Origin of the sequence: Pseudomonas sp. MSSRFD41, assembly GCF_014230245.1 — a bacterium.
GTDB classification, from domain to species: Bacteria; Pseudomonadota; Gammaproteobacteria; order Pseudomonadales; family Pseudomonadaceae; genus Aquipseudomonas; species Aquipseudomonas piscis.
This window is the reverse complement of sequence record NZ_JACKZK010000005.1, coordinates 225,552-311,832: the sequence shown is the minus strand read 5'-3', so window position 1 is coordinate 311,832 and position 86,281 is coordinate 225,552. Positions and strand designations below refer to the sequence as shown.

The 86,281-nt window shown below is 62.6% G+C and carries 90 protein-coding genes and 1 tRNA gene (1 of these 91 running past the window's edge); 59 read left to right on the top strand and 32 right to left on the bottom strand.

What is annotated here, in order from left to right:
* The coding region (locus tag H7A76_RS11815) for a methyl-accepting chemotaxis protein (RefSeq protein WP_260497948.1) at window positions 1-517 on the top strand (517 nt) is incomplete at its 5' end.
* 28 nt (window positions 518-545) lie between these two features.
* Here the strand turns inward: H7A76_RS11815 and H7A76_RS11810 are convergent.
* From H7A76_RS11810 to norR, 4 genes are all read right to left on the bottom strand, one after another.
* The gene (locus tag H7A76_RS11810; RefSeq protein WP_185698633.1) at window positions 546-1,295 is read right to left on the bottom strand and encodes a YkgJ family cysteine cluster protein; all 750 of its coding nucleotides are present in this window, start codon (window positions 1,293-1,295) and stop codon (window positions 546-548) included.
* A 374-nt stretch (window positions 1,296-1,669) separates the two neighbouring features.
* The gene (locus H7A76_RS11805; protein WP_185698632.1) at window positions 1,670-2,149 is read right to left on the bottom strand and encodes a GNAT family N-acetyltransferase; all 480 of its coding nucleotides are present in this window, start codon (window positions 2,147-2,149) and stop codon (window positions 1,670-1,672) included.
* A gap of 3 nt (window positions 2,150-2,152) precedes the next feature.
* Entirely contained in the window at window positions 2,153-3,055 is a 903-nt protein-coding gene (locus H7A76_RS11800) for a chemotaxis protein CheV (RefSeq protein WP_185698631.1), read from the bottom strand.
* 136 nt (window positions 3,056-3,191) lie between these two features.
* Complete coding sequence (gene norR / locus H7A76_RS11795) at window positions 3,192-4,745, bottom strand: nitric oxide reductase transcriptional regulator NorR (protein ID WP_185698630.1); 1,554 nt, start codon at window positions 4,743-4,745, stop codon at window positions 3,192-3,194.
* A 154-nt stretch (window positions 4,746-4,899) separates the two neighbouring features.
* Between norR and hmpA the strand changes: the two genes are divergently transcribed.
* From hmpA to queC, 9 genes are all read left to right on the top strand, one after another.
* A complete protein-coding gene (gene hmpA / locus H7A76_RS11790) occupies window positions 4,900-6,081 on the top strand; it encodes an NO-inducible flavohemoprotein (RefSeq protein ID WP_185698629.1) in 1,182 nt (393 codons plus the stop codon).
* A 384-nt stretch (window positions 6,082-6,465) separates the two neighbouring features.
* On the top strand, window positions 6,466-6,975 hold the full coding sequence (locus H7A76_RS11785) for a disulfide bond formation protein B (protein WP_185698628.1): 510 nt from the start codon (window positions 6,466-6,468) through the stop codon (window positions 6,973-6,975).
* Between the two features lie 795 nt (window positions 6,976-7,770).
* Window positions 7,771-8,715: a ubiquinol oxidase subunit II gene (gene cyoA / locus H7A76_RS11780; RefSeq protein WP_185698644.1), complete on the top strand. Its 945-nt coding sequence runs from the start codon at window positions 7,771-7,773 to the stop codon at window positions 8,713-8,715.
* Between the two features lie 3 nt (window positions 8,716-8,718).
* A complete protein-coding gene (gene cyoB, locus H7A76_RS11775; protein ID WP_185698627.1) occupies window positions 8,719-10,737 on the top strand; it encodes a cytochrome o ubiquinol oxidase subunit I in 2,019 nt (672 codons plus the stop codon).
* 3 nt (window positions 10,738-10,740) lie between these two features.
* Entirely contained in the window at window positions 10,741-11,367 is a 627-nt protein-coding gene (locus H7A76_RS11770) for a cytochrome o ubiquinol oxidase subunit III (protein WP_185698626.1), read from the top strand.
* Entirely contained in the window at window positions 11,368-11,709 is a 342-nt protein-coding gene (gene cyoD / locus H7A76_RS11765) for a cytochrome o ubiquinol oxidase subunit IV (RefSeq protein ID WP_185698625.1), read from the top strand.
* A 10-nt stretch (window positions 11,710-11,719) separates the two neighbouring features.
* Window positions 11,720-12,607 carry a heme o synthase gene (cyoE, locus tag H7A76_RS11760; RefSeq protein ID WP_185698624.1) on the top strand — a complete coding sequence of 296 codons (888 nt, stop codon included), beginning with the start codon at window positions 11,720-11,722 and terminating at the stop codon, window positions 12,605-12,607.
* Window positions 12,608-12,751: 144 nt separating this feature from the next.
* Window positions 12,752-13,306 carry a cytochrome b gene (locus H7A76_RS11755; protein ID WP_185698623.1) on the top strand — a complete coding sequence of 185 codons (555 nt, stop codon included), beginning with the start codon at window positions 12,752-12,754 and terminating at the stop codon, window positions 13,304-13,306.
* A 118-nt stretch (window positions 13,307-13,424) separates the two neighbouring features.
* Complete coding sequence (queC, locus tag H7A76_RS11750; RefSeq protein WP_185698643.1) at window positions 13,425-14,123, top strand: 7-cyano-7-deazaguanine synthase QueC; 699 nt, start codon at window positions 13,425-13,427, stop codon at window positions 14,121-14,123.
* Between the two features lie 84 nt (window positions 14,124-14,207).
* Here the strand turns inward: queC and H7A76_RS11745 are convergent, their stop codons facing one another.
* Together H7A76_RS11745 and H7A76_RS11740 are read right to left on the bottom strand one after the other, a co-directional pair.
* Window positions 14,208-15,089, bottom strand: coding sequence for a queuosine precursor transporter (locus H7A76_RS11745; RefSeq protein WP_185698622.1), 882 nt, complete (start codon window positions 15,087-15,089; stop codon window positions 14,208-14,210).
* The gene (locus H7A76_RS11740; RefSeq protein WP_185698621.1) at window positions 15,076-15,678 is read right to left on the bottom strand and encodes a helix-turn-helix transcriptional regulator; all 603 of its coding nucleotides are present in this window, start codon (window positions 15,676-15,678) and stop codon (window positions 15,076-15,078) included. The genes H7A76_RS11745 and H7A76_RS11740 overlap by 14 nt, the downstream gene beginning before the upstream one ends.
* Before the next feature lie 523 nt (window positions 15,679-16,201).
* On the opposite strand from H7A76_RS11740, the gene glyA reads away from it, so the two are divergent.
* On the top strand, window positions 16,202-17,557 hold the full coding sequence (gene glyA, locus H7A76_RS11735) for a serine hydroxymethyltransferase (RefSeq protein WP_185698620.1): 1,356 nt from the start codon (window positions 16,202-16,204) through the stop codon (window positions 17,555-17,557).
* A gap of 66 nt (window positions 17,558-17,623) precedes the next feature.
* Here the strand turns inward: glyA and H7A76_RS11730 are convergent, their stop codons facing one another.
* The 8 genes from H7A76_RS11730 to H7A76_RS11695 all read right to left on the bottom strand — a co-directional run bounded on the left by H7A76_RS11730 (window position 17,624) and on the right by H7A76_RS11695 (window position 25,707).
* The gene (locus tag H7A76_RS11730) at window positions 17,624-18,322 is read right to left on the bottom strand and encodes a hypothetical protein (protein WP_185698619.1); all 699 of its coding nucleotides are present in this window, start codon (window positions 18,320-18,322) and stop codon (window positions 17,624-17,626) included.
* A 263-nt stretch (window positions 18,323-18,585) separates the two neighbouring features.
* Complete coding sequence (locus tag H7A76_RS11725; protein ID WP_185698618.1) at window positions 18,586-19,512, bottom strand: CobW family GTP-binding protein; 927 nt, start codon at window positions 19,510-19,512, stop codon at window positions 18,586-18,588.
* A complete protein-coding gene (locus H7A76_RS11720; protein WP_185698617.1) occupies window positions 19,509-21,257 on the bottom strand; it encodes an amidohydrolase in 1,749 nt (582 codons plus the stop codon). Before H7A76_RS11720 ends, H7A76_RS11725 begins: the two co-directional genes overlap by 4 nt.
* Window positions 21,258-21,387: 130 nt before the next feature.
* On the bottom strand, window positions 21,388-22,569 hold the full coding sequence (locus H7A76_RS11715) for a pyridoxal phosphate-dependent aminotransferase (protein WP_185698616.1): 1,182 nt from the start codon (window positions 22,567-22,569) through the stop codon (window positions 21,388-21,390).
* A gap of 42 nt (window positions 22,570-22,611) precedes the next feature.
* Window positions 22,612-23,316: an ABC transporter permease gene (locus H7A76_RS11710; RefSeq protein WP_185698615.1), complete on the bottom strand. Its 705-nt coding sequence runs from the start codon at window positions 23,314-23,316 to the stop codon at window positions 22,612-22,614.
* 9 nt (window positions 23,317-23,325) lie between these two features.
* Entirely contained in the window at window positions 23,326-24,039 is a 714-nt protein-coding gene (locus H7A76_RS11705; RefSeq protein WP_022640758.1) for an ABC transporter permease, read from the bottom strand.
* A 50-nt stretch (window positions 24,040-24,089) separates the two neighbouring features.
* Window positions 24,090-24,863, bottom strand: a complete 774-nt coding sequence (locus H7A76_RS11700) for a transporter substrate-binding domain-containing protein (protein ID WP_185698614.1) — start codon at window positions 24,861-24,863, stop codon at window positions 24,090-24,092.
* A 49-nt stretch (window positions 24,864-24,912) separates the two neighbouring features.
* Window positions 24,913-25,707 carry an ABC transporter ATP-binding protein gene (locus H7A76_RS11695; RefSeq protein WP_185698613.1) on the bottom strand — a complete coding sequence of 265 codons (795 nt, stop codon included), beginning with the start codon at window positions 25,705-25,707 and terminating at the stop codon, window positions 24,913-24,915.
* 226 nt (window positions 25,708-25,933) lie between these two features.
* Between H7A76_RS11695 and H7A76_RS11690 the strand changes: the two genes are divergently transcribed.
* The 4 genes from H7A76_RS11690 (at window position 25,934) to H7A76_RS11675 (ending at window position 29,968) form a co-directional block, all read left to right on the top strand.
* The gene (locus H7A76_RS11690) at window positions 25,934-26,854 is read left to right on the top strand and encodes a LysR substrate-binding domain-containing protein (RefSeq protein WP_185698612.1); all 921 of its coding nucleotides are present in this window, start codon (window positions 25,934-25,936) and stop codon (window positions 26,852-26,854) included.
* Window positions 26,855-26,975: 121 nt separating this feature from the next.
* Entirely contained in the window at window positions 26,976-28,583 is a 1,608-nt protein-coding gene (locus H7A76_RS11685) for a 5-guanidino-2-oxopentanoate decarboxylase (protein ID WP_185698611.1), read from the top strand.
* Between the two features lie 106 nt (window positions 28,584-28,689).
* Window positions 28,690-29,169 (top strand): HIT family protein, encoded by a 480-nt coding sequence (locus H7A76_RS11680; protein ID WP_185698610.1) that lies wholly within the window; start codon window positions 28,690-28,692, stop codon window positions 29,167-29,169.
* Between the two features lies 1 nt (window position 29,170).
* A complete protein-coding gene (locus H7A76_RS11675) occupies window positions 29,171-29,968 on the top strand; it encodes a GNAT family N-acetyltransferase (protein WP_185698609.1) in 798 nt (265 codons plus the stop codon).
* Here the strand turns inward: H7A76_RS11675 and H7A76_RS11670 are convergent.
* Window positions 29,965-30,189: a DUF4087 domain-containing protein gene (locus H7A76_RS11670; protein ID WP_260497947.1), complete on the bottom strand. Its 225-nt coding sequence runs from the start codon at window positions 30,187-30,189 to the stop codon at window positions 29,965-29,967. The two genes, H7A76_RS11675 and H7A76_RS11670, sit on opposite strands and share 4 nt — an antisense overlap.
* A gap of 236 nt (window positions 30,190-30,425) precedes the next feature.
* On the opposite strand from H7A76_RS11670, the gene H7A76_RS11665 reads away from it, so the two are divergent.
* The gene (locus tag H7A76_RS11665) at window positions 30,426-31,130 is read left to right on the top strand and encodes a hypothetical protein (protein WP_185698608.1); all 705 of its coding nucleotides are present in this window, start codon (window positions 30,426-30,428) and stop codon (window positions 31,128-31,130) included.
* 10 nt (window positions 31,131-31,140) lie between these two features.
* Here H7A76_RS11665 and H7A76_RS11660 read toward each other — a convergent pair whose 3' ends face one another.
* Entirely contained in the window at window positions 31,141-31,794 is a 654-nt protein-coding gene (locus tag H7A76_RS11660) for an SMI1/KNR4 family protein (RefSeq protein ID WP_312026250.1), read from the bottom strand.
* A 152-nt stretch (window positions 31,795-31,946) separates the two neighbouring features.
* On the opposite strand from H7A76_RS11660, the gene H7A76_RS11655 reads away from it, so the two are divergent.
* The 3 genes from H7A76_RS11655 to H7A76_RS11645 all read left to right on the top strand — a co-directional run bounded on the left by H7A76_RS11655 (window position 31,947) and on the right by H7A76_RS11645 (window position 33,956).
* Window positions 31,947-32,777, top strand: coding sequence for an amidohydrolase family protein (locus H7A76_RS11655; RefSeq protein ID WP_185698606.1), 831 nt, complete (start codon window positions 31,947-31,949; stop codon window positions 32,775-32,777).
* A gap of 146 nt (window positions 32,778-32,923) precedes the next feature.
* Complete coding sequence (locus H7A76_RS11650; protein WP_185698605.1) at window positions 32,924-33,367, top strand: DUF3592 domain-containing protein; 444 nt, start codon at window positions 32,924-32,926, stop codon at window positions 33,365-33,367.
* A gap of 4 nt (window positions 33,368-33,371) precedes the next feature.
* Entirely contained in the window at window positions 33,372-33,956 is a 585-nt protein-coding gene (locus tag H7A76_RS11645) for a hypothetical protein (RefSeq protein ID WP_185698604.1), read from the top strand.
* A gap of 25 nt (window positions 33,957-33,981) precedes the next feature.
* On the opposite strand, the gene H7A76_RS11640 is transcribed toward H7A76_RS11645, so the two are convergent.
* The 4 genes from H7A76_RS11640 to H7A76_RS11625 all read right to left on the bottom strand — a co-directional run bounded on the left by H7A76_RS11640 (window position 33,982) and on the right by H7A76_RS11625 (window position 37,140).
* On the bottom strand, window positions 33,982-35,229 hold the full coding sequence (locus H7A76_RS11640; protein ID WP_185698603.1) for an aspartate aminotransferase family protein: 1,248 nt from the start codon (window positions 35,227-35,229) through the stop codon (window positions 33,982-33,984).
* Window positions 35,230-35,349: 120 nt separating this feature from the next.
* Complete coding sequence (locus H7A76_RS11635) at window positions 35,350-35,931, bottom strand: DedA family protein (RefSeq protein WP_185698642.1); 582 nt, start codon at window positions 35,929-35,931, stop codon at window positions 35,350-35,352.
* A gap of 139 nt (window positions 35,932-36,070) precedes the next feature.
* Window positions 36,071-36,589 carry a hypothetical protein gene (locus H7A76_RS11630; protein ID WP_185698602.1) on the bottom strand — a complete coding sequence of 173 codons (519 nt, stop codon included), beginning with the start codon at window positions 36,587-36,589 and terminating at the stop codon, window positions 36,071-36,073.
* A 41-nt stretch (window positions 36,590-36,630) separates the two neighbouring features.
* A complete protein-coding gene (locus H7A76_RS11625) occupies window positions 36,631-37,140 on the bottom strand; it encodes a DUF2938 domain-containing protein (RefSeq protein ID WP_185698601.1) in 510 nt (169 codons plus the stop codon).
* A gap of 109 nt (window positions 37,141-37,249) precedes the next feature.
* On the opposite strand from H7A76_RS11625, the gene H7A76_RS11620 reads away from it, so the two are divergent.
* The 3 genes from H7A76_RS11620 to H7A76_RS11610 all read left to right on the top strand — a co-directional run bounded on the left by H7A76_RS11620 (window position 37,250) and on the right by H7A76_RS11610 (window position 40,941).
* A complete protein-coding gene (locus tag H7A76_RS11620; RefSeq protein ID WP_185698600.1) occupies window positions 37,250-37,939 on the top strand; it encodes an ArsR/SmtB family transcription factor in 690 nt (229 codons plus the stop codon).
* Between the two features lie 190 nt (window positions 37,940-38,129).
* Window positions 38,130-40,175: a c-type cytochrome gene (locus H7A76_RS11615; RefSeq protein ID WP_185698599.1), complete on the top strand. Its 2,046-nt coding sequence runs from the start codon at window positions 38,130-38,132 to the stop codon at window positions 40,173-40,175.
* A gap of 196 nt (window positions 40,176-40,371) precedes the next feature.
* Window positions 40,372-40,941: a hypothetical protein gene (locus tag H7A76_RS11610; RefSeq protein WP_185698598.1), complete on the top strand. Its 570-nt coding sequence runs from the start codon at window positions 40,372-40,374 to the stop codon at window positions 40,939-40,941.
* A 9-nt stretch (window positions 40,942-40,950) separates the two neighbouring features.
* Here the strand turns inward: H7A76_RS11610 and H7A76_RS11605 are convergent, their stop codons facing one another.
* The 4 genes from H7A76_RS11605 to gcvA form a co-directional block, all read right to left on the bottom strand.
* Complete coding sequence (locus H7A76_RS11605; RefSeq protein WP_185698597.1) at window positions 40,951-41,316, bottom strand: hypothetical protein; 366 nt, start codon at window positions 41,314-41,316, stop codon at window positions 40,951-40,953.
* Window positions 41,317-41,368: 52 nt separating this feature from the next.
* Window positions 41,369-43,297 carry an alkaline phosphatase D family protein gene (locus tag H7A76_RS11600; protein ID WP_185698596.1) on the bottom strand — a complete coding sequence of 643 codons (1,929 nt, stop codon included), beginning with the start codon at window positions 43,295-43,297 and terminating at the stop codon, window positions 41,369-41,371.
* A gap of 100 nt (window positions 43,298-43,397) precedes the next feature.
* Entirely contained in the window at window positions 43,398-44,006 is a 609-nt protein-coding gene (locus H7A76_RS11595) for a LysE family translocator (protein WP_185698595.1), read from the bottom strand.
* A gap of 150 nt (window positions 44,007-44,156) precedes the next feature.
* On the bottom strand, window positions 44,157-45,086 hold the full coding sequence (gcvA, locus tag H7A76_RS11590) for a transcriptional regulator GcvA (RefSeq protein ID WP_185698594.1): 930 nt from the start codon (window positions 45,084-45,086) through the stop codon (window positions 44,157-44,159).
* A 101-nt stretch (window positions 45,087-45,187) separates the two neighbouring features.
* Here gcvA and H7A76_RS11585 point away from each other — a divergent pair, with 101 nt between their 5' ends.
* The gene (locus H7A76_RS11585; protein ID WP_185698593.1) at window positions 45,188-46,321 is read left to right on the top strand and encodes an MFS transporter; all 1,134 of its coding nucleotides are present in this window, start codon (window positions 45,188-45,190) and stop codon (window positions 46,319-46,321) included.
* Window positions 46,322-46,384: 63 nt separating this feature from the next.
* Here the strand turns inward: H7A76_RS11585 and H7A76_RS11580 are convergent, their stop codons facing one another.
* Entirely contained in the window at window positions 46,385-46,708 is a 324-nt protein-coding gene (locus tag H7A76_RS11580; protein WP_185698592.1) for a hypothetical protein, read from the bottom strand.
* A gap of 167 nt (window positions 46,709-46,875) precedes the next feature.
* Between H7A76_RS11580 and H7A76_RS11575 the strand changes: the two genes are divergently transcribed.
* Both H7A76_RS11575 and H7A76_RS11570 read left to right on the top strand, forming a co-directional pair.
* Window positions 46,876-47,586, top strand: coding sequence for a response regulator (locus H7A76_RS11575; protein WP_185698591.1), 711 nt, complete (start codon window positions 46,876-46,878; stop codon window positions 47,584-47,586).
* On the top strand, window positions 47,583-48,917 hold the full coding sequence (locus tag H7A76_RS11570; RefSeq protein ID WP_312026249.1) for an ATP-binding protein: 1,335 nt from the start codon (window positions 47,583-47,585) through the stop codon (window positions 48,915-48,917). Before H7A76_RS11575 ends, H7A76_RS11570 begins: the two co-directional genes overlap by 4 nt.
* A 133-nt stretch (window positions 48,918-49,050) precedes the next feature.
* Here the strand turns inward: H7A76_RS11570 and H7A76_RS11565 are convergent, their stop codons facing one another.
* Entirely contained in the window at window positions 49,051-49,788 is a 738-nt protein-coding gene (locus H7A76_RS11565; RefSeq protein ID WP_185698590.1) for a hypothetical protein, read from the bottom strand.
* 370 nt (window positions 49,789-50,158) lie between these two features.
* Entirely contained in the window at window positions 50,159-51,052 is an 894-nt protein-coding gene (ppk2, locus tag H7A76_RS11560) for a polyphosphate kinase 2 (protein ID WP_185698640.1), read from the bottom strand.
* Window positions 51,053-51,448: 396 nt separating this feature from the next.
* Here ppk2 and H7A76_RS11555 point away from each other — a divergent pair, with 396 nt between their 5' ends.
* A complete protein-coding gene (locus H7A76_RS11555) occupies window positions 51,449-52,114 on the top strand; it encodes a M35 family metallo-endopeptidase (protein ID WP_185698589.1) in 666 nt (221 codons plus the stop codon).
* Window positions 52,115-52,226: 112 nt separating this feature from the next.
* Here the strand turns inward: H7A76_RS11555 and aceE are convergent, their stop codons facing one another.
* On the bottom strand, window positions 52,227-54,896 hold the full coding sequence (aceE, locus tag H7A76_RS11550; RefSeq protein WP_185698588.1) for a pyruvate dehydrogenase (acetyl-transferring), homodimeric type: 2,670 nt from the start codon (window positions 54,894-54,896) through the stop codon (window positions 52,227-52,229).
* A 178-nt stretch (window positions 54,897-55,074) separates the two neighbouring features.
* Between aceE and H7A76_RS11545 the strand changes: the two genes are divergently transcribed.
* Complete coding sequence (locus H7A76_RS11545) at window positions 55,075-55,527, top strand: MarR family winged helix-turn-helix transcriptional regulator (protein ID WP_152898433.1); 453 nt, start codon at window positions 55,075-55,077, stop codon at window positions 55,525-55,527.
* 4 nt (window positions 55,528-55,531) lie between these two features.
* Here the strand turns inward: H7A76_RS11545 and H7A76_RS11540 are convergent, their stop codons facing one another.
* Window positions 55,532-56,650: a transketolase-like TK C-terminal-containing protein gene (locus H7A76_RS11540; protein WP_185698587.1), complete on the bottom strand. Its 1,119-nt coding sequence runs from the start codon at window positions 56,648-56,650 to the stop codon at window positions 55,532-55,534.
* A gap of 117 nt (window positions 56,651-56,767) precedes the next feature.
* Here H7A76_RS11540 and H7A76_RS11535 point away from each other — a divergent pair, with 117 nt between their 5' ends.
* A complete protein-coding gene (locus tag H7A76_RS11535) occupies window positions 56,768-57,397 on the top strand; it encodes a glutathione S-transferase family protein (RefSeq protein ID WP_185698586.1) in 630 nt (209 codons plus the stop codon).
* A gap of 287 nt (window positions 57,398-57,684) precedes the next feature.
* Window positions 57,685-58,413 carry a helix-turn-helix transcriptional regulator gene (locus H7A76_RS11530; RefSeq protein ID WP_185698585.1) on the top strand — a complete coding sequence of 243 codons (729 nt, stop codon included), beginning with the start codon at window positions 57,685-57,687 and terminating at the stop codon, window positions 58,411-58,413.
* Here H7A76_RS11530 and H7A76_RS11525 read toward each other — a convergent pair.
* Complete coding sequence (locus tag H7A76_RS11525; protein ID WP_185698584.1) at window positions 58,383-59,072, bottom strand: acyl-homoserine-lactone synthase; 690 nt, start codon at window positions 59,070-59,072, stop codon at window positions 58,383-58,385. The two genes, H7A76_RS11530 and H7A76_RS11525, sit on opposite strands and share 31 nt — an antisense overlap.
* Before the next feature lie 275 nt (window positions 59,073-59,347).
* On the opposite strand from H7A76_RS11525, the gene H7A76_RS11520 reads away from it, so the two are divergent.
* From H7A76_RS11520 to H7A76_RS11500, 5 genes are read left to right on the top strand one after another with little or no spacing between them, the layout of a single operon-like run.
* Window positions 59,348-60,526, top strand: a complete 1,179-nt coding sequence (locus H7A76_RS11520; protein WP_185698583.1) for a pyridoxal phosphate-dependent aminotransferase — start codon at window positions 59,348-59,350, stop codon at window positions 60,524-60,526.
* Window positions 60,519-61,037 carry a DUF6190 family protein gene (locus tag H7A76_RS11515; protein WP_185698582.1) on the top strand — a complete coding sequence of 173 codons (519 nt, stop codon included), beginning with the start codon at window positions 60,519-60,521 and terminating at the stop codon, window positions 61,035-61,037. The genes H7A76_RS11520 and H7A76_RS11515 overlap by 8 nt, the downstream gene beginning before the upstream one ends.
* Window positions 61,027-61,827, top strand: a complete 801-nt coding sequence (locus tag H7A76_RS11510; RefSeq protein ID WP_185698639.1) for a dihydrodipicolinate synthase family protein — start codon at window positions 61,027-61,029, stop codon at window positions 61,825-61,827. The genes H7A76_RS11515 and H7A76_RS11510 overlap by 11 nt, the downstream gene beginning before the upstream one ends.
* Window positions 61,827-62,684, top strand: a complete 858-nt coding sequence (locus H7A76_RS11505) for an iron-containing redox enzyme family protein (protein ID WP_185698581.1) — start codon at window positions 61,827-61,829, stop codon at window positions 62,682-62,684. Before H7A76_RS11510 ends, H7A76_RS11505 begins: the two co-directional genes overlap by 1 nt.
* Window positions 62,668-62,907 (top strand): Rieske (2Fe-2S) protein, encoded by a 240-nt coding sequence (locus H7A76_RS11500; RefSeq protein ID WP_185698580.1) that lies wholly within the window; start codon window positions 62,668-62,670, stop codon window positions 62,905-62,907. Before H7A76_RS11505 ends, H7A76_RS11500 begins: the two co-directional genes overlap by 17 nt.
* Before the next feature lie 139 nt (window positions 62,908-63,046).
* Here H7A76_RS11500 and H7A76_RS11495 read toward each other — a convergent pair.
* Window positions 63,047-63,131, bottom strand: a tRNA-Leu gene (locus H7A76_RS11495).
* 108 nt (window positions 63,132-63,239) lie between these two features.
* Between H7A76_RS11495 and queA the strand changes: the two genes are divergently transcribed.
* The 6 genes from queA to H7A76_RS11465 all read left to right on the top strand — a co-directional run bounded on the left by queA (window position 63,240) and on the right by H7A76_RS11465 (window position 69,343).
* A complete protein-coding gene (queA, locus tag H7A76_RS11490; protein ID WP_185698579.1) occupies window positions 63,240-64,304 on the top strand; it encodes a tRNA preQ1(34) S-adenosylmethionine ribosyltransferase-isomerase QueA in 1,065 nt (354 codons plus the stop codon).
* A gap of 14 nt (window positions 64,305-64,318) precedes the next feature.
* Window positions 64,319-65,434: a tRNA guanosine(34) transglycosylase Tgt gene (gene tgt / locus H7A76_RS11485; protein WP_022640715.1), complete on the top strand. Its 1,116-nt coding sequence runs from the start codon at window positions 64,319-64,321 to the stop codon at window positions 65,432-65,434.
* Window positions 65,435-65,480: 46 nt separating this feature from the next.
* The gene (yajC, locus tag H7A76_RS11480) at window positions 65,481-65,819 is read left to right on the top strand and encodes a preprotein translocase subunit YajC (RefSeq protein ID WP_102880809.1); all 339 of its coding nucleotides are present in this window, start codon (window positions 65,481-65,483) and stop codon (window positions 65,817-65,819) included.
* Between the two features lie 61 nt (window positions 65,820-65,880).
* A complete protein-coding gene (gene secD / locus H7A76_RS11475) occupies window positions 65,881-67,749 on the top strand; it encodes a protein translocase subunit SecD (RefSeq protein WP_185698578.1) in 1,869 nt (622 codons plus the stop codon).
* A gap of 9 nt (window positions 67,750-67,758) precedes the next feature.
* Window positions 67,759-68,673: a protein translocase subunit SecF gene (gene secF, locus H7A76_RS11470; RefSeq protein ID WP_185698577.1), complete on the top strand. Its 915-nt coding sequence runs from the start codon at window positions 67,759-67,761 to the stop codon at window positions 68,671-68,673.
* A gap of 121 nt (window positions 68,674-68,794) precedes the next feature.
* Window positions 68,795-69,343 carry a glycine zipper 2TM domain-containing protein gene (locus H7A76_RS11465; RefSeq protein ID WP_185698576.1) on the top strand — a complete coding sequence of 183 codons (549 nt, stop codon included), beginning with the start codon at window positions 68,795-68,797 and terminating at the stop codon, window positions 69,341-69,343.
* 89 nt (window positions 69,344-69,432) lie between these two features.
* Here H7A76_RS11465 and suhB read toward each other — a convergent pair whose 3' ends face one another.
* Window positions 69,433-70,251, bottom strand: coding sequence for an inositol-phosphate phosphatase (gene suhB / locus H7A76_RS11460; protein WP_031320442.1), 819 nt, complete (start codon window positions 70,249-70,251; stop codon window positions 69,433-69,435).
* Window positions 70,252-70,477: 226 nt separating this feature from the next.
* On the opposite strand from suhB, the gene trmJ reads away from it, so the two are divergent.
* From trmJ to der, 19 genes are all read left to right on the top strand, one after another.
* Window positions 70,478-71,248 carry a tRNA (cytosine(32)/uridine(32)-2'-O)-methyltransferase TrmJ gene (gene trmJ, locus H7A76_RS11455; protein ID WP_185698575.1) on the top strand — a complete coding sequence of 257 codons (771 nt, stop codon included), beginning with the start codon at window positions 70,478-70,480 and terminating at the stop codon, window positions 71,246-71,248.
* Complete coding sequence (gene cysE / locus H7A76_RS11450) at window positions 71,248-72,024, top strand: serine O-acetyltransferase (RefSeq protein ID WP_185698574.1); 777 nt, start codon at window positions 71,248-71,250, stop codon at window positions 72,022-72,024. Before trmJ ends, cysE begins: the two co-directional genes overlap by 1 nt.
* Window positions 72,025-72,264: 240 nt before the next feature.
* Window positions 72,265-72,756: a Fe-S cluster assembly transcriptional regulator IscR gene (gene iscR / locus H7A76_RS11445; protein ID WP_011063217.1), complete on the top strand. Its 492-nt coding sequence runs from the start codon at window positions 72,265-72,267 to the stop codon at window positions 72,754-72,756.
* 50 nt (window positions 72,757-72,806) lie between these two features.
* Window positions 72,807-74,021, top strand: coding sequence for an IscS subfamily cysteine desulfurase (locus H7A76_RS11440; protein ID WP_022640706.1), 1,215 nt, complete (start codon window positions 72,807-72,809; stop codon window positions 74,019-74,021).
* Between the two features lie 93 nt (window positions 74,022-74,114).
* On the top strand, window positions 74,115-74,501 hold the full coding sequence (gene iscU / locus H7A76_RS11435) for a Fe-S cluster assembly scaffold IscU (RefSeq protein ID WP_007929523.1): 387 nt from the start codon (window positions 74,115-74,117) through the stop codon (window positions 74,499-74,501).
* A 42-nt stretch (window positions 74,502-74,543) separates the two neighbouring features.
* Window positions 74,544-74,867 carry an iron-sulfur cluster assembly protein IscA gene (gene iscA, locus H7A76_RS11430; protein WP_053131791.1) on the top strand — a complete coding sequence of 108 codons (324 nt, stop codon included), beginning with the start codon at window positions 74,544-74,546 and terminating at the stop codon, window positions 74,865-74,867.
* A gap of 8 nt (window positions 74,868-74,875) precedes the next feature.
* Window positions 74,876-75,397, top strand: coding sequence for a co-chaperone HscB (hscB, locus tag H7A76_RS11425; protein WP_185698573.1), 522 nt, complete (start codon window positions 74,876-74,878; stop codon window positions 75,395-75,397).
* 51 nt (window positions 75,398-75,448) lie between these two features.
* Window positions 75,449-77,311, top strand: a complete 1,863-nt coding sequence (hscA, locus tag H7A76_RS11420) for a Fe-S protein assembly chaperone HscA (RefSeq protein WP_185698572.1) — start codon at window positions 75,449-75,451, stop codon at window positions 77,309-77,311.
* Window positions 77,312-77,314: 3 nt separating this feature from the next.
* Window positions 77,315-77,656, top strand: a complete 342-nt coding sequence (gene fdx, locus H7A76_RS11415) for an ISC system 2Fe-2S type ferredoxin (RefSeq protein WP_022640702.1) — start codon at window positions 77,315-77,317, stop codon at window positions 77,654-77,656.
* 14 nt (window positions 77,657-77,670) lie between these two features.
* Window positions 77,671-77,871 carry a Fe-S cluster assembly protein IscX gene (gene iscX / locus H7A76_RS11410; protein WP_022640701.1) on the top strand — a complete coding sequence of 67 codons (201 nt, stop codon included), beginning with the start codon at window positions 77,671-77,673 and terminating at the stop codon, window positions 77,869-77,871.
* Between the two features lie 94 nt (window positions 77,872-77,965).
* Window positions 77,966-78,391 (top strand): nucleoside-diphosphate kinase, encoded by a 426-nt coding sequence (gene ndk / locus H7A76_RS11405; protein WP_022640700.1) that lies wholly within the window; start codon window positions 77,966-77,968, stop codon window positions 78,389-78,391.
* Window positions 78,392-78,422: 31 nt separating this feature from the next.
* Complete coding sequence (rlmN, locus tag H7A76_RS11400) at window positions 78,423-79,571, top strand: 23S rRNA (adenine(2503)-C(2))-methyltransferase RlmN (protein WP_185698571.1); 1,149 nt, start codon at window positions 78,423-78,425, stop codon at window positions 79,569-79,571.
* 12 nt (window positions 79,572-79,583) lie between these two features.
* Window positions 79,584-80,342 (top strand): type IV pilus biogenesis/stability protein PilW, encoded by a 759-nt coding sequence (pilW, locus tag H7A76_RS11395; RefSeq protein WP_185698570.1) that lies wholly within the window; start codon window positions 79,584-79,586, stop codon window positions 80,340-80,342.
* Window positions 80,342-81,358 (top strand): RodZ family helix-turn-helix domain-containing protein, encoded by a 1,017-nt coding sequence (locus tag H7A76_RS11390; protein ID WP_185698569.1) that lies wholly within the window; start codon window positions 80,342-80,344, stop codon window positions 81,356-81,358. Before pilW ends, H7A76_RS11390 begins: the two co-directional genes overlap by 1 nt.
* Window positions 81,359-81,361: 3 nt before the next feature.
* Window positions 81,362-82,471: a flavodoxin-dependent (E)-4-hydroxy-3-methylbut-2-enyl-diphosphate synthase gene (gene ispG / locus H7A76_RS11385; protein WP_185698568.1), complete on the top strand. Its 1,110-nt coding sequence runs from the start codon at window positions 81,362-81,364 to the stop codon at window positions 82,469-82,471.
* 22 nt (window positions 82,472-82,493) lie between these two features.
* Entirely contained in the window at window positions 82,494-83,783 is a 1,290-nt protein-coding gene (gene hisS / locus H7A76_RS11380) for a histidine--tRNA ligase (protein WP_185698567.1), read from the top strand.
* 40 nt (window positions 83,784-83,823) lie between these two features.
* Complete coding sequence (locus H7A76_RS11375; protein WP_185698566.1) at window positions 83,824-84,465, top strand: tetratricopeptide repeat protein; 642 nt, start codon at window positions 83,824-83,826, stop codon at window positions 84,463-84,465.
* Window positions 84,458-85,609: an outer membrane protein assembly factor BamB gene (gene bamB, locus H7A76_RS11370; RefSeq protein ID WP_022640693.1), complete on the top strand. Its 1,152-nt coding sequence runs from the start codon at window positions 84,458-84,460 to the stop codon at window positions 85,607-85,609. The genes H7A76_RS11375 and bamB overlap by 8 nt, the downstream gene beginning before the upstream one ends.
* A gap of 141 nt (window positions 85,610-85,750) precedes the next feature.
* Window positions 85,751-86,281, top strand: partial view of a ribosome biogenesis GTPase Der gene (gene der / locus H7A76_RS11365; protein WP_185698565.1) — the start only. The gene runs 942 nt beyond the window's last position; the window shows 531 of its 1,473 coding nt (coding positions 1-531); its start codon is at window positions 85,751-85,753; its stop codon lies off the right edge, out of view.

The window sequence follows — 86,281 nt, the reverse complement described above, 5'->3', positions numbered from 1 at the left end:
GGTGCTGGAGGTGATCCGCAGCATCGCCGAGCAGACCAACCTGCTGGCCCTGAATGCGGCGATCGAGGCCGCGCGGGCCGGGGAACAGGGCCGTGGTTTTGCCGTGGTGGCCGACGAGGTGCGCGGGTTGGCCCAGCGGACCCAGGATTCCACCAACGAGATCCAGCGCATGATCAGCACTTTGCAAAATGGCGCGCGCAACGCCGTCGAGGCCATGCAGCACAGCAGCCAGCATGTGGAAAGCAGCGTCGAGCAGGCCCAGCGTGCGGCGCTGGCCCTGGACGGCATCAGCCAGCGGGTCAACCAGATTACCGAGATGAGCTTGCAGATCGCCGCGGCCGTGGAAGAGCAGAGCGCGGTGAGCGAAGACATCAACCGCAACATCATCGGGATTCGCAATGCCTGCGAGGCGACCGTCCATGCCGGCCAGCTCAGCCATGTGAACTCCGGCGACGTGGCCGGCCTGGCAGGGGACCTGCGCCAACTGGCCCTGGAGTTCTGGCACAAGCGCGGCTGAGCCGCGCCTTGCTGCCCAGGCGCCGGGCTCAGGCGGCCCGCAGCGGGATGAAGGCGTAGTCCAGGGGCGTATCGCTGACCACCTGGGCGCCGCTGGCGGCGACCTCGGCGGCGACTTGCTCGCTGGACAGGTGGAAGCGCCAGGCTTGTTCCGGTGCCACGAGCGGGCTGGCCTGGAGCTGGTCGATGGCCTGGGCCAGGGCGTCCATGTCCGGCAGGTAGGCGGTGAAGCCGTCACCCTTGAGCGCCGTGGTGCGGATGCCCAGCCGGGCGCAGATGGCTTGCTTGGCCTGGATGTCATCCCGGTCGGCCTGGCGCGAGCGCTGGATCAGTTCGGCCAGTTGCTCATCCACCAATTGCCCGCCGAGGATCAATTGCGGGCCCTGTTCCCAGGATTCCGGCGGGCACTCCTTGGCCGTGGGAACCAGAGGAATGTGTGGATTGATCTCCATGGGGTAGATACGGCACACCAATGGCCGGCGCTCATAGATGCGGCACAGCTGGTCTTCGTCAAGATTCCGGCAGGGGCCGACGTTATAGGCGGCGAAGGTGATCGCCACATAGGCATCGGCACTGCCACTGGGCACCCGGCAGGAACGGCGCTGGGCATGTTCGCGTTGCTGTGCCGGCAAACCCAGGCCATTGCCGAGGAAGGCCTCCACCAGCACGATCACCTGGCCGCCATCGGCCGCCCAGGCCCGGGCTTCGGCGAGTGTCAGGGGAACATGGTGGTCGTGGCAGCACTTGCCGCAGCCTACGCAGGAAAACCGAGTGTTCATGGCATGAGCAACCCAAGCGGATCGAAAGGGGGCGTCGTCTTTCTGTTGTTCGACGCTGCGAATGCCCTGGCGAAGCAAGTTATGCGCCAGTCAACGGCTCTTGAGCGCTGGGCGAGTGCTGTTCCACTCGCTGACCAGCGCCTTGCGGCTGGACCGCTGGTACAGGCACCGCTCGATGCCGCTGCGGCCCTGCATGGGCTTTTGCGGGTACTGGCCCTAGAGCAAGGGTGCGCTATAGCCGACCCGGTCGTCGAACGGGGTGCCGGGGCGGCGGTCGGCGGGTGGAGGAGGAGAGCGCGAAGACCCTGCGGGCCTTGTCGCAGCTTCGCAGGCTCAGTAGCGGCTACAGGCCGTGCGTGTCGGCGTAAGTGTGCCTATGGCACCCGTTCGCGGCGGACCACTTGCATGCCCGCGCTGTCGTACAGGCGGCGGGCGCGCAGGTTGTCTTCCAGCACCTTGAGGTCGAGCCGCTCTTCCCGGCGTTCGGCGAACATCACGAACACCTGTTGCAGCAGGGCCCGGCCCAGGTCCCGGCCGCGGGCGTCGGCATGCACCACCAGGTCCTTGAGGTAGGCGCTGGTCCAGCACTGGGCCACGCCTATGACCTGGCCGGCCTCCAGGAGCACCAGGCAGAGTTCAGGATCGTATTCGGCATCGGTCTCGAAGGCCTTGCGCCAGGTATCGAGGTCCGGGACGCGGCCGCCGCCGTCCAGGTAACCCAATTGCATCAAGTGATGCACCTCTGGCGCGAGATCCGGGCTGTAGTGGCGCAGGCTGACCCCGACCGGCCATCGGGGGGCGAGCTGTGGTCCGGTCAGGTCGCGGCGCATCAACAGGCAATAGCGTTCTTCCACGGTTCAGGCTCCGTGGGCAGCGATGGCCTTGGCCGCATCGATCAGGCAACGGGTCAGCTCCGGCGAGGAGAACTTGGTCAGCACCGCATTGGCCCCGGCCTGGCGCGCCTTCTCGCTGTTCATCGCGCTGTCCAGGGAGGTGTGCAGCAGCACATACAAGTGGGCGAAGTCCGGGGTCTCGCGCAGGGTCCGGGTCAGGGCATAGCCGTCCATCTCGGACATTTCGATGTCCGAGACGATCAGGTTGATTTCGTTGGCCGTGCCTTGCAGTTCCAGCAGGCAGTCGATGGCTTCCTTGGCGCTGCGGGCGGTGTGGCATTGCAGGCCGAGGTTGCGCAGGGTGTGCACCGATTGCTGCAGCGCCACCTGGCTGTCGTCCACCACCAGGATGCGCGCGTTGCCCAGGGCATCGGCGTCTTCCATGCTCAATTCGGTGGGGGCCATCTCGATCTGGGCCGGGGCGATGCCATGGATCACTTTTTCGATGTCCAGCACCTGCACCAGGGTCCCGTCCACCTGGGTCACGCCGGTGATGTAGGACCTGACGCCGCCCGAGCCGTAGGGTGGTGGGCGGATATCGGTACTCAGGCAATGCACGATCTTGCTCACGGCCTGCACGTGCAGGCCCTGCTTGGAGCGGCTGACGTCGGTGACGATCAGGCAACCGGCGTCCGGATCGGCCAGGGGGCGCTCGCCGATGGCCCGGCTGAGATCGATCACCGACAGTGAGTTGCCGCGCAAGGTGGCGATGCCTTTCACATGGGGATGGGATTCAGGCAGCTTGGTCAGGGGCGGGCAGGGAATGATTTCGCTGACCTTGAGCAGGTTGATAGCCATCAGCTTGCCGCTGCGCAAGGTAAACAGCAGAAGCGAAAGCGAATCTGCGCGGGCTTTGTTGGAGGACATAAAAACCTTCTTCTTGAAGAATTGGCGCGTGGATCGAACCACGGACAACCATGGATAACGGGTTATCGACGTTTTCAGGACGGGCTTTAGCCGGATTGGCCGATCCGGCTCGTCGCAGGCACCGCCCCGCGGGGGCTCATTTGAGCCCCAGGCGCTTGGCCAGGCGACTCAGGTTGGCCCTGTCCAAGCCTAGCTCACGGGCGGCGGCGGCCCAGTTGTGCTGGTGCCGTTGCAGGCAAGCGTCGATCAACTGGCGCTGGTAGTGCTCGGTAGCCTGGCGCAGGTCCCCGGGCACCGCCAGTGGCATGGCCGGTGTTGTCGTTTCGGCAGCCACGCCGGGTTTCTCGCCAGCGTGGGGCAGGTCCAGGTCCGCGGCGTCGAGGCTAAGGATCTTCGGTCGTTGCCGGTGGTTGCCCAGGGCCTTGAGGGCGCTGCGGCCGACCAGGTGCTCCAGTTCGCGAACGTTGCCCGGCCAGTGATAGGCCAGCAACGCGGCCTGGGCATCGGCGCTCAGGCGCAGGCTGCCCAGGCCCATGCGCGAACGGTTCTGCTCCAGGAAGTAGCCGCTGAGCAGCAGCACGTCGCGGCCACGGTCGCGCAACGCCGGGACGCGCAGTGGATAAACGCTCAGGCGATGGTAGAAGTCGGCACGATAGCGGCCGTTGCGCACCTCTTGGGCCAGGTCGCGATTGGTCGCGGCGATCAGGCGCACATCCACCCGATGCTCCTGGTCCGAGCCCAGGCGCTGCAACTGTCCGCTTTGTAGCACGCGCAACAGCTTGGCCTGGACGAGCAACGGCAATTCGCCCACTTCATCGAGGAACAGGGTGCCGCCGTTGGCCAGCTCGAACTTGCCCTGGCGGTCCTGGGTGGCGCCGGTGAAGGCGCCCCGGACATGGCCGAACAGTTCGCTTTCCACCAGCGTATCCGGCAGGGCCGCACAGTTGAGGCTGACCAGCGGCTGGTCGGCGCGTAGCGAGGCGGCGTGGATGGCCTGGGCCACCAGTTCCTTGCCGACCCCGGTTTCACCGGTGATCAGGACCGTCAGGTCGCTGCTGCCCACCAGGGCGATTTCTTCCATCAGGTGCTTGTGGGCCTTGCTCTGGCCGATCATTTCCCGATGCTGGCCGCTGGCCTGGCGATACACCTCGGCGCGCTGGTGCTCGTTCTCCGCACGCTGGGCCAGGCGTTCGATGCGTTCGGCGGCGCTGACGGTGGCCGCGGCCAGGCTGGCGAAGGCCTGCAGGGCATCCAGCTCGATGGGCTCGAAGCGTTGCGGATCCAGCGCGTCGAGGGTCAGCAGGCCCCAGGGGCGTTCGTCGACAAATAGTGGGCAGCCCATGCAATCGTGGATTTCCAGGTGCTCGTCGAGCCCCTCCACCAAGCCGTCGTAGGGGTCGGGTAGCTGGCTGTCGCTGGCGAAGCGGGTTGGTCCCGGGCTAGCCAGCAGCGCGGCGAAACGCGGGTGTTCGCTGACCTTGAAGCGCCGGCCCAGGGTGTCGGTACTCAGGCCGTCGACGGCTAGCGGCACCAGCCACTCGCCATCCAGGCGCAGCAGCGCGGCGGCGTCGCAAGGCAACAGCACGCGCAGCGCCTCCAGCAGGCGTCGATAGCGTTCGCCTTCCGGCAATTCCCGGGACAGGTCGGTGACCAGGGGCAGCAGGGTGGTGAGCAGGGCCTTTGCAGTCATAAAGACTCCTTGTAGTCGATTTGACTATAAATTCATTGAAGTCTTTATGACTACTATTATTTTAAGTTATTGAATTTAAATGATTTTAATCTTGGCACGAATACTGATTGGACAAGGGAAACCTGCAAGCAGTCATAAGTCCAGGAGTTGTCCCATGCTAAGCGTCCAAGATCGCGCCATCATCAAGTCCACCGTGCCCCTGCTGGAAAGCGGGGGTGAGGCCCTGATCACCTACTTCTACCGAATGATGCTCTCGGAGTATCCAGCAGTCCGCCCACTGTTCAACCAGGCCCACCAGGCCAGCGGCGACCAGCCCCGGGCCCTGGCCAATGGCGTGCTGATGTACGCCCGGCATATCGACCAGCTCGACCAGCTGGGAGACCTGGTCGCCAAGATCATCAACAAGCACGTCGCCCTGCAGATCCTGCCGGAGCACTACCCCATCGTCGGCAGTTGCCTGTTGCGGGCCATCGCGGAAGTGTTGGGCAGCGAGATCGCCACCCAGGAGGTCATCGATGCCTGGGGCGCGGCCTACAACCAGCTGGCGAACATCCTGATCGGCGCCGAGGCGGCCATCTACGACGAGAAGGCCCAGGCCCCGGGCGGCTGGCGTGGTGCCCGGGAATTCAAGCTGGTGCGCAAGGTGCGGGAAAGTGCGGAAATCACCTCCTTGTATTTCGAGCCGGCCGACCAGGGGGCGATCCTCGCCGCCGAGCCGGGCCAGTACATCGGCCTGCAGCTGTTCATCGATGGCCAGGAAATTCGCCGCAATTACTCGCTGTCGGCCTTGTCCGACCAGGGCCAGTACCGCATCAGTGTCAAGCGCGAGGCCGGTGGCGTGGCTTCCAACTACCTGCATGACCAATGCCCGGTGGGCAGTAGCATCATGCTGTTCCCGCCTGCCGGGGAGTTCACCCTCCAGGCCAGCGACAAGCCGTTGGTGCTGATCAGTGGCGGCGTCGGCATCACCCCGACCCTGCCGATGCTGGAGGCAGCCCTGGCCACCGAGCGCCCGGTGCACTTTATCCACTGCGCACGCAATGGCCAGGTGCATGCCTTCCGCCAGTGGGTCGATGCCCTGGCTGAACGTTATCCACAGCTCAAGCGTTTCTACTGCTATGCCGAGGATGATGGCGTCAGCCCGGCGGCCGACAGCCTGGGCGTGTTGACCCAGGATCAGCTGGCGCAGTGGCTGCCCGAGCAACGCGACCTGGATGCCTACTTCCTCGGACCCAAGGGCTTCATGGCGGCGATCAAGCGCCACCTCAAGGCCTTGGGCATTCCTGAGCAGCAGAGCCGCTACGAGTTCTTCGGCCCGGCCGCGGCCCTGGAATAACCCTCCCGCCTGCCGGCTCCTGTCCTCCAGGGGCCGCTTGTCGGCGCCCGCCAGGTGCATTCCAGCCACCGTTGGGGCGCCGGCAATCTCCAGACCTATTGGCCAACTTTGGAAGAGCGGCTGCCGGGTTAATCCCGACTTAACCTGCCTGTCGTTAATTGCCGGCGATATCGTCCGGGGCGCGACTGCCTGGGCGAGCCGTTCGATTCCATCGCTCGCCCGGCAGGCCTTGGCTTGCAGCCTGCAAGCCGTGCATTCAAAGGTCATGTTCAGCGTGTAGACTTCCGGGCACTGCGACGGCGAACCGGCCATTTGGCAATTCCACAGCGCGACGCCGCGATAGAAGCGGGCGGACCGCTGCAACACACAGAAAAAGGAAAAGGGATGAGTGACGACAGACTGCGTTTGGGGCGTGAACGACGCTTCCTGGTACTGCTGGGGGTGATCTGCCTGGCACTGATCGGTGGTGCCTTGTACATGCAGGTGGTGCTGGGCGAGGCGCCTTGTCCGCTGTGCATCCTGCAACGCTACGCCTTGTTGCTGATCGCGATCTTCGCCTTCATCGGCGCGGCCCTGGGTTCGCGGCGCGGCGTCACCCTCATGGAGACCCTGGTGGTCATCTGCGCCCTCGCCGGCGCCGGGGTGGCCGGGCACCATGTGTACACCCAGTTCTATCCGGCGGTGAGCTGCGGCATCGATGTGCTGCAGCCGATCGTCGACAGCCTGCCGCTGGCGAGTATCTTTCCCCTGGGTTTCCAGGTCGATGGTTTCTGCTCCACGCCGTACCCGCCGATCCTTGGCCTGTCCCTGGCCCAGTGGGCGTTGCTGGCGTTCGTGCTGACGGTGATCCTGGTGCCGCTGGGCGTGGTGCGCAATCGCAAGAAAACCTATTGATCGTCTCGCAAAAGCCCCGGTTCCTGTAAAGGAGCCGGGGCTTTTTCATGCCGCGCATGAGGTGCCTGAAAAGTCCGTGATTTGCGGCAAGCCAGGGGGCAACAAAAGTGCGACATGTTGTCACACTGTCGCGGCCGCAGAGAGGTGGGGGAATGGTTTCAAGAGACTGCAAATTACCTGACTGGTTCAATCGATGTCTGTCAGTTTGTGCATGTCGATAAGACCGCGAAAAACCATAGCCTGCTATCTATACAATTCTTCACAGACCCCGTTTTACAAGGGCTGAGCCATACGGATGGCGGCTTTCAGCGGCTTTTTCAGGTGCCTGCCAGCACCGGCATGAGGGACTTTTCTGGGGTTTTTGTTGCGAATGAAAATCGATATGATTTTGCGCCTTCGTAACAATCGTGTGGGATTGTTGCGGTCAGCGATAAAAATTATTTCGGGATAAGACATGGTTTATAAAACGCGACATATCTACAATCGCCCGCACTGAATTTCCGACGCTGCTCCCCCCTGAGCACACGAGGATGGTCGAGGAGTGGATTGAGCGCTCCATGCGACTGCAGGTGTCGGCGCCTTCCTAACTTCCGCACCAAATGGAATTGGTCTGTAACAGGGCCTTTGACCACGAGATCGAATAAGAACCACTGCTAGCCCGGGATGTGTCGTTGAGCGTTTCACCGCAACGGGCAGGCCCTTATTCAATTAAAGAAAAATGCCAACCCTTGGCAGGGTGAAGTGTTGGCGATCAAAACCCAACTGCATTGCGCAAGCTGCTTTAGAGGTCGTGAGATGAGTAAAAACAGGTACCCCAGATTACTAGGCTTATTGCCGCTGCTCAGCATGTTGATGCTGGGAGGCTGCAAATGGACCTTGCTTGATCCCAAGGGTCAGGTCGGTCTGGACGAACGAAACCTGATCATCACTGCAACCATCCTCATGCTGCTGGTGGTGGTGCCGGTCATTCTCATGACCTTCGCTTTCGCCTGGAAGTATCGCGCTTCCAACCAGAACGCGACCTACGCGCCGAAGTGGTCCCACTCCACCAAGATCGAAGTGGCCGTATGGGCCGTGCCGATCATGATCATCCTGGCCCTGGGCTATGTGACCTACAAGTCGACCCACGCCCTGGACCCTTATCGTCCGCTGGAGTCCGACGTCAAGCCGGTGACCATCGAAGTGGTCGCGATGGACTGGAAATGGCTGTTCATCTATCCGGAGCAGGGCATCGCCACGGTCAACAAGATCGTCTTCCCGGCGCATACCCCGATCAACTTCCGCGTGACCTCCGACACCGTGATGAACTCGTTCTTCATCCCGGGCCTGGGTGGCCAGATCTATGCGATGGCGGGCATGACCACCAAGCTGCACCTGATCGCCAACCAGAACACCGAGCTTGACGGTATCTCCGCCAACTACAGCGGCGCGGGCTTCACCGGCATGAAATTCAAGGCGACCGCTACCAGTCAGGAAGAGTTCGACGCCTGGGTAAACGAAGTCAAGAAGGCACCTAAACAGCTGGACACAGCTGAATACGCGGCCCTTTCCAAGCCAAGCCAGAACAACCCTGTGGAGCTCTACTCCTCGTACGCGCCAAACCTGTTCCAGACCATCATCGACAAGTATGAGGGTATGACTCCAGGCAAGCCGCTCAAGCACGAGAAGAAAGAGAAAGAAGTGGCCACTTCGCAGGGAATGGACATGAGCTCGCATTCAGCTGCCGGGGCAGAGGAGTAAACGATGTTTGGTAAATTAAGTCTGGACGCGATACCGTTCCACGAGCCGATTGTCATGGTGACCCTTGCCATGATCGCGCTCGGTGGTCTGGCGGTCGTCGCGGGTATCACCTACTTCAAGAAATGGACCTACCTGTGGTCCGAGTGGCTGACTTCGGTCGACCACAAGAAAATCGGCGTGATGTACATCATCGTGGCCATGATCATGCTGCTGCGTGGTTTCGCCGACGCCATCATGATGCGTTCCCAGCTGGCCCTGGCCACCGAGGGCTCGCCTGGCTACCTGCCACCTGAGCACTATGACCAGATCTTCACCGCCCACGGTGTGATCATGATCATCTTCATGGCGATGCCATTCTTCACCGGCCTGATGAACCTCGTCGTGCCGCTGCAGATCGGTGCCCGTGACGTGGCCTACCCATTTCTCAACTCCCTGAGCTTCTGGCTGCTGGTTTCCGGCGTCGTGCTGGTGAACGTGTCCCTGGGTGTCGGCGAATTCGCCCGTACCGGCTGGGTCGCCTATCCGCCGCTGTCCGAACTGGGCTATAGCCCGGGCGTGGGTGTGGACTACTACATCTGGGCGCTACAGCTATCGGGCCTGGGGACGACACTGACGGGGGTCAACTTCCTGGCGACCGTCCTGAAGATGCGCGCGCCTGGCATGAAGGCCATGGACATGCCGATCTTCACCTGGACCTGCACCTGGGCCAACGTGCTGATCGTGGCTTCGTTCCCGATCCTCACCGCTACCCTGGCGCTGCTGACTCTCGACCGCTACATGGATTTCCACATTTTCACCAATGAACTTGGTGGCAATCCAATGATGTACGTGAACCTGTTCTGGGCTTGGGGTCACCCCGAGGTATACATCCTGATCCTGCCGGCCTTCGGCGTGTTCTCGGAAGTGATCTCGACCTTCACCGGCAAGCGCCTGTTCGGTCACCACTCGATGATCTACGCTTCGGGCGCGATCTCGATCCTGGGCTTCATGGTTTGGCTGCACCACTTCTTCACCATGGGTTCGGGCGCCAGCGTCAACGCCTTCTTCGGCCTGGCGACCATGCTGATCTCCATCCCGACCGGGGTGAAGTTGTTCAACTGGCTGTTCACCATCTACCACGGCCGCCTGCGCTTCACCAGCCAAGTGCTGTGGACCCTGGGCTTCATGGTGACCTTCGCCATCGGCGGCATGACCGGCGTACTGCTGGCCGTACCGGGTGCGGACTTCGTACTGCACAACAGCCTGTTCGTGATCGCGCACTTCCACAACGTGATCATCGGCGGCGCCGTATTCGGCTACATCGCTGGCTTCAGCTTCTACTTCCCGAAAGCCTTCGGCTTCAAGCTGCATGAAGGTTGGGGCAAGGCTGCATTCTGGTTCTGGATCTCGGGCTTCTTCGTCGCATTCATGCCGCTCTACGCGCTGGGCTTCATGGGCATGACCCGTCGCCTGAACGCCACCACCAACCCTGAGTGGGTGCCTTACCTGCACGTGGCCATGGCCGGTGCGGTGCTGATCGCCGTAGGTATCGCCTGCCAGCTGATCCAGTTGTATGTCAGCGTGCGTGATCGCAAGCAGAACATGTGCGAAGCGGGCGACCCGTGGAATGGCCATACCCTGGAATGGTCGACTTCGTCGCCACCGCCTTTCTACAACTTCGCTGTACTGCCGAAGGCCGATGGCATCGACGCATTCACCGAAGCCAAGGAAGCCGGTACCGCTTACCAGAAGCCAAGCCGCTACGAACCGATCCACATGCCGAACAACACCGCGACCGGCCTGGTCATGGGTGCTCTGCTGACCGTATTCGGTTTCGCGATGATCTGGCACATCTGGTGGATGGCCATCTTCGGCCTGGCCGGCACCGTGATCTATTTCATCATCCATGCCGCTCGTGACGACCAGGGCTACATGGTTCCGGTCGAGGTGATCGAACGCATTGAAGCCGAGCAGCACAAGCGTCTGGTATCGGAGAAAGTGATCCCGGCTACCCGTGTTGAAACCTCGTTGGAACAGGCTTAAACCATGTCGAACTTAGTGATGAATGCTGGACACGCCCATGGTCATGACCATGGACACGATGACCACCACCACGACTCGGGCGAGATGACCGTATTCGGTTTCTGGCTCTACCTGATGACCGACTGCATCCTGTTTGCGTCGATCTTCGCGGTATACGCGGTGCTGGTGAACAACGTTGCCGGTGGCCCGTCGGGCCACGACATCTTCGAACTGCCCTACGTGCTGGGTGAAACCGCGCTGCTGCTGTTCAGTTCGATCACCTACGGCTTCGCCATGCTGGCGCTGTACAAGGGCAAGAAAACCCAGGTACTGGGTTGGCTGGCCATGACCTTCCTGTTCGGCCTGGGCTTCATCGTGATGGAGGTCAACGAGTTCCACCTGTTGATCTCCGAGGGCTACGGCCCTAACCGCAGCGGTTTCCTGTCCGGGTTCTTCACCCTGGTCGGTACCCACGGTCTGCACGTGACCAGCGGCCTGATCTGGATGGCGGTGATGATGTACCAGGTCTGGAAAAAGGGCCTGACTTCCACCAACAAGACCCGTCTGAGCTGCCTGAGCCTGTTCTGGCACTTCCTGGACGTTGTGTGGATCTGCGTATTCACCGTTGTTTACCTGATGGGGACTATGTAAATGGCTAACGCATCACATTCCCACAATGGCCACGACGACGCCGGCCACGGCAGCGTCAAGTCCTACGCCATCGGCTTCATCCTGTCGGTGATCCTGACCGTGATCCCGTTCGGGCTGGTGATGTACCCATCGCTGCCCAAGGACGTGACCCTGTGGATCGTCCTGGCGTTCGCGGTGATCCAGGTGCTGGTGCACCTGGTGTACTTCCTGCACCTGGACCGTTCCGCGGCGCAGCGTAACAACGTGGTGGCGTTCATCTTCGCCGCGTTGGTCATTGTCCTGCTGGTTGGTCTGTCGTTGTGGATCATGTTCAGCATCCACACCGTCATGATGGCGAAGTGAGGTAGACCCGATGTCGCTCAAGCACTTTATCCAAATCACCAAACCGGGGATCATTTTCGGTAACGTGCTTTCGGTGGCAGGCGGGTTCTTCCTGGCCTCGAAGGGGCATGTCGATCTGGCCATTTTCCTGGCCGCCATGATCGGCACCTCGCTGGTGGTAGCGTCCGGTTGCGTGTTCAACAACTGCATCGACCGTGACATCGACCTGAAGATGGAGCGCACCAAGAACCGGGTGCTGGTCCAGGGCCTGATCTCCCTGGAAGTGGCCCTGGCCTATGCCTCCATCCTCGGCGTCGCCGGCGTCGCCCTGCTGTACTACGTGGCCAACCCGTTGGCCGCGCTGTTCGCGGTAATCGGCTTTGTCATCTACGTTGGCCTCTACAGCCTGTACCTCAAGCGCAAGTCGGTTCACGGCACGCTGGTGGGCAGCCTGTCCGGGGCCATGCCGCCGGTGATCGGTTACGTGGCCGTGAGCAACAGCTTCGACATGGCTGCGTTGACCCTGCTGGTGATGTTCAGCCTGTGGCAGATGCCGCATTCCTATGCCATCGCGATCTTCCGCTTCAACGACTACCTGGCCGCATCGATCCCGGTGCTGCCGGTCAAGCGCGGTATTCGCGTGGCCAAGAAGCACATCCTGCTCTACATCCTGGCGTTCCTGGTGGCGACCCTGATGCTGACTTTCAGCGGGTATGCCGGCATGAGCTACATGGCGGTAGCGGCGGCGATGGGCATGTACTGGCTGTACATGGCCTGGACCGGCTACAAGGCGGTGGACGACACCGTGTGGGCCCGCAAGCTCTTCGTGTTCTCGATCTTCACCATCACCGCGCTGAGCGTGATGATGTCGGTGGATTTCAAGGCCCCGACCGAGTTGCTGCTGACCTACGCCCACTAAGCCCGGGCCAAGAAAAAGCCCCGCCTTCGCAAGAAGCGCGGGGCTTTTTCATTGCATGGCGGTCACATCATTTAAAGCTTTAGGCCCGAAGCTGTTGCCTGGGCGAGTAAAATGCGCCGCCGTGATGAACCTTGAGTGGATGGAATGGAACGCGGTATCGAACTATACGACTCGAAGGAGCGCTACGGCGCCGTCAGTCGCGGATTGCACTGGACCATGGCATTGGCCTTCGCCTGGATCTACAGCACCGCCGGTGCACATTACCTGCTGGCTGATTCGGCCCTGGACGAGTTCCTCTGGCCGACCCACAAGCAGGTGGGCCTGTTGCTGATGGCCCTGTTGCTGGCGAGGGTGCTGTGGAGCCTGTTGAGTCGCCGTCGCCGGCCACCGAGCCTCAACCTCCTGGCAACGCTGGGGCATGGGCTGCTGTATGTGGGAATGTTCGCCATTCCGTTTTTCGGCCTGCTGCGCCAGTACGGCTCGGGGCGGGCATTCTCCGCCTTCGGCCTGCCGGTGATGAGCGGCTTCGAAGGGCCGAAGATCCAGTGGATGACCGACCTGGGCAACAACTTCCACAGCCTCCTGGGCTGGACCTTGCTGGTGGTGATCCTTGGCCATGTCGCGGCGTTGCTCTTGCACTGTGCCAAGGGCCAGGGGCATATCCTGCGTCGTATGCTGGGGGGTGGCGGCGACGCTTGAGATCGCTGCCGGGAAGTAGAAAGCCCCGTTTTCGAGAGAAGTACGGGTATTTTATCGAGAGCCCTTGAATGGGCTGCGACAGTATTCAAATGACTCGACTCATGCAGGAAGCAGAATGATGAAGAAAAAAGCCGTTATCGTTTTTAGTGGCGGACAGGACTCGACAACGTGCCTGATCCACGCATTGCCGCTTTATGACGAGGTGCACTGTATTACCTTCGACTATGGCCAGCGCCACCACGCCGAAATAGAAACCGCGCAGCGGCTTTCAAGACAACTCGGTGCAACAGTCCATAAGGTTCTGGATGCTTCGCTGCTCAATGAACTGGCAATCAGTAGCCTCACCCGGGACAACATCCCGGTGCCTGCCGTGAACAGTTCAGGCGACAGCTTGCCCAGCACTTTCGTTCCTGGGAGGAACATCCTGTTCCTGACCCTGGCCGCAATCTATGCCTACCAGGTACAGGCCGAAACCGTCATTACCGGGGTGTGCGAGACCGACTTCTCTGGGTATCCCGATTGCCGTGACGAGTTTGTCAAAGCCTTGAACAAAGCCCTTGAACTGGGAATGGAGTACAAATTGCGTCTTGAAACGCCATTGATGTGGCTAAACAAGGCGCAGACATGGGCGCTGGCTGACTATCACAATCAACTGGATTTGATCCGTGAACAGACGTTGACTTGTTATAACGGCATCATGGGGGGTGGCTGCGGTGATTGCGACGCCTGCAACCTGCGCAAAAAAGGCCTGGATAGCTATCTGGCGAACAAGGTCGAGGTCATGAGTAGCCTGAAGAGCAAGCTGAACCTGAAGTGAAGTCTTGATCTTTCGTTTACCGTTGGAACTCAGCATCGAATCTGCTTGGCAAGTGGGTGTTGAACCCCAACGGTAGGCTATGAGTTAGTTTGTCTGGCTATCGGTTATGTATCTCTTGAACAGAGATCTTGCCCCGTAAGCGGGTAATATGTTGAAGAATGCAAAGCAAACTTTTATCGCAATTTGCACATAGATCATGTTCAAGATGTCGCTGGTTTGCATCGCTCCATAGAATGCAATGAAACAGAAGACGAAGCTGTCGATGATGACGGCAAAAAGCGTGCTCAAGAATATTCGTAGAAAAAGGAATCTGGAGTTCGTGAGCTCTTTTATCTTGCACAGCAGATATGAGTTTATATTTTCAGAAACAAGGAAGGAGACAGAGGAAGCCACCAGTACGGAGGACACTTGAATAATCACATCATTATAAGGTGTGTCGAGTTTCCAGCCGGGCAGCCCTGGGAGAAAGGTGGATGCATAGAGCAAGATGATGATCATCGCATTGCTTGCAAAGGCAAAAAGAATAGCTCTTCTCGCTAACCTCAATCCGAAGTTTTCGTTCAGTAAGTCGACGATGAGGAAGGTCAAGGGATAGAGAAAGGTCCCGGGCGTGACGATGATGCCCAGCGACTCGAGAAAAATTGGCTTGGTCGCGGCAATGCTGGTGAAGATATAGAAGGTAAAGAGCAGCAGGTTGAGGATGATGTAGATCATCCATGAGTTTTCATTACGGTCGTTCAGGTCGTATGCAGTGAGTGCCCCTCCTTGGGAGTAGAACTTTTTGTAGAGATTTTTAACTTCCATCTTGTTGAGGTTGTCCATTATTTCGCTTTTTAATAATTCACTTAATTTTATTTTTATGACCTTGCCTGTGTCGATGATCATGATCACGGCCAGGTTCTTGTTATTCTCAAAACCTAGAAGTTTGTACTTGTTGTTCTCGACATCTCCTTCATATGCAGTCATTGAATCGTTCCTCGATGATATCGCCCACGATAAAAATCCGTTCCGGGTTGGTGTCGGCTTCATTCACGATGAACAACCTTTTTGCCAACCTGTCGTAGACCAGTTTTTCCTTTTCCTCGGACGACGCCCCTTTTTGTACGATCAGCAAGTCTCCTGGCTCATTCCTTCCTTCGATCTCATGCTCTAGCAATACCGCTATCAAGTTGTAAGAGGTGCCGAAGTAGTAGGTCAACGGGAAACGCGTTGCCAGTTCACCTATGCGTTTGTCCATATTGGCCAGCAGCTGGCGTTCGTTGATGATCGGAACGGCTGCGGGGTTCATATTTCCCTGAGGGGAAATGCTGCTGTCGATGATCTCCTTTTCTTCGAAGTTTACGGTTTCGATTTCTTCATAGGAGATTCCGAAGAAGTCGGAGATCTTGCGGATGGTGGATTGTTGGACGTTACTGACCTTGCCTTCCAGGATGTTATAGATGGTGGTTCTGGTCAGGCCACTGGCGTTGCACAAGGATAGTTGTGTCTCACCGCGACTTTTAATCAGGTATTTAATATTGCTTTTTAAATACTCTGTTCTTTCTCTCTTGTGCATCCAGTACCTCACTATTTCCCTATAGTCCTAATGCATCGAAGCTCATGATGACCAATTGACGCACGACATCCAGTTGCCCGTAGCCCAATGTCGGGCCGCAGTGGCATGCAGCCTGCCCGGATTTTTCATGTTTTGGTTATGACACCGATGCTCTTTCAACCGGCGCGGATCCATCCTGGAATGTTTCGCTGAGCGGAGTGTGCGCTCAAATCATTGAAATAATCCGATTTAGGTCATCACGGCGGACAAGTGTTGCATGCGCCGGTCCTGCAATACAGCCCCGCAGCCGGATGTCTTGAGACTTGATGGCAAAGAAGTGCAGCAGAGCAATGCTGGCGTTGGCCTGATTTTTCGAGAAAAGCCTCATTTAATGTGGCTTATGTTCAATTTTTTGATTAATTTTGTTACATCTCGTACAGTCATCGCCAGGGATGGATTAGCCCGTTGTGCCCAAACGAACGTAAAACCCAGGAAGCGTGCCTTCGTTCGTGGCATGCGACATACAAGGAAGGGACACAGAACCATGGCAGCCGATACTGAACCACTCAGGACCCAGGCAGACCTGTTGCGACGTGGTTTGGCCGAATTACGAACCGAAGACGCCGAGTTGGCAAGCATCCTGGACGCGGAAATCACACGTCAGCACCGCACCTTGTCCTTGGTTTCGTCTTCTTGCGCGGCGGGCCCCCGAACCTTGGCGGCATCTGCCTCGGCCTTGCTCAACGTCACCGTCGAGGGCGTTCCCGGTCGGCGCCGTCATGCTGGTTGCGAAAATGCCGATCTGGTCGAATCCCTGGCGATTCGCCGGGCCAAGGAACTGTTCGCTGCCCAGTATGCCGGGGTGCAATCGCACTCGGCCTCCAATGCCAATTACCAGGTCCTGTCGGCCCTGGCCGAGCCTGGCGACACCATCCTCGGCATGGCCCTGGACCATGGTGGCGACCTGACCCATGGCAGTTCCCTCGCGTTCAGCGGCGTCCATTACAAGGCGATCCGCTACGGCACCACGGCCCAAGGCGTCATCGACTACCCGCAAGTACGGCAACTGGCCCTGGCCCATCGTCCGCGCATCATCATCTGTGGGGCGACGGCCTATTCACGGATCGTCGACTTCCAGCGCTTTCGTGCCATCGCCGATGAGGCTGGAGCCATTCTCCTGGCCGATATTTCCCATATTGCCGGGCTGGTGGCCACCGGGCGCCACCCGAGCCCGATCGATTCGGCTCACGTCACCACCTGCTGTACCCACAGGCAGCTCGGCGGACCTCGCGGCGGGTTGATTCTCTCGGGACGCGATGCCGACACCAAGGTGCCGGGTCTCAGGTCGAGCTTTCGTCGAGTGCTCGACCAGGCGGTGTTTCCCGGCATGCAGGGGGCGCCGGCAGTCAACATGATCGCCGCCAAGGCGGCCGCGCTGGGTTATGCCAAGTCGGTGCAGTTCGATGCCTACATGGGACGGGTGCGCACCATCGCCGATGAAATGGCCGATGCGTTCATGGAGCGGGACTATGAGGTCGTGGGCGGCGGCACGGAGAATCACACCATCCTGCTGCGCTTGCATGGAGGCATCAGCGGCTCCATCGCTGAATCGGCGCTCGAGAAGTGCGCGATCATCGTCAGCAAGAAGCGTGGGCCGGGGGAAGTCCGCCCAGCCTTTGCCGCCAATGGCCTGTGCATTGGCACCGGCTCCATTGCCCAGCGCTACCTGGATTCCCAGGGGTGTCGCGAGCTCGTCGACCTGGTGTGTCGGATACTGGATCAGGTCAAGCCCCACGGCGAACAACACTACATCCTGGAGCCTGCCTTGCAGCAGCAGTTCCGGCGGCAGACCGAGGCGCTGTGCGCGATGTACCCGATTGTCGAATATGGGGATCGTTGAGAGGGGCGAGCCCCGCCTTCGTCATGAATACGGGGCTGCCAGCCGGCCGGTCGGCCGGGCATCGGCTTACTGCTGGATGGCGCTGTAGCCGGCGAACGCGGTCTGCTGCTGGATCGCGGTGACGATGTTCTTGCGGGTCGCCGGTTGTTCGTTGCCCTGGTTGTCGACGAACACCTCGCTTTCCAGCTCGGCCTCTTCGCCTTCGCCGATGAAGCTGAAGCCCAGGAACTCGAAGGCTTCGCGGTCGGCATTGGCCTTGGAGCGCGGGCGCATCGGCAGGGTCACGCTGATGCCGTCCTTGCTGATGGCGAACACTTCCATTTCCTTCTTGGGCCGCGATGCCTTGCTCTTGCCGCTCGGGTTGCTGATGGCCTGGTGGGTCTGGTTCAGCACCTTGAGCGCCAGGCCATACACCAGTTCCTGGAAGTCCGGGTCGTCCTTGTAGCTGGAGAGGATCCGGCTGATGGGAAACTTCTTGCTCAGGTCCTCGAGGGCGGCCAGGTCCGCGGCTTCGGCATCCTTGAGTTGCTTGAGCTGGCCCATGAGTTCATAGGCGGTATCGTCGTCAAAGCTGTCGTGGGCCTGGCGAATGGCGGCGCGCAGTTCGCGAATCTGGTCACTTTCTTTCGAGCTCTGGAAGGCGTCGAGCACCATCTCGCTGATGCTCTTGGCCTGGGGCACATGCTGGGAAAGATGCATGGCGTTTTCGTATTCGGTCTTGCTGGACAAGGCGATCACGGATTCTTCGGTGTTGGAATCAGGCATTGAACATCCACTACTTGGTTTGACAGGTTTGAGGCGCGAAAAGCCCGGGGGGATTTTCGGGGGCGCCTAATCTATTGGAGCGCAGGGCCGTTGTCACGGACCAAGCGCTTGGAGAGTCCGGGCAGCCCTTACAGACCGGCCAGAGGGAGGAAGATTCCCCGATGAACGGAGCTCCATTGGCAAGCGCTCCTGGTCGGACAGGAACGCTAGCGGATGGAGGCGAAGCAGGTGAGAGTAGCTGAGCGTCGTTCGTGCCCCTGGCTTCAGGCCACTTGAATGGCACTGATCCCGGCTTCCAGTTCCTGGCGCAGGTCGCTGCCGCGGCGGGCGATGAACACCAGTTGCGCGGCATGTTCGGTGGGTTGCCCGGTGGCCAGGGTGAACTGGCTGCGGCTGCCCACATGCTGCAACCAGTAGGGCTGCTCGCTGCCGTCCAGGCGTACCAGCCCCTTGAGGCGCAGCAGGTCGGCCGGCAACTGCGCCAGCCAGGTGCGCAGGGCCTTGGCCTGCAAGGGCCGGGGGCTGTTCCATACCCAGCTCTCGAACAACTGGTCGTGGGTCTGGGGCAAAGCCTTGAACAGCACCTCGCTGGAGCGTACCGGCGGTGCCAGCAACAGTTCGTCCGGCAGTTCGGCCTGTACGGTTTCGAACACCGGGGCGCGGCAGGCGAGGCTGCTACGGATCGCCTGCAACTGCTCGGGCGTGACCAGGTCGACCTTGTTCAGCAGCACCCAGTCGGCGCAGGCCACCTGGGCCCGGGACAGGCGCGCCATGTCGCCCTCCAGGGCCTGGAAACCGCTGGCATCCACCAGGGTCACCACCGCATCCAGGTGCAGGCGGTCGCGCAGTTGCGGGTAGCCGATGGTCTGCACGATGCGTTGCGGATCGGAGATACCGCTGCACTCGATGACGATCCGCTCCAGGGCCGGGCGCAGCTTGGACAGGCTCACCAGTTGCGCCAGCAGGTCTTCCTGCACGGTGCAGCAGATACAGCCGTTCTGCAGGCTGTACACAGCGTCGGTGACCTCGGCGATGATCGCCGCATCGATGTTCAGCTCGCCGAAGTCGTTGACGATCACCGCCAGCCGGCCGCTGTCGGCGCGTTGCACCAGGCGGTTGAGCAGGGTGGTCTTGCCGGCCCCGAGAAAACCCGAGACCACCGTGACCGGAATGCTCGGCAGCTTGTTCATGGCTCCTGGCCCTCGATCACCGGTGGCAGGCCTTCCCACACCGCCTGCAGCGGCGTGTCGCTGAAGGTGCCCTGGCGGTCGTAGACCAACTGGCCCTCGACGAAGGTCAGTTGCACCTGGGTGTGGTGGATGTAGTTGCGGGCCGGTTGGGCGAACAGGTCGCGGTCGAGCACGATCAGGTCCGCCGACTTGCCGACCTGCAGGCTGCCGGTCAGGTGTTCCAGGCCCATGGCATGGGCGCCGTTGAGGGTCGCCACTTGCAGCGCCTGCTCCAGGCCGATGGGGTCGCCGAAGGTGTCGGGTTCCTGGTTCCAGGGGTTCTGCCGGGTGACCATGGTTTCCAGCGCCAGCCACGGGTCGATGGAGGCCACCGGCCAGTCGGTGCCGAACACCGCGATGCCGCCGGCGGCCAGCACGCCCTTGAAGTCGTAGATGCGCTTGAGGCGTTCCTGGCCATAGCCTGAGCGCGCGCCGCTGGCGAACGGGGTCGGGTACCAGGCCGCCGGGGAGAACTCGGCGATCACGTCCAGGCTCTGGAAGCGCTTGAGGTTGCCCGGGTGCAGCAAGGTGCTGTGGGCACACTGGTGGCGTACGCCGCTGTGGCCGTTGCGGCGCCGGGCCTCGGCCACGGCATCGAGGAACACGTCGGAGGCGCCGTCGCCGGTGCAGTGGGCGATCACCCGCAGGCCACGGCGGTCCATGTCCACCACCATGTCGGTGATGTGTTCCGGGGTCAGGTTGAGCTTGCCGCGCCAGCTCGACTCCTCGGGCCAGGGGGTCAGCAGGTACGAGGACTTGGGCTCCACGGTGCCGTCGAAATGGAACTTCACCGCGTTGGCGCTCAACCGCGAGCTGCGATAGAAGTGCCGCTCGCCGCTGAGCAGCTCCCAGCGCCGGCGTACCGGGAAGATATCGTCCTGCCAGCTGATGGCGGCTTCCACTCGCAGGGTCAGCTCGCCGGCGTCGTCCAGTTCCTTGAGTGCCTGCAAGCGGTTCTCGCAGACGTGCACGTACTTGGTGGCGGTGACCCCGCGAGAGGTCTGGAAGTGCACGCCATCGCGATAGGCCCGGCGCAGTACCGAGACCGGGGTCGCCGGCATGGCCGCGTGGATCAGCGCGTAGGCGCCGTCGATCAGCAGCCCGTTGGGTTCGCCGGTGAGCGAGTCGCGCTCCAGGTAGCCATTGCGCGGGTCGCTGGTATGGCGATCGATACCGGCCAGTTCCAGGGCCTTGGAGTTGACCATCATGGTGCCCCACATGCGGTCCAGCAGGGCCACCGGGCGGTCCGGCATGATGCTGTCCAGCCACTCGCGGCCCGGCGTCAGGCCGGCCTCGCGAAAGGTGTAGCGCACCCAGTATTGGCCGTAGATCCAGCCGTCGCCCGGATGGCTGTCGGCATAGGCGTGGATCGCCGCCGCCAGTTGCTCCGGGGTCGGGTCCTCGATGCCCACGTCCAGGTCGTCGGCATAGCGCGGCGCCAGGGCCAGGTCGGGGTGGGTGTGCATGTCGTGCAGGCCGGGCATGCAGAACGCCCCGTCCAGGTCGTGCTGGCGGGTATTGGGGCCGACCAGCGAGCTCAAGGAGGCGAGGCTGCCCACCGCGATCAGCTTGCCTTGGCGAATGGCCACGGCATCGGCCCAGGGCTGCGCCGGGTCGAGGGTGTAGAACCGGCCGTTGTGCAGCACCAGTTCGGCGTACTGGTCGACGGCGCTATGGGTGGAGTTGAATTGGTCGGAAGCGGTCACGGGTCAACCTCTCAAGCAGGGCCCTTCAACAGTGGGCAAAAAATGGGCGACAGGCGCAGTGGCCAAGCAGTGGTTCATGGGCGCCGCCATGGCGAGGGAGCAAGCCGCCTCGCCAGCGTCGGCCCCTGGGTCAGCGTTGTGCGCCCAGGGCCTCGACGAATCCGGCGATGCGCTGGCAGGCGTCCTTGAGCACCTCGTCGGCGACAGTGAAGGAAATGCGCACGAAACCCTCGGCGCTGGCGCCAAAGGCCTGGGCATCGAGGACCGAGACCCCGGTGGCGCGAAACAGCTGCCAGGCGAAGTCCATGCTCGACAGGCCGGTACGGCGCACGTCCACCAGCATGAACATTCCGGCCTCTGGCTCACGGCAGTCCAGCAGGGGCACCTGGCGCAGGCCTGCCATCACCAGGTCGCGACGGCGGCGGTAGACCTCGCGAGCGCTGTCGACCACCTCGTCATCCAGTTCCAGGGCCTTGAGCGCGGCTTCCTGGATGAACCCCGGCAGGCCGTAGAGCATGCACAGCAGCAGGTTGTCCAGGTGCCCCACCAGCTCCTCGGGGCCCACCACCCAGCCCACGCGCCAGCCGGTCATGGCGTGGGTCTTGGACAGGCTGTTGAGGATCACCGTGCGCCCGGCCATGCCCGGCAGGGCCGCGATGCTCAGGTGCTGGCGGTCGTAGGTCAGTTGTCCGTAGACCTCATCGGAAATCACCCACAGGTCGTGCTTGCGCGCGACCTCGGCCACCGCTTCCAGTTCCTCGCGGCTGTAGACATTGCCGGTGGGGTTGCAGGGCGTGGCCAGGGCGATGCCCCGGGTCTTGTCGGTCAGGGCCGCTTCCAGGGCCGCGGCGGTCAGGCGAAAACCGTTGGCCGCCGGTTGCTCCACCGCCACCAGGCTGGCGCCCGAGGCATGGATGCAAGCCTCGTAGGTCAGGTACATGGGTTCGGGCACCAGCACTTCATCGCCACTGCCGAACAGGCACAGCGATGCGGCGAACAGGCCGTTCTGCGCCCCGGCCACCAGGGCCACGTTGGCCGCCTGGACCTCGATGCCCAGCAGGCGCCGCTGCTTGGCAGCAATCGCCTCGCGCAGGGCCGGGCGCCCAAGCACATGGGTGTAGTGGGTATCGCCTTGCTCCAGCGCGGTGCCGGCGGCGGCGCTGATGCGCGGGTCGGTGGCGAAGTCCGGATCGCCGACGCTGAGCACGATCACGTCCTCGCCACGGCCACGGGCCTCGATGGCGGCGTAGTGGATGTCCCAGGCACTGACGGATTCGCCGCTGATGCGCTGGACGAAAGGGGAATAACGCATGTGGTGCTCCTCACGGGCGCGTTGCCCGCGTAATGAATGGGTTCAGGCCTGGCGCTGGGGCGCCTGCTTGTGGGGTGTGGCGCCCAGGCGGCCGCACAGGTGTTCGATGACGAAGGCCAGCACGATGTAGATCAGCGCCACCGCCAGCAGCGGCTCGTAGACCTTCAGGGTCTGGGCCCGCACCAGGTTGGCGGCACCCAGCAGGTCGGTGACCGCTACTGTGGAGGCCAGGGCCGTGGCCTTGAGCAGCAGCACGCATTCGCCCACCAGGGTCGGGCGTACCAACTCCAGGGCCCGGGGCAGCCAGACCCGGCGCAAGGTCAGCCAGTAGCCCATGCCATAGGCACGGGCCGCTTCCAGTTCGCCCCGGGGCACTGCCCGCAGTCCGCCGCGCAGGACCTCGCCGACATAGGCGCCGACACTCAGGGTCAGCGCCAGGGCCACGTACCAGAAGCCTTCGCGCAGGTAGGGCCAGAGAAAGCTGCCGCGGATCGGCGGGTAGGCGGCGAACAGGCTGCCGACGCCGTAATAGAGGATGTAGATCTGCACCAGCAGCGGCGTACCGCGGAATACGCTGATGTAGAAGCGCATGGGCGCGCTGACCAGGGGGTTGCGCGCCACTCGCCCCAGGCCCACCAGCACCGCCAGGACGAAACCACAGGTACCGCTCAGGGCCAGCAGCTTGAGGGTGATGCCCAGGCCGCGTACCAGCTCGGTAGAAAAAACGTTGATCCAGGAAAAATCCATCACAGCCTCCTAGTGCTGGGGCAGCCAGCGGTGGGTGCGTCGTTCGAGCACGCGGAACACGCTGCCGGACACCAGGGTGATGACGAAGTAGAACGCCGCGACGGCGAGGTAGAACACCAGGTAGTGCTTGGTGGAGCCGGCGGCCTGCTTGCCCACCGAGAGCAGTTCGCTGTAGCCGACGATGCTGATCAGCGCGCTGTCCTTGACCAGCACCAGCCACAGGTTCGACAACCCGGCCATGGCGAAGGGCAGCATGCTCGGCAGCAGGATGCGCCGCACCAGCAGCCAGCGTTCGATGCCGTAGGCCCGCGCCGCCTCGATCTGGCCATGGGGAATGGCCAGGATCGCGCCGCGGATGATCTCCGCCGAATAGGCGCCCTGGACGATGCCCAGCACCAGTACGGCGGCGATGAAGCCGTTGACCGTGACGCTCGGGCGGTCCATGGCCGCCATGGCCATGTTCAGCAGGTCGGTGCCGGCGTAGTACAGCAGCAGGATCAGCAGTAGCTCGGGCATGGCCCGGTACAGGGTGGTGTAGAGGTTGGCCAGCTTCACCAGCCAGCGTGGCCCGCGCAGCTTGATCATCGCCACCAGCAGGCCGATGCCCAGGCCGAGGACGAAGGCCCCGGCGGAAATCTGCAGGGACACCAGCGCGCCCTGGGCCAGGGCGCCGAGCCAGCCGTCGGCGACGAACAGTTGGGAAAGGTCGGACAGAGAAATCATGACGTATCCAGTCAACGCCGGCGGCCAGCCGCAGCAGGCCGCCGGGCGGCTTAGTTGGCAGAGATGTCGACGCTGAAGTAGCGGCTGCGGATCTGGTCGTAGGTGCCGTCGGCCTTGAGTGCCGCCAGGGCCTTGTCGATCCGCTGCTGCAGGGCGCTGTCGCCCTTGCGCAGGCCGACGCCGATGCCGGAGCCGAACAGCGGGTCGCGGGGCGCCAGGCCCTTGTTGGCCAGGCCCGCGCCAGCCGCCGATTGCAGGACCGGCTCGATGGTCAGGGCGTCGGCCAGCATCACGTCGATGCGCCCGCTCTGCAGGTCGGAGAGCATGTCGTCCTGGGTGGTGTAGTAGCGCAGGGTCGAGGTCTTGCCGTAGTAGGCCTTGGCGAAGGTGGCGTTGGAGGTCGAGCCCTGCACGCCGATCAGCTTGCCCTTGAGCCCTTCGGGGGTGGGGGTGAGTTCCAGGGACTGGTCGGCGACCCACATGGCCGGAGTCTGGTAGTAGGGCGCGGAGAAATCGATGACTTGCTGGCGTTCCTCGGTGATGCTCAGGGAGTTGAGGATGGCGTCGATCTGGCTCGATTGCAGGGCCGGGATCAGCCCGTCCCAGGCCACTTCCTTGAGCGGGCACTGGGCCTGCATGCGTTCGCACAGGGCCTTGATCAGCTCCGGTTCGAAACCGCTCCAGTCGCCGGCGCCGCTTTTCATCGAGAACGGCGGGTAGGGTTCCAGGGCGATGCCGAAGACGATCTTGTCGGCGGCCAGGGCATGGCTGGACAGGGCACTGAACAGGCAACCGGTGGCGAGCACCTTGAGCAGGTTTTTCATGGCTTGACCCTTTATCTAAGTTGTTGTTTTCAAGGATTGCAGCGGGACGTCAGACGCGGTTTTCCTGGGCCATGACGAATTGCCGGCAGCGCTCGCTGACCGGGTTGCAGAATATTTGCTGTGGCGTGCCTTCCTCCTCCACCCGGCCTTGGTGGAGGAACATCACCTTGCTCGATACATCGCGGGCGAAGGCCATCTCGTGGGTCACCAGGATCATCGTCCGGCCTTCCTCGGCGATGCCCTGGATGACCTTGAGCACCTCGCCCACCAGCTCCGGGTCCAGGGCCGAGGTCGGCTCGTCCATCAGCAGCACCTTGGGGCGCATGGCCAGGGCCCGGGCGATGGCCACCCGTTGTTGCTGGCCACCGGAGAGAAAGGACGGGAAGGTGTCGCGCTTGTGGGCCAGGCCGACCTTCTCCAGCAGGTGCTCGGCGTGGGCGATGGCCTCCTTGCGATCTTCGCCCAGGACATACACCGGTGCCTCGATGACGTTCTCCAGCACGGTGCGGTGGGGCCACAGGTTGAAGCCCTGGAACACCATGCTCAGCTGGGTGCGCAGGCGTGCCACTTGGGCCGGGTCGGCGACCTGGGGATTGCCGGCGCGGTCGGTCTTCAGGCGTACCTGTTCGCCATTGATGCGCAAGCTGCCGCTGCAGGGAATCTCCAGCAGGTTGATGCAGCGCAGCAGGGTGCTTTTGCCCGAACCGCTGGAGCCGATCAGCGAGACCACTTCGCCTTCGTTGGCGCGCAGGGCGATGCCCTTGAGAACGTGGTGATCGGCGTAGCTCTTGTGCAGATCGTCGATCGCCACCACGCGCTGGGTGGAGTTGGGCTGCGATTGCAAGGGTCGACCCTCTTGTTATTGTGCGATGGCCGGGCGCTCCCCCGGCACAGGGTAGGGCCTGAGAATTAGCCATTGGCGGCATAGGGTCAATCGAGCTTTTTTAGCCGGATACGGAAATTTTTTTCAGCAGTCGGCGGTTTTTTCGGCGACGGACAAGGCTATTGCCGCACGCCGATTATCGCTATCGTGCAGCCACTCGTTTTCTTGCAGTCGAGGCACGATCGGTATGCGTTATCCCTCCATGACGGCGCTGCGGGCCCTGGATGCGGTGGCCCGCCTGGGCAGTGTCGCCGAAGCCGCCAGCGAGCTGAACCTGACCCCCAGCGCCATCAGCCACCAGATCAAGAGCCTGGAGCAGACCCTGGGGTTCGCCCTGACCGAGCGCCAGGGCCGCAGCATCCGCATCACCTACCAGGGCGAGCGCTACGCCCGGGACATCCACCTGCTGCTGGCCAATATCCTCGAGGCCGGGCAGCGCTCGGACGGCCAGCAGGTCAGCGGGCGCCTGTGCATCAGCAGCCCGCCGGGCTTCGCCACCTACTGGCTGTGCACCCATATCGCCGAGTTCCAGGCGCTGTATCCCCAGGTCGAACTGCACCTGGTATCGCCGCGTACCCCAGGCGATACCAGCGACAGCAACGTCGACCTGTTCGTCGCCTACGGCATGGGCGACTGGCCCAACCAGCATGTGCAGAAGATCGTCTCCCTGCGCTATTTCCCGGTGTGCAGCCCGAGCCTGGTGAACGCCATGGGCGGGCTCAAGAGCCTGGATGCGCTGGACCACGCTCTGTTGCTGCACATGATCGACTACTCCGACTGGCGGATCTGGCTGGCGGCGGCCGGGGCGCAGAACGTCGATGTGCGCCGGGGCATCGTGTTCGCCGATGCGCACTTCGTGCAGTCGGCCTGCATCGCCGGCCAGGGCATCGCCATGGGCGACAACCTGATCAGCGGCGAAGCCCTGGCCAAGGGCCTGCTGGTGCAGCCGTTCGACACCGAGATCGAGTCCAACCGCGGCTATTACCTGGTGGCCGACCCGCTCAAGGCCGAGCGCCCGGTGGTGCTGGCCTTCAGCGAGTGGGTCAAGTCGCAGTTGCATGGCATCACCCGCCTGCATCCGGAACCGCGACGCAATGGCAAAGCGTGAATTTTATTGATCAATCGCGAGGATTTTTTTCGATTGTTGCGCCTCGGTGGCTGCGACTAATGTCCCTCGACATCAGCCGGGCGCAGGGTGTCGCCCGCCGCAAGAACAAGAGGAGTAGTCGATGACCACCTGTGCGCAGTCGCTGGTTCGTTTGCTGGAAGGTTATGGCGTGGACACGGTGTTCGGGATTCCCGGGGTGCACACGGTAGAGCTGTATCGCGGCCTGCATGGCAGCCGCCTGCGTCACGTCAGCCCGCGCCACGAGCAGGGCGCAGGGTTCATGGCCGACGGCTACGCCCGGGCCAGCGGCAAGCCCGGGGTGTGCTTCATCATCACCGGCCCGGGCATGACCAACATCCTCACCGCCATGGGCCAGGCCTATGCCGACTCGGTGCCCATGCTGGTGATCTCCACGGTCAACCGGCGCGAGCACCTGCACCTGGGCCACGGCCATCTGCATGAGTTGCCGGACCAGCGGGCGATGGTGGCCGGGGTCTGCGCCTTCAGCCATACCTTGCAGTCGCCGGCGCAGTTGCCGGAGATCCTGGCCCGGGCCTTTGCCCTGTTCAAATGCGCGCGCCCACGGCCGGTGCACATCGAGATTCCCCTGGACGTGCTGGAGATGCCGGCCGTCGACCTCAACCTGATGCCACGCAGCCTGCCCGGCGCACCGGTTCCGGCCGGGGATTCGCTGGCCGCGGCGCTGGCCCTGCTCGATGCTGCCCACCGGCCGCTGATCCTCGCCGGTGGCGGGGCCCGGGGGTGCGCCCAGGTGCTGCAGCAACTGGCCGAGCGCCTGCAAGCCCCGGTGGCGCTGACCACCAACGCCCGGGGCCTGCTGCCCCAGGCCCACCCGTTATTGCTCGATGGGGTGCAGTCGGCGGCCCATGGCCGGGCGCTGATCGACGAAGCCGATGTGGTGCTGGCGGTGGGGACTGAGCTGGGCGAGACCGACTACGACTTCTTTGGCCTGGGACCGTTGCGCTTCAAGGGCTCGCTGATCCGCCTGGATATCGATCCGTTGCAGGTCATGGGGGTGCAACGGGCCCATGTCGGCCTGTTGGGCGATGCCCGGCAGGGCTTGCAGGCGCTGCTGGAGCAGGTCGCCCCGCAGGGGGCTCGCGGGCGCTGGGCGGTGGACAGCGTGCAACGGGTGAACCAGGCCGAGCGCGCCAGCTGGAGCGCCAGGCAGCGAGGGCTGCAAGGTTTGCTGGACCTGCTGCGCGATAACCTCGACGCCCCCATCCTGGTGGGCGACTCGACCCAGCCGGTGTACCAGGGCGCGTGCGGCTACCAGGCCCCGGCTCCAGCCAGCTGGTTCAACGCCGGCAGTGGCTACGGCACCCTGGGCTACGGTTTGCCGGCGGCCATGGGGGCCAAGCTGGCCCGCCCCGAGCGACCGGTGGTGGCGCTGGTGGGCGACGGCGGCCTGCAATTCACCAGCGGCGAGCTGATCGCGGCCTGTGAAGCGCAGATCGGCGTGATCCTGCTGGTGTGGAACAACCAGTGCTATGGCGAGATCCGCGACTACATGCATGCCCGGGACATCCAGCCGCTGGGGGTGGATATCCTCACCCCGGATTTCCAGGCCCTGGCCGCCAGTTGCCATGTGGCCTATCACCAGGCGGCCAGCCCGGCGCAGTTGCAGGAACTGCTGGCGAGTCTTGCGGGCACCCGCCAACCGGTGATGATCGAGGTCGATGCCGGTGCCTACCTGGCCCTAGAGTGATTTTCCGGCGCCCCGGCAAGGCGCCGCAAGAAACGCGCAGGCAGGGACAAGCTGGGTTACATTCAGGCTTTGGCCGGGACACCCCTTGTCACTCGAGGATTCATGGATGAATTGCATTTTCTGCCAGATTATCGCTGGCGCCTTGCCTGCGGCCGTGATCTACCGCGATGAACACTGCATGGCCTTCATGGACGTGCATCCCCTGGGCCAGGGGCATGCCTTGCTGATTCCCCGATCCCATGTGGAAAAGCTCGACCAGTTGCCCGGTTTCGTCCGCCAGCACCTGTACCAGGTGTTCGACGGTGTGCTGGCCGCGCAGCGTCGTGCCGGCTTCGGCGTGCAGGGCACGCACCTGTTGGTCAACGATGGCCGGGCCACCAACCAGCATATTCCCCATGCCCACATGCACCTGATCCCCCGGCGTAGCGGCGACAGCCTGGGTTTCGCCGGGCGCCTGCTGCTGCACTTCACCGGGCTGTTCGGCCCCAAGGCGAAGTTCGACACCCTGCAACGCCAGGCTGCCCTTATCGCCGGCGAGGTACGGGTGCCCTGGGTCAGCGAGACGCCGGCCGGAGGCGGGCACTGATATGGATCGCTCGCGGGCGTTGGCCATTGAATATGCGGAAAACCAATACCTGCGGACCCGGGTCGAGGGGCTGGCGAGCATGCCGGGCAACCCCTATCGGGCAAGCGTGCAGGGCGATTCGAGTTGCGGCGCGTTCCTCGTGGCCGAGCAGCCCAGCCCGATGCTGAATCGGGTGCACGGTGACCAGGAGCGAGATGCCGGGAAGCTGGCCAGCCTGCTGCAGGCTTGCAACGCCTGCAACCCGGCGATCGCCCTGATCGCCGCATCGGCCAGGATCGCACCCACCCTGGAGCTGCAAGGGCAACTGCTGCAACGCCTGAAGGGCTGGACCCATGGGCAATTCCTTGCGCCCGTGGAGGCGATCCCGGCCTCGCCGGCGTGTTCGGATGTCGAGTCAGTGGATCTGTCGACCCTGGAAAGCTTCTGTGTGCTGCACCGCGAGGCATTCAACACACCCGCGGCTGCCCGGCCGGTTACCCAAGCGGCTTTCAGCGCCTTGCTCGACGATGCTCGCGGGCACTTGTACCTGATACGCGAACAGGGTGTCGCGGTGGCCGGAGCGGCGTTGTTCATCGCCGACAATGGCGTGGCCTACCTGGGCACCGCCTTTACTACCAAGGCTGCGCGGGGCCAGGGTCATCACCGGGCCCTGATCGCCCACAGGTTGCACCAGGCCGTCGCCCTCGGCGCTCGGAGTGTGGCGGCCACGGCGTTGGTGAACTCGCAAAGCCGGCGCAACCTGGAGCACTGCGGCTTGCGCGTTTCTCACCTGCAGGCCCTGTATCGGGCCGCGCCTTAGCGCCGGCTTTGTTGCGCCGCTGGCGCCGGGTCGAAGCGGATCGACTGGACAATGGCGCCCTGGGTGGCGATTTCCCAGAGCCCGTCGCGGTCGGCCAGGGTGGCGTTGGCCGGGGTCGGGTTCTCGAACCAGCCGCAACGGCGTTCGACTTTGGCCGGCGCGGCGATCGCGGGCAGGACGATAACGCTCAGGAGGGTGCATAGCAGGGTGCGCTGAAACATGGAGCATGTTCGAGGGGCGGGCCGGGGACCATGGAGCGCCGCTTCGGGCTCGTCAAGCCGGGCAAAGGGGCCGATGCGATCGTGGCCCCTCAGCACCAGGCGCTCGTCAGCGTCGCTGCGGTATGCCTATTGCTGGTTGGGGCTAAGGCTTCGGCAAGTGTGGCCGAAACAGCAACTGGGAAATGGCGAAATCTCGCGCCTGGCCAACGAGCCGTCCACCCGCCCTGAGGCATGTTATGCAACGGATGCTGTGCAGTGTTTTAAGCCTGGCGATCATCCTGTCATCGCTGGGAGCTTGTACCACGGCGCCGGCCAGGCCGGCGGTCGAGGGCCCGCAGGTGTATGGCTATACCCTCAATCTGCCTTTGAGCCGCGAGCAGGTGCAGCGGTTGACTGACACTGGCAAGCACTATGTCGGGGCCCTCAAGCTGTATCAGCAGGTGTTGCCGGATGGCAGTCAGTTCGATTTCTACACCGACTACCGCAACTGGCTGGATACGCTGGCCCACACCAGCCGGGAGTTCCCTGCCGAGAGCGATTGCCAGGCGGCCCAGCAGGTGGACCAGATGCAGCTCACCACCCTGATCGATGACTACAACGCCCATCAGGCCCGCCCGGCGGGGGCGCCGCGTCAGGTGGGGGATGTCTATGCCATCCAGGCGCTGGACGCCTGTCAGCGTGTCGCTGGCCAAGGGCCTGGAGCACAAGCCTTTCGCTACACCCTTTGGGCCACCCTGCAAACCGAGACGACGGCCCATGAGCAGGGCTTTCTGCGCAAGATCGAGGACCCCCATGCGCAGACTCGGGGCATCGCGCAGGTGATACTCCTGCTGCCCTTTGCCGTGCTGATCACGTTCATGGGGGGCGGCTGCACCGATTTGCAGTCCCAGCCGGATGGCGACAGCTACTGCGCGCGGCAGCGCGCAGGGGCAGGTAGATGAAGCACCGGGGTCAATAGCGCCACTTGTGCAGCAGGTCTTGGCCGTAGCGCTGGATGATCAGTGCTTCGACGCCGTCATCGTCGTCATGTACCTCGGCCAGGCACAGCAGCATCAGCGCATCCAGGTAGGCTTCGGGCGAATCGAAGAAGCGTGTCAGGGCCATGCCGCTATCGTGGTCGAAGTAGTAGACCGCGCCGGTGCCGCGTTCGAAGCAGAACAGGTTGCCGTTACCCAGGTAGTCGCCGAAGGCCACCAACCGTTGTGCCAGCTCCAGGTCCAGGTATTGCTCGTCGATCTCGACGATGCCGGGGTAGGCCTCCAGCAGAGGCTGGATCGAGATGTCGCCGGGCTCGACGCTGCATAGGGTCTCGGCCAGGGACAGCACCCCTAGCTGGCGGTGATAGTCACGCAGCGCCGGTGGCAGCGGGCAGCCCAGGCGCTGCTCCAGGGCCTGCAGCGCGGCATCGCTGGCGGGCACTAGCCGGGGAGCGTTGGCGTGGCCCTCCCACAGTGCTCCATAGGCGGCGATCACCGCCCGGTACCAGGCCAGGCGCGCATCCTGGTCGGGCAGGTCCGGCCAGGCCAGGGGCGGGCAGCCGGCCGGTGGCCAGGCGTCGGATGCTGCGGCAGCGGCAGATGGCGTCGCGGAAGACGGGGCGGTCACCAGGGGCCTCCTTGCGATGATGGGGGAAGGTGGCACTTTATCCACCGCTTGAGCGCATGGGTCAACCGTGCCGAGCATTGCGAACATTGTTGCCGGCCGGCGCCAGGCGTAGCGTGGTGCCTCGACCTGGATCTGCCTGGAGGGACGCAAGCATGACCGTGAAACTGGGAGCCATCGATGCCTGGGCGCAGCCGGCCAATGGCCGCGCGCGGGCGCTGTTGCCGGAAGTGGCCCGGCTGTTCGAGAAATCCGGCTCGGCGCACCTGCTCGACCAGCCGGTGAGCATCGAGCAGACCGTGGCGCTGATGGATCAGGCCGGGGTGGAAAAACTCATGCTCAGCGCCTGGTGCCGGCCCGAGGGCTGGGTGTTCAGCAACGATGAAGTGGCGGCCTATACCCGGGCCTTTCCCGAGCGTTTCGTCGGCGTGGCCACGGTGGACCTGAGCCGGCCCATGGCAGCCCTGGCCGAGCTCGATCGCGCGGTGGGCGAGCTGGGCTGCAAGGCCCTGCGCATCGTCCCCTGGCTATGGAAGCTGCCGCCCAACCACCGCCTGTACTACCCGCTGTACGCCAAGTGCATCGAGCTGGGGATTCCCTTCTGTACCCAGGTCGGCCATACCGGGCCGTTGATGCCCTCGGAGACCGGGCGGCCGGTGCCGTATCTGGATGAAGTGGCCCTGGATTTTCCGGAGTTGGTGATCGTCGGTGGGCACATCGGCCATCCCTGGACCGACGAGATGATCGGCCTGGCCTGGAAGCACGACAATATCCACATCGATACCTCGGCCTACCTGCCGGCCTACTACCCGCCGCAGCTGCTGCATTTCATCCGTACCTACGGCCAGGACAAGGTCTTGTTCGGCAGCAACTTCCCCCAGCTGTCGCTGAAAAAATGCCTGGAGCAGGTCCAGGCCCTGGAACTTCCGCCGTCGATCGCGGACAAATTCCTCCAGGGCAATGCCCGTCGGGTTTTCGCTTTGTAGTCGCCTCCCGCAGGCGTCCAGGGCCGTGACCCTGGGCGGCCCGGGTCCGCTGGCGGACGGTGCGCGCACCTTGCCGGCGGTTTTTCTAGGTCAAGGTTTCTTGTAATCTTGGCCTCCCCATTCACGGACGAATATCGAGACAGCCCATGGCTAACTCCACCCCGTCACGCCTCGGCAAGATCTTCCAGGGCCTGCTGTTCGCCCTGATCGGCATCGGCCTGCTGGTCATCGCCGCCAATCTCACCCTCGAACGCCGCGAGTTCCTCGCCAGTGCCCTGAGCGCCGACGGCATTGTCAGCGACCTGAATGCCGGTGGCTCGCACCCCGAGATCGCCTTCACCACGGCCAGCGGGGAGAAAATCTCCTATCCCCAGGGCGGCTTCATCTTCGGTTACCAGAAAGACCAGCCGGTGCGGGTCTACTACCAGCCCGACCGCGCGGCCAACAGCGCGGTGATCGACGATCCGGCCGCTCTCTGGGCCACCCCTGGCGTGTTGGGCCTGATCGGCCTGATATTCGTCATTGCCGGCCTCGTCGGCATCGGCAGCCAGCGCCGGCGTCGCGCCCCACAACCCTTAAAAGGACTTTGAATCCATGAGCTACGACATCCCGATCCCGGTCAACGAGAGTCGCTGGCAGTACCAGACCGCCAGTGGCGGCGGCCTGACCGTGGCCCTGCTGGCGGGCAGCGGTGCTTCCCTGGTACTGCGTTCGCCCCAGGGCGAGGATGTGCACTACCACTACGGCGGCCTTGGCGTAGGGGTAGGGTTCGGCGCCCGCCTGCCGCGTTTCGGCAAGGTCAATATCCGGATCAAGGGCAAGACCGTCGGCGGCGCCGGTGCGGCCGAAGCCTTTCCCAGCACTGGCAAGGTGTTCGTTTCCGACGCCCTGGCCAGTCGCGACCTGACCAGCGACGACATCACCGGTCCTTGCCTGTACACCGAAGTCGGTGCCGGGCTGGGGGTGGGTGGTTCGGCCACGGCCTTGCTGTTCGGCCTGGACCCCAAGCTGTTGGCCCTGGCGGTGGCGGTGAACTCCACGGCCGCTTCGATGTTCGCCGCCACCACGGTCAACCGCCAGCTGTTGCAGTCGGCCAAGGGCGCGGTGGTCATGGCCGGGATGAACGCCGGCCTGCAAGCCGGTGGCGGCGCCGCGATCTACATGGGCTACCTGTTCTAGCCCAACCTGCCTGGCAGGCCTGGACTCACAGGCGCGCCAGGCACTGCTGGAGAATATCCAGCCCCTCTTCGAAGATATCCGCCGGCGTGGTCAGGGGCGCCAGCAGGCGCACGATATGCCGTGACTTGCCGCTGGGCATCAGCAGCAGGCCGGCTTCTCGGGCACTGGCCAGCAAGCTGTTCAACCGATCGGGCGCCGGCTCGCCGCGTTCGTCCAGCAGCTCGATGCCACGCATGGCGCCGACCCCGGTCAGGCGTCCCAGGTAGCGACACAAGCCGGTGGATTGCCAATGCGCATAACGCTCGACAATCGCCCGTTCCTGGGACTCGCCCCAGGCTTGCAACTGCTCGTCGGTCATTTCCTCCAGGGTCGCCAGGGCCGCGGCACAAGCGATCGGGTTGCCCGAATAGGTGCCGCCCAGGCCGCCCCGGGGCAGGCTGTCCAGCAGTTCCTGGCGGCCTACCACCGCGCCCAGGGGCAGTCCGCCGCCCATGCTCTTGCCCAAGAGGATCAGGTCCGGCTCGATGCCCAGCCGGGAAAAGGCGAAACGCTGGCCGGTGCGGCCAAAGCCGGACTGGATCTCGTCGGCCACCAGGAGGATCCGCTGCTCGTCGCAGAAGCGACGCAGGGCCTGGGCGAACCCCGGGTCCAGCGCCAGGAAGCCGCCTTCGCCCTGCACTGGCTCGAGGATGAAGCAGGCCACCTCGCCGACATCGATCTCCACGCTGAACAACCGCTGCATGGCCTTCAAGGCTTCTTCGGCACTCACGCCGTTGTCGGCGCTGGGGTAGGGCAGGTGGTACACGGGCCCCGGTAGCACGCCGACCTTCTGCTTGTAGGGGGCGACCTTGCCGTTGAGGTTGAGGGTGGCCAGGGTACGGCCATGGAAGCCACCATCGAAGGCGATCACGGCGCTGCGCCCGGTCGCGGCGCGGACGATCTTCAAAGCGTTTTCCGCCGCTTCGGCGCCACTGTTGGTGAGCATGCCGCTGACCGGGTAGCTCACCGGGATGAAGCGAGCCAGGCGCTCCATGAACTCAAGGTAGGGCGTGTGGGGCGCGGCGTTGAAGGCGTAGTGGGTGAGGCGGCTGGCTTGGGTCTGGATGGCCGCGACGATACGCGGATGGCAGTGCCCGAGGTTGAGCACGCCGATGCCGCCGACGAAGTCGATGTAGCGCTTGCCCCGGGTGTCCCAGACTTCGGCGTTGCGCCCGTGGCTGAGCTGGATCGGGTGGACGGTGGCGATCGAACGGCTGATGTTCTGATGGCTCATGGGATGGGCTCTGCATGCCGGGAAAGAGCCGTTATCTAAGCCGGCCCGGGACGCCTGGGACAAACGAAATAAAGTCGCCGGGTCAGTATGAAAATTCCCGACCTCGCCTTTGCCTGCGGTTCAGGGCGTTTGTGCCTTGCGGCGGTTGCGCAGGTGGCGCACCAGGGCGGCGAGCGCCAGCAGGGCCACCACGCCGAGGAAGATCGGCAGGCGATAGGGCTTCAGGTCACCGAGGAAATGCTGCAAGGCCTCGCCGGCCCAGTAACCGGCCCCGACGAACAGCATGGCCCAGACCGCGGCCCCGAGCACATTGAGCAAGGCAAAGCGCCAGGGTGCCAGGCCGCTGGCGCCGATGACCATCGGCCCCACCAAGCGCATGCCATAGAGAAAGCGCACGGCGAACACCGAGGTCAGGGGATAGCGTTCGATCAGGCCCTTGACCCGCGCGATGGCGGCTTGGTGGCGCTTGAGCCTGGGCAGCACCCGGACGCCGGAGTAGCGACCGGTCCAGAACAGCAACTGGTCGCCGAGGATGCCGCCGAGGGTGGCCAGGCCGAGCACCTGGGGCCACTCCAGGTTGCCTTGGTGCGCGGCCATGCCACCGAGGATCAGCACGGTCTCGCCCTCCAGCAGGCAACCGACGAAGATCACCCAGTAGCCGTAGGTGGCGATCAGGGCGTTGAGGTCCAGGTGTTCGAGCATGGGCAGGGTCTTCCATGGGCAGGTGGAGCCGGTGGCCGGTAGCGATGCTACACAGAACTCTGATTCCATCGGTCGGCACAAGTGCCTGGAACATTCGCCTCTGGCGACAGTTGCGTTCAAGGGCTTTCGGGTAGGCGCTTCAGCGACTGGGTAGGGCTGCGCTTTCGGCCAGGACGGATCTTGACGAGGGGTAGCGTATCTCGACGCTGGCCCCCGCTTGTTCCAGGGCTTGTTGCCAGGTCCTGAACACCTGTGGCCAGGCTTGCATGACCTTGAAGGGAGTGTTGGCCATCAGCGTCTTGGCCTGCCGGGGACTGAGGGTCATGGCCTGGCGGACGATGCCGAACACTCGGGCGGGATTCACGCCGACCTGGACAAGCCACAGTGCCGGATCGCTATGGGCCAGCGGCGGATATTCCGGGAATGGCCCATATTGTCGGAACAGCCTGGCCATGGCATCGGCGTGGTTCAGCGAGGCCAGAGCCTGGGCGCTGGCCAGGTGTTCAGCGCAAAACCACTCATAGCCATGGGGATGGCCCGCGCAGCTGGCGTCCAGGGGGCTGTAGTCGGCAAAGCGCACCAGGTCGCCGCCGCTGGCGGCATGGAACATCTCCGAGCGAAAGTCGTTGAGGCATAGATCGCAGATGGCTGGCTTCATCGCTGGAGCGGTTCCTGGGCGCTGGTAATTGGAGTTGACGCTCAGGCGGCCTGTCCCATCACCCACGCCCAGGTCAGGGCCGAACCGTACAAGCCCAGGCCGAACACCGAGTGGCCGACCAGGCTGCGCAGCCGGGCCACGTTCGGCTTGGGTGTCTTGCTGGCCGCGACTCCAGCGCCCATGCACGGCTGCATCAGGAAAAACGGCGCGGCCACCGTCAGCACGCCGACGATCAGCGCCGGGGCCAGGCTCGGCTGCAACGGCCATTGCGGGGCCTGGGTCAGCAGCAACAGTACCGCGAAAGCGATCCCGATCAGGTAATGGGCCAGCCAGCCCAGCGCTTGTTCTCCGGCTATTGGCGTCGCCTGGGCGATGTTCTGGTGCACGAACCGGCCCTGGGGGAAGTGGCCCACCCAGCGCCCGACCATGCCCCAGTTGGGGCCGGGCATCTTCAGGAGCCGGGCCAGGAACAGGTTCCAGAGATCCAGGACCAGGGTTGCGCCGACACCGATCACCAGTGCCGGTAAAATCAACGCCATGAGTGCATGCATAAGGACTCCTTCAAATACGGGAGCCTGGCAGTGCAGTGCCAGGTATTCCCGTGATAAAATTTCATTCAATTTAATGATTGAATGATCAATAAAGCAGCAGGAACTGTCAATGACCGATTCGTTTTCCCCACAGCAGCCGCTGGCCGACATGGCCGAGCTGGCGCGCATCCTCGGGCATCACCATCGCCTGATCCTGCTGGAGCACATCGCTCGCGGCGAGCAACCGGTGGAGCGCCTGGTGGAGGCCTCGGGCCTTTCGGTAGCCAACACTTCCCAGCACCTGCAGCAGCTGCGTCGCGGCGGTTTCGTGCAGACCCGACGCGATGGCAAGCGCGTGCTGTACAGCCTGGCCCAGGGGCCGGTGGCGAACCTGCTCGGTGCCCTGCGCCAATACGTCGACTACAACCACGGGCAGATTCGCGACCTGCTCAGCGATAGCGTGCAACAGCCGGCGCGGCTGGAGGGCATCTCCCGGGACGAATTGCGCCAACGCTTGCAGGAAGGCGGCATGACCTTGCTGGATGTGCGTCCGCTAGATGAGTTCGCCCAGGGCCATTTGCCGGGGGCGATCAACATCCCGCTGGATGAGCTGGAGCAGCGGTTGGCGGAGCTGCCGGTAGACCAGGAACTGGTGGCCTACTGCCGCGGCCCTTATTGCGTGCTGTCGCACAATGCCGCGGCGTTGTTGCGGGCCAAGGGCTTCAAGGTACGGCGCCTGGAGGAGGGGTTCACCGACTGGCAGGCCGCCGGGCTGGGTGTCGAGGCAGCGAGTGAAAGCGCCGAGAAACAGGGCGAATAAGCCATTGCCTACCGGTGCATGATCCATATCAACAGGGTTTTAAGAGAAATCCATTACAAGGGAGTCAGGCTCGGACCCACAAGGTACCGGGCCCCGGGCCTACCTCCCAAGGGCCCGAGATAACCAATAAAAACCTTTGCGGATATCGGCCGAGGGGGTCACCCCAGGCGGGTTTTAAAGGAATAACCTGATGGCTTTTTCTCTGTCGCGCTTGTGCCTCCTGGGCGCTGCGTTGCTCTGCGTACACTCCGTCCATGGTAGCGAGCCGGCCCCGGCAACTGCCGCCACTCCCGATGCCGAACTGATCCAGCGTGGCCAGTATGTGGCCCAGCTCGGCGACTGCATCGCCTGCCATACCGCCCGTGGCGGCGCCGTCATGGCCGGCGGCCTGGAGCTGAAGACGCCCATGGGCACCATCTACTCCAGCAACATCACCCCGGACAAGGCCACCGGTATCGGTAACTACAGCTTCGACCAGTTCGACCGCGCCATGCGTGAAGGCGTGACCCCTGATGGCAGCCATTTGTACCCGGCCATGCCGTACCCGTCCTACGCGAAGATGACCGAAGAGGACATGCGAGCGCTCTATGCCTACCTGATGAATGGCGTGGAGCCGGTGGCCCAGGGCAACCTGGAGGCCGACATGAGCTTCCCGTTCAACCAGCGCTGGGGCCTGTGGTTCTGGAACTTCGCCTTCGTCGACAAGCAGCCCTTCAAGCCCGATCCCCAGCGTGACGAACAGCTCAACCGTGGCGCCTACCTGGTCCAGGGCCTGGGCCATTGCGGTTCTTGCCACACCCCACGGGGCATCGCCTTCCAGGAGAAGGCCATGAGCGACACCGAATCCGGTGGCCAGCATTACCTGGCCGGGGAGACGGTAGAAGAGTGGCGTGCCCTGAGCCTGCGCAACCTGTGGACCGTGGAAGACACCGTGCAACTGCTCAAGACCGGGCAGAACCGCTTCGCCACGGTCTCGGGCAACATGGCCGATGTGATCCACCACAGTACCCAGCACTTCACCGATGCCGACCTGACCGCCATCGCCGCCTATCTCAAGTCGCTGCCGGCGGGCAAGGATGACCTGCCGATGCCGTCCGAGGTCCTGGCCCCGGCGGCGCCGCCGAGCAACTTGTTCACCTCTCGTGGTGGCCTGGGTTATGCGCAGTTCTGCTCCGACTGCCACCGCCAGGATGGCGCCGGCGTACCGCAGATGTTCCCGTCCCTGGCGGGCAACCCCAGCGTGGCATCGAGCAACCCGACTTCCTTGCTGCACATCACCCTGACCGGCTGGAAGACCGCCCAGACCGCGGCCCATCCACGGGTCTACACCATGCCGGGCTTCGCCCAGCTGGCCGATGAGGAAATCGCCGAGATCCTGACCTTCGTCCGCAGCAGCTGGGGCAATACGGGGTCGGCCATCAATGCCAGCCAGGTCAAGCAGATGCGTGCCCAACTGAGCCCGCAGGTGGAGAGCACGCCGTTCGAAACCCCACGCCTGGCCAACTTGCTGGCCGCGCCGAACGCCGAGCAACTGGTGCGTGGCATGCGCCTGCACCTGGAAACCAAGGCCCTGCTGCCGGACAACGTCGGCAACGCGCTGAACTGCACCAGCTGCCACCTCAACGCCGGTACCGTGGCCGATGGTTCGCCTTTCGTCGGTGTCTCGGCATTCTTTCCCGGCTACGCGCCACGGGCGGGCAAGACCATTACCCTGGAAGAGCGCATCAACGGTTGCTTCCGCCGCTCCATGCACGGCAAGCCGCTGCCGGTGGCTGGCCCGGACATGCAAGCCATGGTCGCCTACTTCGAATGGATGAAGATGAACACTCGTCCCGAGGACAAGGTGGCCGGGCGTGGCGTGGGCAAGATCGATCCCGCCCTCAAGCCCAACGCCGAGAACGGCAAGCAGGTGTACGCCAAGCAGTGCGCGGTGTGCCATGGCGCCGATGGCGAAGGCCTGAAGCGTGCCGACGGCAGCCTGATCTTCCCGCCGCTGTGGGGCGACGAATCGTTCAACATCGGCGCCGGCATGGCCCGTACCTACACTGCCGCGGCCTTCGTCAAGCGCAACATGCCGATCGGCTTCCACGAGAAATTCCCCCTGGGCCAGGGCGGTCTCTCGGATCAGCAAGCCCTGGACGTGGCCGAATACTTCTCCCATCAACCGCGTCCGGACTTCCCGGACAAGGTCAAGGACTGGCCCAACGGTGGCCGCCCGGCGGACGCCCGCTACTGACCGCGGCCTTGTCGCAGACAGCGACAAAGCCCGCAGGGGCTTCCGAGGCCCTCAAGAGCGCGTGCTCTTGAGGGCCTCGCGGTTTTCGGTGGCCGCTGCGGATCGTGCAGAAAAAACTGTGGAGGCTCAGTGGCGCCGCGGTAAGATCACCGTCCTTTGCCCGTAGTCTGAGCGGGCGGTCCTTCAAGGATGAATCATGCGGTTTCGCTCGATCCTGCTGCTGACCCTGTCCCTGGGGCTCGGCGGTTGTGCCTTTGTTTCCATGCTCAAAGCGACTACTGTCAGCTACCGGGTGCCGGCCGATGCCGGTGAAACCGCACTGATCCGCATCGTCGCCCAGGGGCTGGTACGTGGCGTGCCCTACAGCGATTGCATCGACTGGAGCAAGCCCGCGTCGGGGCTGATGGTCAGGCCTCATCGCGGCATCGCCAATCCCAACTTCCGCAACCTGCACATTCCGATGACCGCCGCCACCGACCGCATGCGGCGCCAAGAGGGCTTTGGCGCCAACGAGCTGAAGATCCCGGCCAATCGTCCGTTCGCCTTCATGTTCTACAACACGGAACCGGGGATGAGCCGGGACTACCGCGCGGTCTGCGAACAAAGCGTGACCTTCGTTCCCGAGGCTGGCGCGACCTATCAGATGGAGTTTCTCCAGGACCAGATGTGCACCGCCCGGCTGCGCAAGATCGATGAGCGTGGTGAGGCACTGCCGGACCTTGTGGTTTTGCGCCCCACCGGTTTCTGCCGCGCCGGCGCGCAATAGGGCGTGAACCTAGCGGGCTTCGTAGCGCTTGCAGATTTCTTCCCAGATGTAGGCACCGCGAAAGCGGATCCAGCGGATGAACAAGCGCCCGCGAAATGCCTGCCAGCGACTGCTGCGCCGTAGCGCCAGGCTTTCCTCGATTTCCTCCAGCAAGGGTTCGCGAGCGAAGCCCATCCAGATTTCCGGGATCACCGTCATCAGGTTGATGTAGCAGACCGGCGCCACCTCTTCGTAGAGAATGCGCTCCACCTCGGTCCGGTCGTAAGCCTGGGTCTGCCGGGCGATATAGGCGTAGTCCACCTCGTTATCCACAAAGGCGTCCGATAATACGTAGCGAATATCGTCCCGCTGCTTCGGGGTGATGTCTGATGACACGCTGTGTTCCTTCCTTGGGCTGTCGGGGATCTGGCTGGCGCGCTAGCGGGTTCTATCTTGGGGCGATCATCCGGGTCGGCGCTGCGCCATTGGCATTGTGCTGGAGGATGGTCACCGGCTGCCCCTGCTGATTGAAAAACACCTGGCCGATCCCCGAGGAATTCCACAGCCTCTCTCCGGCTTCGGCGTGCTCGGGCACGTGGGGAATGACCTTCATGCGTCGACGCCTGGTGAACCAGTTCAACGGCGAGCGTGGCGAGTAGAGCCAGCGGTTGAGGCGGTCGAACCAGTCCAGCAGGGCGGCGGGGAACTCGTTCTTGATGCCGCTGCTGGTGATCTGCCAGATCCGCGGGCCGCCCTGGCGGTGGCGGATCAGCACTTCGTAGACGAAGGAGTAGTGCACGTCGCCGGAGAGGATCACGTAGCTGCCCGGGGTGCGTGAGTGGCGGAAGATATTGAGGATCACCTGGGCCGAACCGCGATGGGCCATCCAGTTTTCCGCGTCCACCAGCAGCGGGTAGCCACACCAGCTGAAGACCTTCTGCACGGTTTCGATCAGCTTGACGCCGAAGATCGGCGCCGGTGAAACGATGATCGCCGAGGGATGGTCCAGCAGTTCGTGCTGCAGTTCGCTCAAGGCTTCCCAGTCCAGCAGGCCCGAGGGCTGGCCCAGGCTGAATTCGCTGCGCCAGCGTCGGGTGCGGGTGTCCAGGACCACCAGGGGCGGGGTGCTGGGCAAGACGTACTGCCATTGTTCAAAGCGCAGCAGCCGGTCGATCAGAGCGTCCTGGGTCTGAGACTCCAGCAGCTGTTCCGGGCCTTGTGGCGTGGCGCTCAAGGCGCGCACCTGTTCCAGCAGTGGCACGAAGGCATCCGGGTGGTTGCCCCAGCCCTGGCACAGCAGGTAGGCCAGTAGCGCGTTGCCGATGATGCGTTTGGAGAAGGGATGGCCGTAGGCGGTTTCTTCCCATTGGGCGCTGAGGTTCCAGTCGTCGGTGATGTCGTGGTCGTCGAAGATCATCAGGCACGACAGGTGGGCGAAGACCCGCGCCACGCCGTCCAGGCCGGCGACGAAGGCCTCGATATGCCGTTGCTCCCTGGCATAGCGCGCCTGGTGCTGCGGGCTCAGTTGCGGCATCTGGGGCGCGATCAGGCTCCAGGGCACCGGCGACCAGGCCAGCAGGTACATGGCCAGCACCTCGGCGAAGGTCACCAGGTGATTGTCGGCGCTGCTGCTGGTGAAGATCGGCTTCTTCACCCCGCCGAAGAACCGCTCGCGCAGGGTCTCGTTGCTCTTGAGCGCCGGCAGCAGTTCGGCCCGCTGGTAGTAGCTGGCGTGGTGCCGGTAGAGCGCCTGGCTGTCGTCCACCACGGCGCCCTCGAGCTGCTCGTCGAACAGGCCCAGGCGTTCGATCAGGGCATGGATGGCCCGCAGCATGGGGCCGGCCACATCGTCGGCGTAGATCTGGTCGCCGCTCATCAGCAGCAATGCGGGGCGGTCTTGGGTCGCCGGTTTTTGCGCCAGCAGGCGGTCGGCACACAGCAGGCCGTCGGGGGCCGGATGATGGGGCTTGCGGCAGGAGCCGTGGAGCAGGTTGTCGATGCGGCTGGGGAGCACGAATTCGGCCCGCCGCGCATTGCCATAGAGCAAGTGGGGCGCCCAGGCGGCCATGCCCTGGAAGCCATGCTGCGCATCGTTGAGCAGCAGGTCATAGGCGATCGGCAGATCCTCGGGCAGGGCCGCGTCCAGGCTCACGTCGATCAGGTGGATATAGGCTTCGCGGCCCACGGCGATGACCTGGCACTGACGCTCATCCAGGGTCAATTCCTGCATGGCCGCGCCTTCGGCCTGCAGTTGCAGGGTCAGGGACAAAGGCTGCGAGCCCACCAGCCACATCACCAGCCGGCTCGGTTCCAGGCGGCGCAACAGCGGGCCGGCGAGTACGGGGGGCAGCGTGTCGAGGACGTGGGACAAGGGCATGTGCGCAAGGGCTCGGGACTAGAAAAGAGGCGCCATGGTAGCGTAGCGAATGTCATGCAAACGTTGCCTGGCGGCGGCGTCCCGGGGCATTTGTATCCAGTTATTTACTGGTCGTGGCCATCATCACCCCGAAGCCCAAGAAGGTGATCCCCGAGAGCCTGCCGGCGATCCGTGCCCCGCGCCGGCTGGACAGCCAGTCTCGGGCACCGTTGGCCAGGCCGGCATAGGCACTGTGCACCGCCACCACCAGCAGGCCGTAGCTGGTCACCAGCAACAGGAACTGGCGCAGGTAACTGCCCTCGGCCTGGATGAACTGCGGGAATACCGCCAGGAAGAAGAACCCGGCCTTGGGGTTGAGCAACTGGATCGATAGCGCCTCGACGAAGCGTCGCCAGGGGCGCGGGCTGCTGGCCTGGAGTTGAGGAATGAAGCCCTGGCTGCGCCACATCTTGATGCCCAGGTACAGCAGGTACAGGGCGCCGAGGTACTTGAGCAGGGTGAACGCGGTGGCCGAGGCGGCCAGCACCAGGCCCAGGCTGCTGGCACACAGCCCGGCCACCACGAAGGCGCCCAGGGCAATGCCGAGTATGCCCGGCAAGGCGCCGGCCCAGCCATGGCGCAGGGCGTTGGACAGGGTCAGTACCACCCCGGGACCGGGGCTGAGGATGGTCAGGGTAGCCAGCAGCAGGAACAGTCCATAACTCGCCATGGGGCACTCCGGGCTTGGATGATGAAAGAGCGCCGTGGCAATGGCCGGCGCCGCGGTGCAGGGTGAGCGCGAAGGCACGTGCTGACAAACGCTTTAATTGCACCGCTGCTGTGCCGGAATCAGACGCATGGGGGATTCTGCCTGGTCGCTTCAGTGGCCGTCATGGCGCGCCGGCAACTGGGCCGGGTTGTGGGTCGCATCGTGCTGGATCTGGGCCTGCATCCAGTCGATGAACACCTGGGCCTGCGGCGCGGCGTCGCAGGCCATGGCGTAGTAATAGTGGGTCAGGGGCTGGCGCAACTGTGGCAGCGGGCAGACCAGCCGGCCGCTGGCCAGGTCCTTGGCCAGCAGCGAGGCGGGGCACAGGCTCAAGCCGAGGCCGTCGACGCAGGCCTGGAGCACGAAGTGCATATGGTCAAAATGCAGGGTCGGTGGGTTGCGCAGCGGCTTGAGCCGGCAGTGCTCGAGCCATTTTGGCCAGTCACTGAGTCGGGTGCGGCTGACCAGCAGGGTATGACGCGCCAGGTCCTTGGGGCTGTGCAAGGGGGTGTCGTGCAAGAGCGCGGGGGTGGCCACCACCAGGAGTTCGTCGTCCAGCAGGCGTTGCGGTTGCAGCGCTGCCGCCCACCCCGAGCGCCCGCGGCGGATCACCAGGTCGAAGGTTTCCCGGGCCGGGTCGGGGGACAGGGTGCTGGTCACCACCTCCGGGTGGATCTGCGGGTACTGCGCCATGAACTGCGGCAGGCGCGGAATCAGCCAACGCACGGCGAAGGACGGTCGCACGTTGATGGTCACCTTGCGCTGCGCCGAGCCCTGGCGCAGGGCGGTGGCGGCCTGGGCAATCTGGGTCAGGGCCACGCTGACCTGCTCATAGAAAGCCTGTCCGGCCGGGGTGAGGATCGACTGGCGGATGCGACGCTCGAACAGCAGCACGCCCAGGTGTTCCTCCAGCAACTTGATATGCCGGCTGATGGCGCTGTGGCTCACGTGCAACTCATCCGCCGCGCGGCTGAAGCTTTCGTGGCGAGCGGCCGCGGCAAAGGCGCGGACCGCGTTCAGGGGGGGCAGGTCGTTGATCATGTGTCTAATTTAGTTACCTATACGGCGCAAATAAAGCGTTTGTCAGCGCAGGTCACGGGCGGCACGCTGCACCGGGTTCGCGATCAGCCGGTCTGTCTGACATGCCCGATACCTCGCTTCGCCGTACCGATCAAGACTCTGCCCGTTGCGCCACCCTCCTCGGCCTGTGCCTGCCCGGTGATGTCCTGCTCTACCTGTTGCTGCCCATGCAGCACGAAGCGTTCGGCGTGACCCTGGCCGAGGCCGGTGTGCTGCTGGCCGCCAACCGCCTGGTGCGGATTTTCGGCTACGGCCAGGTGATGCGCTTCTATGCCCGGCACGGCGACCGCCCGGCGTGCGTGCTGGCCACGGCGACCGCTGCGTTGTGCGCCCTGGGCTACGCCACCCTGTCGGGCTTCTGGTGGTTGTTGCTGTTGCGCCTGGGCTGGGGCCTGAGTTACGCCGCCCTCAACCTCTCGACCCAGGTCATGGCCACCGCCGAGCCCACGGGCGCCGCCCGTCGCACTGGCCGTTCGCGTGCGCTGATCGCCAGCGGACCGATGCTGGCCTTGCCCATCGGCGCCCTGGTCAGCATCGAATACGGCCCGCGGGTGATCTTCGGGCTACTGGCCCTGACCTCGCTGCTGGCCCTGCTGCTGGCTTTCGGCCTGCCTGGCAGGCCTCATCCACTGGCGAATTCCGGCCGGCGCTTGCAGCGTCCCGACAGCGTGGCGCTGTGGTCCTTCATCGAAGGCCTGGTGCTGGACGGGCTGTTCATCCTTGGCTTGTCGTTGCAGGCCGAACGACTGATGGCTGGCAACGCACTGCTGGTGGCGGGTGTGTTGTTGGCCCTGCGCTACGTCTCGGAAATGCTCCTCAGCCCCCTGGGCGGTATCGCCGCGCAACGTTGGGGGGCGACGCGGATGCTGATCGTCTTTTCGCTGCTGACCTGCGCGGCCCTGGTGGGGTTCGGTTGCCATTGGCTGATCGTCGGCGGCGCCCTGGTATTGATACTGCGGGCCCTGCAACTGCCGCTAGTCGTGACGGTGGTGGCCCAGCGGCACCCGGGGGCAGGCCGAGTGCGAGCCCTGGCGGCCAATGCGGTATGGCGGGATATCGGCGCCGGGCTTGGCCCGCTGATCGCCGGCGTGTTGCTGCCGGTGGCGTCCTCGGTGTGGGTGTATTCACTGGCGGCGGCGTGCCTGGCGCTGAGTGCATTGGCGTGCCGGAAGCCCGATGCAAACAGCGGAATCTAAGCGGCAAGCGGCAAGCTCCAAGCTTTAATCTTGAAGCTTGTCGCTTGCAGCTTGCCGCTGTCTTTACGCCTGCCTGTCGTCGCCGCGCTGGACGCTCTGGGGCTGGCCCTGTTCGATGACCCAGCGCAGCAGGTCGGTGACCGAGACCCGGTGCTTGCGCTCTACCCATTCCATGCCCTGGGGGCTGTAGTGCTCGCTGTAGCGGGTCAGCACCAGGTGGTTCTGGTCTTCGGACAGGCGCAGGCTGACTTCGCGGCAATGCAGGCTGGCGTCGTCGAGCTTGGTCACCCGTTGCAGCAGCGTCAGCGCCGGTTGGGCGATGCTGGGTTCGGGCAGCTCTTCGCGGATGGCTGGGGCGGGCGCCGAGGTGTTCTTGATCAGGTGCATGGTCGGCTGTTCTCCAGTAGGGGGAGGTCAATCCTGGCAGCCGAACCTTGCGCAAAGATGTCTGCTTTATTGCAGCGTTGCAGGTTTGTTACCGCGTTGAAATATATGACGCGACGCGGCGAATGGTTTTAGATAACGCTCCTTTCCACTTGAAGTGATCCCTGCCGGTGAGCCGTCTCCTGATCGTGGACGATGACGTCGAAGTCCTCGCCCTGCTGAAGAAATTCTTTGTCCAACAGGGCTATCAGGTCAGCGTGGCCACCGATGGTGTTGGGCTGTGGGCGGCCCTGGAGCGGGAGGTGCCGGACCTGATCATCCTCGACCTGATGCTCCCCGGCGACAACGGCCTGGCCCTGTGCCAGCGCCTGCGGCTGCAGCATGCCACGCCGGTGATCATGCTTACGGCCATGGGCGAGTTGAGTGACCGGGTGGTGGGCCTGGAGATGGGCGCCGACGATTACCTGGGCAAACCCTTCGATGCCCGCGAGCTGCTGGCGCGGGTGCGCGCGGTGTTGCGTCGCTCCGGCGAGAGCCGGCCGCTGGCGGGCGAGGTGCCACGGCCGTTGATCCGCTTCGCCGATTGGCAACTGGACCTGACCCGGCGCGAACTGCGTTCGCCGGACCAGGTGATGATCCCGCTGTCGGCGGGGGAGTTCGACTTGCTACTGGTGTTCGTCGAGCATCCGCAGCGCATCCTCACCCGTGAGCAATTGCTCGATCTGGCCCGGGGCCAGGCCCATGACGCCTTCGACCGCAGCATCGATGTCCAGGTCAGCCGCCTGCGGCGCAAGCTGGAGTTCGATACCAAGCGCCCGGCGATGATCCGCACGGTGCGCAACGGCGGCTACCTGTTCACCCCCAGCGTGACCCGCCAGTGAAGGTACTCAAGCCGCTATGGCGTTATCGGCTGCGCGACACGGTGGCGCGCTGGATCGCCCTGACCATCATCATGGCCATGCTCACGGCCCTGGCCTTCAATGCGTTGTTCGTACAGTTGGCCGGGGTCTGGGCCTATCCATCCCTGGAAGAGTCGGGAGTCCTGGAGAACTCGGCGTCCATCGTGCGGATGATCGAGGCCTCGGAGCCGGACCAGCGTGCACGGTTGGCGGCAGCGGTCAGTCATGAATATTCCAGCGTGATCTGGCAGCCGACTCGCGAGGCTTTCAATCTGCCAGTCGTCGAGGACTCCGAATACGTGGGAGAGGGCATTCGCCAAGCGCTGGAACCGCCTACGCGGCGCATAGAGGCCTACATGCCCAGCGACTGGTCGGGGCCCAATGGCTGCTACGCGCTACTGGTGCAGTTGACCGACCAATCCTGGCTGATGTTTTCCTCGAAATCTCGCAATTGGGGGCTGGATGAGAGCACCCGCAACTTGATCGTCATCGCCCTGGTGCTGGTGTCCACCGGCCTGGTGGCCTGGATCGCCACCCGCCGCCTGGCCAGGCCGTTGCAGCAGTTCGCCCAGGGTGCACGACGCTTTGCCCTGGACTTTCACGCGCCCCCCATCGAGCCGGTGGGGCCCCACGAGATCCGCCAGGCGATCCTGGCGTTCAACGCCATGCAGGCGCAGTTGCAGCACTTCATCAAGGACCGTACGCAGATGCTCGCGGCCATTTCCCATGACCTGCGCACGCCCTTGACCCGCATGCGCCTGCGCGGCGAGTTCATCGAGGATGCCGACCAGCAGCAACGGCTGTTCCGCGATGTGGACGAGATGCAGGCCATGATCAACTCGGCCCTGGAATTCTTTCGCGACGATGCGCGCCTGGAGCAGGCGACCCAGTTCGACCTGGCGGAACTGCTGCAGACCCTGGTGGACGATTATCGCGACCAGGGCCTGGAGATCATCTTCAGTGGCCCGCCGCGCCTGGTGTATGGCGGCCGCCCCCTGGGGCTCAAGCGGGTGATGGCCAACCTGCTGGACAACGCCCTCAAGTACGGCGTCGAGCCGGCCATCGTGCTGGAGCAGGGGGCTGAGCAGGTGCGGGTGCGGGTGCTGGATCGTGGTCCGGGCATTGCGCCCGAGGCGCTGGAGCAGGTGTTCGAGCCGTTCTTCCGCCTGGAGACATCACGCAACAAGAGCACCGGCGGCGTTGGCCTGGGTTTGTCGGCGGCCCGGGCCATCGTGCGTGAGCATGGCGGCAGCTTGCGCCTGTTCAACCGCGAGGACGGCGGGCTCGAAGCCCGGGTGGAGCTGCCGCTGTAACCCTTGCACCTGGGGGCTTCTTGTAGCCGCTACCGAGCCTGCGAGGCTGCGTACGGGCGCGTAGCGGCCGTCCTGGTTGAAGGCCCTGCGGGCCTTGTCGCAGTCTCGCGTCGCTCGATAGCGGCCACAGGTGTCAGGACCAGTCGAAGCAGAACAGTACCAGGCCTTCAACCGGTTCGTAGAACATCACGATCAGGTCGGCGCCGCAGATGCCGTAGTTGTAGGCCGGTACCCCCAGGACATGCTGGAAGCGGCGGCCCGCCGGGCTCAGGGGCCAGACGTCGATGTCGCCGCTGTCATCCTGGGCTTCGACCATGTCCATGGGAAATTCCACGGTTTCCACCCAGTTGCCATAACCCTCGGCCACGCCACCGATTTCCTCGATGAAGTTGAGCTTTTGCCCGTTGTCCCGGGGCCAGGTCAAGTGCCCGAGTTCCTGGTAGCGCTGGCGGGCGGCCTGGTAGGCGGCACGTTGCTCGGTGTAGTGCTGTTCCAGGTCGGCGCGAGCGTTGGGCTCGGGGTCGGCCAGGTGAGCGTTGTCCGGGTGCAGGAAGAAGTAGCGCGGATCACCGCACAGGCGATAGCGGCCGTCCTCGATCTTGAAACCGATCCAGTTGGTCTTCAGCAAGTCGCTGCCAAAGCCCTGGCCTTCGGTGAACATGCCGACCAGGCCGCCGCTGGGCTCGATGGGGCTCAGCAGGTGCAGGCGAGCGGACCACTCGGGGTTGATCAGGCTGGCATCGAAGGACAGCAGCGGCAGCAAGTGTTCGGCCAGCGCTTGCTGGTCGGCGACGAACAGGTCACGCGCTTCGGGGTAGGCCACGGCGCCAGTTGGCAGTTGGTTGAATTCCGGGGTCGGGATAGTGGGCATGGTACATCCTTGGTATCGGGCGATTAACGTGCGCAAGCCACTGCGCGATTCAGCAAGAACAAGAGGCAAGCGCTCGAGCAGGGCCGACGCTTGCCGGGTAAGCGGGTGCGACGCAGGTTCCGGGCGCTGGTGGCCGGGAGCAGTCGGGTGGTAGCGAGTGGCCTGCCGCGCGCAAGGCTTGCGGGGCGGACGAAACAGCGGGCGCCAGTGGGCGCGGGTACCGGAGGGTGTTGCTGGGCATCCATGTCCAAGTTCGGTCTGTGCAATACGCGGTCATTGCCGGGCCGGCAATCTAACACCTGGCGAGGGCCCGGGCCAGGCGCACCGCGACACAGGCCCAAAGGCCCGTGTGCAGCGGGCGAGGATGGCCTTAGAACGACAGCGCGGGGCCTGTGGCGTCGATGTCCGCCGCCAGTTGGCCGGGGCGCTCATCTTCTTCCAGCCCTCGCGAGGCACGGCCCACCAGCAGCGGATCGGGAGCGTGGGCGACCTTGGGGTCCTTGCCCGGGTAGTCCAGCTCGTGCAGGAAGTGACGGATGCAGTTGATCCGGGCGCGTTTCTTGTCGTCGGACTTGATCACCGTCCACGGCGCGTCGGCGGTGTCGGTGTGGAAGAACATCGCCTGCTTAGCACTGGTGTATTCGTCCCATTTGTCCAGGGACTTGATATCGATGGGCGAGAGTTTCCAGTGCTTGAGCGGGTCGTCGCGGCGCGAGATGAAGCGCCGCAGCTGCTCTTCGCGGTTGACCGAGAACCAGAACTTGAACAGCAGGATGCCGCTGTTGCACAGCATGCGTTCCAGTTCCGGAGTCTGGCGCATGAACTCCAGGTATTGCAGGGGCGAGCAGAACTCCATGACCCGCTCGACGCCGGCGCGGTTGTACCAGGAGCGGTCGAAGAAGACCATTTCCCCCGCCGTCGGCAGGTGCTGGATGTAGCGCTGGAAGTACCACTGGCCCTTTTCCTGCTCGGAAGGTTTTTCCAGGGCGACGATTCGCGCACCCCGGGGGTTCAGGTGTTCCATGAAGCGCTTGATGGTGCCGCCCTTGCCCGCGGCGTCGCGGCCTTCGAACAGGACCACGATGCGTTGCCCGGTTTCCTTGACCCAGCTTTGCACCTTGAGCAATTCGATCTGCAACTCGTGCTTGGCTTTCTCGTACTCGGCGCGGCGCATGCGGTGGCGATAGGGGTAATTGCCCGGCAGCTTGGCCGAGACGCTGTCTTCGTTGGAGCCACGAGGCGCGTTGGCGATTTGCAGGGCCATGGGGTTCTGTTCGAGATCGACCTCGATAGCTTTTACTGCCGCAGCCTTGGCGGGCGTGCTGCGCGGGCGGCGGGGGCGGGGTGTGGCAGGCTTGCGGGCCGGGGCCTTGGCGGGGAGGGTTGCGTTGGTCTTGGGCAGCACCTCAGGGAGGGGAAGTGCGCGGGAATCTTCACTCATGGCGGGGGCCTGCGGATCTTGTTCAAAGGGGTGGCGACCAGTGTAGGGAGCGCAAAGCCCCGCTCGTTGACTTCCATCAAGGTTGTGCTCGGGAGATGGCGCTAGGCGCTGCTGCAGAGGCGGAAGCAGTTCCCCCTGATACAGCGTTCGGGCGGGGAATCCAATGCAAGTGCCGCCCCGCTCGGGGCGACCTCTGGAACTTGCAAAGGATGCTGAATCATGGATATCCGACCCCTTGTCTATTTATCCCGCCCCCTGGCGCGCCGGCTGCGGAGGTTGTTGCTGTTGTTGGGGCTGAGTGCGGCAGCGCAATCGGCGCTGGCGATCAATGTGGTCTTCGATGCCTCGTGTTCGACCCCGGCCGATCGTACTGCGGTGAACAATGCGGTGGCGGTGGCCACTACTTGGTCCAATGATGCCTACAACCGGGTCAACGACAACGAAGCGGTCTTTCGTCGTAACGACGACCCGGTCTACCAGACATGGTTCGGCGTCTTCAGCCAGGATCGTTACCAGCGAGTGCGCGCAGTGCTCGACGGGGTGCGCTTCAAGCTCAATAGCGGCAATACCCTGACGGCCCGTTGCCGGACCAACCCCGCCGATCCCTGCGACGGCGCAGACGTTATCGCGGCTACCTATCTCAATGCCCGAGGAGACATCGACGCCTGGTTCTGCACGGCGTTCTTCGCCTTGCCGCCACGGGTGGGCTTCGATACCCAGGCCGGAAGCGTGGTGCATGAGCTGACCCACTCGATTGGCCACACCGACGATATCCCGGGTGGCTATGGACCGGCGGGCGCGCGCGATCTGGCGACCCATCGCCCGGACGAGGCGGTGGATAACGCCGATAACTACGAATATTACGAGGAGCAGATGTACGACTGACCGGGTTGGCCGGGAGCGCGTCCACGCCTCGGGGCAGGCCCGGGGCGTTTGGCGTTGGAAGGGGATACAGCGAGGGGCTGCCCTGCCCGGATGGGCAAGGCAGTTTGCAGCGTCAGACCTTGGCTGGGTTCTTCTTCTCCGGATCGATGCCGTACAGGGCGATAGCCTCGGCGACCTTCTCCCGAGGCAGGCTGCCTTCGTCGGCCAGGGCCTTGAGGGCGGCCACGGCGATGAAGTGGCGGTCGACTTCGAAGAACCGGCGCAGGGATTCACGGGTGTCCGACTGACCGAAACCGTCGGTGCCCAAGGCGACGAAACGACGCTTGGGCACGAAGGGACGGATCTGGTCGGCGAAGATCTTCATGTAGTCGGTAGCGACCACCACCGGGCCTTCCTTGTCTTGCAGGCAGCTTTCCACGTAGCTCACGCGAGGCTCCTGCTGGGGATGCAGCAGGTTCCAGCGCTCGGCTTCCTGGCCGTCGCGACGCAGCTCGGTCAGGCTGGTGACGCTCCAGACCTCGCTACTGACGCCGAAGTCGGCTTCCAGCAGTTTGGCGGCGGCGTTGACTTCCTGCAGGATCGAGCCGCAGCCCATCAGTTGCACGTGCTTGCCCTTGTTCTGCTTGGCCGGGGCCGAGAAGCGGTACATGCCCTTGAGGATGCCTTGTTCGACGCCTTCGGGCATGTCCGGATGGGCGTAGTTCTCGTTGAGCAGGGTGATGTAGTAGTAGATGTCCTCGTTCTCTACATACATGCGGCGCATGCCGTCCTGGATGATCACCGCCAGCTCGTAGGCATAGGTCGGATCATAGGAGACGCAGCACGGGATAGTGGACGACATCACGTGGCTGTGGCCGTCATCGTGCTGCAGGCCTTCGCCCATCAGCGTGGTACGCCCCGAGGTGGCGCCAAGCAGGAAGCCGCGGGCCCGGGCATCACCGGCGGCCCAGGCCAGGTCGCCGACCCGCTGGAAGCCGAACATCGAGTAGAAAATGTAGAACGGGACGGTCATCACCCCGTGGTTGCTGTAGGAGGTGCTGGCGGCGATCCACGACGAGATGGCCCCGGACTCGTTGAGGCCCTCCTGCATGATCTGGCCGTCCTTGCTCTCCTTGTAGTAGCTGAGCTGACCGGCGTCCTGCGGGGTATACAACTGACCCACGTGGGAGTGGATGCCGATCTGGCGGAACAGGCTTTCCATGCCGAAAGTGCGGGACTCGTCCGGCACGATCGGTACCACCAGCTTGCCGATGTTCGGATCCTTGAGCAGGGTGCCGAGGATGCGTACGAAGGCCATGGTGGTGGAGATCGCCCGTTCGCCGGTGCCCTTGAGCTGGGTCTCCAGGGCCGACAGCGGCGGGATCTGCAGGGACTGGGCATCGCTGAAGCGCGCCGGGATATGGCCGCCGAGCTTGCCGCGCAAAGCCTTCAAGTAGTTGGCCTCGACGCTGTCCGGCGCCGGCTTGAGGTATGGCATGTCGCCCAGTTGCTCATCGCTGAGCTCCAGGCCGAAACGATCGCGGAAGGCCTTGACCGCCTGGTCGCCCATCTTCTTGAGCTGGTGGTTGATGTTCTGGCCTTCGCCGGCCTCACCCATGCCGAAGCCCTTGACGGTCTTGGCCAGGATCACGGTCGGACCGCCGGTGTGGCGCATGGCGGCGGCGTAGGCGTTGTAGACCTTCTCCGGATCGTGGCCGCCACGGGAGAGCTTCCAGATCTGCTCGTCGGTCATGTCGCTGACCAGTTCCAGCAGTTCGGGATACTTGCCGAAGAAGTGCTCACGCACATAGGCGCCGTTCTGCGACTTGTAGTTCTGGTAGTCGCCGTCCACGCATTCCATCATGCGCCGGCGCAGCAGGCCGCTCTTGTCCTTGTCCAGCAGGGCATCCCAGCCGCTGCCCCAGATCACCTTGATCACGTTCCAGCCGGCGGCGCGATACAGGCTCTCGAACTCCTGGACCACCTTGCTGTTGCCGCGTACCGGACCGTCGAGGCGCTGCAGGTTGCAGTTGACCACGAAGATGATGTTGTCGAGTTTTTCCCGTCCGGCCAGGGAAATCGCCGCCAGGGATTCGGGCTGGTCCATCTCGCCATCGCCCAGGAAGGCCCAGACCTTGCGGCCCTGGTGTTCCTTCAGGCCACGGTTCTCCAGGTAGCGCATGAAGCGTGCCTGGTAGGCGGCGGTGATCGGACCCAGGCCCATGGACACGGTGGGGAACTGCCAGAAGTCGGGCATCAGCCGTGGGTGAGGGTAGGAGGACACGCCATCGCGGTCGGTTTCGCGGCGGAAGTTGTCCAGTTGCTCTTCGCTCAGGCGGCCCTCGAGGAAGGCGCGGCCATAGATGCCTGGCGAGGAGTGGCCCTGGATGTAGACCATGTCACCGGCGAACTGCTCGGTGCGGCCACGGAAGAAGTGGTCGAAGCCTACGTCGTACAGCACTGCCGCCGAGGCATAGGAGGCAATGTGGCCGCCGACGTTGGAGTGCTTGCCGGCGCGCAGCACCATGGCCAGGGCGTTCCAGCGGATATAGGCGTTGATCCGCTTCTCTACGGCGAGGTCGCCTGGGTAGGGCTGCTGGCGGCTGACCGGGATGGTGTTGACGTAGGGCGTGGTCACGCGCCCGTAGAAGTCGCCATGTTGGGCAACGTCGAAATCCAGTAGTTGGTCGATCAGGTAATGCGCCCGAGGGCGGCCTTCGACATTCAGAACCGATTCAATGGATTCGAGCCATTCACGAGTCTCTTGTGGATCCTCGTCGAGAAACACTGATTGTTGTGCCATCGTCGTCTCCTGGGCAGTACAGCGGGGAACACCGAGTCGTTCGGTGCCATAGCGAGGGGTATCGGCGGTTGCCGATATTGTTCAGAATCCAGATGATTGCAATTGCAATTATTCTCGGGAATTTATCGTGCACCGCGTTACAATTGCAACTAAATCGATTCTTGAAAAAAGGTGATGCATGTCTTCCAGCGAGCCGGATACCTGGTTCAGATTCGTCCGGGCCCATCGCTGCCTGATCCGCGAAATCGAACGTCGCCTGGCCGCCGCCGGGCTTCCGGCCTATGCCTGGTACGACGCCTTGTGGGGGCTGGAAAGCGGTCCCGGCGGTACCCGACGAATGAACGAACTGGCCGATGTCATGGCGATCGAACGCTACAACCTGACACGTCTGGTCGACCGCCTGGAGGCCGAAGGCCTGGTCGAGCGCAGCCGGGCCAGCGAGGACGGCCGTGGTGCCTGCGCCTCGATCACCGAGGCCGGCAAGGTGTTGCGAAAAAAGATGTGGCGAATCTACGAAGATGCGGTCGCCGAGTTGTTCCTGGCGCAGTTCGATGAACAGCAACAGCGCTTTTTCAGTGATGCCCTGGAGCGTGCGGCCAGCGCCGCGCGCAGGAGTGGGCGAGAGGCCTAGGCCTTCATTGCAGCAGGTAGCGGCGCATGGCCTGTTTGACGTATTCCTGAGGCACCTTGCCATCCTGGGCCAGGGCGCGCAGGGCCAGGGTGGCGATCCAGCGTTTGTCCACGGTCTTACTGGAGATCGGACGGGTTGGCAGTGAGCCGATGGAGTCGGCACCCAGGGCGACGAAACGCGAATTCAGATGGGCACCGATCTGCTCGGCCACATGCTGGGCGTAACCTGTCACGGCGACCACCGGCGCATCTTCGAGGTTCAGGCTGTCGCGCAGATGCGATGAGCGCCGGGGCAGATCCGGGTGCATACGGTTCCAGCGCAGGGCGCTCTCGGCATCCCGGGCCAGGCGGGTATAGCTGGGGCAACTCCACATTTCGCAACCCACGCCCCAGTCTTCGTGCAGGATCTGCGCTGCAGCGATCACCGCGCGCAGGCTCAGGCCGGCTCCCAGCAGGCGGACCTTGGGCCGATCGGGCCCGGCCTTCAATTCGGCGATCTTGTACATGCCTTGCAGGGCCTGGCTGACGCTGTGCTTGTCCATAGGGCCGACGAAGTCGTTGGGTTCGTCGTGCAGGGCCATGTAGTAGAAGCCGTTGCTTCCATCCACATACAGGCTTTTCAGCGCCGCCAGCGCAATGGCCCGTGCCTCGGCACCACTGGCGGGGTCGAATGGCAGGCAGCGAGGATTGGCCGCCAGCCACAACGGGACCCATGGATGCGCACCCTTGGGCCAGATCGAGGAAATGGTCTCGATATCGTTGCACAGGATCCCGCGCTGGGAGGACTCGCTCGACAGTGCGCATAGCTGGGCCGATGTGGAGGAACTGGTCAGGTACAGCAGCGGTTTTTCGCTGGCGCGGGCCTGGGAACTGAAGTGCAGCGGCCAGGCGCTGATGCGGGTGTGCTCGGGCTTGGCACCGGGACGTGCGTTGGAACGCACCACCCAGATGTTCTTCGCCGTTCTCGGATCCCTTTCCAGACGATTGGCGATGTCGATCATGGTGTAGAGCGGTGAAGAGCATCCTTCGCTGGTCTGGACAGCCAGCGCCTGGATCTTGTCGATGCAAGCTTGCGCGGCCTCGCCGGTCTCGCGCGTGGTCCTGAAACTGGAAAAACCCATCATAACTTCGAAGCTCTCCGTGCGTTCCGTCATTCTTGCACGATACTGTACGCCTCAATATGATTGCAAATGCAATAAGATTCAAACGCAGCGACATTCGGAGCAGTCAACGGAGGACTCATGAACACGCCAAAATCCCTCACTTTCTATACCGCAGACACCCCAAACGGACAGAAAATCAGCATTTTCCTCAAGGAAGCCGGTATCGATTGTGAGCGGGTGAAATTCAATCTCTCCGAAGGGCGCCAGCACTCTCCGGAGTTCCTGCAAATCAACCCCAACGGCAAGATCCCGGCGATCGTCGATCATGAGGCCGGAGTCTCGGTGTTCGAGTCGGCAGCGATCCTTGGCTATCTGTCGGAAAAATACGACTGTCTCCAGGCCAAGTCGCCGACCGAACAACTGGCGGTCCAGCAATGGCTGTTCTTCCAGGTAGGTGCCATCGGTCCAATGCTCGGCCAGCTCTGGTGGTTCCTCCATGGCAGCAAGACCGCCAACCAGGAAGCCATCATGCGCTACCGTAAGGAGTCGCTGCGTATCTATGGCGTAGTCGACAGCCAGCTGGCCAAGCAGGCCTACCTGGCTTCGAACAACTATTCCATCGCCGATGTTGCCGCGTTTCCCTGGTTGCGCACCCATGAGGAGCTGAACCTGGATATCACCCCGTTCCGTCATGTTCGGCGTTGGCTGGATGTGATCGAAGCGCGGCCGGCGGTGAAGGCCGGGTTGGCCGACTCCCGGGAAGCTTAGGCCAACCCGGGAAGGGCAACTGGTTCGAGAAACCGCTCTGGCCCTGTCGGGAAAGAGCGGTTTTCTGCATTCATATGATGGGTACGAGGTTGGAATTACTGCCGGTTCGGTCATTGAGTCACGGGCTTCGAGAAGGTCGATATCTCCTGTTGAACTCACGCTATAGTTAATTTATGTAGTAATTATTTGTCTTTACTACATAAAGGCTTTTGAGTTGAGTGTCAGGGGTGGTGAAGTCAGAACAACAAGACTCACGGACTGAACACTATAAAGAACATGGAGTTCTTATGAGCACTCAATTAGTCAGTGGCAGACAAGTAACCGATGATGAAGCTGAACTTGATTATCTGCTGAAAAATGCCTTCGAGAAGCGTTTGCCATCTCTTGATGGTTGTCAATATGCCTATTTCACCATGCATAAGGGGCGGCAAGTAAAACCGCTGATCTTCTCCAGTTATCCGAAGCGTTGGCTCGATATCTACAAGGCTTCCAATTACCATTTGATAGATCCGGTCATCAATCATGGATTGAAGTCCATTGCCCCGTTTTCCTGGCGCGAGGCACTTGAGTCCGCGGACTCGGGGCGCGGTGGGGAATTGTTCGCTTTATCTGAGAAATACCGGATATCCACAGGTTTCACCTTCAATTTGCACGACTCCAATGGCCTGTTCGCCGCGCTGAGTATTTGTAACACGGAATTGCGGCCCGACTTCGATCACGTCATGACCCGACATACCGCCGAGATCCAGATGGCGCTGATTCAGTTTCACAACAGCCTGATGGGCAGGTTCACTCCCAATGAGCTGTTTCCCGAGAAGGATGATGCCAGCTTGTCGAATCGGGAAATGGGAGTTCTCAAGTGGGTGGTCATGGGCAAGACCTACGGGGAAATCGCCGCAATCCATGCGATTTCCGTGCGTACGGTGAAATTCCACATGTCCAACATCGTGCACAAGCTGCAGGTCTGCAATGCCAAGCAGGCGGTCTACAAGGCTGTGAGCATGGGCATGTTCTGAGACGCTCGTCTTTCGTTGGCGGAGTATCGGTGCGGGCCAGAGGTATGTAGTTCGTACAGGTGATCGCCGCCCTTGGTGGCGATCATTGCCTGCAGGCTTCTGGCATTGTCTGCCGATATCGGCATCTTGAGCAGCAATACCCGCTCACCGGGGGTGGCCTGTCCGCTATCGAGGATCTCGTAGTGCCATCCGGCCCGGTGCACGATGCGTGACATGGCTTGGCTCACTACGGTGATGATCGATTCCAGGCCTGTGTGTGCCCCATGGCTGTGCATGGCCAACAGGAGCATTTCGGTCAGTGGCAGGCGCTGCAGCCCGAGGGCGCGGGAGCGGGTCTTGTCGACGAAAAAGCGACTGGATTCGGCGATCAGGCGGTGCTTGGGCGTGGGGTGGCTGAAAAAATTGCGGAATGGCCCTTCCACCATGTAGGGATGCAGCGTGTTGATCAGGCGCAGACTGGCCAGGGGGATCCCGGTGTGGACTCCAACCAGGTAGGTGGCGCGAGGGGTGTCGTACTCATCGACTTCCTGGTTGCCGCAGACATTGACCTTCCAATTGAGCCGGTCGGCGAAGACTTCCTTGCGCAACCCATACAAGTTTCCGAGCAAATCTTGGGACGCGTTTGTGTAGTCGATATTATAAAAACTTATTTTATCCATACTTATTGTTATTTCCGTCCGAGGAATAAAGACTGGCTGTCTTCATCAGTCGCGCCGGTGCGCGGAAAGGATGAGTTGCCTGTTTTGAGAAAGCAACTGTACCTAAGGTCAGTCTTCGCGGAAAGAATTAAACGCTCGTTTTTATAAGTGTCGATCTGCACTTAGGTACAGTTGTCGGCCTGTCGCGGAGCGATAAACATGGAGAGGATTTACCCGTGGTTTGATAACTACACCTATCCCGCAGGCGATTATTTAGCTCTTACAGGAATAATAATATGAGTGTCGTAATTACGCGTCAGGAAGTTAAGCAGGATATCACTCAGCATGAAATCTCTGCCCTGAAGACCCGTTTCAATCTTGCAGATGCCCATACTCACCAGGACCAGAGCGTAACCCAGCGCCAGATCGTCGAGCGACTTCCGGAGCTGTGGTACCGCGCCCAGGGCCAGACCCAGTACCAGAGCGAACAGGAGTTCATCAAGGCGTTCTTCACCTTCCACGGCCAGGAGCACGCCCTCAAGCGCCACGACGAGATCTACCTGGTCTACGCCGCGTCGATTGCCATGCATATCACCGCGACCTACCTGCGCAAGCGCGACATGAGCGTCGGCTTGATCGAGCCTTGCTTCGACAACCTGCATGACCTGCTCAAGCATATGGAAGTACCGCTGTCGCCGCTCAACGAGTCGCTGTTCCATTCCCCGGAGCATGTCTACGCCAACCTCGAGACCGCAGCGGCCAAGGTAGACGCGATCTTCCTGGTGGATCCGAACAACCCCACCGGTTCTAGCCTGTTCGCCGAGGGGCCGGAAACCTTCATCGAGGTCGCGCGCTACTGCAAGGATCACGGCAAACTGCTGATCCTCGACTTCTGCTTCGCCGCATTCATCAAGGCCTCCGGCGGTAGCCGCTATGACGCCTATGCGATCCTCGACGAGATCGGCACCCAATACATCATCATGGAAGACACCGGCAAGACCTGGCCGCTGCAGGACGCCAAGTGCGCCACCATCATGTCGAGCAAGGGCATCAATGCCGATATCTACAGTATCGTCACCAGCGTGCTGCTGAACGTCTCGCCGTTCATCCTCAACGTGGTGACCCAGTACATCCTCGACAGCAGCGAAGATGGTTTCGAGTCGGTGCGTTCGGTGCTGGACATCAACCGCCAGGTGGCGCGCAAGAGTCTGGAGGGAAGCTTCCTCAACTACCTGACGCCGATGGTGGATACCAGCGTGGCCTGGTTCGAAATTACCCGTGAGGGGGTAAGCGCCGATGACCTGCAGGCCTACCTGATGGACTACGACGTCTACGTGCTGCCGGGTAAATACTTCTACTGGAGCCAGCCTGAAGCCGGGCAGAAGTACATCCGCCTGGCCCTGGCGCGCAAGCCGGAAGAGTTCCGGCAGGCGGTCGAGACCATCGCCCGGGCACTGGAGAACTACAATGGCTGAGGCACTCTTGCCGGTGATCGATGCCACCGTCTTCATGGGCATGCATCACGCCGATCCGCAGTTGCGGGCCAAGTCGCTGGGGTTCTTCAGCCACTTCTATCAGCAGCAGGTGCAGATGAACTACGGCCAGATCGGCATCTGCGATGCCATTATCTGGAAGAAGAGCCGGCACCTGCAGGATGTCTACTACCCGTTCATGGATGTGCTGCACACCGACATGGACATCCGGCGCCAGGGCTACTGCAATGCCGTGCTGCAACGTGCCACCCGGGAGCCGGCATGGTCGCACCTGAGCGTCGAGAAGAAGCTGCTCGCCGCCCAGGTGGTGGAGTACGGCCAACCGCTGTACACCCACGACCCGGAGCTGCGTGACCTGGCAGCCCTGCAACCCTACCTGCAGCCATTCCCCCAGCCGGTCTCCGGACCGGCTTTCCCGGAATTCCTGCAGGGGTTGTTCGAACAGTCGAAGGAAATGCTGATCGAGCAGGAGGATTTCCATGATGTCGGCTAAGAGCATCTTCGTGCCCCTGATTTCGCCGCTGGATGAGCAGTCACGGATCTGTGAAACCAGCGTGCGCCAGTTGCTGCATGGCTCGCGGCCCTATGTCGATGGCTACATCCCTTGCCTGACTTCAGGCGAGGGCTGGCGCCTGGGCCGGCGGGACTGGCAACGCATGCTGGAACTGACCCTGGCTCACGCCCGTGACCGTACGGTGATCGCTGGTATCGAGCGCGGCACCACCGCCGAGGTCCTGGAATATGCCCGGCTGGCCCAGAAACTGGGGGCGCACGGGGTCATGTTCACTTCGCCGTTCGCCAAGGGCACTACCCAGGAAGAGATCATCGAGCATTATCGTGCTGTCCATGACGCCACGTCGCTGGATATCTTCATCTACAACGAGTCCGCGTTGTCGGGGAACGAGAAGAGCTTCGAGACCCTGATGACCATCGCTCGCCTGCCGCGGGTGATCGGCATCAAGGACTCGCCGTCGCAGCCGCGAACCCAGCAGCAGATCCAGCAGTTGCGAGCCGAGGGCCTGGATTATTTCATCGGCTGGGAGATGTCCCTGGCGCGCGACTTGGAGTCCGATGGCAACGTGGTGTCCCTGGCCAACCTGGAGCCGGCGTTGTGCCGTCTGGCCATCGGCGCGCGCCAGCAGGTGGTGGCGCAGTGGGTGGAGACACTCAATGGCTACTTCGATCTGGGCGCCGACGACTGGTACGCACAGGTGAAAAAGGAACTCAAGGCCCGGGGTGTCATCACCACTGACCGGGTGCTGGCAGAAGAGGGAGGAGCGTGATGAACGATCTTCAGAAGGAACTGTTTCTGGCCAATCGTTCCTGCATCAAGCATCTCAAGCCGCTTGACCGCCGGATCGCCGAATTCGAGCACGATTGGATTTTCTCCACCATCGACAAGACCCTCACCGCCGAGGTGCCACGCGACCTGGCCAGCCTGCGCCAGCAATTGGCCGACCTGGTGGAGCAGGATCGCAGCGAAGTACCGCCCAGCGCGGTGTATGTTGCCGAACAGATGACCCTCGATGAGTTCCGGATCCTGGTCCAGGAATTCGCCCTCGATGGCCTGACCGAGGCCCAGGTGTTCTACCACCTGATGCCGCGGTTGAGCCTGGAGGCGCAGATGCCGATGCTGCGGATGATGATCGATGAGTTCGGCTCGGGAAATATCAAGCGCTCCCATACCACCTTGTACATGGATTTGCTCAAGGAACTGGAGATGCCCACCGACCTGCCGTTCTACATCGAGGCCAACTCCTCGGCAGGTTATTCGTTCCCCAACATGTTCTGCTGGCTGACCATGCGTGCCGACGATCCCTCGTATTTCGCCGGGGTGATCACCTACTTCGAGACCGTGGTGCCGTTTTTCTTCGAGTGCTACACCGCGATTTGCGATCGCCTGAAGATCAAGGCCCACACCTACTACTCGGAGCACGTGCACATCGACGTGTACCACGCCATCGAAGGCCAGCGCCTGCTCAAGGCCATGGACGTGGCAGGGGACCTGGATCCGGTCAAGGCCTGGCAGGGCATCTGCATGGGCCGCGACATCACCAACGCAGCGTTCGACGCCGCAGTGGAAAAGGCCCGGCGCCTCAAGCATTTCAATCGGGAGAAGGTCGTTGAGCGAGCTATCTGAGTTCCATCGCCCCGGCACCTTCATCGTCGAGATCGACAACCAGCAGTACGAGGTGCCCCATACCTGCCCACACCGCCAGGGTTGGCTGGTCCACGGCAACATCAACGAACAGCGCAAGAGCATTACCTGTCCCTTGCACTTCTCGGTGTTCAGCCTGGAAACCGGTGAACAGCTCAGCGGTCCACCCTGCGGACGCTTGGAGGTCAAGCGCGTGGCGTCCTGACGAAAGGCCGTTTCGCATCCGCTGATCCTGCCGCACGACTTTCGGGTCGTGCGGCAGTCGCGTTTGTGGAACCGGGAAAGACCGGGATTTTTCTACAGACGAAAAAAAAGACCTTGGAATCCAAGGTCTTTTTTGATTTTGGTGCCCCGAGGGAGACTCGAACTCCCACTCCTTTCGAAAACGGATTTTGAATCCGCCGCGTCTACCAATTCCGCCATCAGGGCTCAATGGCGGCGAAGTATAGAGAGGCGGAAACCTTTGGTCAATCGGCTTTCATGGTCAATTTTTGCTGATTCCGCTAAACTTTCCGGCCCTGCTAGACGAACCCCATCATGCGCGTTGCTGACTTTACTTTCGAGCTTCCCGATTCGCTGATCGCCCGCCACCCGTTGGCCGAGCGTCGCGGTAGTCGCCTGCTGACCCTGGATGGGCCAACCGGCGCCCTGGCCCACCGTCAATTCACCGATTTGCTCGAGCATCTGCGCCCGGGCGATCTGATGGTGTTCAACAATACCCGGGTGATCCCGGCGCGCCTGTTTGGCCAGAAGGCTTCCGGCGGCAAGCTGGAGATTCTTGTCGAGCGAGTGCTGGACAGTCACCGCGTGCTGGCCCATGTGCGTTCCAGCAAGTCGCCCAAGCCGGGTTCGACCATTCTGGTCGACGGTGGTGGCGAGGCACGTATGCTGGCCCGCCACGACACCTTGTTCGAGCTGGAATTCACCGAGGAGGTGCTGCCGCTGCTGGATCGGGTTGGGCACATGCCGTTGCCTCCTTATATAGACCGTCCGGATGAAAGCGCGGACCGCGAGCGTTACCAGACTGTCTATGCCCAGCGCTTGGGCGCAGTAGCGGCGCCGACCGCGGGGCTGCACTTCGACCAGCCGCTGTTGCAAGCCATCGCCGCCAAGGGCGTGGAGACCGCCTTCGTGACCTTGCATGTGGGGGCTGGGACCTTCCAGCCGGTGCGGGTGGAGCGCATCGAAGATCACCATATGCATCACGAGTGGCTGGAAGTCGGCCAGGACGTGGTGGATGCCGTGGCCGCGTGCCGGGCCCGTGGCGGTCGGGTGGTCGCGGTAGGCACCACCAGCGTACGCTCCCTGGAAAGCGCTGCCCGTGATGGCGTGCTCAAGCCGTTCAGCGGTGACACCGACATCTTCATCTACCCGGGCCGGCCGTTCCATGTGGTCGATGCCCTGGTGACCAATTTCCACCTGCCGGAATCCACGCTGTTGATGCTGGTTTCGGCCTTCGCCGGTTATCCCGAGACCATGGCTGCCTATCGTGCGGCGGTCGAGCATGGATACCGCTTCTTCAGCTACGGTGATGCGATGTTCATCACCCGTAATCCTGCGCCAACCGCTCCCAAGGACCTGGCCCCCGAGGAAACTGTATGAGTCGCACCTGTCGTATGTCCTTCGAGCTCCTGGCCACTGATGGCAAGGCGCGTCGCGGTCGCCTGACCTTCCCCCGCGGTACGGTGGAAACTCCGGCCTTCATGCCGGTGGGTACCTATGGCACGGTCAAGGGCATGCTGCCGCGGGATATCGAGGCCATCGGCGCCGAGATCATCCTGGGCAATACCTTCCACCTGTGGCTGCGTCCGGGCACCGAAGTGATCAAGGCCCATGGCGACCTGCATGACTTCATGCAGTGGAAAGGGCCGATCCTTACCGACTCCGGTGGCTTCCAGGTGTTCAGCCTGGGCGCCATGCGCAAGATCAAGGAAGAGGGCGTGACCTTCGCCTCGCCGGTGGACGGCGCCAAGGTGTTCATGGGGCCGGAAGAGTCGATGCAGGTACAGCGCGACCTGGGTTCGGACATCGTGATGATCTTCGACGAATGCACGCCGTACCCGGCCGACGAGGACGTGGCGCGGATCTCCATGGAGCTGTCCCTGCGCTGGGCCCAGCGCTCGAAGAACGCCCACGGCGACAACACCGCGGCGCTGTTCGGTATTGTCCAGGGCGGCATGCACCAGGACTTGCGCATGCGTTCCCTGGAAGGCCTGGACAAGATCGGCTTCGACGGCCTGGCCATCGGCGGCCTGTCGGTGGGCGAGCCCAAGCATGAAATGATCAAGGTCCTGGACTACCTGCCAGGCCAGATGCCAGCCGACAAACCTCGTTACCTTATGGGAGTTGGCAAGCCGGAGGATCTGGTTGAGGGTGTGCGCCGCGGTGTGGACATGTTCGATTGCGTGATGCCAACCCGCAATGCCCGCAATGGGCATCTGTTCATCGACACCGGCGTGCTGAAGATCCGTAACGCGTTCCATCGCCATGATGATTCGCCGCTGGATCCAACCTGTGATTGCTATACCTGCCAGAACTTCTCCCGTGCCTATCTGCACCACTTGGACAAGTGCGGGGAAATGCTCGGAAGTATGCTCAATACCATCCATAATTTGCGCCATTACCAGCGCCTTATGGCTGGTTTGCGCGAGGCTATTCAACAAGGTACATTGGCCGCCTTTGTCGATTCCTTCTATGCCAAGCGCGGATTGCCCGTGCCGCCTTTGGATTGATTTCCAGAAGCGTCAGATACTAATTTTGCAACTATCGGAGTGCTAAATGAGCTTTTTGATCCCTGCCGCGTATGCGGACGCCGCCGCACCTGCTGCTGCCGGTCCTGCTGGCACTGGTTTCGAGTGGATTTTTCTGGTGGGTTTCCTGGTCATCTTCTACCTGATGATCTGGCGTCCACAGGCCAAGCGCGCCAAAGAGCAGAAGAACCTGCTGAGCAGCTTGCAGAAAGGCGATGAAGTTGTGACCACTGGTGGTATCGCCGGCAAGATCAACAAAGTGACCGACGACTTCGTGGTTCTGGAAGTGTCGGACTCGGTTGAGCTGAAGTTCCAGAAGGGCGCGATCGCGGCCACGCTGCCAAAAGGCACGCTGAAAGCGATCTAAGTTTCATCTTTTACCAATCGACGGGGCGCGCAAGGCGCCCCGCGTCATAACGGGCGGCGTGATGCTGAACAAATATCCTCTATGGAAGTACCTACTGATCCTGGCGGTGCTGGCGATCGGTTTTATTTATTCCGCTCCCAATCTATATCCTGATGATCCGGCCATTCAGGTCAGCGGCGCGAGCACTGCGCTGCAGGTCACTCAGGCGGATCTGGATCGTGCGAGCAAGGCGCTCACCGACGCCGGCATCAACGTCAAGGCCTCTTCCGTTGCCGCCAACGGCAAGGGCGGCCTACTGCGCTTGATCAACAAGGAAGACCAACTCCCGGCCAAGGATGTAGTGCGCAAGGCGCTGGGCGATGATTTCGTGGTGGCGTTGAACCTGGCGCAAACCACTCCGCAGTGGCTGCGCAACCTGGGCGCGCACCCGATGAAACTGGGCCTGGACCTTTCCGGTGGTGTGCACTTCCTGTTGGAAGTGGACATGGAGAAAGCCCTCGACGCGCGCTTGAAAGTCTATGAAGGCGACGTCAAGAGCCTGCTGCGCAAAGAGCGACTGCGCTATCGCAGCCTGCCCCAGCTCAATGGCGCCATCCAGCTGGGCTTCAGCGACGAAGACAGCCGTGAACAGGCTCGTGCGCTGATCCGCAAGAATTTCAATGATTTCGACATCGTGCCAGCCGACCTCAACGGTCAGGCGGTGCTGCGTCTGGCGATGACCCCGGCCAAGCTGGCGGAAATCCGCGAATACTCCATCAAGCAGAACTTGACCACCGTGCGTAACCGGGTCAACGAACTGGGTGTGGCCGAGCCTCTGGTCCAGCGCCAGGGCGCCAACCGGATCGTGGTCGAGCTGCCGGGCGTGCAGGACACCGCCGAAGCCAAGCGGATCCTGGGCAAGACGGCCAACCTCGAGTTCCGCCTGGCCGCCGAGCCGGGTGCCACCAAGGCCACTTCCGAGTCCTTCGAATTCCGTGAGGGCAACCGTCCTCCTGCGCTGATCGAGCGCGGCCTGATCATCACCGGTGATCAGGTGACCGATGCCCAGGCCAGTTACGACGAACACGGTCGTCCTCAAGTGAACATCAAGCTCGATGGCCATGGCGGCGAGTTGATGAACCGTTCGACCCGCAACAACGTCGGTCGCGGCATGGCGGTGATCTTCATCGAGCAGAAGCCGATCACCACCTACGCCAAGCAAGTGGTGGATGGCGTCGAGAAAGACGTGCCAGTGCAGTCTTTCAAGGAAGAGAAGAAGATCATCAGCCTGGCGACCATCCAGTCGCCACTGGGCAGCCAGTTCCGCATCACCGGCCTGAACGGCCAGGGCGAGTCCTCGGAGCTGGCATTGCTGCTGCGTGCCGGTGGTCTGGCGGCGCCGATGTATTTCGCCGAAGAGCGCACAATCGGTCCTAGCCTGGGTGCCGACAACATCACCAAGGGTATCGATGCCTCGCTGTGGGGCATGTTGTTCGTGTCGCTGTTCATCATCGCCATCTATCGCTTCTTCGGCTTGATCGCCACTGTAGCGCTGGCGTTGAACATGGTGCTGCTGCTGGCCCTGATGTCCCTGCTGGGGGCAACGCTGACCCTGCCGGGTATCGCCGGTATCGTGTTGACCATGGGTATGGCGGTGGACGCCAACGTGCTGATCTTCTCGCGGATCCGTGAGGAAATCGCCGCGGGCATGACCGTACAGCGGGCGATCAACGAAGGCTTCGGCCGGGCATTCACGGCGATCCTGGACTCCAACCTGACCACATTGCTGGTGGGCGGCATTCTTTTCGCCATGGGTACCGGTCCGGTCAAGGGTTTTGCGGTGACCATGTCCCTCGGGATCTTTACCTCGATGTTCACGGCCATCTGGCTGACCCGCGCGATGGTCAACCTGATCTTCGGCGGTCGTGACTTCAAGAAGTTGTGGATTTAAGGGGCTGCCATGTTACGTACTATCAACTTCATGGGCGTGCGCAACGTTGCGTTCGGCCTGACTCTGCTCCTGACCGTTCTGGCGTTGTTCAGCTGGTTCCACAAGGGTTTGAACTACGGCCTGGACTTCACTGGCGGTACGCTCATCGAGCTGACCTACGAGCGTCCGGCGGATGTGATGAAGGTGCGTTCGCAGTTGAACGAAGCCGGTTATCACGAAGCGATCGTGCAGAGCTTCGGTGCGACCACCGACCTGCTGGTGCGGATGCCGGGTGAAGACCCGCAACTGGGCCACCAGGTGGCCGCTGCGTTGCAGAAGGTTGGCGGTGACAACCCGGCGCAGGTCAAGCGAGTCGAGTTCGTCGGTCCCCAGGTGGGTGAAGAGCTGCGTGACCAGGGCGGCCTCGGCATGCTCATGGCCTTGGGCGGCATCCTCATCTACCTGGCTTTCCGCTTCCAGTGGAAGTTCGCGGTGGGCGCCATCGTCTCGCTGATCCACGACGTGGTGGTGACCGTGGGTATCCTGTCGTTCTTCCAGATCACCTTCGACCTGACGGTGCTGGCGGCGGTGCTGGCGATCATCGGCTACTCGCTCAACGACACCATCGTGGTATTCGACCGGGTGCGCGAGAACTTCCGTGTGCTGCGCAAGGCCAGCTTGATCGAGAACATCAACATCTCGACCACCCAGACCCTGTTGCGGACCATGGCGACCTCGATCTCCACTTTGCTGGCGATCATTGCCCTGTTGTTCTTTGGCGGCGATAACCTGCACGGCTTCTCCATTGCCCTGTTCGTCGGCGTGTTGGCGGGTACCTACTCGTCGATCTATATCGCCAACGTGGTGCTGATCTGGTTGAAGCTGAGCAGCGAGGACCTGATTCCCGCAGCCAATACCGACAAGGAAGTGGACGACCGTCCGTGAGGACCTGACCCCTCCCGGTTGTCAGCTAAAAAGGCGCGAATGTTGAACTCGCGCCTTTTTTTTTGCTCCAAGGCTGGGAGAAGCGCGGGTTATGACCCGTATGTATGGTCAGGAGGTTCACGTGAACAAGTCGTTGCTGGTTGGTGCGGTATTGGGTGCTGTCGGTGTCACCGCCGGGGGTGCTGTGGCCACCTACAGCCTGGTTAAAAGCGGCCCTGAGTATGCGCAAGTACTGGCGGTGCAGCCGGTCAAACAACAGATCAAGACTCCTCGTGAAGTCTGCAAGGACGTTGCCGTGACTCGACAGCGCCCGGTCAAGGACGAGCATCAGATTCTGGGTACGGTGGCCGGTGCGGTGGGTGGCGGGCTGCTGGGCAGCATGATCGGCAGTGGTAATGGCCGCAAGCTCGCTACCGTGGCCGGTGCGGTGGGTGGCGGTTATGCGGGCAACAAGGTGCAGGAGGGCATGCAGGAGCGTGACACCTACACCACGACGCAGACTCGCTGCAATACGGTCAATGACATCAGCGAAAAGGTCGTGGGTTATGACGTGAAGTACGACCTGGGTGGCAAGCAGGGCCAGGTGCGGATGGATCGTGATCCGGGCAACCAGATCCCGGTGGACAAGGAAGGTCGGCTGATCCTTGGTCAGAACCAGTCTGGTCAATAAGGTTTTGCACGTGAGCCGGTGGCTGCCGGCAACGTGAATCGCAGACATGAAAAAAGCACCCCGCGAGGTGCTTTTTTCATGTCGGTTGCTTAGCGTTTCAGCGAGGCTGGCAGGTGTGGCTGGATGGCGGTCAAGACAGCTTTGAAGCACTTGGTGTTGCCGGCTACCACGTGGCCTTTTTCCAGGAAATCGTGGCCGCCGGTGAAGTCGCTTACCAAGCCGCCGGCTTCCTGGATCAGCAGGGCGCCTGCCGCCATGTCCCATTCGGACAAGCCCGACTCCCAGAAGGCGTCGAAGCGACCGGCGGCAACATAGGCCAGGTCCAGGCTGGCGGAGCCGGCGCGGCGAATGCCGGCGGTTTGGCCGACCAGGGCGCGGAACATGCCCAGGTAGTTGTCCAGGTTGTCCATCTGGTCGTCGCGGAATGGGAAGCCGGTGCCAAGCAGGGCGCCGTCGAGGCTGGTGCGGCCGCTGACCCGCAGGCGCCGACCGTTGAGCTGGGCGCCACGACCGCGGCTGGCGGTGAATTCTTCCTGGCGAACCGGATCCAGGACCACGGCATGTTCCAGGCGACCACGGTATTTGCAGGCGATGCTTACGGCGAAGTGGGGGATGCCACGCAGGAAGTTGGTGGTGCCATCCAGTGGATCGATGATCCACAGGTATTCTTCGCCTTCGATCCCGTTGCCGGCATGCAGGCCGGTTTCTTCGCCCATGATCGAGTGATTCGGGTAGGCCTTGCGCAGCGCGTCGATGATCTTCTGCTCAGCGGCGCGATCGACTTCGGACACGTAGTCCTTGGCGTCTTTTTCATCGACCTTGATGGTATCCAGGCGCTCGATGGAGCGGAAAATCAGTTCACTGGCGCTGCGGGCGGCGCGCAGCGCGATATTCAGCATTGGCTGCATGGATAGGTCACCTAAGGTTGTTAAAGAAAGCCGAGCATTCTAGCAGAAAACTTTTGCAGATGAAGTTCGGCGTTCGCTTTGATTGCATCTGCCCGTCGTATGGCGTTTGTGGGTGGTGCTGGGTTGCGGGTGAGTTGCCGGGAGTGACGAGTGGTTATTTTTAAGGCAACAGCGCGGCCCGTTCTGTAAGATTTGCTCCCCTTTCCCGTGTCCGAGGGTGCTTCCCTTGCTGCAGAACATTCGTGTCGTCCTGGTCAACACCAGTCATCCCGGCAATATCGGTGGGGCTGCGCGCGCCATGAAGAACATGGGGCTGTCGCGCCTGATGCTGGTAGAGCCCCGGGTATTTCCTTCCTCTGAGGCGGATGCGCGGGCATCCGGCGCCACCGATATCCTGGAGGATGCCCAGGTGGTCGCCACGCTTGAGGAGGCCCTGGCCGGTTGCACCCTGGTGTTCGGTACCAGTGCCCGTGAGCGGAGCATTCCCTGGCCGTTGCTCGATCCTCGCCAGTCGGGGGTAAAAGTCGTGGAGCAGGCGCAGCAGGGGGCGCAGATAGCCCTGGTGTTCGGGCGTGAAGATTCCGGCCTGACCAACGACGAACTGCAACGATGTCATTTTCACGTGCATATACCGTCGGATCCGGCGTTCAGTTCGCTGAACCTGGCGACGGCGGTGCAAGTGCTGGCCTATGAGGTGCGCATGTCCTGGCTGGCGGCGCAAGGTCGGTCGGGTGCTGTGCGCAAGGATGAAGCGGTTTCGTCCAGCGATGAGCTGGCGACCATGGATGAGCTGGAGCGATTCTATGAGCATCTGCAGCAGGCGTTGGTGGAGATCGACTTCCTCGATCCGCAAAAGCCCCGGCACTTGATGGCGCGCTTGCGTCGGCTGTACGGTCGTAGCTCGGTCACCCGAGCGGAAATGAACATATTGCGCGGCATTCTCACGGAAACCCAGAAAGCGGCCCGTGGGGAGCTGCAGAAGCGGAAGGATCAGTGATGTTCGAGCGTCTGCGTGAAGATATCCAGAGCGTGTTCCATCGTGACCCGGCGGCGCGCAATGCCTTCGAGGTGCTGACCTGCTATCCGGGCATGCACGCGATCTGGATCCATCGTGTGTCCAGTGCTCTGTGGGGCATGGGTTGGAAATGGCTGGCGCGCCTGGTGTCGAACTTCGGGCGTTGGCTGACCGGGATCGAGATTCATCCAGGGGCCAAGGTGGGTCGCCGTTTCTTCATCGACCATGGCATGGGCATCGTCATCGGTGAAACGGCCGAGATTGGCGATGATGTGACGCTCTACCAGGGGGTGACCCTCGGTGGCACCAGCTGGAACAAGGGCAAGCGCCATCCGACCCTGGGCGATGGCGTAGTGGTTGGAGCGGGCGCCAAGGTGCTTGGCCCGTTCACTGTCGGCGCGGGCGCCAAAGTCGGCTCCAATGCGGTGGTGACCAAGGAAGTGCCGGCCGGGGCGACGGTGGTGGGGATTCCGGGGCGGATCATCATGAAGTCCAGCGACGAGCAGCAAGCCAAGCGCAAGGCCATGGCCGAGAAGCTGGGGTTCGATGCCTATGGCGTCAGCGAGGACATGCCGGATCCGGTGGCTCGTGCCATTGGTCAGTTGCTCGATCATCTGCAGGCGGTCGATGGTCGCCTGGAAGGCATCTGCGGCGCCCTGAAGGGTCTGGGTAGCGACTATTGCGCCAACGACTTGCCTGCGCTGCGCGAGGAAGACTTCGCTGGCGTCAAGGACAAGAGCGACAGCCGGGTCGGTTGAAGCCGGTGTCTCGGCTCCTGAGCTCAGGAGTCAAGGCGTCCACCAATAAAGGGCGCGTTGGCCAGAAACGGACCCGTAGGTCGGTTGTCGCCATCCGCTGTGCCATTACGTCGCAGACTTTGCTATGATTCGCGCGCTCTTTTGCGGGTAAACCCGACTAAAGTAGTTGGTCTTATAGTTGACTCGATTACTCGGGTATTGCATACTCGCCTCCATTCCGAAACTCCGTGGTACTTGTCCATGCGACTGACTACTAAAGGCCGATATGCGGTGACCGCCATGCTTGATCTGGCGTTGCACGCGCAACATGGCCCGGTCTCCCTGGCCGATATCTCTGAGCGCCAAGGCATCTCCCTGTCCTATCTCGAGCAGCTTTTCGCCAAGTTGCGCCGTAGCAACCTGGTATCCAGTGTCCGGGGGCCCGGTGGCGGCTATCAGCTGTCACGCGACATGCAGGGGATCCAGGTAGCCCAGGTGATCGATGCGGTGAACGAATCGGTCGATGCGACCAAATGCCAGGGATTGGGCGATTGCCATGCCGGTGACACCTGTCTCACCCATCACCTGTGGTGCGATCTGAGCCTGCAGATTCACGAATTTCTGAGCGGTATCAGCTTGGCCGACCTTGTAACCCGCCGTGAGGTGCAAGAAGTGGCCCAGCGTCAGGACCAGCGCCGTTGTAATGGCAAGGCGCCGCGCCTGGACAAGATTGAAGCGTCCGCCGTCGAATGACAGCCGAAGAGCTAGCGGCACGCCAGCCAGCCTGATTTAGGAGAGAGTCCATGAAATTGCCGATTTACCTTGATTACTCAGCGACCACGCCAGTCGATCCGCGTGTAGCGCAAAAGATGAGTGAATGCCTGCTGGTCGACGGGAACTTCGGTAACCCGGCGTCGCGCTCCCACGTGTTTGGCTGGAAAGCCGAAGAGTCGGTGGAAAACGCCCGTCGCCAAGTGGCTGACCTGGTCAACGCCGACCCGCGTGAAATCGTCTGGACTTCCGGTGCCACCGAGTCCGACAACCTGGCTATCAAGGGGGTCGCGCATTTCTACCACACCAAGGGCAAGCACCTGATCACCTCGAAGATCGAGCACAAGGCTGTCCTGGACACCATGCGCCAACTCGAGCGCGAAGGCTTCGAAGTGACCTACATCGAGCCGGGCGAAGACGGCCTGATCACTCCGGCCATGGTGGAAGCCGCTCTGCGTGACGACACCATCCTGGTTTCGATCATGCATGTGAACAACGAGATCGGCACCATCAACGACATCGCCGCCATCGGCGAACTGACCCGCTCCAAGGGCATCCTGTTCCATGTCGACGGCGCTCAGTCCACCGGCAAGGTCGAGATCGACCTGCAGGCGCTGAAGGTCGACCTGATGTCGTTCTCTGCCCACAAGACCTACGGCCCCAAGGGGATCGGCGCGCTGTACGTGAGCCGCAAGCCACGTGTGCGCCTGGAAGCCACCATGCACGGTGGTGGTCATGAGCGCGGCATGCGTTCCGGGACCCTGGCTACCCATCAGATCGTCGGCATGGGTGAAGCCTTCCGCGTCGCCAAGGAAGACATGGCGGCCGAGAACGCTCGCATCCAGGCACTGAGCGACCGCTTCTACAAGCAGGTCGAGCACCTGGAAGAGCTGTACGTCAACGGCAGCATGACTGCTCGTGTACCGCACAACCTGAACCTGAGCTTCAACTACGTCGAAGGCGAGTCGCTGATCATGGCGCTCAAGGACCTGGCGGTGTCGTCCGGTTCGGCCTGTACTTCGGCCTCGCTTGAGCCTTCGTACGTATTGCGCGCCCTGGGCCGTAACGACGAGCTGGCGCATAGCTCGATCCGCTTCACCTTCGGCCGCTTCACCACCGAAGAAGAAATCGACTACGCCGCGCAGAAAGTCTGCGAGGCCGTCACCAAGCTGCGCGCCCTGTCGCCGCTGTGGGACATGTACAAAGATGGCGTCGATATCTCGAAGATCGAGTGGGCGGCACACTGAATTTAAGTCGCCACACAGGGTTCTGCAGGGCGTATCGACAAGGCGATTTGCGGAATTCCAGAGCGACTCTCTGATGAGTGAGGATTAAGAATCATGGCTTACAGCGAAAAGGTCATCGACCACTACGAGAACCCGCGTAACGTCGGCAAGATGAACGCGGAAGATCCGGATGTCGGCACCGGCATGGTCGGTGCTCCAGCCTGTGGCGACGTGATGCGCCTGCAGATCAAGGTCAACGAGCAGGGCATCATCGAAGATGCCAAGTTCAAGACCTACGGCTGCGGCTCGGCCATCGCTTCCAGCTCCCTGGCCACCGAGTGGATGAAGGGCAAGACCCTGGACGAAGCCGAGACCATCAAGAACACCCAGCTGGCTGAAGAGCTGGCCCTGCCTCCAGTGAAGATCCACTGCTCGGTACTCGCCGAGGACGCCATCAAGGCTGCCGTTCGCGACTACAAGCAGAAGAAAGGCCTGATCTAACCGATCGGCTTTCACAGATTTGGCGACAAGTAAGGAGTCACGATGGCTATCAGCATGACAGAAGCGGCTGCTCAACACGTGCGACGCTCCCTCAACGGGCGCGGCAAGGGTGATGGGATTCGCCTGGGTGTTCGCACCACGGGCTGTTCCGGCCTTGCCTATGTGCTGGAGTTCGTCGACGAGATCGGCGAGGACGACCAGGTGTTCGAAAGTCACGGCGAGAAAGTGATCATCGACCCCAAGAGCCTGTCCTACCTGGATGGCACCGAGCTTGATTTCGTCAAGGAAGGGTTGAACGAAGGCTTCAAGTTCAACAACCCCAACGTGCGCGGTGAGTGTGGCTGCGGCGAAAGCTTCAACGTCTGAGGCTGCTTGTGGGTACTCCTTGTCATTTCGCCTTATTTGAGTTGCAGCCGACTTTTCGCCTGGATCTCGAGCAGTTGGCCGCGCGCTACCGTGAGTTGGCGCGCGCAGTCCATCCCGATCGGTTTGCCGACGCCCCCGAGCGTGAGCAGCGCCTGGCCCTGGAGCGGTCCGCCAGCCTCAACGAGGCCTACCAGACCCTCAAGAGCCCTCCCAAGCGTGCCCGTTATCTCCTGGCCCTCAAGGGCGGCGAGCTGCCGCTTGAGGTCACGGTGCACGACCCCGAGTTTCTTCTGCAGCAGATGCAGTGGCGCGAAGAGCTCGAGGACTTGCAGGACAGTGCCGATCTGTCGGGGGTGGCGGGGTTCAAGCGCCGGCTCAAGGCCGCCCAGGAACAGCTGAACGAAAGCTTCGCAGCCTGTTGGGACGATGCCGCGCAGCGCGAGCAGGCCGAGCGCCTGATGCGGCGCATGCAGTTCCTCGACAAGCTCACCTACGAAGTGCGCCAGTTAGAAGAGCGCCTCGACGATTAACCTAGTGCCGCTCCGGTCGCACGCCTGATATACAGATAAGTCCAGATAGACATGGCCCTACTGCAGATCGCTGAACCCGGCCAAAGTCCTCAACCGCACCAGCGTCGCCTGGCTGTGGGGATCGACTTGGGTACTACCAATTCGCTGGTCGCTGCGTTGCGCAGCGGCCTTTCCGAGCCGCTGGCCGACGCGCAGGGCCAGGTGATCCTGCCCTCCGCCGTGCGCTACCACGCCGATCGTGTCGAGGTGGGTGAGTCCGCCCGGTTGGCGGCTCCCGCCGATCCCCTGAATACCGTGCTGTCGGTCAAGCGCCTGATGGGCCGTGGCCTGGCTGACGTCAAGCAGTTGGGCGAGCAGCTTCCCTATCGTTTTGTCGGCGGTGAATCGCATATGCCGTTCATCGACACGGTGCAGGGGCCGAAGAGTCCGGTGGAAGTCTCCGCCGAGGTGCTCAAGGTGCTGCGCCAGCGGGCCGAAGCGACCTTGGGCGGCGAGCTGGTCGGTGCGGTGATCACCGTTCCCGCCTATTTTGACGATGCCCAGCGGCAAGCGACCAAGGATGCTGCCAAGCTGGCCGGCCTGAACGTGCTGCGCCTGCTCAACGAGCCAACGGCCGCTGCCGTGGCCTATGGCCTGGACCAGCAGGCCGAAGGGGTCGTGGCTATCTACGACCTGGGTGGCGGGACCTTCGATATCTCCATCCTGCGCCTGACCGGCGGTGTCTTCGAGGTGCTGGCTACAGGTGGCGATACCGCCCTGGGTGGCGACGATTTCGATCATGCCATCGCCAGCTGGATCATCCAGGGCGCCGGCTTGTCCTCCGACTTAGACCCGGGCGCCCAGCGTAACCTGTTGCAGATTGCCCGGGGGGCCAAGGAAGCCTTGACCGACGCCGCTTCGGTGGACGTCGAGTATGGCGGCTGGCGCGCCGCGCTGACCCGCGGGGCATTCGATGAATTGATCGAGCCGATGGTCGCTCGCAGCCTCAAGGCTTGTCGTCGCGCGGTGCGTGACTCCGGCGTCGAGCTCGACGAAGTGCGGGCCGTGGTCATGGTCGGTGGTTCGACTCGTGTGCCGCGGGTGCGTGAGGCGGTCGCCGAGATGTTCGGTCGCCAGCCGCTGACCGAGATCGATCCGGATCAAGTGGTGGCCATAGGGGCCGCGATCCAGGCCGATACCCTGGCGGGCAACAAGCGTGACGGCGGCGAGTTACTGCTGCTGGACGTGATTCCGCTGTCCTTGGGGCTGGAAACCATGGGCGGGCTGATGGAGAAGGTGATTCCGCGCAACACTACCATCCCGGTCGCGCGAGCCCAGGATTTCACCACCTACAAGGATGGCCAGACGGCCATGATGATCCATGTGCTACAGGGTGAGCGCGAACTGATCAGCGACTGCCGCTCCCTGGCGCGTTTCGAGTTGCGTGGCATTCCACCAATGGTGGCTGGTGCGGCGAAGATCCGGGTGACCTTCCAGGTGGACGCCGATGGCCTGCTCAGCGTTTCCGCGCGGGAACTGGGTTCGGGAGTCGAAGCCAGTATCCAGGTCAAGCCGTCCTACGGGCTGACCGATGGCGAGATCGCCCGGATGCTCAAGGATTCCTTCCAGTACGCCGGCGATGACAAGGTCGCCCGCGTGCTGCGTGAGCAGCAGGTGGATGCCCAGCGGTTGATCGAGGCGGTGCAGGGGGCCCTGGAGGCCGACGGCGACCGCTTGCTGGACGCCGAGGAGCGCATGGTCATCGAGCTGCAGATGCAGGAACTGAGTGAATTGATGCGTGGCACCGATGGTTATGCCATCGAGCAGCAGACCAAGCGTCTGTCGCAAGTGACCGACGCTTTTGCTGCCCGCCGCCTGGATTCGACGGTGAAAGCCGCCCTGGCGGGGCGCAACCTGAATGAGATCGAGGAATAACTGATGCCGCAGATCATTTTTCTGCCCCACGCCGTGTTCTGCCCGGATGGCCTGGTCGTCGAAGTCGAGCCCGGTGTCTCGTTGCTCGAGGTTGCCCATGACAACCACATCGAGATCGAGAGCGCCTGCGGCGGTGTCTGCGCCTGCACTACCTGCCATTGCATCGTGCGCGAGGGTTTCGACTCGCTGAACGAGGCCGACGAGTTGGAAGAAGACTTGCTGGACAAGGCCTGGGGCCTGGAAGCCCAGTCGCGCCTGTCGTGCCAGGCTATCGTTGGCGATGAAGACCTGACCGTCGAAATTCCCAAGTACTCGCTCAACCATGCGGCCGAAGCGCCGCACTGATTCAAGGAGCCATCATGAGTCTGAAGTGGGTTGATGTACTGGAAATCGCGATCCAGCTGGCTGATTCCAAGCCGGATGTGGATCCGCGTTATGTGAATTTTGTCGATCTGCACAAGTGGGTTCTGGCATTGCCGGAGTTCAGTGACGATCCGGCTCGCGGAGGCGAGAAGGTTCTTGAAGCAATTCAGGCCGCCTGGATCGACGAAACTGACTGAATCCGCGGGCTACGTAGTTAGGCAATCCCTTTAAACCCGCGTATAATTCGCGGGTTTAATTTTTCGCTTTAATCACCGTTTCTGGAGTTACACCATGGCTGTTCAACGTACTTTCTCCATCATCAAGCCTGACGCTGTTGCAAAAAACGTCATCGGCAAGATCGTTTCCCGTTTTGAAGAAGCCGGCCTGCGCGTTGTAGCTTCGAAAATGAAGCAACTGTCCAAGGCCGAAGCCGAGGGTTTCTACGCTGAACACAGCGAGCGTGGCTTCTTCGGCGAACTGGTTGCCTTCATGACTTCCGGTCCGGTTGTGGTTCAGGTTCTGGAAGGCGAGAACGCCATCGCTCGCAACCGTGAGCTGATGGGCGCTACCAACCCAAAAGAAGCTGCCGCCGGCACCATCCGTGCTGACTTCGCCGAGTCCATCGACGCCAACGCCGTTCACGGTTCGGACTCCGAAGCGGCTGCTGCTCGCGAAATCGCTTACTTCTTCGCAGCTACCGAGGTGACCACTCGCTAAGCCGCCAGGCCTGTGAGTGAAGGGTGAAACCATGACTACATCGATCGGCAAAACTAACCTGTTGGGGCTTACTCAACCGGAAATGGAGAAATTCTTCGACTCGATCGGGGAGAAGCGTTTCCGTGCCGGTCAGGTAATGAAATGGATTCACCACTTTGGCGTCGACGATTTCGACGCCATGACGAATGTCGGCAAGGCCTTGCGTGAAAAGCTCAAGGCCGTTGCCGAGATTCGCGGTCCGGAAGTAGTCAGCGAGGACATCTCCAGCGACGGCACCCGCAAGTGGGTGGTGCGCGTGGCGTCCGGCAGCTGTGTCGAGACCGTATACATTCCCCAGGGCAAGCGCGGCACCTTGTGCGTTTCGTCCCAGGCCGGCTGTGCCCTGGACTGCAGTTTCTGCTCCACCGGCAAGCAAGGCTTCAATAGCAACCTCACTGCCGCCGAAGTCATCGGCCAGGTGTGGATTGCCAACAAATCCTTCGGCAGCGTCCCGGCAACCGTCGATCGCGCCATCACCAACGTGGTGATGATGGGCATGGGCGAGCCGCTGCTGAACTTCGACAACGTCATCGCGGCCATGCACCTGATGATGGACGACCTGGGCTACGGCATCTCCAAGCGCCGGGTGACTCTGTCGACCTCCGGCGTGGTACCGATGATCGATGAGCTGGCCAAGCACATCGACGTCTCCCTGGCGTTGTCCCTGCACGCTCCCAACGATGCGCTGCGCAACCAGTTGGTACCGATCAACAAGAAGTACCCGCTGAAGATGCTGCTCGACTCGTGCCAGCGCTACATGTCGGCCCTGGGCGAGAAGCGTGTGCTGACCATCGAGTACACCCTGCTCAAGGACGTCAACGACCAGCCTGAGCACGCGGTGCAGATGATCGAGTTGCTCAAGGACATCCCTTGCAAGATCAACCTGATCCCGTTCAACCCGTTCCCCCACTCCGGCTACGAGCGTCCGAGCAACAACGCCATCCGGCGTTTCCAGGACCAGTTGCATCATGCCGGCTTCAACGTCACCGTGCGTACCACTCGCGGGGAAGACATCGATGCCGCTTGCGGCCAGTTGGTAGGCCAGGTGCTGGACCGCACCCGGCGCAGCGAACGCTATATCGCCGTGCGTGAATTGAGCGCCGACGCCGATATGCCGCAAAGCGTCGCGGCCCGTACTTGAGAGAGGATCTCCATGGTCTTGCGCCTAGCGCTGCTCCTGCTTGTTGCCAGTCTCTGCGCTGGCTGTGTCATGTCGGGCGATTCCAGTCCGATGGACACTGGCAAGGGCCGTGACGAGGCGCGCCAGGCCTATGTGCAGCTGGGGCTGGGCTATTTGCAGCAGGGCTTGGGCGAACAAGCCAAGGCCCCGCTGAAGAAGGCCCTGGAACTGGCTCCCGACGATGCCGACGCCAACGCCGCCCTGGCGCTGGTGTTCCAGGCCGAAATGGAACCGGCCCTGGCTGACGTGCAGTTTCGCAAGGCCCTGGCAGCGCGTCCGCACGACCCCCGGATTCTCAATAACTACGGCAGCTTCCTGTTCCAGGAAAAGCGCTACGACGACGCGTACTCGCGTTTCGAGCAAGCCGCTGCGGATACCCTGTATCCTGGCCGTTCCCGGGTTCTCGAGAACCTTGGCATGACCGCCTCGAAGCTCGGCCAGCGCAAGCTGGCCCAGTCTCACCTGGAGAAGGCCTTGCGGCTGAATCACCAGCAGCCTCGCGCATTGTTGGAAATGGCTGAGTTGTCTTACGAAGACAGGCATTATGTGCCCGCGCGCGATTATTACGATCGTTTTAGCCTGCTTGGCGAACAAAATGCACGTAGTCTATTGCTCGGCGCGCGCCTGGCAACGGTGTTCGAAGATCACGAGAAGGCCTCCAGTTACGGTCTGCAACTTAAACGACTCTATCCCGGTACGCCGGAATATCAGCAATACCTGTCGGAGCAATGATGAAAGTGGCGCAACCCGAAGTTCAAGCAGCGACTAGCGTCAATCCCGGTGAGACCTTGCGCCAGGCTCGCGAAAGCAATGGTTGGGCGCTGGCGGACGTGGCCCACAAGCTCAATCTCACCGTGAGCTCGCTGAGCAACCTGGAGGCCGGCGCATTCGACAAGCTCCCAGGGCATACCTTCGCCCGCGGCTATATCCGTGCCTATGCCAAGTTGCTGGATATGGACCAGGCGACCCTGGTCCAGGCCTTCGACCAATACACCGGCACCGACTCCCAAGGCAGCAGCGTGCATGCCCTGGGGCGTATCGAAGAGCCGGTGCGGGTCTCCCATACCATTCTGAGGATCGTCAGCCTGCTGTTGCTGGTGGCCGTGGTTGGCGGTGGTTTCATCTGGTGGCAGGACCAGACCTCGCAACGCAGCAAGGAACTGGTCGGCCTGAGCCCTGAACATGTGGAAGTCGAGGGCGCCGACGGCAAGACCCAGATCCACCCGATCGATGAGCCGGAAGACCAGGCCGTTGCCGAAGGCCAGAGCGAAGCCGAGGCCAATGCCGCGCAGTTGGCCGGCGAGGCACCTGTCCAGACCCCGGCCCCGGTTGTGGCTCCGGCTGCCCCCGTCCAGGCGCCGGCAGTTGCACCAGCCACTGCGACCCATCCTGTGACGGCCCCGGCTACTGCCCCGGTGATCGCGGCCCCGGTCGTTGTGGCGCCAGTCCCGGCAACCACGGTCACCGCTCAGGCCAACGTGCCAGCGCCGACTGTCGCGGCTGCCGGCTCCGCTCAGGTACAGATCCAGTTCAGCGCCGATTGCTGGACCCAGGTCACCGATGGCAATGGCAAGATCCTGCTCAGCGCCCTCAAGCGCAAGGGCGAGAGCGTCGATGTCAGCGGCAAGCCACCTTTTGCCGTACGCCTGGGTTACGCCCGTGGCGCACAAATCAGCTACAACGGGCAGGCGGTGGATATCGCCCCGTTCACCACTGGCGAGACTGCTCGCCTGAAGTTAGGTCAATAAGTCATGCACGGCGAATCTCCAATCAAACGTCGCGAGTCCCGCAAGATCTGGGTCGGCTCGGTACCGGTGGGCGGCGATGCCCCGATCGCGGTGCAGAGCATGACCAACAGCGACACCAACGACGTAGCGGCAACCGTCGCCCAGATCAACCGCCTCGAAGCCGCCGGTGTCGATATCGTGCGGGTTTCGGTGCCGGACATGGACGCCGCCGAGGCGTTCGGCCGGATCAAGCAGCAGGTCAAGGTACCGTTGGTGGCCGACATCCACTTCGACTACAAGATCGCCTTGCGCGTAGCCGAGCTGGGCGTCGATTGCCTGCGGATCAACCCCGGCAACATCGGTCGCGAAGACCGGGTTCGCGCAGTGGTGGATGCCGCTCGTGACCGTGGTATCCCGATCCGTATCGGGGTCAACGCCGGTTCCCTGGAAAAGGACCTGCAGAAGAAGTACGGCGAGCCGACTCCGGCTGCGTTGGTAGAGTCGGCACTGCGTCATGTCGAACACCTCGAACGCCTGAATTTCCAGGACTTCAAGGTCAGCGTGAAGGCTTCCGACGTGTTCATGGCGGTCGAAGCCTACCGTTTGCTGGCCAAGGAAATCATTCAACCCTTGCACTTGGGCATCACTGAAGCCGGTGGATTGCGTTCAGGTACGGTGAAATCCGCCGTCGGCCTCGGTATGCTGCTGGCCGAAGGGATTGGCGATACCATTCGCATCTCGTTGGCAGCCGATCCGGTCGAGGAAGTGAAGGTCGGCTACGACATCCTCAAGTCCCTGCACCTGCGTTCCCGTGGCATCAACTTCATCGCCTGCCCGAGCTGCTCGCGGCAGAATTTCGATGTGGTGAAAACCATGAACGAGCTGGAAGGGCGCCTCGAGGACCTGCTGGTACCCATGGATGTCGCGGTGATCGGTTGTGTGGTCAACGGTCCGGGCGAAGCCAAGGAAGCCCATGTGGGCTTGACCGGCGGTACGCCGAACCTGATCTATATCGATGGCAAGCCGTCGCAGAAACTGACCAATGACAATCTGGTGGACGAGCTGGAAAAGCTGATCCGGCAGAAGGCGGCCGAAAAGGTCGAGGCCGACGCAGCGCTGATCGCTCGTGGCTAACCGAACGTATTAAGGATTCTTTGTGAGCAAGTCCCTGCAAGCCATTCGTGGCATGAACGACATCCTGCCCGAGCAGACGCCGCTGTGGCGCTACTTCGAAGGCACCGTGGCACGGTTGCTGGATAACTACGGTTACAAGCAGATCCGCATGCCGATCGTCGAGTTCACCGAGCTGTTCAAGCGCTCCATCGGCGAAGTCACCGACATCGTCGAAAAAGAGATGTACACCTTCGAGGACCGCAACGGCGACTCCCTGACCTTGCGTCCGGAAGGCACCGCCGCCTGTGTGCGCGCAGCGCTGGAGCATGGCCTGACCGGTGCCGGCCAGGTACAGAAGCTCTGGTACATCGGTCCGATGTTCCGCCATGAGCGTCCACAGAAAGGCCGTTATCGCCAGTTCCACCAGATCGGCCTGGAAGTGTTCAACCTGGACGGTCCGGACATCGATGCCGAACTGATCGTGCTGACCTGGCGCCTGTGGGGCGAGCTGGGCATCCGTGATGCGGTGAAGCTTGAACTCAACAGCCTGGGTACCGCCGAAGCCCGTGCACGTTATCGCGATGCCCTGGTGGAGTTCCTCTCCGCCCGCCATGAGCAGCTGGACGAAGACAGCCAGCGTCGCCTCAAGACCAACCCCCTGCGGGTGCTGGACACCAAGGATCCGGGCACCCAGGCGGTGCTGGTGGACGCGCCGAAGCTGGCCGACTACCTGGATGAAGAATCCCGGGTGCATTTCGAAGGCCTCAAGGCCCGCCTGGAAGCCGCTGGCATCCCCTATGTGATCAATCCGAAGCTGGTGCGTGGCCTGGACTATTACAGCAAGACCGTCTTCGAGTGGGTGACCGACAAGCTCGGTGCCCAGGGCACTGTCTGCGCCGGCGGCCGCTACGATGGCCTGGTGGAGCAGATGGGCGGCAAGCCGACCCCGGGCGTGGGTTTCGCCATGGGTATCGAGCGCCTGGTGCTGATGCTGGAGACCCTGGAACGGGTGCCGGCAGAGATCTCCCGCCAGGTGGATGTCTACCTGTGTGCCTTTGGCGAGGCCGCCGAACTGGCGGGCCTGGCCCTGAGCGAGCGGGTTCGCGACCAACTGCCGAACCTGCGCCTGCAGGTCAACGCCGGTGGTGGCAGCTTCAAGAGCCAGTTCAAGAAGGCCGACAAGAGTGGTGCACTGTATGCGCTGATCCTCGGTGACGACGAGTTGGCCCAGCAAGTGGTAGGTTTCAAGCCCCTGCGTGGCCAGGGCGAGCAACAAAGCATTGCCTGGGATGCGCTCGCTGCGCACCTGGCCACCTGCGTCGTGCAGGGTTGAAGCTGTCAAACAGCCGATTTAGCGAATAAGGAGTATTGGGGTGTCGAGTACCGAAGATGAACAGCTGGCGGAATTGAAAGACTGGTGGCAGCGTAACGGCAAACCCCTGGTGAACGGCGGCCTGCTGGCCCTGGTCATCGTGTTCGGCTGGCAGGCCTGGCACAAGTATCAGAACAACCAGTCGCAAGGCGCTTCGGTGCTCTATCAGCAACTGCTTGAAACCACCCTGACGCCCGATGGCAAGCCGGATGCGGCTCGTGTCACCGACCTGGCCGGCAAGCTCAACAGCGAGTTCGGCGGCAGCGCCTATGCGCAGTACGGCAGCCTGTTCGTCGCCAAGGTAGCAGTGGACAGCGGCAAGCTGGATGACGCTGTAGCCCAGCTCAAGGCCGTGGCCGATAAGCCGGCGAACCCGACCCTGGGCGAAGTGGCGCGTCAGCGCCTGGCCCAGGTGCTGGCCGCGCAGAACAAGGCCGACGAGGCCCTGAAGCTGCTCGACGGCGACGCCGACAAGGCCTTCCTGGCCACCCGTGAAGAACTCAAGGGCGATCTGCTGGTCCAGCTGGGCCGCATTGACGAAGCCCATGCTGCATATCAGAAAGCCAAGGCGGCGCTGTCGGATGAAGCGGCGGTCGGTGGCCTACAAATCAAGCTCGACGACCTGGCCAAAGGGGATGCGTGACGTGATCCGTTGGAAACATGCAGCATTGCTGGCCCTGGCCTTGTTGGCCGCGGGTTGCAGCAGCAACAGCAAGAAAGAACTGCCACCGGCCGAACTGGTCGACTTCAAGGAAGAGGTGGTCCTGCAGAAACAGTGGAGCCGCTCCATCGGTGATGGCCAGGGCGAAACCTACAACATGCTGGTTCCAGCGATCGACGGCAGCACCATCTACGCCGCCGATGTCACCGGTGTAGTGGTGGCCATGGACCGCATGAACGGCGACGTCAAATGGAAGCAGGACCTGGAGCTGCCGGTTTCCGGCGCCGTAGGCGTGGGTTACGGCCTGGTGATGATCGGCACCCTCAAGGGTGAAGTGATCGCCCTGGACACTTCCAACGGTGAAGAGAAATGGCGTGCCCGCGTCACCAGTGAAGTGCTGGCTCCTCCGGCTACCAACGGCGACGTGGTGGTGGTCCAGACCCAGGATGACCGGGTGATCGGCCTCGATGCCAGCACCGGCAACCAGCTGTGGCTCTACGACAGCACCCCGGCGGTACTGACCCTGCGTGGCACCAGTGCCCCGCTGGCGACCAACCGCCTGGCCCTGGCCGGCCTTTCCACCGGCAAGGTAGTGGCGCTGGATATCCGCAACGGCGTGCCGGTGTGGGAACAGCGTGTCGCCATCCCGCAAGGTCGTTCCGAGCTGGATCGCGTGGTGGATATCGACGGCGGCCTGCTGCTGTCCGGTGGCACCCTGTACGTGGCCAGCTACCAGGGGCGTGTCACGGCCCTGGACCTGGAGAGCGGTCGCCCACTGTGGCAGCGTGACGCCTCCAGCTACGCAGGTGTCGCCCAGGGCTTCGGCAGCGTCTACGTGAGCCTGTCCTCGGGCACCGTGGAAGGCATCGACGAGCGTTCGACCTCCGCCTTGTGGAGCAACGATTCCCTGGCTCGCCGCCAACTGTCGGCACCGGAAGTGTTCTCCAGCTATGTGGCCGTGGGTGACCTGGAAGGCTACCTGCACCTGCTGAGCCAGGTGGATGGTCGTTTCGTCGCGCGTGAGCGCATCGACAGCGACGGCCTGCGCGCTCGTCCGCTGGTGGTGGGCGACATGATCTACGTGTTTGGCAACAGCGGCAAACTGGAAGCCCTGACCATCAAGTAATGGTTTGACTATGCTTGGGGGTGATTCCCCAAGCGGCCTTGTCTGGACAAGGCTTGCAGCACTTCAAGGTGCTGCCCCGAGCACCAGCCGCTGCCTCGCAGCGGCTTTTGTATTTTCTGAAATAATGCAGTGGAGAGCCGCATGGTTCCCGTAATCGCCCTGGTGGGCCGACCCAACGTCGGCAAGTCCACCTTGTTCAACCGCCTGACTCGGACTCGCGACGCCATCGTCGGCGATCTGTCCGGTCTGACCCGTGATCGCCAATACGGTGAGGCCAAGTGGCAAGGGCGTACCTATATTCTCATCGACACCGGCGGTATCTCCGGCGACGAGCATGGCATGGATGAAAAGATGGCCGAGCAGTCGCTGCTGGCCATCGAAGAAGCCGACGTGGTGCTGTTCCTGGTGGACGCCAAGGCTGGGTTCACCGCAGCCGACCAGATGATCGGCGAGCACCTGCGCAAGCGTAACAAGACCTCCTACGTGATCGCCAACAAGGTCGACAACATCGACCCGGACATGGCTCGCGCCGAGTTTGCCCCACTGGGCATGGGGGATGCGATCCCGATCGCCGGCGCCCACGGCCGTGGCATCAGCCAGATGCTGGAAATCACCCTGCGCGAATTCCCCAAGGATGACGCCGACGAGCTCGAAGAGGGCGAGGAAGAGATC

Coding starts and splice junctions, on each gene's coding strand:
- H7A76_RS11810 (WP_185698633.1), bottom strand. CDS start 1,295: ATGAACACTCGGTTTTCCTGCGTAGGCTGCGGCAAGTGCTGCCACGAC.
- H7A76_RS11800 (WP_185698631.1), bottom strand. CDS start 3,055: ATGTCCTCCAACAAAGCCCGCGCAGATTCGCTTTCGCTTCTGCTGTTT.
- norR (WP_185698630.1), bottom strand. CDS start 4,745: ATGACTGCAAAGGCCCTGCTCACCACCCTGCTGCCCCTGGTCACCGAC.
- hmpA (WP_185698629.1), top strand. CDS start 4,900: ATGCTAAGCGTCCAAGATCGCGCCATCATCAAGTCCACCGTGCCCCTG.
- H7A76_RS11785 (WP_185698628.1), top strand. CDS start 6,466: ATGAGTGACGACAGACTGCGTTTGGGGCGTGAACGACGCTTCCTGGTA.
- cyoA (WP_185698644.1), top strand. CDS start 7,771: ATGAGTAAAAACAGGTACCCCAGATTACTAGGCTTATTGCCGCTGCTC.
- cyoB (WP_185698627.1), top strand. CDS start 8,719: ATGTTTGGTAAATTAAGTCTGGACGCGATACCGTTCCACGAGCCGATT.
- H7A76_RS11770 (WP_185698626.1), top strand. CDS start 10,741: ATGTCGAACTTAGTGATGAATGCTGGACACGCCCATGGTCATGACCAT.
- cyoD (WP_185698625.1), top strand. CDS start 11,368: ATGGCTAACGCATCACATTCCCACAATGGCCACGACGACGCCGGCCAC.
- cyoE (WP_185698624.1), top strand. CDS start 11,720: ATGTCGCTCAAGCACTTTATCCAAATCACCAAACCGGGGATCATTTTC.
- H7A76_RS11755 (WP_185698623.1), top strand. CDS start 12,752: ATGGAACGCGGTATCGAACTATACGACTCGAAGGAGCGCTACGGCGCC.
- queC (WP_185698643.1), top strand. CDS start 13,425: ATGAAGAAAAAAGCCGTTATCGTTTTTAGTGGCGGACAGGACTCGACA.
- H7A76_RS11745 (WP_185698622.1), bottom strand. CDS start 15,089: ATGACTGCATATGAAGGAGATGTCGAGAACAACAAGTACAAACTTCTA.
- H7A76_RS11740 (WP_185698621.1), bottom strand. CDS start 15,678: ATGCACAAGAGAGAAAGAACAGAGTATTTAAAAAGCAATATTAAATAC.
- glyA (WP_185698620.1), top strand. CDS start 16,202: ATGGCAGCCGATACTGAACCACTCAGGACCCAGGCAGACCTGTTGCGA.
- H7A76_RS11730 (WP_185698619.1), bottom strand. CDS start 18,322: ATGCCTGATTCCAACACCGAAGAATCCGTGATCGCCTTGTCCAGCAAG.
- H7A76_RS11725 (WP_185698618.1), bottom strand. CDS start 19,512: ATGAACAAGCTGCCGAGCATTCCGGTCACGGTGGTCTCGGGTTTTCTC.
- H7A76_RS11715 (WP_185698616.1), bottom strand. CDS start 22,569: ATGCGTTATTCCCCTTTCGTCCAGCGCATCAGCGGCGAATCCGTCAGT.
- H7A76_RS11710 (WP_185698615.1), bottom strand. CDS start 23,316: ATGGATTTTTCCTGGATCAACGTTTTTTCTACCGAGCTGGTACGCGGC.
- H7A76_RS11705 (WP_022640758.1), bottom strand. CDS start 24,039: ATGATTTCTCTGTCCGACCTTTCCCAACTGTTCGTCGCCGACGGCTGG.
- H7A76_RS11700 (WP_185698614.1), bottom strand. CDS start 24,863: ATGAAAAACCTGCTCAAGGTGCTCGCCACCGGTTGCCTGTTCAGTGCC.
- H7A76_RS11690 (WP_185698612.1), top strand. CDS start 25,934: ATGCGTTATCCCTCCATGACGGCGCTGCGGGCCCTGGATGCGGTGGCC.
- H7A76_RS11685 (WP_185698611.1), top strand. CDS start 26,976: ATGACCACCTGTGCGCAGTCGCTGGTTCGTTTGCTGGAAGGTTATGGC.
- H7A76_RS11680 (WP_185698610.1), top strand. CDS start 28,690: ATGAATTGCATTTTCTGCCAGATTATCGCTGGCGCCTTGCCTGCGGCC.
- H7A76_RS11675 (WP_185698609.1), top strand. CDS start 29,171: ATGGATCGCTCGCGGGCGTTGGCCATTGAATATGCGGAAAACCAATAC.
- H7A76_RS11670 (WP_260497947.1), bottom strand. CDS start 30,189: ATGTTTCAGCGCACCCTGCTATGCACCCTCCTGAGCGTTATCGTCCTG.
- H7A76_RS11665 (WP_185698608.1), top strand. CDS start 30,426: ATGCAACGGATGCTGTGCAGTGTTTTAAGCCTGGCGATCATCCTGTCA.
- H7A76_RS11655 (WP_185698606.1), top strand. CDS start 31,947: ATGACCGTGAAACTGGGAGCCATCGATGCCTGGGCGCAGCCGGCCAAT.
- H7A76_RS11650 (WP_185698605.1), top strand. CDS start 32,924: ATGGCTAACTCCACCCCGTCACGCCTCGGCAAGATCTTCCAGGGCCTG.
- H7A76_RS11645 (WP_185698604.1), top strand. CDS start 33,372: ATGAGCTACGACATCCCGATCCCGGTCAACGAGAGTCGCTGGCAGTAC.
- H7A76_RS11640 (WP_185698603.1), bottom strand. CDS start 35,229: ATGAGCCATCAGAACATCAGCCGTTCGATCGCCACCGTCCACCCGATC.
- H7A76_RS11635 (WP_185698642.1), bottom strand. CDS start 35,931: ATGCTCGAACACCTGGACCTCAACGCCCTGATCGCCACCTACGGCTAC.
- H7A76_RS11630 (WP_185698602.1), bottom strand. CDS start 36,589: ATGAAGCCAGCCATCTGCGATCTATGCCTCAACGACTTTCGCTCGGAG.
- H7A76_RS11625 (WP_185698601.1), bottom strand. CDS start 37,140: ATGCATGCACTCATGGCGTTGATTTTACCGGCACTGGTGATCGGTGTC.
- H7A76_RS11620 (WP_185698600.1), top strand. CDS start 37,250: ATGACCGATTCGTTTTCCCCACAGCAGCCGCTGGCCGACATGGCCGAG.
- H7A76_RS11615 (WP_185698599.1), top strand. CDS start 38,130: ATGGCTTTTTCTCTGTCGCGCTTGTGCCTCCTGGGCGCTGCGTTGCTC.
- H7A76_RS11610 (WP_185698598.1), top strand. CDS start 40,372: ATGCGGTTTCGCTCGATCCTGCTGCTGACCCTGTCCCTGGGGCTCGGC.
- H7A76_RS11600 (WP_185698596.1), bottom strand. CDS start 43,297: ATGCCCTTGTCCCACGTCCTCGACACGCTGCCCCCCGTACTCGCCGGC.
- H7A76_RS11595 (WP_185698595.1), bottom strand. CDS start 44,006: ATGGCGAGTTATGGACTGTTCCTGCTGCTGGCTACCCTGACCATCCTC.
- gcvA (WP_185698594.1), bottom strand. CDS start 45,086: ATGATCAACGACCTGCCCCCCCTGAACGCGGTCCGCGCCTTTGCCGCG.
- H7A76_RS11585 (WP_185698593.1), top strand. CDS start 45,188: ATGCCCGATACCTCGCTTCGCCGTACCGATCAAGACTCTGCCCGTTGC.
- H7A76_RS11580 (WP_185698592.1), bottom strand. CDS start 46,708: ATGCACCTGATCAAGAACACCTCGGCGCCCGCCCCAGCCATCCGCGAA.
- H7A76_RS11565 (WP_185698590.1), bottom strand. CDS start 49,788: ATGCCCACTATCCCGACCCCGGAATTCAACCAACTGCCAACTGGCGCC.
- ppk2 (WP_185698640.1), bottom strand. CDS start 51,052: ATGGCCCTGCAAATCGCCAACGCGCCTCGTGGCTCCAACGAAGACAGC.
- H7A76_RS11555 (WP_185698589.1), top strand. CDS start 51,449: ATGGATATCCGACCCCTTGTCTATTTATCCCGCCCCCTGGCGCGCCGG.
- aceE (WP_185698588.1), bottom strand. CDS start 54,896: ATGGCACAACAATCAGTGTTTCTCGACGAGGATCCACAAGAGACTCGT.
- H7A76_RS11545 (WP_152898433.1), top strand. CDS start 55,075: ATGTCTTCCAGCGAGCCGGATACCTGGTTCAGATTCGTCCGGGCCCAT.
- H7A76_RS11540 (WP_185698587.1), bottom strand. CDS start 56,650: ATGATGGGTTTTTCCAGTTTCAGGACCACGCGCGAGACCGGCGAGGCC.
- H7A76_RS11535 (WP_185698586.1), top strand. CDS start 56,768: ATGAACACGCCAAAATCCCTCACTTTCTATACCGCAGACACCCCAAAC.
- H7A76_RS11530 (WP_185698585.1), top strand. CDS start 57,685: ATGAGCACTCAATTAGTCAGTGGCAGACAAGTAACCGATGATGAAGCT.
- H7A76_RS11525 (WP_185698584.1), bottom strand. CDS start 59,072: ATGGATAAAATAAGTTTTTATAATATCGACTACACAAACGCGTCCCAA.
- H7A76_RS11520 (WP_185698583.1), top strand. CDS start 59,348: ATGAGTGTCGTAATTACGCGTCAGGAAGTTAAGCAGGATATCACTCAG.
- H7A76_RS11515 (WP_185698582.1), top strand. CDS start 60,519: ATGGCTGAGGCACTCTTGCCGGTGATCGATGCCACCGTCTTCATGGGC.
- H7A76_RS11510 (WP_185698639.1), top strand. CDS start 61,027: ATGTCGGCTAAGAGCATCTTCGTGCCCCTGATTTCGCCGCTGGATGAG.
- H7A76_RS11505 (WP_185698581.1), top strand. CDS start 61,827: ATGAACGATCTTCAGAAGGAACTGTTTCTGGCCAATCGTTCCTGCATC.
- queA (WP_185698579.1), top strand. CDS start 63,240: ATGCGCGTTGCTGACTTTACTTTCGAGCTTCCCGATTCGCTGATCGCC.
- tgt (WP_022640715.1), top strand. CDS start 64,319: ATGTCCTTCGAGCTCCTGGCCACTGATGGCAAGGCGCGTCGCGGTCGC.
- yajC (WP_102880809.1), top strand. CDS start 65,481: ATGAGCTTTTTGATCCCTGCCGCGTATGCGGACGCCGCCGCACCTGCT.
- secD (WP_185698578.1), top strand. CDS start 65,881: ATGCTGAACAAATATCCTCTATGGAAGTACCTACTGATCCTGGCGGTG.
- secF (WP_185698577.1), top strand. CDS start 67,759: ATGTTACGTACTATCAACTTCATGGGCGTGCGCAACGTTGCGTTCGGC.
- suhB (WP_031320442.1), bottom strand. CDS start 70,251: ATGCAGCCAATGCTGAATATCGCGCTGCGCGCCGCCCGCAGCGCCAGT.
- cysE (WP_185698574.1), top strand. CDS start 71,248: ATGTTCGAGCGTCTGCGTGAAGATATCCAGAGCGTGTTCCATCGTGAC.
- iscR (WP_011063217.1), top strand. CDS start 72,265: ATGCGACTGACTACTAAAGGCCGATATGCGGTGACCGCCATGCTTGAT.
- H7A76_RS11440 (WP_022640706.1), top strand. CDS start 72,807: ATGAAATTGCCGATTTACCTTGATTACTCAGCGACCACGCCAGTCGAT.
- iscU (WP_007929523.1), top strand. CDS start 74,115: ATGGCTTACAGCGAAAAGGTCATCGACCACTACGAGAACCCGCGTAAC.
- iscA (WP_053131791.1), top strand. CDS start 74,544: ATGGCTATCAGCATGACAGAAGCGGCTGCTCAACACGTGCGACGCTCC.
- hscA (WP_185698572.1), top strand. CDS start 75,449: ATGGCCCTACTGCAGATCGCTGAACCCGGCCAAAGTCCTCAACCGCAC.
- fdx (WP_022640702.1), top strand. CDS start 77,315: ATGCCGCAGATCATTTTTCTGCCCCACGCCGTGTTCTGCCCGGATGGC.
- iscX (WP_022640701.1), top strand. CDS start 77,671: ATGAGTCTGAAGTGGGTTGATGTACTGGAAATCGCGATCCAGCTGGCT.
- ndk (WP_022640700.1), top strand. CDS start 77,966: ATGGCTGTTCAACGTACTTTCTCCATCATCAAGCCTGACGCTGTTGCA.
- rlmN (WP_185698571.1), top strand. CDS start 78,423: ATGACTACATCGATCGGCAAAACTAACCTGTTGGGGCTTACTCAACCG.
- pilW (WP_185698570.1), top strand. CDS start 79,584: ATGGTCTTGCGCCTAGCGCTGCTCCTGCTTGTTGCCAGTCTCTGCGCT.
- H7A76_RS11390 (WP_185698569.1), top strand. CDS start 80,342: ATGAAAGTGGCGCAACCCGAAGTTCAAGCAGCGACTAGCGTCAATCCC.
- ispG (WP_185698568.1), top strand. CDS start 81,362: ATGCACGGCGAATCTCCAATCAAACGTCGCGAGTCCCGCAAGATCTGG.
- bamB (WP_022640693.1), top strand. CDS start 84,458: ATGCGTGACGTGATCCGTTGGAAACATGCAGCATTGCTGGCCCTGGCC.